Annotated in this window: 99 protein-coding genes and 2 pseudogenes (1 of these 101 only partly in view); 38 read left to right on the forward strand and 63 right to left on the reverse strand. The window is 64.3% G+C overall.

Annotation, left to right across the window (positions count from 1 at the left end; translation table 11 throughout):
- From GSQ90_RS32265 to GSQ90_RS01315, 11 genes and pseudogenes are all read right to left on the reverse strand, one after another.
- Positions 1 to 218 (reverse strand): annotated as a pseudogene (locus GSQ90_RS32265) (acetyl-CoA C-acyltransferase); the annotation flags it as partial.
- A 2-nt stretch (positions 219 to 220) separates the two neighbouring features.
- A complete protein-coding gene (locus tag GSQ90_RS01270) occupies positions 221 to 2,113 on the reverse strand; it encodes a feruloyl-CoA synthase (protein ID WP_158812666.1) in 1,893 nt (630 codons plus the stop codon).
- A gap of 44 nt (positions 2,114 to 2,157) precedes the next feature.
- A complete protein-coding gene (locus GSQ90_RS01275; RefSeq protein ID WP_158812667.1) occupies positions 2,158 to 2,955 on the reverse strand; it encodes a crotonase/enoyl-CoA hydratase family protein in 798 nt (265 codons plus the stop codon).
- A 173-nt stretch (positions 2,956 to 3,128) separates the two neighbouring features.
- Complete coding sequence (locus tag GSQ90_RS01280) at positions 3,129 to 4,148, reverse strand: purine nucleoside permease (protein WP_158812668.1); 1,020 nt, start codon at positions 4,146 to 4,148, stop codon at positions 3,129 to 3,131.
- Positions 4,149 to 4,235: 87 nt separating this feature from the next.
- Positions 4,236 to 4,532 carry a hypothetical protein gene (locus GSQ90_RS01285; RefSeq protein ID WP_158812669.1) on the reverse strand — a complete coding sequence of 99 codons (297 nt, stop codon included), beginning with the start codon at positions 4,530 to 4,532 and terminating at the stop codon, positions 4,236 to 4,238.
- A gap of 129 nt (positions 4,533 to 4,661) precedes the next feature.
- Positions 4,662 to 5,396, reverse strand: a complete 735-nt coding sequence (locus tag GSQ90_RS01290; RefSeq protein ID WP_158812670.1) for a glutathione S-transferase — start codon at positions 5,394 to 5,396, stop codon at positions 4,662 to 4,664.
- Positions 5,397 to 5,453: 57 nt separating this feature from the next.
- Entirely contained in the window at positions 5,454 to 6,164 is a 711-nt protein-coding gene (locus GSQ90_RS01295) for an ABC transporter ATP-binding protein (protein ID WP_158812671.1), read from the reverse strand.
- Positions 6,157 to 6,912, reverse strand: a complete 756-nt coding sequence (locus GSQ90_RS01300) for an ABC transporter ATP-binding protein (protein ID WP_158812672.1) — start codon at positions 6,910 to 6,912, stop codon at positions 6,157 to 6,159. Before GSQ90_RS01300 ends, GSQ90_RS01295 begins: the two co-directional genes overlap by 8 nt.
- Positions 6,909 to 7,901 carry a branched-chain amino acid ABC transporter permease gene (locus GSQ90_RS01305; protein ID WP_158812673.1) on the reverse strand — a complete coding sequence of 331 codons (993 nt, stop codon included), beginning with the start codon at positions 7,899 to 7,901 and terminating at the stop codon, positions 6,909 to 6,911. Before GSQ90_RS01305 ends, GSQ90_RS01300 begins: the two co-directional genes overlap by 4 nt.
- Positions 7,898 to 8,761: a branched-chain amino acid ABC transporter permease gene (locus tag GSQ90_RS01310; protein WP_158812674.1), complete on the reverse strand. Its 864-nt coding sequence runs from the start codon at positions 8,759 to 8,761 to the stop codon at positions 7,898 to 7,900. The genes GSQ90_RS01305 and GSQ90_RS01310 overlap by 4 nt, the downstream gene beginning before the upstream one ends.
- Before the next feature lie 199 nt (positions 8,762 to 8,960).
- A complete protein-coding gene (locus GSQ90_RS01315; protein ID WP_158812675.1) occupies positions 8,961 to 10,136 on the reverse strand; it encodes an ABC transporter substrate-binding protein in 1,176 nt (391 codons plus the stop codon).
- 223 nt (positions 10,137 to 10,359) lie between these two features.
- Between GSQ90_RS01315 and GSQ90_RS01320 the strand changes: the two genes are divergently transcribed.
- Entirely contained in the window at positions 10,360 to 12,735 is a 2,376-nt protein-coding gene (locus tag GSQ90_RS01320; protein WP_158812676.1) for a penicillin acylase family protein, read from the forward strand.
- A gap of 61 nt (positions 12,736 to 12,796) precedes the next feature.
- Here the strand turns inward: GSQ90_RS01320 and GSQ90_RS01325 are convergent, their stop codons facing one another.
- From GSQ90_RS01325 to GSQ90_RS01335, 3 genes are all read right to left on the reverse strand, one after another.
- A complete protein-coding gene (locus GSQ90_RS01325) occupies positions 12,797 to 13,984 on the reverse strand; it encodes an acyl-CoA dehydrogenase family protein (protein ID WP_158812677.1) in 1,188 nt (395 codons plus the stop codon).
- A 199-nt stretch (positions 13,985 to 14,183) separates the two neighbouring features.
- On the reverse strand, positions 14,184 to 14,633 hold the full coding sequence (locus GSQ90_RS01330) for an NfeD family protein (protein WP_158812678.1): 450 nt from the start codon (positions 14,631 to 14,633) through the stop codon (positions 14,184 to 14,186).
- A gap of 10 nt (positions 14,634 to 14,643) precedes the next feature.
- The gene (locus GSQ90_RS01335; protein ID WP_158812679.1) at positions 14,644 to 15,666 is read right to left on the reverse strand and encodes an SPFH domain-containing protein; all 1,023 of its coding nucleotides are present in this window, start codon (positions 15,664 to 15,666) and stop codon (positions 14,644 to 14,646) included.
- Positions 15,667 to 15,840: 174 nt separating this feature from the next.
- Here GSQ90_RS01335 and GSQ90_RS01340 point away from each other — a divergent pair, with 174 nt between their 5' ends.
- A complete protein-coding gene (locus GSQ90_RS01340; RefSeq protein WP_158812680.1) occupies positions 15,841 to 16,866 on the forward strand; it encodes an aldo/keto reductase in 1,026 nt (341 codons plus the stop codon).
- 405 nt (positions 16,867 to 17,271) lie between these two features.
- Here the strand turns inward: GSQ90_RS01340 and GSQ90_RS01345 are convergent, their stop codons facing one another.
- Positions 17,272 to 18,267 carry an NADP-dependent oxidoreductase gene (locus GSQ90_RS01345; protein WP_158812681.1) on the reverse strand — a complete coding sequence of 332 codons (996 nt, stop codon included), beginning with the start codon at positions 18,265 to 18,267 and terminating at the stop codon, positions 17,272 to 17,274.
- A 90-nt stretch (positions 18,268 to 18,357) separates the two neighbouring features.
- Positions 18,358 to 20,628 carry a transglycosylase domain-containing protein gene (locus GSQ90_RS01350; RefSeq protein WP_158812682.1) on the reverse strand — a complete coding sequence of 757 codons (2,271 nt, stop codon included), beginning with the start codon at positions 20,626 to 20,628 and terminating at the stop codon, positions 18,358 to 18,360.
- 294 nt (positions 20,629 to 20,922) lie between these two features.
- Here GSQ90_RS01350 and dnaN point away from each other — a divergent pair, with 294 nt between their 5' ends.
- Entirely contained in the window at positions 20,923 to 22,041 is a 1,119-nt protein-coding gene (gene dnaN / locus GSQ90_RS01355) for a DNA polymerase III subunit beta (protein WP_158812683.1), read from the forward strand.
- On the opposite strand, the gene GSQ90_RS01360 is transcribed toward dnaN, so the two are convergent.
- Together GSQ90_RS01360 and GSQ90_RS01365 are read right to left on the reverse strand one after the other, a co-directional pair.
- Positions 22,038 to 22,646: a TetR/AcrR family transcriptional regulator gene (locus GSQ90_RS01360; RefSeq protein ID WP_246731361.1), complete on the reverse strand. Its 609-nt coding sequence runs from the start codon at positions 22,644 to 22,646 to the stop codon at positions 22,038 to 22,040. The two genes, dnaN and GSQ90_RS01360, sit on opposite strands and share 4 nt — an antisense overlap.
- A gap of 151 nt (positions 22,647 to 22,797) precedes the next feature.
- Positions 22,798 to 24,027 carry an MFS transporter gene (locus GSQ90_RS01365; RefSeq protein WP_256366580.1) on the reverse strand — a complete coding sequence of 410 codons (1,230 nt, stop codon included), beginning with the start codon at positions 24,025 to 24,027 and terminating at the stop codon, positions 22,798 to 22,800.
- 261 nt (positions 24,028 to 24,288) lie between these two features.
- On the opposite strand from GSQ90_RS01365, the gene GSQ90_RS01370 reads away from it, so the two are divergent.
- Positions 24,289 to 25,128: a helix-turn-helix domain-containing protein gene (locus tag GSQ90_RS01370; RefSeq protein WP_158812686.1), complete on the forward strand. Its 840-nt coding sequence runs from the start codon at positions 24,289 to 24,291 to the stop codon at positions 25,126 to 25,128.
- Positions 25,129 to 25,152: 24 nt separating this feature from the next.
- Here the strand turns inward: GSQ90_RS01370 and zapE are convergent, their stop codons facing one another.
- The gene (gene zapE / locus GSQ90_RS01375) at positions 25,153 to 26,325 is read right to left on the reverse strand and encodes a cell division protein ZapE (RefSeq protein WP_158812687.1); all 1,173 of its coding nucleotides are present in this window, start codon (positions 26,323 to 26,325) and stop codon (positions 25,153 to 25,155) included.
- Between the two features lie 209 nt (positions 26,326 to 26,534).
- Between zapE and GSQ90_RS01380 the strand changes: the two genes are divergently transcribed.
- The 3 genes from GSQ90_RS01380 to GSQ90_RS01390 all read left to right on the forward strand — a co-directional run bounded on the left by GSQ90_RS01380 (position 26,535) and on the right by GSQ90_RS01390 (position 34,100).
- Positions 26,535 to 27,401, forward strand: a complete 867-nt coding sequence (locus GSQ90_RS01380) for a serine protease (protein ID WP_158812688.1) — start codon at positions 26,535 to 26,537, stop codon at positions 27,399 to 27,401.
- A 72-nt stretch (positions 27,402 to 27,473) separates the two neighbouring features.
- Positions 27,474 to 30,461 (forward strand): DNA polymerase I, encoded by a 2,988-nt coding sequence (polA, locus tag GSQ90_RS01385; RefSeq protein ID WP_158812689.1) that lies wholly within the window; start codon positions 27,474 to 27,476, stop codon positions 30,459 to 30,461.
- 1,020 nt (positions 30,462 to 31,481) lie between these two features.
- A complete protein-coding gene (locus GSQ90_RS01390; RefSeq protein ID WP_158812690.1) occupies positions 31,482 to 34,100 on the forward strand; it encodes a tetratricopeptide repeat protein in 2,619 nt (872 codons plus the stop codon).
- A gap of 6 nt (positions 34,101 to 34,106) precedes the next feature.
- On the opposite strand, the gene GSQ90_RS01395 is transcribed toward GSQ90_RS01390, so the two are convergent.
- The 6 genes from GSQ90_RS01395 to GSQ90_RS01425 all read right to left on the reverse strand — a co-directional run bounded on the left by GSQ90_RS01395 (position 34,107) and on the right by GSQ90_RS01425 (position 37,482).
- Positions 34,107 to 34,535 carry a DUF5990 family protein gene (locus tag GSQ90_RS01395; RefSeq protein WP_158812691.1) on the reverse strand — a complete coding sequence of 143 codons (429 nt, stop codon included), beginning with the start codon at positions 34,533 to 34,535 and terminating at the stop codon, positions 34,107 to 34,109.
- 362 nt (positions 34,536 to 34,897) lie between these two features.
- Complete coding sequence (locus GSQ90_RS01400; RefSeq protein WP_158812692.1) at positions 34,898 to 35,257, reverse strand: endonuclease domain-containing protein; 360 nt, start codon at positions 35,255 to 35,257, stop codon at positions 34,898 to 34,900.
- 127 nt (positions 35,258 to 35,384) lie between these two features.
- Entirely contained in the window at positions 35,385 to 36,035 is a 651-nt protein-coding gene (locus GSQ90_RS01405; protein ID WP_371418321.1) for a TetR/AcrR family transcriptional regulator, read from the reverse strand.
- A complete protein-coding gene (locus GSQ90_RS01415; RefSeq protein WP_158812694.1) occupies positions 36,010 to 36,396 on the reverse strand; it encodes a type II toxin-antitoxin system VapC family toxin in 387 nt (128 codons plus the stop codon). The genes GSQ90_RS01405 and GSQ90_RS01415 overlap by 26 nt, the downstream gene beginning before the upstream one ends.
- Entirely contained in the window at positions 36,393 to 36,638 is a 246-nt protein-coding gene (locus tag GSQ90_RS01420) for a type II toxin-antitoxin system Phd/YefM family antitoxin (RefSeq protein WP_158812695.1), read from the reverse strand. The genes GSQ90_RS01415 and GSQ90_RS01420 overlap by 4 nt, the downstream gene beginning before the upstream one ends.
- A gap of 112 nt (positions 36,639 to 36,750) precedes the next feature.
- Positions 36,751 to 37,482, reverse strand: coding sequence for a TetR/AcrR family transcriptional regulator (locus GSQ90_RS01425; RefSeq protein WP_210254794.1), 732 nt, complete (start codon positions 37,480 to 37,482; stop codon positions 36,751 to 36,753).
- 28 nt (positions 37,483 to 37,510) lie between these two features.
- On the opposite strand from GSQ90_RS01425, the gene GSQ90_RS01430 reads away from it, so the two are divergent.
- From GSQ90_RS01430 to GSQ90_RS01445, 4 genes are all read left to right on the forward strand, one after another.
- Positions 37,511 to 38,503, forward strand: coding sequence for an HlyD family secretion protein (locus GSQ90_RS01430; RefSeq protein ID WP_158812697.1), 993 nt, complete (start codon positions 37,511 to 37,513; stop codon positions 38,501 to 38,503).
- Positions 38,500 to 39,432, forward strand: a complete 933-nt coding sequence (locus GSQ90_RS01435; protein ID WP_158812698.1) for an ABC transporter ATP-binding protein — start codon at positions 38,500 to 38,502, stop codon at positions 39,430 to 39,432. Before GSQ90_RS01430 ends, GSQ90_RS01435 begins: the two co-directional genes overlap by 4 nt.
- A complete protein-coding gene (locus GSQ90_RS01440; RefSeq protein WP_158812699.1) occupies positions 39,429 to 40,553 on the forward strand; it encodes an ABC transporter permease in 1,125 nt (374 codons plus the stop codon). The genes GSQ90_RS01435 and GSQ90_RS01440 overlap by 4 nt, the downstream gene beginning before the upstream one ends.
- 297 nt (positions 40,554 to 40,850) lie before the next feature.
- Positions 40,851 to 42,152, forward strand: a complete 1,302-nt coding sequence (locus tag GSQ90_RS01445; RefSeq protein WP_210254795.1) for a YncE family protein — start codon at positions 40,851 to 40,853, stop codon at positions 42,150 to 42,152.
- Positions 42,153 to 42,161: 9 nt separating this feature from the next.
- Here the strand turns inward: GSQ90_RS01445 and GSQ90_RS01450 are convergent, their stop codons facing one another.
- Complete coding sequence (locus tag GSQ90_RS01450) at positions 42,162 to 43,004, reverse strand: SAM-dependent methyltransferase (RefSeq protein ID WP_158812700.1); 843 nt, start codon at positions 43,002 to 43,004, stop codon at positions 42,162 to 42,164.
- 96 nt (positions 43,005 to 43,100) lie between these two features.
- Positions 43,101 to 45,569, reverse strand: coding sequence for an ATP-dependent helicase HrpB (hrpB, locus tag GSQ90_RS01455; RefSeq protein ID WP_158812701.1), 2,469 nt, complete (start codon positions 45,567 to 45,569; stop codon positions 43,101 to 43,103).
- 231 nt (positions 45,570 to 45,800) lie between these two features.
- Here hrpB and GSQ90_RS01460 point away from each other — a divergent pair, with 231 nt between their 5' ends.
- Complete coding sequence (locus GSQ90_RS01460; RefSeq protein ID WP_158812702.1) at positions 45,801 to 47,723, forward strand: potassium transporter Kup; 1,923 nt, start codon at positions 45,801 to 45,803, stop codon at positions 47,721 to 47,723.
- Between the two features lie 168 nt (positions 47,724 to 47,891).
- On the opposite strand, the gene GSQ90_RS01465 is transcribed toward GSQ90_RS01460, so the two are convergent.
- The 3 genes from GSQ90_RS01465 to GSQ90_RS01475 all read right to left on the reverse strand — a co-directional run bounded on the left by GSQ90_RS01465 (position 47,892) and on the right by GSQ90_RS01475 (position 49,763).
- A complete protein-coding gene (locus GSQ90_RS01465; RefSeq protein WP_210254796.1) occupies positions 47,892 to 48,056 on the reverse strand; it encodes a Flp family type IVb pilin in 165 nt (54 codons plus the stop codon).
- A gap of 163 nt (positions 48,057 to 48,219) precedes the next feature.
- Positions 48,220 to 48,663 (reverse strand): SRPBCC family protein, encoded by a 444-nt coding sequence (locus tag GSQ90_RS01470; protein WP_158812703.1) that lies wholly within the window; start codon positions 48,661 to 48,663, stop codon positions 48,220 to 48,222.
- Between the two features lie 113 nt (positions 48,664 to 48,776).
- Positions 48,777 to 49,763, reverse strand: a complete 987-nt coding sequence (locus GSQ90_RS01475; RefSeq protein ID WP_158812704.1) for a DMT family transporter — start codon at positions 49,761 to 49,763, stop codon at positions 48,777 to 48,779.
- A gap of 307 nt (positions 49,764 to 50,070) precedes the next feature.
- Here GSQ90_RS01475 and GSQ90_RS01480 point away from each other — a divergent pair, with 307 nt between their 5' ends.
- Positions 50,071 to 50,421 (forward strand): hypothetical protein, encoded by a 351-nt coding sequence (locus tag GSQ90_RS01480; RefSeq protein WP_158812705.1) that lies wholly within the window; start codon positions 50,071 to 50,073, stop codon positions 50,419 to 50,421.
- Positions 50,422 to 50,476: 55 nt separating this feature from the next.
- Positions 50,477 to 50,872 carry a DUF3307 domain-containing protein gene (locus GSQ90_RS01485; protein ID WP_246731362.1) on the forward strand — a complete coding sequence of 132 codons (396 nt, stop codon included), beginning with the start codon at positions 50,477 to 50,479 and terminating at the stop codon, positions 50,870 to 50,872.
- A 32-nt stretch (positions 50,873 to 50,904) separates the two neighbouring features.
- On the opposite strand, the gene GSQ90_RS01490 is transcribed toward GSQ90_RS01485, so the two are convergent.
- The 3 genes from GSQ90_RS01490 to GSQ90_RS01500 all read right to left on the reverse strand — a co-directional run bounded on the left by GSQ90_RS01490 (position 50,905) and on the right by GSQ90_RS01500 (position 52,804).
- Positions 50,905 to 51,585: a Crp/Fnr family transcriptional regulator gene (locus GSQ90_RS01490; protein WP_158812707.1), complete on the reverse strand. Its 681-nt coding sequence runs from the start codon at positions 51,583 to 51,585 to the stop codon at positions 50,905 to 50,907.
- Positions 51,586 to 52,141: 556 nt separating this feature from the next.
- The gene (locus GSQ90_RS01495) at positions 52,142 to 52,450 is read right to left on the reverse strand and encodes a hypothetical protein (protein WP_158812708.1); all 309 of its coding nucleotides are present in this window, start codon (positions 52,448 to 52,450) and stop codon (positions 52,142 to 52,144) included.
- An 81-nt stretch (positions 52,451 to 52,531) separates the two neighbouring features.
- Entirely contained in the window at positions 52,532 to 52,804 is a 273-nt protein-coding gene (locus GSQ90_RS01500) for a hypothetical protein (protein ID WP_158812709.1), read from the reverse strand.
- Between the two features lie 217 nt (positions 52,805 to 53,021).
- Here GSQ90_RS01500 and GSQ90_RS01505 point away from each other — a divergent pair, with 217 nt between their 5' ends.
- Positions 53,022 to 53,414 (forward strand): VOC family protein, encoded by a 393-nt coding sequence (locus GSQ90_RS01505; RefSeq protein WP_158812710.1) that lies wholly within the window; start codon positions 53,022 to 53,024, stop codon positions 53,412 to 53,414.
- A 112-nt stretch (positions 53,415 to 53,526) separates the two neighbouring features.
- Here the strand turns inward: GSQ90_RS01505 and GSQ90_RS01510 are convergent, their stop codons facing one another.
- Together GSQ90_RS01510 and GSQ90_RS01515 are read right to left on the reverse strand one after the other, a co-directional pair.
- Positions 53,527 to 55,812 (reverse strand): NADP-dependent malic enzyme, encoded by a 2,286-nt coding sequence (locus tag GSQ90_RS01510; protein ID WP_158812711.1) that lies wholly within the window; start codon positions 55,810 to 55,812, stop codon positions 53,527 to 53,529.
- Positions 55,813 to 55,896: 84 nt separating this feature from the next.
- Entirely contained in the window at positions 55,897 to 57,015 is a 1,119-nt protein-coding gene (locus GSQ90_RS01515) for a 5-methyltetrahydropteroyltriglutamate--homocysteine S-methyltransferase (RefSeq protein WP_158812712.1), read from the reverse strand.
- 318 nt (positions 57,016 to 57,333) lie between these two features.
- On the opposite strand from GSQ90_RS01515, the gene metH reads away from it, so the two are divergent.
- The 4 genes from metH to GSQ90_RS01535 all read left to right on the forward strand — a co-directional run bounded on the left by metH (position 57,334) and on the right by GSQ90_RS01535 (position 64,187).
- Positions 57,334 to 61,098, forward strand: coding sequence for a methionine synthase (gene metH, locus GSQ90_RS01520; protein WP_158812713.1), 3,765 nt, complete (start codon positions 57,334 to 57,336; stop codon positions 61,096 to 61,098).
- 283 nt (positions 61,099 to 61,381) lie between these two features.
- Positions 61,382 to 61,948, forward strand: coding sequence for an isochorismatase family protein (locus GSQ90_RS01525; RefSeq protein WP_158812714.1), 567 nt, complete (start codon positions 61,382 to 61,384; stop codon positions 61,946 to 61,948).
- Positions 61,945 to 62,970, forward strand: coding sequence for a GlxA family transcriptional regulator (locus GSQ90_RS01530; RefSeq protein WP_158812715.1), 1,026 nt, complete (start codon positions 61,945 to 61,947; stop codon positions 62,968 to 62,970). The genes GSQ90_RS01525 and GSQ90_RS01530 overlap by 4 nt, the downstream gene beginning before the upstream one ends.
- 209 nt (positions 62,971 to 63,179) lie before the next feature.
- Positions 63,180 to 64,187, forward strand: a complete 1,008-nt coding sequence (locus GSQ90_RS01535; protein ID WP_158812716.1) for an NADP-dependent oxidoreductase — start codon at positions 63,180 to 63,182, stop codon at positions 64,185 to 64,187.
- An 84-nt stretch (positions 64,188 to 64,271) separates the two neighbouring features.
- Here the strand turns inward: GSQ90_RS01535 and GSQ90_RS01540 are convergent, their stop codons facing one another.
- The 3 genes from GSQ90_RS01540 to GSQ90_RS01550 all read right to left on the reverse strand — a co-directional run bounded on the left by GSQ90_RS01540 (position 64,272) and on the right by GSQ90_RS01550 (position 67,385).
- The gene (locus GSQ90_RS01540; RefSeq protein WP_158812717.1) at positions 64,272 to 64,946 is read right to left on the reverse strand and encodes a hypothetical protein; all 675 of its coding nucleotides are present in this window, start codon (positions 64,944 to 64,946) and stop codon (positions 64,272 to 64,274) included.
- 147 nt (positions 64,947 to 65,093) lie between these two features.
- Entirely contained in the window at positions 65,094 to 65,444 is a 351-nt protein-coding gene (locus tag GSQ90_RS01545) for a hypothetical protein (RefSeq protein ID WP_158812718.1), read from the reverse strand.
- 288 nt (positions 65,445 to 65,732) lie between these two features.
- On the reverse strand, positions 65,733 to 67,385 hold the full coding sequence (locus GSQ90_RS01550) for an MFS transporter (protein ID WP_158812719.1): 1,653 nt from the start codon (positions 67,383 to 67,385) through the stop codon (positions 65,733 to 65,735).
- A 338-nt stretch (positions 67,386 to 67,723) separates the two neighbouring features.
- On the opposite strand from GSQ90_RS01550, the gene GSQ90_RS31960 reads away from it, so the two are divergent.
- The 3 genes from GSQ90_RS31960 (at position 67,724) to GSQ90_RS01565 (ending at position 70,813) form a co-directional block, all read left to right on the forward strand.
- Positions 67,724 to 68,083, forward strand: coding sequence for a hypothetical protein (locus tag GSQ90_RS31960; RefSeq protein ID WP_174247432.1), 360 nt, complete (start codon positions 67,724 to 67,726; stop codon positions 68,081 to 68,083).
- A gap of 311 nt (positions 68,084 to 68,394) precedes the next feature.
- The gene (locus GSQ90_RS01560) at positions 68,395 to 68,775 is read left to right on the forward strand and encodes a hypothetical protein (RefSeq protein ID WP_158812720.1); all 381 of its coding nucleotides are present in this window, start codon (positions 68,395 to 68,397) and stop codon (positions 68,773 to 68,775) included.
- A gap of 334 nt (positions 68,776 to 69,109) precedes the next feature.
- Positions 69,110 to 70,813: an adenylate/guanylate cyclase domain-containing protein gene (locus GSQ90_RS01565; RefSeq protein ID WP_158812721.1), complete on the forward strand. Its 1,704-nt coding sequence runs from the start codon at positions 69,110 to 69,112 to the stop codon at positions 70,811 to 70,813.
- 193 nt (positions 70,814 to 71,006) lie between these two features.
- Here GSQ90_RS01565 and GSQ90_RS01570 read toward each other — a convergent pair whose 3' ends face one another.
- Positions 71,007 to 74,156 (reverse strand): PAS domain S-box protein, encoded by a 3,150-nt coding sequence (locus GSQ90_RS01570; protein ID WP_158812722.1) that lies wholly within the window; start codon positions 74,154 to 74,156, stop codon positions 71,007 to 71,009.
- Positions 74,157 to 74,454: 298 nt separating this feature from the next.
- Here GSQ90_RS01570 and GSQ90_RS01575 point away from each other — a divergent pair, with 298 nt between their 5' ends.
- On the forward strand, positions 74,455 to 74,715 hold the full coding sequence (locus GSQ90_RS01575) for a hypothetical protein (RefSeq protein WP_158812723.1): 261 nt from the start codon (positions 74,455 to 74,457) through the stop codon (positions 74,713 to 74,715).
- Between the two features lie 198 nt (positions 74,716 to 74,913).
- Complete coding sequence (locus GSQ90_RS01580) at positions 74,914 to 75,087, forward strand: hypothetical protein (protein ID WP_158812724.1); 174 nt, start codon at positions 74,914 to 74,916, stop codon at positions 75,085 to 75,087.
- 37 nt (positions 75,088 to 75,124) lie between these two features.
- Here GSQ90_RS01580 and GSQ90_RS32800 read toward each other — a convergent pair whose 3' ends face one another.
- The 3 genes and pseudogenes from GSQ90_RS32800 to GSQ90_RS01590 form a co-directional block, all read right to left on the reverse strand.
- Positions 75,125 to 76,150: a tetratricopeptide repeat protein gene (locus GSQ90_RS32800; RefSeq protein ID WP_371418322.1), complete on the reverse strand. Its 1,026-nt coding sequence runs from the start codon at positions 76,148 to 76,150 to the stop codon at positions 75,125 to 75,127.
- Positions 76,151 to 76,159: 9 nt separating this feature from the next.
- A pseudogene (locus GSQ90_RS32275) lies at positions 76,160 to 76,954 on the reverse strand (caspase domain-containing protein); the annotation flags it as partial.
- Between the two features lie 219 nt (positions 76,955 to 77,173).
- Positions 77,174 to 78,433 carry an aromatic ring-hydroxylating dioxygenase subunit alpha gene (locus tag GSQ90_RS01590; protein WP_158812726.1) on the reverse strand — a complete coding sequence of 420 codons (1,260 nt, stop codon included), beginning with the start codon at positions 78,431 to 78,433 and terminating at the stop codon, positions 77,174 to 77,176.
- A 193-nt stretch (positions 78,434 to 78,626) separates the two neighbouring features.
- On the opposite strand from GSQ90_RS01590, the gene GSQ90_RS01595 reads away from it, so the two are divergent.
- From GSQ90_RS01595 to GSQ90_RS01605, 3 genes are all read left to right on the forward strand, one after another.
- The gene (locus tag GSQ90_RS01595; protein WP_158812868.1) at positions 78,627 to 79,571 is read left to right on the forward strand and encodes a Gfo/Idh/MocA family protein; all 945 of its coding nucleotides are present in this window, start codon (positions 78,627 to 78,629) and stop codon (positions 79,569 to 79,571) included.
- Between the two features lie 122 nt (positions 79,572 to 79,693).
- Complete coding sequence (locus GSQ90_RS01600; RefSeq protein WP_158812727.1) at positions 79,694 to 80,506, forward strand: alpha/beta fold hydrolase; 813 nt, start codon at positions 79,694 to 79,696, stop codon at positions 80,504 to 80,506.
- A gap of 10 nt (positions 80,507 to 80,516) precedes the next feature.
- On the forward strand, positions 80,517 to 81,848 hold the full coding sequence (locus tag GSQ90_RS01605; protein ID WP_158812728.1) for a tetratricopeptide repeat protein: 1,332 nt from the start codon (positions 80,517 to 80,519) through the stop codon (positions 81,846 to 81,848).
- A 9-nt stretch (positions 81,849 to 81,857) separates the two neighbouring features.
- Here GSQ90_RS01605 and GSQ90_RS01610 read toward each other — a convergent pair whose 3' ends face one another.
- From GSQ90_RS01610 to GSQ90_RS01660, 11 genes are all read right to left on the reverse strand, one after another.
- Positions 81,858 to 83,486 carry a GMC family oxidoreductase gene (locus GSQ90_RS01610; RefSeq protein WP_158812729.1) on the reverse strand — a complete coding sequence of 543 codons (1,629 nt, stop codon included), beginning with the start codon at positions 83,484 to 83,486 and terminating at the stop codon, positions 81,858 to 81,860.
- 17 nt (positions 83,487 to 83,503) lie between these two features.
- On the reverse strand, positions 83,504 to 84,277 hold the full coding sequence (locus GSQ90_RS01615) for a 3-ketoacyl-ACP reductase (protein ID WP_158812730.1): 774 nt from the start codon (positions 84,275 to 84,277) through the stop codon (positions 83,504 to 83,506).
- Positions 84,274 to 85,788, reverse strand: a complete 1,515-nt coding sequence (locus tag GSQ90_RS01620) for a GMC family oxidoreductase (protein ID WP_158812731.1) — start codon at positions 85,786 to 85,788, stop codon at positions 84,274 to 84,276. Before GSQ90_RS01620 ends, GSQ90_RS01615 begins: the two co-directional genes overlap by 4 nt.
- A gap of 27 nt (positions 85,789 to 85,815) precedes the next feature.
- The gene (locus GSQ90_RS01625) at positions 85,816 to 86,928 is read right to left on the reverse strand and encodes an ABC transporter ATP-binding protein (RefSeq protein ID WP_158812732.1); all 1,113 of its coding nucleotides are present in this window, start codon (positions 86,926 to 86,928) and stop codon (positions 85,816 to 85,818) included.
- A gap of 5 nt (positions 86,929 to 86,933) precedes the next feature.
- On the reverse strand, positions 86,934 to 87,821 hold the full coding sequence (locus GSQ90_RS01630) for a carbohydrate ABC transporter permease (RefSeq protein ID WP_246731381.1): 888 nt from the start codon (positions 87,819 to 87,821) through the stop codon (positions 86,934 to 86,936).
- 56 nt (positions 87,822 to 87,877) lie between these two features.
- Positions 87,878 to 88,831 (reverse strand): carbohydrate ABC transporter permease, encoded by a 954-nt coding sequence (locus GSQ90_RS01635; RefSeq protein ID WP_158812734.1) that lies wholly within the window; start codon positions 88,829 to 88,831, stop codon positions 87,878 to 87,880.
- A gap of 63 nt (positions 88,832 to 88,894) precedes the next feature.
- Entirely contained in the window at positions 88,895 to 90,145 is a 1,251-nt protein-coding gene (locus GSQ90_RS01640) for an ABC transporter substrate-binding protein (protein WP_158812870.1), read from the reverse strand.
- Between the two features lie 264 nt (positions 90,146 to 90,409).
- Positions 90,410 to 91,186 carry an enoyl-CoA hydratase/isomerase family protein gene (locus GSQ90_RS01645; RefSeq protein ID WP_158812735.1) on the reverse strand — a complete coding sequence of 259 codons (777 nt, stop codon included), beginning with the start codon at positions 91,184 to 91,186 and terminating at the stop codon, positions 90,410 to 90,412.
- Positions 91,183 to 92,796, reverse strand: a complete 1,614-nt coding sequence (locus GSQ90_RS01650) for an acyl CoA:acetate/3-ketoacid CoA transferase (protein ID WP_158812736.1) — start codon at positions 92,794 to 92,796, stop codon at positions 91,183 to 91,185. Before GSQ90_RS01650 ends, GSQ90_RS01645 begins: the two co-directional genes overlap by 4 nt.
- A 3-nt stretch (positions 92,797 to 92,799) precedes the next feature.
- Positions 92,800 to 93,804, reverse strand: coding sequence for a Gfo/Idh/MocA family protein (locus tag GSQ90_RS01655; RefSeq protein ID WP_158812737.1), 1,005 nt, complete (start codon positions 93,802 to 93,804; stop codon positions 92,800 to 92,802).
- A complete protein-coding gene (locus GSQ90_RS01660; RefSeq protein ID WP_158812738.1) occupies positions 93,801 to 94,853 on the reverse strand; it encodes a LacI family DNA-binding transcriptional regulator in 1,053 nt (350 codons plus the stop codon). Before GSQ90_RS01660 ends, GSQ90_RS01655 begins: the two co-directional genes overlap by 4 nt.
- A gap of 244 nt (positions 94,854 to 95,097) precedes the next feature.
- Here GSQ90_RS01660 and GSQ90_RS01665 point away from each other — a divergent pair, with 244 nt between their 5' ends.
- Positions 95,098 to 96,264, forward strand: coding sequence for a dihydrodipicolinate synthase family protein (locus GSQ90_RS01665; RefSeq protein WP_158812739.1), 1,167 nt, complete (start codon positions 95,098 to 95,100; stop codon positions 96,262 to 96,264).
- On the opposite strand, the gene GSQ90_RS01670 is transcribed toward GSQ90_RS01665, so the two are convergent.
- Together GSQ90_RS01670 and GSQ90_RS01675 are read right to left on the reverse strand one after the other, a co-directional pair.
- On the reverse strand, positions 96,246 to 97,370 hold the full coding sequence (locus GSQ90_RS01670) for an S-adenosylmethionine:tRNA ribosyltransferase-isomerase (RefSeq protein ID WP_158812740.1): 1,125 nt from the start codon (positions 97,368 to 97,370) through the stop codon (positions 96,246 to 96,248). The genes GSQ90_RS01665 and GSQ90_RS01670 overlap by 19 nt on opposite strands.
- Positions 97,367 to 98,173 carry an SDR family oxidoreductase gene (locus GSQ90_RS01675; protein ID WP_158812741.1) on the reverse strand — a complete coding sequence of 269 codons (807 nt, stop codon included), beginning with the start codon at positions 98,171 to 98,173 and terminating at the stop codon, positions 97,367 to 97,369. The genes GSQ90_RS01670 and GSQ90_RS01675 overlap by 4 nt, the downstream gene beginning before the upstream one ends.
- Before the next feature lie 99 nt (positions 98,174 to 98,272).
- Between GSQ90_RS01675 and soxR the strand changes: the two genes are divergently transcribed.
- Positions 98,273 to 98,725: a redox-sensitive transcriptional activator SoxR gene (gene soxR / locus GSQ90_RS01680; protein WP_158812742.1), complete on the forward strand. Its 453-nt coding sequence runs from the start codon at positions 98,273 to 98,275 to the stop codon at positions 98,723 to 98,725.
- A 40-nt stretch (positions 98,726 to 98,765) separates the two neighbouring features.
- On the opposite strand, the gene GSQ90_RS01685 is transcribed toward soxR, so the two are convergent.
- The gene (locus tag GSQ90_RS01685; protein WP_158812743.1) at positions 98,766 to 99,434 is read right to left on the reverse strand and encodes an LON peptidase substrate-binding domain-containing protein; all 669 of its coding nucleotides are present in this window, start codon (positions 99,432 to 99,434) and stop codon (positions 98,766 to 98,768) included.
- Between the two features lie 103 nt (positions 99,435 to 99,537).
- A complete protein-coding gene (trxA, locus tag GSQ90_RS01690) occupies positions 99,538 to 100,443 on the reverse strand; it encodes a thioredoxin (protein ID WP_158812744.1) in 906 nt (301 codons plus the stop codon).
- A 143-nt stretch (positions 100,444 to 100,586) separates the two neighbouring features.
- Here trxA and GSQ90_RS01695 point away from each other — a divergent pair, with 143 nt between their 5' ends.
- Positions 100,587 to 100,904 carry a plasmid stabilization protein gene (locus GSQ90_RS01695; RefSeq protein ID WP_158812745.1) on the forward strand — a complete coding sequence of 106 codons (318 nt, stop codon included), beginning with the start codon at positions 100,587 to 100,589 and terminating at the stop codon, positions 100,902 to 100,904.
- 9 nt (positions 100,905 to 100,913) lie between these two features.
- Here the strand turns inward: GSQ90_RS01695 and GSQ90_RS01700 are convergent, their stop codons facing one another.
- Positions 100,914 to 101,420, reverse strand: a complete 507-nt coding sequence (locus GSQ90_RS01700; RefSeq protein WP_158812746.1) for a prolyl-tRNA synthetase associated domain-containing protein — start codon at positions 101,418 to 101,420, stop codon at positions 100,914 to 100,916.
- Positions 101,421 to 101,556: 136 nt separating this feature from the next.
- Between GSQ90_RS01700 and GSQ90_RS01705 the strand changes: the two genes are divergently transcribed.
- Positions 101,557 to 101,790: a DUF4160 domain-containing protein gene (locus GSQ90_RS01705; RefSeq protein ID WP_246731363.1), complete on the forward strand. Its 234-nt coding sequence runs from the start codon at positions 101,557 to 101,559 to the stop codon at positions 101,788 to 101,790.
- Positions 101,791 to 101,792: 2 nt separating this feature from the next.
- Entirely contained in the window at positions 101,793 to 102,233 is a 441-nt protein-coding gene (locus GSQ90_RS01710; protein WP_158812747.1) for a helix-turn-helix transcriptional regulator, read from the forward strand.
- An 82-nt stretch (positions 102,234 to 102,315) separates the two neighbouring features.
- Here GSQ90_RS01710 and nirC read toward each other — a convergent pair whose 3' ends face one another.
- The 3 genes from nirC to GSQ90_RS01725 all read right to left on the reverse strand — a co-directional run bounded on the left by nirC (position 102,316) and on the right by GSQ90_RS01725 (position 105,108).
- Positions 102,316 to 103,113 (reverse strand): nitrite transporter NirC, encoded by a 798-nt coding sequence (nirC, locus tag GSQ90_RS01715; protein ID WP_158812748.1) that lies wholly within the window; start codon positions 103,111 to 103,113, stop codon positions 102,316 to 102,318.
- A gap of 196 nt (positions 103,114 to 103,309) precedes the next feature.
- On the reverse strand, positions 103,310 to 104,371 hold the full coding sequence (locus tag GSQ90_RS01720) for a nickel/cobalt transporter (protein WP_246731364.1): 1,062 nt from the start codon (positions 104,369 to 104,371) through the stop codon (positions 103,310 to 103,312).
- Positions 104,368 to 105,108, reverse strand: coding sequence for a DUF1007 family protein (locus GSQ90_RS01725; RefSeq protein WP_246731365.1), 741 nt, complete (start codon positions 105,106 to 105,108; stop codon positions 104,368 to 104,370). Before GSQ90_RS01725 ends, GSQ90_RS01720 begins: the two co-directional genes overlap by 4 nt.
- 114 nt (positions 105,109 to 105,222) lie before the next feature.
- On the opposite strand from GSQ90_RS01725, the gene GSQ90_RS01730 reads away from it, so the two are divergent.
- A complete protein-coding gene (locus GSQ90_RS01730; RefSeq protein WP_246731366.1) occupies positions 105,223 to 106,134 on the forward strand; it encodes an extensin family protein in 912 nt (303 codons plus the stop codon).
- 26 nt (positions 106,135 to 106,160) lie between these two features.
- On the opposite strand, the gene GSQ90_RS01735 is transcribed toward GSQ90_RS01730, so the two are convergent.
- Positions 106,161 to 106,691, reverse strand: a complete 531-nt coding sequence (locus GSQ90_RS01735; protein WP_158812750.1) for a helix-turn-helix domain-containing protein — start codon at positions 106,689 to 106,691, stop codon at positions 106,161 to 106,163.
- 114 nt (positions 106,692 to 106,805) lie between these two features.
- Between GSQ90_RS01735 and GSQ90_RS01740 the strand changes: the two genes are divergently transcribed.
- The gene (locus GSQ90_RS01740) at positions 106,806 to 107,309 is read left to right on the forward strand and encodes a PaaI family thioesterase (protein ID WP_158812751.1); all 504 of its coding nucleotides are present in this window, start codon (positions 106,806 to 106,808) and stop codon (positions 107,307 to 107,309) included.
- Positions 107,310 to 107,316: 7 nt separating this feature from the next.
- On the opposite strand, the gene GSQ90_RS01745 is transcribed toward GSQ90_RS01740, so the two are convergent.
- Positions 107,317 to 108,114, reverse strand: a complete 798-nt coding sequence (locus GSQ90_RS01745) for an enoyl-CoA hydratase/isomerase family protein (RefSeq protein WP_158812752.1) — start codon at positions 108,112 to 108,114, stop codon at positions 107,317 to 107,319.
- A 166-nt stretch (positions 108,115 to 108,280) separates the two neighbouring features.
- Here GSQ90_RS01745 and puuE point away from each other — a divergent pair, with 166 nt between their 5' ends.
- From puuE to GSQ90_RS01765, 4 genes are all read left to right on the forward strand, one after another.
- Positions 108,281 to 109,699, forward strand: coding sequence for an allantoinase PuuE (gene puuE, locus GSQ90_RS01750; RefSeq protein ID WP_158812753.1), 1,419 nt, complete (start codon positions 108,281 to 108,283; stop codon positions 109,697 to 109,699).
- Between the two features lie 8 nt (positions 109,700 to 109,707).
- On the forward strand, positions 109,708 to 111,012 hold the full coding sequence (gene guaD / locus GSQ90_RS01755; RefSeq protein WP_158812878.1) for a guanine deaminase: 1,305 nt from the start codon (positions 109,708 to 109,710) through the stop codon (positions 111,010 to 111,012).
- A 101-nt stretch (positions 111,013 to 111,113) separates the two neighbouring features.
- Positions 111,114 to 112,232 (forward strand): glycosyltransferase family 4 protein, encoded by a 1,119-nt coding sequence (locus GSQ90_RS01760; protein WP_158812754.1) that lies wholly within the window; start codon positions 111,114 to 111,116, stop codon positions 112,230 to 112,232.
- A protein-coding gene (locus tag GSQ90_RS01765; protein WP_158812755.1) for an amylo-alpha-1,6-glucosidase crosses the window boundary here: on the forward strand, positions 112,222 to 113,886 show its 5' portion. It continues 552 nt past the right edge of the window; the window shows 1,665 of its 2,217 coding nt (coding positions 1-1,665); its start codon is at positions 112,222 to 112,224; the stop codon falls past the right edge of the window. The genes GSQ90_RS01760 and GSQ90_RS01765 overlap by 11 nt, the downstream gene beginning before the upstream one ends.

Below are 113,886 nucleotides of genomic sequence, written 5' to 3' on the forward strand. Positions count from 1 at the left end.
TCAAAACTGGCCTGGGCCATCGATCCCGCGATGACTGTTCCAACCTCGCGCGCATCGACGCCGGCCTTTTCCAGCGCCGCTTTCGCGGCCTTGACGCCAAGGTCGATTGGCGAGACCGACGACAGGGCGCCGTTGAGATCGGTGAACGGCGTTCGCGCGCCGCCAAGCAGGAAGGCGTCGTCCCATTTGGAAAAGACGCCGGGATTGTCGAACGCCATGATCAGGCCTCTTCCATCGTGACGATGCGCGGCGAATACGGTCTTGCGTAAAGCTCTTCAACGAGATCGGCGCGGTGGGTCAGCACGGCGCGTTGATTGATCGAGCCCTTGTCGGTGATCTCGCCTTTGTCGAGCGAGGGCGGCGCCTCAAGAAGAAGCGCGCGCGCGATGCGGGTGGACGATCCGGTCGCGCCGGCGGCCAAAGCGACCAAAAGGCGGCGGATTTCCTTTCGCACGCGCGCATCGGCGAAGACCGCGCCGGGATCGTCTATACGCGACAGATCCGGGCAGAGCGCGCGGCACGCGTCGATGTCCGGAAAGGCCAGCACGGCAAGGTCGTCGCGATTGATTCCGGCGATGGCGACGTCGCGAAAGTACGGCGCGAAATGGGCGATGATCTTCGCGCGCATCGGCCCGACGCTGACCCAGGTGCCGGTGGAAAGCTTGAAGTCCTCGGTAATGCGGCCGTCGAATTCGAAGCCTTTGGTCGGATCGGCTTCGTCGATCCACTTCACGGCGTCGCCAAGGCAGTAATAGCCTTCGTCGTCGTATGACCTGGCGTTGGCCTCGGGGTCGCGCCAATAGCCCCGCGTGATCGAGGGGCCGCGCAGGCGCACTTCGAGTTTGCCCTCGACGGGGGCGAGTTTCAGCACGACGCCTGGCACAGGCAGGCCGACATAGCCGGACCGGCAATGTTCAGGCGCGCAGACCATCGCAAAGGGGCCGCTTTCGGTCGCGCCTAGGCCTGTCATCATGGGTACGCGCTCGCCCACGGCTTCCACAGAAACAGCGTCCAGCGCGTCCCAGACATGCTGAGCGAGGCCCGCGCCGGCGAAGAAATTCATGTGGAGGCGCGAGAAGAATTTTTCGCGCAACGCGGGTTCGGCGCGCAGGAACGGAACCAGTTCCTCGAAGCCTTTGGGCACGTTAAAATAGGCGGAGGGCGCAATTTCGCGCAAATTCCTCACTGTCGCCAGAATGCCCTTGGGCGTTGGCCGACCCTCGTCGATATAGAGCGAGCCGCCATTATAGAGCACGAGGCCGAAATTGTGATTGCCGCCGAATGTGTGGTTCCATGGCAGCCAGTCGACGATAACCGGCGGAACATCGCGCAGGAAGCGGAAGTAATTGGCGATCATCTCCTGATTGGCGGTCCACATCGCATGAGTATTGATGACGCCCTTGGGCAAAGCGGTTGAGCCCGAGGTGAACAGAATTTTCGCGACATCGTCGCCTCTGACCGCGTCATGCGCGCGGGCGATCGCCTCTTCGTCGATGGGGAATTCCAGCAATTGCGCGAATGGCGTCGTCGGAAGGCCGGGCGGCGGATTGCGCGAGACGACAACTTCCGTATCGCCCGGCGCGACGGCTTTCAACGCGGCGGCAAAGGCGTCGCCGTCGTTTGCGAAGATGAGACCTGGCGTCAGCCGTCGCGCGATATGCCGCAGCTTCGAAAAATCGCTCGACGCTGCGGAATAGGCGGGCGAGATCGGGGCGTAGGGCAGGCCGACATGGAGGCAGGCGAGGGCGAGCAGCGCATGGTCGACGTCATTGCCCGACAGGATCATCAAGGGGCGCTCGGGCGAAACGCGGCGTTGGAGGAGCGCGCTGCCGATCGCCTTGGCCGCATGAAACGCCTGCGCATAAGTAATTTTGCGCCATTCGCCGGTCGCATCACGCTCGGCGATGAAGACGCGCTCCGGGGCTTCAGCGGCAAAGCGAACGAGGCGTTCGGTCAATCTGGCGGGATAGGGCCCCAGCGGCTGCGAAGGGCGCACCACGATGACCCCATCGGCGCGCCGTTCGATCGTGGCCGCGTTGGAGCCTGTCTTGAGCTTGCGTAACGGCGCGGCTTTGGGTTTGTCCTGATCGGGAGCCGCAGGGCTCGCTTGCATGATCATCCTCCCGATACCTGTCCGTCCGCCGCGCTCAAACGGAATCAAAATTGCGGCGCGACTTTGTCGGCCCGTTTTTCGAGAAAGGCGCGTAGGCGCGATTTTGCTTCCGCGTCGTCCTGGGCGATCGAGGACATCAACGCCTCCATCAGATAGCCGGCGGCGCGGTCGCCATCCGCGATGCGCGGCAACGCCTGGATCAGCGCAAAATTGGTGCGCCCGGCATTGCCGGCGATTTTGCGGGCGAGTTCTTTGGCCTTGGCGAGGCTTTCCCCGACCGGCGTCACATAATGGGAGAAGCCAAAGTTGTAGCCCTCCTCGGCGCGATAAACGCGCCCTGTCAGCATCATCTCCATCATCCGGGAAACGCCGATCAGGCGCGGCAATCGCACGGAGCCGCCGCCGCCGACGAAAATGCCGCGCTGGCCTTCGGGCAGAGCGTAAAAAGCCGAAGTCTCGGCGACGCGCACATGGGTGGCGCAGGCGAGCTCCAGCCCCCCTCCGACCACTGCGCCATGCACCGCCGAGACGACTGGCACTCGGCCAAATTCGATCGCCTCGAATGCGCGATGCCAAAGGCGCGAATGTTCGATGGCGCCGTTAAGGTCGACCTCGACCAATTCGCTGAGGTCGAGGCCGGCCGAAAAATGCTCGCCAGAGCCGTGAATCACCGCCGCCTTGACCTGGCCGGGGAGTGAGCGGAACGCCGCTTCGAGCCCGAGAATCGCCTGGTCGTTCAGCGCATTGCGCTTGGCGGGTCGGTTGAGGCGCACGACTGCGATGTCGCCCTCGATTTGTGTGACGACAACAGCGTCCCCAACCGGGGCGGTCCCTGCGGACATGGCGGCGGCTCCTCCAATTGTTATCTTACATAACAATCGGCGCGAAGCCTGTCAAATGGAGCGTTCCCGTCAACGCTATCGCCGCGCCCGCGCGGCGCCCTCGACTGGCGAAAGAAAACAGCCGAGCTTGTGATCTATGAGTCGCACCGCTCAACCCGCTGCCTTCAACGCGGTCATTTCGACGGGCCGGCGCTCCAAGTCCCCCAGTCGGCGACGATAGCGTGCGCCAGCGCGCCCGCGACACGATAGGCGTTGGTCACCGACGGCAGATAGCCGCCTGACTTCGCCGCCAAGGATTCCGCCGCTGTCTGGCCCGGCGCCTCGCGATCGAAATTGGAGGCCGTTCTCAGCACGGCGATCCGGTTGAAATCCAATAGTTGCGCGTCGGCCCCGCGCTTGAGCGCCGTCAGCGTCGCATTATCCTCCTGCTGGGTGGTGCAGACATTGGCGGCGCCGTCGGTGATCAGCTTCGCCCAGGCTTGCATGGCGTCGTCCAGCTTCGACCCGTGCCACCAGGTGTCGGACGAAATGGTATCGCAGATCGTCACCTGTGGAGGCGAGGCGGCGGGCCCCGATTCATATCGCGCCCGATAGGCTTTGGCCGCGTCGCCGTCGCTCAAACCCGCGTCTTTGGTCAGTTTGAACGCCGCCTGCAACAAATCTTCGTTGAGGCGATAGATCTCGCTGCCGTAGCGCAAGTCGGCCTTCCGCCCCGGCGCGCCGGCGCCGATCGTCAGATAACCCGTGCTCCAATCGCTCGGCATTTCGCGCGCGTCGATCTCGTTTTGCAGGCCGCCGTCAATCGCATAACGCGCCCAATGCGCGGAGCCGAGCGTCCCTTGCGCGGGATCGACGCCGGCGATTCCCGCGATCAGAAAGTAAGTTTTCGAAAGGTCGAACCGACCGGAATAGACGAGCGCGGAGACGGAGCTGGCGGCGTTCGCATAACCCATGCCGGTTGTCATGAGACATAGCGCGCCTTCTGTGCAGGCAACGTCGGGATAGGCTTTTGGGAAGCCGGGAATCGCGATCTTGCGCGTGAACTCCTCGCCTTCGAGCCAGGGTTTCGCCTCGCCGCCAAACATCGTGATCACGAGAACCTTCGGCGCGAACGGCGACGCCTGGGCGCAAGCCTGATTGGGCGCCGCGATCCACAACAGTCCAGCGATGCTCAAGCCGATTTCGCGCAGCAAGCCGACATCCCTCTGTTAGCCGATTGCGTCACGATGTTGCGCCCGGTCGAGCGCTCCCGGCAAGCGCGAACTGTTGCGCCGCCGGAGCTAGAAGAAGTCGCCGAGCCAGCCCGATTCGCGCAGCCAGTCCGTCGGAACGCAGCGGTAGCCGTTGCCGTTTGGAAATTGGACGGCGAACAGGCCGGGCGAGCAGCGGCGGCTATAGTCCATGGAATCGACGCAGAGCCCTGAAACGTCGAGATGATAGCCGTAGCTGCAGGCGGCGCCGGCCAGCGCGATATCCGATGTCGCAGCAGTCTCAACCACAGGCTTCATCGCCGCCTGCGCCGGCGCTGCAAGGAACGCGGCGGCCAAAAAGCAGCCGGCGAAATAACGATGCAACATCGGATCTCTCCTTCAACAATTCGCCGCCGATGGCGCCCCAATAGCAAAGGTGGCCATGCAGGCGCGCCGCGCCAGCCTACACGATTTGGCGATTCCAGTCGCCTGATGCAAGGCGGCCGTCATGCGCGCCTAGCGGGCGTCCTGATCGAGTTCGGGATAATGGCGGAAGACGCCTGATTCGTTGAACGGGATGCGGCGTTCGGAGGCCAGATAAAGCGCGATGCGCGGCCGCGTCCGAACGGCTTCGCGCAGAGCGGCAAGCGCGGGATAATGCGCGACAAAGCTCTTCATGGCGCGCGGAAAGGCGTAGGACAGACCCTCGATCAGTTGAAACAGCGACAGATCGACAGCGGTCAACGAAGCGCCGACGGCATGTTTGTCGCCCTTCGGATTCTGCTGCAGCACGCGTTCGAAATAGCCCATGAATTTGGGCAGGCGATGCCCAAGGAAATCGGCGGCGCGGGCCTTGGCGGCGTCTTTCTGGTCTTCGTAATAGAGATTCGTGGAAAGCGGATGATGCGTGTCGTGGACCTCGGCGACGATGTCCGTGACGGTCAATTGCAGGCCGTTGGCGATAGGACGCAGCGCCGCCGGCTTCGGCGCGAGGCCGAGCTTCGGCGCCAGATACATCAGGATATTGGCGACCTGCGCGATAATCAGATCGCCGTCTCTCAGGAAGGGCGGCGCAAAGGGTATGTGCGGCTCGCTGTTGCTTTTGAGCACTTTCATCATCGCGGCGACGCCGCGCCCCGCGCCGGAGCCGCGCGCGACGTCGATATAGTCGGCTCCCGCTTCTTCCAGCGCCAGCCGCACAAATTCGCCGCGGCCCTGCAGACCCGGCCAGTAGTAGAGTTCATAGGCCATCGGGTCTCCCTATCGTGTCGAAACCTTCAGTTCTTGATTCGCAGCGACGCAAATCGTTCACCCCTTGCTCCCCGCCGTCAAATGCGCCTCCAGCGCCGCCGCATCCGTCAGCAGCGCGGCGCTCGGCCCCGTATGCACGATCGCGCCGCGGTCGAGGATGACGGCGTCGTCCGTGAACGGCAATATCTTATGCGCCTTCTGTTCGACGACGATCATCGACAGGCCCTCTTCCCGCGCGAGCCGGCGCAGCACGCCGAGCAATTCGTCAACCAGGATAGGGGCGAGGCCCTCGGTCGGCTCGTCGAGCAGCAGCAGGCGCGGATTGAGCATGAGGGCGCGGCCGATCGCCAGCATCTGTTGTTCGCCGCCCGACAATTGGCGCCCGCCATTGCGCGCCCGCTCCTTAAGGCGGGGGAAAAGCGCATAGACCCGCTCCAGATTCCAGGGGCCGGGTAGCGCGACGGCGGTGAGGTTTTCCTCGACGCTGAGTGAGCGAAAGATATTGCGCTCCTGCGGCGCCCAGCCAAGACCCAGCCTGGCGCGCCGGTGCGGGGCGAGCCCCGTCACATCCGTCCCGGCAAAGCGAATGCGCCCGGCATGGCGGGTGGTGACGCCGATCAGCGAATTGAGCAGCGTCGTCTTGCCGGTTCCGTTGCGCCCGAGCAGGGCGAGCGAGCGCCCTTCCTCGAGCCGCAGGTCGAGGCCGGCAATGACCCGCGCCTCGCCATAGCCGGCGCTCAAACCTTCGACAATGAGCAATTCAGCCATGGGCGTCCGCCCCCAGATAGACTTCGCGCACGCGGCTGTCGGCGGCGACTTCGGCGGGGCTCCCCTCCATCAGCATGCGACCAGCGACCAGAACGGAAATGCGCTGGGCGAAGCGGAACACCAGATCCATATCGTGCTCGATCAGTAGGATCGTCACATCGGCGGGAAGCGCCGCCAGCGCGGCCAAGATATCGGCGCGCTCGCCTTCGGGCACGCCGGCGGCCGGCTCGTCGAGCAGCAGCACGCGCGGGCGGCTGGCCAGCGCAAGCGCGATCTCCAGCAGCCGCTGCCGCCCATAGGCGAGCTGGCGGGTCGGCTGGTCCATCACGCTCATCAGATCGAAGCGCCGCAGGAGGTCCTCGACTTCGCTCGCCATCGCACGATCGGCGCCAGCGATTCCGCGCCAGTTTCCGCCTTCGCCGAGCCGCTCGCCGACCGCCAGGCAAAGCTGCTCGGCCGGCGTCATATCGGGGAAGAGCTGGTTGATCTGGAAGGTGCGCGACAGGCCGCGTCGCACCCGCGCATGGGCCGAGAGGGCCGTCACATCCTCGCCTTGCAGCAAAACCTGGCCGGATGTCGGCTTGACCATGCCGGTCAGCAGATTGACGAGCGTCGTCTTGCCCGCGCCATTGGGGCCGATCAGCGCATGCCGCGCGCCCGGCGCCAGATTCAGCGAGACATTGTCGGTTGCGATCAGGCCGCCAAACCGGCAGGCCAGTCCGCGCGTTTCCAGGGCGGGCGCGTTCATGCCGCGCTTCCACGTGCGCGTCGCGGCAAGAGGCCGGCGATCCGCGCGCCGATCCGCTCGCGCCCGGCCAGGACGAGCGCGACCAGCAACAGGCCGATCCAGAATTCCCAATATTCAGGGGTAGCCGTCGAGAGGCCATCCTTGATCGCGATGAACAAAGCCGCGCCGATGATGCCGCCGTAGAGAAAGCCGGTTCCCCCGATGATCAGCATCAGCAGTGCGTCGGCGGAGCGGTGGAAATCGAAGACGTCGAGCGAGACGATCTGCGTCGTCTGCGCAACCAGCGCGCCCGCGGCGCCGGCGTAAACGGCGGCGAGCGCATAGATCGCGATCAGGCGGCGCGGCGCGGAGATTCCCAGCGCGCCGGCGCGCAGACGGTTCTCCCGCAAGCCGCGCAGCGACAGGCCGAACGGCGATTGTACAATCCGCCGCGCCAGCGCGAACAGGAGAAACAGGACTGCGAGACTATAGAGCGCCGCATTGCGCTGGCCGGTGAAGCCGATCGGGAACAGGTGGAAAATCGGCGTCAGCTCGAGGCTCAGCCCATCGGCGCCGCCGGTCGCCCAGGAATTCTTGTTGGCGAGTTCGCCCAGCATCAGGCAAATGCCGAGCGTCACCATCAGGCGTGTGAGATCGGAGCCGCGCAGCACAAGCGGCGCGCTCGCCAGTCCGACGAGCCCGGCGATCAGGCTGGCGATAACGAGCCCAACGATCGGATCGTTGATTCCATGGCTCGCCAGAATCGCCGCGCCATAGGCGCCGACGCCAAAAAAGGCGGCATGGCCGAGCGAGATGATCCCGGCATAGCCGAGGATCAGATCGAGCGACAAAGCGAACAGGCCGGCGATCAGGATTTCATTGATCAGCAGCGCCCGAGACGGCGCGACGAAGATCAGCGCGACCAGCCCGATCCAGAAGGCGATCTCGCCGGCGCCCCAACGCGCGCGGCGCGTCAGATGCGCCGAGATGCGCGCCGCTTCCCCGCTCATCGTCCGCCGCTCCGCGCGAACAATCCCTGCGGGCGAATGAGCAAGGCGGCGACCATCACGGCATAGATGATGAAGGCGCCGATCGAGGGGACGTAATATTTACCGGCGACGTCGAGAACGCCAAGCAGCAAAGCGCCCAGCAGCGCGCCAAGCACGCCGTTCGATCCGCCGACCGTCACGACGATCAGGAACGAAACCATGAATTTAACCGGGAAGGTCGGATCGATGCCGCCCACGACATCGGCGGCGAGCGCGCCGCCCAGGCCCGCCAGGCCGCAGCCGATCGCAAAAGTAATGGTGAACAGCCTGTCGACGTCAATGCCAAGGCCGCTCGCCACGCGCGCATCGTCGACCGCCGCGCGCAACTGGGCGCCAAAGCGCGTGCCGATCAGAAACATCTGCAGGGCCGCGGCGATCGCGCCGCAGACCAGAATGATAAACAGTCGATAGATGCCAATGCCGACGCCGCCCCACTCGACGCGCCCCTGCAGGAACAGCGGCAGATGCACCTGCTGCGGCTGATCGCCCAGGAAATAATTGGCGATCGGCATGGCCATGAAGACGAGGCCGATGGTGAACAGGACCTGGTCGAGCGGGCTCGCGCCATAGAGGCGCCGGTAGAGCGTTCGCTCCAGCGCGACGCCGAGAATGGCGGGGGCGGCGAAAGCGATCGGCAGCGTCGCCAGGAATGGAACGCCGCAACGGTTCATCAGCAGCGCGGTCGCATAGCCGCCCAGCATGGCGAAAGCGCCGTGGGCGAGATTGACGAAATTCATCAGGCCGAGCGTAACCGACAGGCCGCAAGCCAGCACGAACAGCAGCATCCCATAAGCGATTCCGTCGAACAGGATGGTCAGCAAGGGCAGGCTTTCGGGTTAGCAATAGGTGGCACTGTCGGAGGATTGCGCCGCCCCTCATCCGGCCGGCTCCGCCGGCCACCTTCTCCCCGCTACGCGGGGCGAAGGGGCGCGCGTATCCCTTCGCCCCGCGTAGCGGGGAGAAGGTGGCGCGAAGCGCCGGATGAGGGGCGGCGCAGTCCTTTGACAAAGATTCCGCGCGTCAGTTCTTAGCCGCTTTGAACGGATCCTTCACGGCCTCGATCGTCGAGAATTCCACATTATAGAGTTCGCCGTCGACCTTTTCGACTTTCCGGACATAGATGTTCTGGATGATGTCGCGCGTCTGCGGGTCGATCGAGACGGGGCCGCGCGGGCTGATCCAGCTTGCGCCCTTCATCGCCTCGATCAGAGCGTCGCCGTCGGTCGCGCCTTTGGTCTTCTCCAAAGCGCCATAGACAAGCGCCATGCCGTCATAGGCGGCGACCGCCATGAAATTGGGGCGCAGGCCGCCATTGGCTTTTTTGAACGCCTCGACGAAAGCCTTGTTCTCGGGCGAGGGATGGGCGACCGAATAATGATGCGTCGTCACCGCGCCGAGCGCGGGGTCGCCGATATCGGCAAGGAGATCGTCGTCCGTCACGTCGCCCGTGCCGATCAGCTTGATTCCGGATTTGTCGAGGCCACGCTCAGCGAATTGCTTCATGAAGGCGCTGCCCTGGCCCGACGGCACGAAGACGAAGACGGCGTCCGGCGCGTCATCTTTCACGCGCTGCAGGAACGGCGCGAAATCGGGATTCTTGAGCGGCGCCCGGATTTGCTCCACCACCGTTCCGCCGCCCTTGGTGAATGTGTCGCTGAACCATTTCTCCGCGTCATTGCCGGGGCCGTAATCGGTGACGAAGGTCACGACTTTGTGGATGCCGTTCTTGAGCGACCATTCGGCCATCGGCGCGGCGGCTTGCGGCAGCGTGAAGGAGGTGCGCACGATATAGGGCGACTTCTCGGTGATCATCGCGGTCGCGGCGGCGGTGACGATTTCCGGAACCTTGGCCTCGGTCGCGACCGGCGCGACGGCGAGCGCCAGCGGCGTCAGCCCGAAGCCCATCAGCGCTTTCGCCTTGTCGTTGCCGATCAGCTCTTGCGCAAGGCGCTTGGTGACGTCGGCGGCGCCGCCGTCGTCCTTGATGATGAGCGCGATCTTTTTGCCGGCGACGCTGGCGCCGTGTTGCTGGAGATAGAGCTGCGCGCCGGCCTGTTCCTGTTTGCCAGTGCTGGCGGCCTGCCCGGTCATCGGCAGGATCAGGCCGATATTGACGACATCGTCGTCGGCGAAAGCCGCGCTCGCCGCGACGATCGCGCCCGCCGCCAGGCCCGCCCTCAGAATGGCTCGAAGCATGTTCCGTCTCCCCCGCTATGCGCCCTTCGAGGCGCCAATTCGACGAGGCGAACCATCCACGACCCCCAGTCAATAGACAAGAGCCGCCGCGTCATTCTTTTGTATTGGGACAAGCCCAGAATCCCGATGCGCCCGTTCATGGACAAGCGCCGGCAAACGCGATTGACTACGCCGCGACGGCAAAGGGGAATCTCGCGCCGACGGTTCAACCCAGGGAGGCCCCATGATCGTTCGTCTGCTGAAATGGGCGTTGATTCTCGTCGTCGCGCTCGTCGTTCTCGCCGCGGGCGCCGTCGCCTTCCTCTTCTACCGGGCGATGCCCGATTACAGCGGCGCCGCGCGCTTGCCGGGCCTCTCGGGCGAAGTGCGGGTCTATCGCGACCTCCACGGCGTCCCCCATATTTTCGCGCCTTCGATGAACGATTCCGCGCGCGCGCTAGGCTACATCCACGCGAGCGAGCGGCTCTATCAGATGGAAATCCAGCGCCGCGCCGGGCAGGGCAGGCTTGCCGAGGTCGCGGGCGCCGATCTCGTCGGAATCGACAAATTCATCCGCACTCTGGGCTTTTATCGTCTGGCGACCAGCAGCTTTGCGGCTCTCAGCCCCGAAACGCAAGCCTATTACCAGGCCTATGCCGATGGCGTGAATGCGTTCTTGACAAGTCACAAGGGCCGGCTGCCGCCCGAATTCCTGATTCTCGGCGACGACCCCGAGCCGTGGCAGCCGGCCGATTCGCTGGTCTGGGGCAAGCTGATGAGCCTGCAGCTCAGCAATAATTACGCGCTCGAGGAAGCGCGCGCCGAACTCGCGCAAAAAATACCGCCCGATATGGCGCGGCTGCTGTTTCCCGGCGCTCCAGCCGGTTCTCCAATCACGACGCTTCCGGTCAGCAATTCCAGGCATTCGGAGCTTCCGTCGGCTCGCGATCAACTCGGCGCGCTTATTTCGCTTGATCACGGCGCCTCCAACGAATGGGTCATTTCGGGCGCCCGCACGCAGACCGGCAAGCCGATCCTCGCCAATGATCCGCATCTCGGCCTGGAGGCGCCGATCCTGTGGTATCTCGCGCGCATCGTGACGCCGGAGCTTTCAATCAAAGGCGCCACGGTGCCGGGGGTGCCCGGCGTGCTGCTCGGGCAGAACGATCATATCGCCTGGGGGTTCACGACGGCCGACACCGATACGCAGGATCTGTTCATCGAGACGATCGATCCGAAAAGCCCCACGCAATATCTGACGCCCGGCGGCTCCGAGCCCTTCGCCACGCACGACGAAATCATCCATGTCAAAAATGCGCCCGACATCGTCCTGAAAGTGCGCGCGACCCGGCACGGGCCGGTTCTCTCGGATATTGAAAAAGGGTTGGCGTCGCTGGCCGGCGATGGCAAGGTTATTGCGCTCGCCTTTACCGGTCTTGGCGATCACGACACGACGACCGAGGCGCTGATGCGCGTCAACCGCGCCGAAAATTGGGATCAGTTTCTCGAAGCGCTGAAATTATATCAGACGCCGACTCAGAACATCGTCTTCGCCGATATCGCGGGCAATATCGGCTTCATTAGCCCCGGCCTCGTGCCTTTGCGCAAATCGGGCGACGGGCTGACGCCCGCGGACGGGGCGAGCGGCGAAAAAGACTGGATGGGCTTCGTGCCCTTCGCCCAATTGCCGCAAGCCTATAATCCGCCGACCGGCTTCCTGTTCAACGCCAACAACGCCAATGTGCCGGACGATAATGTCCCCACGTTCGGGCGCGATTGGGAAGAGCCTTATCGGGCGCGCCGCATCCAGCAATTCTTCGATACGATCGACAAGCATTCGCTCGACACATCCGCCGCGATGCAGGCCGATCTTGTCTCGCTGGCCGCGACCGATTTTCTGCCGCTCCTCAAACGCATCGCGCCTACCGATGAGCGCGCCAAACAGGCGCTCGCTTTGCTGGCGGGTTGGGATGGCAAGATGGACAAGGATCGGCCGGAGCCGCTGATTTTTGAGGCGTGGCTCAGCGCCCTGCGCCGCATCATGATCGACGAGAAAACCGGCCTCCATCTGGCGGAAAAAGGTCCCTATGCGGCGATGACTCTATTCTCGCTGCTGACCGACCATCCGCAATGGTGCGACGTTGCGCAAAAGCCCGATCCCGATTGCCGTCAGACGATCGAACGCGCGCTCCACGAATCCCTGGCTCTGCTGGCGCAGCGCGATGGCGAAGATATGACGAAATGGCGCTGGGGCGCCGAGCATATCTCGCAATTGGCGCACAAGCTCTACAGCCATGTGCCCCTGCTCGATCGTTTGAGCGATCTCTCGCTGCCCGCCAGCGGCGGGTTCTATACGCTCGACCGCGGCGAGGGGTTCAACCCGAAGCCGGACCATCCCTTCGCCCGCGCCCATGCCGCCGGCTTCCGCGGCCTCTATGACCTTGGCGATCCCGACAAGACGCGTTTCATTATCGCGACGGGCGAGTCCGGGCATATCTTCTCAAGCCATTACGGCGATCTGGTTCCACTATGGAGCGCCGGCAGGACGATCACGCTGACGGGCTCGGAGGCTGAGCTGAAACAAAGTGGGGCGGAGGAATTGGTGTTCTCGGGGAGATAGGAAGCACCCGCGGGCCGCCAAGCGGCCAAGCCGCAGTCAAGCGAAGCGATGCTTCTCCGCCTCAAAACCTTTCTGTTCCCGGCGTCATCCCGAGAAACACGCGCCCGAACACTTCCAAGTTTCGTTGTGCGAACGCCAGGTGCTGGCCGGCGGCGTTTACGTCGCGAAGACAAGCGGCGAATGGCAGCCGTTCATCGAGGGCGCTGCCGCCGGCCGCCTCATACATCAGCGTCACCGTTTGTTTGCTGGCCCGCAGCGCATTCCAACACGCGAGCCGCACCAGCGCCCGCAATCGGACTTCGCGCGCGTTTCCCGCCTGCGCCGCCTGCCACATTTCCCCGACCGCGTCGAACAGGAATGCGCGCGCCGAGCGCAATTCCGCTTCCGCTCGCGCAACATCGGCCTGCACGCCCGGCTGTTCGCCTAACGGCGCCGACGCGCCGGATGGCGTCTTGCGGCCGGCCAGCGCCATGAGCGCCTCGATCGCCGCCCGCGCTACGCCCAGCGCCACCGGCGTGATGCCAATGGCGAAGGCGGTGATGAATGGCAGCGCGTCGAGCGGGCCTCTTATCGGCGCGGCGGCGTCAAAGCCCCGCATCGGAATCGTGCGCTCGGCGGGCGCGATTAGTCCCTCCATCTCGAAGTCATGGCTGCCGCTAGCGCGCAGGCCGCCGGCGTCCCAATTGTCGTGGATGCGTACGGATTCCGTCGGGACGATCGCTGCAAGAAGAGCCGGGCGACCGGCTTCATCCCGGCGCGGCGCGCCGTCCGTCTCCCGGATCGTGCACATGCCGATCGTCCAGGCGCTGTGGCGGATGAAGCTGCCATAGCTCCAGCGGCCGCTGACGCGCCAGCCCCCGCCTGGAATTTCAGTCGCCGCGCCGACGGGATTGCCGCTACCGACCAGGCAGCCCCGGCCGGGGCCGAACATCGAAGCGGCGACCTCTGGCGCGAGCAGACCCGCTAGCCGCGCATTGCTCGCTGCGACGGCGGCGCACCAGCCGACCGCGCCATCCAGCCGGCCGACCGCCTCGATCACCCGGATATAGTCTTCGGGCGACAGTTCCGCGCCGCCGAGCGCCCGCGGCAGCCACAGCCGGGTCAGCCCCGCTTCCTCCAGCGCCGCGGCGAGCGGCGCCGGCAGGTCGCGCGATCGGACGAGTTCCGCTCGATGCGCCGAGACCAGCGGCGCTAGCCCCTCCGCCGCTGCAATCAGCGCCGCCGTAGAAGTTTCCGCCGCGCGCCGCATCGTTCGTCCGCCTGCCTCTGTCGCGCGGAAGGCTAACATTGCGGGAAATGGCGCGGTAGCGCGTCCGCGCCAATGCGCGCATATGGCGCAGGGCGCCACGACAAGACCGGCGCGTCTTCTCTTTGATTGGAATCGAACGATCGCGATAGAAATGCCCGCGATTGAGGCGCCGTTGCTTTCGCTCTGGCCTTGGCGAGCGTTACACCTTCGCCACCCGCAGCAGCGATCCTTCCTCGACCCCCGTCACCCGCACTTTCGCGCCCGCGCCCATATCTTCGCCCGTCACGCGCCAGACGCTGTCGTCGACGCGGATATTGCCAAAGCCGCGTTCGATCGGCTGGTCGAGGAAGAATTCCTTGCCGACGAGGCCATGCGCGCGGCTGAGCGGTTGCGGCGCCGAGCGCCGGTCGAGCGAGCCATAGACTCGCCGCCCGATAATCACGAGGACGACAACCAAAGCAGCGAACAGGAAAAGCTGCGCGGTGAATTCCAGCGGCCAGACGAATTCGACCGCGCCAAGGATCAGCGCCGCCGCGCCGATCCAGATCAGAAATGCGCCGGGCGCGATTGTTTCGGCCGCGCAGAGAATGAACCCGGCGACGAGCCAGACGATATAGTCGCCATGCGAAAACAGGCCGATGTCGGACATCACAGGCCTGTCAGGTTGGAGTGGTCGGCCCAAACGGCGTGGGAGCCGGCGGGGTTGGCGGCACGACATTGCGCAGTGGCCGCGCGGGTCGCGACGCGTCGGCGGCGCGTCCCTCGCCCAGCGCGCTCGCCGCGATCTCGGAAAGCCCCCCCAATGTGCCGGCGAGCGAGGCCAGATCCAGCGGCACGATGAACACCTTCTGGTTCGGCGCTTCCGCCAAGGCCTGAATCGACTTCACATATTTTTCGGCGATGAAATAATTGAGCGCGGCCAGATCGCCCTCGGCGAGCGCCTTGCTCAGCATATTGGTCGCGGCCGCCTCGGCCTGGGCCGAACGTTCGCGCGCTTCGGCGTCGCGGAAGGCGGCTTCCTTGCGCCCTTCGGCCTCCAGTACGACCGCCGCCTTTTTGCCTTCGGCGCGGGTGATGTCGGCCTGGCGCATGCCTTCGGCGTCGAGGATGACCGCGCGCTTTTCGCGCTCGGCTTTCATCTGCCGGCCCATCGCCTCGATGAGGTCCTTGGGCGGTTCGATATCCTTGATCTCGATGCGCGTGACCTTGATGCCCCACGGCAAGGCGGCGGCGTCGATGACGGTGAGCAGCCGCACGTTGATCTCGTCGCGATGCGACAGCAATTGGTCGAGATCCATCGAGCCCATCACCGTGCGGATATTGGTCATCACGAGATTGAGCAGCGCCTGTTCGAGATTGGACACTTCGTAGGACGCGCGCCGCACGTCGAGCACCTGAAAGAAGGCGACGCCGTCGACTTTGACGGTCGCATTGTCCTTGGTGATGATTTCCTGGCTGGGAACGTCGATCACCTGCTCCATCACGTTCAATTTACGGCCGACGCGGTCGAAATAAGGGATAATGACGCCAAGACCCGGCGTGAGGGTTTTGTTGTAGCGGCCGAACCGCTCGACCGTGTAATTATAACCCTGCGGCACCTGCCGAATCCCCATCATCACCGTGATGAGGACGAATAGAACAAGGATGATGGCGAATACGCTGAATCCGGCGAGCATCGGCATAGGAATCTCCCCCTCGCCCGAAAGCGGGCGCGCGAATCGGGCGGCTCAGGCTTACGGGACGGGCTCTTCTATCGCTTGCGCGGGGGAAAGACTATGGGCGGAGCGAACGGATCGAGCTGCTGTCATGGCTTCGCTCCGCTCTCATTGACGGCAGAATGAACTTAAGGATTTCTCATGGAATATCGTCGGTTGGGCGCATCGGGTTTTACGGTTCCGGTGCTGAGTTTTGGCTGCGGCACGTTTGGCGGCAAGGGTGATTTTTTCCAGGCTTGGGGCTCGACCGACGATAATGGCGCGCGCCGGATCGTCGACATCTGCCTTGAGGCCGGCGTCTCGATGTTCGACAGCGCGGATATTTATTCGGCCGGCGAGTCCGAGCGCATCCTCGGGACCGCCATCAAGGGACGGCGCGACAAGGTGATCGTCTCGACCAAGGCGACGTTCCGTTCAGGTGAGGCCGCCAATGATGTGGGCTCGTCGCGCTTCCATCTGATCCAGGCCTGCGAGGCCGCGCTTAAACGGCTTGGCACCGATTATATCGACCTCTTCCAATTGCATGGTTTCGACGCGCTGACGCCGGTCGAGGAAGTGCTGTCGGCGCTCGACGATCTCGTGCGCGCGGGCAAGATACGTTACGTCGGCGCCTCCAATTTCTCCGGCTGGCATCTGATGAAATCGCTCAGCGCGGCCGATCGTTACGGCTATCCCCGTTATGTCGCCAACCAGACCTATTATTCGCTGGTCGGGCGCGATTACGAATGGGAGCTGATGCCGCTCGGCCTCGACCAGGGCGTCGGCGCGGTTGTCTGGAGCCCGCTCGGCTGGGGCCGGCTGACCGGCAAGATCCGGCGCGGCGCGCCGCTGCCCGAACTGAGCCGCTTGCATAAGACGGCCGACAACGGCCCGCAGATGAGCGACGACTATCTCTACGGGGTCGTCGATGCGCTCGACGAAGTCGCCAGGCAGACCGGTAAATCCGTGCCGCAGATCGCGCTGAACTGGCTGCTGCGGCGCCCGACCGTCGCGACGCTGATCATCGGCGCGCGCGACGAAGAACAATTGCGTCAGAACCTGGGCGCCGTCGGCTGGAGCCTGACAGCCGACCAGATCGCGCTGCTCGACAAGGCGAGCGCCGCTCCGCTCGCCTATCCCTATTGGCATCAGCGCGGCTTTGCTGAACGCAATCCGCCGCCGGTGTGAGGCGGCGGCTCCTTGTCCTTAGGGGCGAGGGGCGCCAGCGCAACAAAACTGTCGAGGGTGGATTAATCTGGCGGTTTCTGTTTTTTATGATACAATACGCCAATGTTCTATTTTAAAGAATTGATCCAGGGAGATCGCCGGACGTTCGAAGGCAGTTCTGCAGGCGGGCGCCAAAGGATCGCGGGCGCTCATCATCTCGTCAATTGGGCTGTCGAACGGCGGCTCAAACAGCGGCCGGCTTGGGTGCTATTTTTTCCCGTTTTTCGCTTGCAAGTCCTTGATAACGCTCATTCCTGTTAAATAAAATTTTCGAGGGCTCTGGAAAACGTCAATCTTTACAAAGGGGCAAATCGCCGGCTATCTGCATGAGCCGGCTGATTGGGCGTTTTCCAAGCAAATTCCCAATCAGATCAGCTTCACCAATTGCTTGCCGAAATTGCGGCCCTTGAGCATGTCGATAAAGGCCTCCGGCGTCTTCTCCAGCCCCTGCGCGATCGTCTCGCGATAGCGGATGCGCTTTTCCGCGACATGGCCGGCGAGTTCTTTGAGGGCCTGCGGCCAAAGCGCGAGATGGTCGGACACGATGAAGCCCTCGATCTTGCTGCGCGTGATCAACAGCGTGCCGACATTGTCGAGGCCGGTCGGCGCGCCTTCGTAAGAGGCGATCAATCCGCAGACGGCGATGCGCGCGAAAGTGTTGAGCCGGCTCATGCAGGTGGCGAAAGGCACGCCGCCGACATTCTCGAACAATCCGTCGACGCCGTCGGGCAGCGCCGCTTTCAGTTCAGCGACGAAATCGGGCGATTTGTGATCGACGCAGAGGTCATAGCCGAGCTCTTCGCGCGCATAGGCGCATTTGTCGGGGCCGCCCGCGATCCCCACCGTCTTGGCGCCCGCGATCTTGGCGAGTTGGCCGACGACGGAACCCACCGCCCCCGTCGCCGCCGAAACGACGATCGTCTCGCCCTTCTTGGGCGCGATGATCTTGTTGAGGCCATACCAGGCGGTGACGCCCGGCATGCCGACGGGTCCAAGATAGGCCTGGATCGGAATGCGCGTGGCGTCGACGACATTGAGGCCGCTGCCGTCGCTCAGCGAATATTCCTGCCAGCCGCCCATGCCGACGACCTTGTCGCCGGGCTTGAAGCGCGGATTGTTCGAAGCGACGATCTCGCCGACCGCGCCGCCGCCCATGACGGCGCCCACTTGCTGCGGCTTGGCGTAGGATTTGGAATCGTTGAGCCGCCCGCGCATATAGGGATCGAGCGAGAGATAATGATGGCGCACCAAAGCCTGCCCGGCGCCGGGCGTCGGGATCGGCGTCTCGACAAGCCTGAAGTTCGAAGGCGCCACATGACCCGCGGGCCGGGAATCGAGAACGAATTGTCTGTTGACGGGCATGGCGATTTCCTCCGAGGCCTTAGCCTGTTGTTCGCGGCGCAACTTAGCCGGTTCTCGCGGCCAAGGGGAGGATAAGGAGTCGGGCGGCCGTCAGGCGCCGCCAAACAGCTTGCCCAGCAGGCTCCTGTCGCGCTGCGGCGAGGCGGGTTTGGCGCCCCCGACATTGGGAATTGAAGCGGGCGGCACGGGGATATCGGGCGCGTTCACCGGCGCGATGTCGCGCCGCGCCGGGGCGACCGGCATTGGCGCGCTCTGCATCGGCGCGCCTTGCAAGGCGATGCCGCCCCTGTTGATCGTCAAGGGTTGTCCGGCGGCCAGAGGGATCGGAGCGGCCGGAGGATCGGGCGGTGCGGTCGGCGGCGCGCTTTCGGGGACCGGCGTGTCGGCGTTGCGCCAGACGCCGGAGGGCAATGCCGCGACCGGCACGCCCTCGTGGGCCGCCTTCATGAAGCGGCTCCAGATTTCGACCGGTAGATTGCCGCCCGAGACTTTCTTGGTCGGCGTCCCGTCGTCATTGCCGAGCCAGACGCCGGCGACGAGATAGGAGGTGTAGCCGACGAACCAGGCGTCGCGCCATTCCTGGCTGGTGCCGGTCTTGCCCGCCGCCTGCCACCCCGGCAGTTCCGCCTTATGCGCAGTGCCGGTCAGCAGGGTCTCTTCCATCATTTCGTTCATCATCGCGACATATTGCGGATCGATCACCCGGCCAAAGCTCGCATTCTTGCGCGCATAAAGCTGTTTGCCGTTGGCGGTGCGCACGCGCGAGATCACATGCGGCTGCACGCCGATGCCGCCATTGGCGAAAGCGGCATAGGCCGAGACGAGTTCGAGCGGCGTGACTTCGGACGTGCCAAGCGCGATCGAGGCATTCGGTTCGAGATCGCTCGCTATTCCCAGGCGATGCGCGGTTTTCACCACCGTTTTGGGGCCGACTTCAAGGCCGAGCCGCACCGCCACCGTGTTGAGCGAAAGCGAAAGCGCCTTGGTCAGCGTCACCGGACCGAAATATTCCTTGGAATAATTCTCCGGGTTCCAGCCCTTGACGGTGATCGGCCCATCTTCGCGCACCGTGTCAGGCGTCAGACCCTTCTCCAGCGCGCTGAGATAGACGAACGGCTTGAACGCCGAACCCGGCTGGCGTTTGGCGGCGACCGCGCGATCGAATTGGCTGTCGGCATAATTGCGCCCGCCGACCAGCGCCTTGACGGCGCCGTCGGGGGTGAGCGCGACCAGCGCGCCCTGGCCGACGCCATATTTTTCGCCCTTGGCGTTGAGTTCGTCAGTCAGCGCATGTTCGGCGAGCGCTTGCATCTTTTCATCGAGCGTGGTGGTGACGACGATGTCTTCGTCGATCGCGCCGACGGTGTCGTCGAGCATGTCCATCACGTAATCGGCGGCGTAGTTGATCGATCCCGAGCCTTTTTCGCGGACGACCGTCGCGGGCTTCGCCAGCGCCAATTTGGCCATCGCCTCGGTGATATGGCCCTGTTCGGCCATAGCGGTAATCACCTGCGCGGCGCGCGCATTGGCGGCGTCGAGATTGTGGTTGGGGGCGAGCTTGGAGGGCGATTTCATCAGCCCGGCCAGAACGGCGGCTTCCGATAGGTTCACCAGTTTGGCGCTCTTGCCGAAATATTTCTGCGCCGCCGCCTCGACGCCATAGGCGCCCGAACCGAAATAGACGCGGTTGAGATAGAGTTCGAGAATCTGATCCTTCGAATATTTGCGCTCCAGCCAGAGCGCGAGGATCGCCTCCTGGATCTTGCGCGAGAGCGTGCGCTCCTGTGTGAGGAACAGGTTCTTCGCGAGCTGCTGGGTCAGCGTCGAGCCGCCCTCCATGCCGCCGCGCCCGCTCACGTCGCGAAAGATCGCACGGCTGATGCCAATCGGATCGATGCCGAAATGCGAGTAGAAACGCCGATCCTCGATCGCGACAAAGGCTTTGGGCAGGTAGGGGGGCAGGTCGCTCAAATGCACCGCCGCGCCGCCGGTGTCGCCGCGATTGGCGATCAACGCGCCGTCATCGGCCAGAATGGCGATATTGGGCGGCCGCTTGGGCACGGCGAGCTGGTCGATGGGCGGCAATTGGCTCGCGTAATAGATCAACAGGCCGGCGAGGCCTATGGCGCCCCAGACGCCCAGGACAAAACACCAATAGAACAGTCGCCCGAGCCTAGAGCGCCCGCCCTCGCGCTTGCCCTTGCCGCGCCGGCGTTCCTTGCTCGCCGGTCGTCTTGGCTTGGGCGCGGGCCGGTCGTCGGGATCGGCGCGCAGGTCATAGCGCCCGGCGCGGCCCCGCCCCGAATCGTCGAGACGCGGCTCAATTCGCTCCCCGTTTCGCCTGCCCCCTAGGCCAAACATGCCAAGATCCCGCTGCTCCGGTCGTCGTTCGAAAAGCACTTCGACGCTCGCCGCCCGCTGACATCGAAACTAAAGGCGGCGATTTAAGGGCCAGTTAAGGTTGTGGGGCTGGACGAGGGGTGGCGCGAATAATGCTTGAAAACCTTGCCCGAGGCGCGCACCGCCCTTGCGGATTGGCCGACGCCTTGGCAAAGTCGCGCCCCCACGCGATGGGGCCGGACTTCATTCGCGCGGCTTGAAAAGCTGGTCGGGGTCGAGACTGTCCGGGTTGATTGGCAAGGTTGGGATGTTGCGATGAAGGTCACGTTGGAGCGGACGGCCCTGCTCAAGGCTCTGGGGCATGTGCATCGCATCGTCGAGCGGCGCAATACGATCCCGATCCTGTCGAATGTGCTGATCGAGGCGCGGGAGCGCCAGTTGACGCTCAAGGCGACCGACCTCGATCTGGAGGCGACGGAATCGGCGCCGGCCGACGTCGCGCAGGAGGGCTCGACCACTGTGCCCGCCCATGTCCTTTATGAAATCGTCCGCAAACTGCCCGAAGGCGCGCAAGTCTCGCTCGAAATGTCGGGTGAGGTCGGCCAGCTCCTGCTGCGCTCGGGCCGCGCGCGCTTCCATCTGCAATGTCTGCCGGCCTCCGACTTTCCCGATTTGACCACAGGCGATCTTTCGCATCGCTTCGCTTTGTCCTCCGGCGATCTGAGGAAGCTGATCGACAATACGCAATTCGCCATCTCGACCGAGGAAACGCGCTATTATCTCAACGGCATTTTCCTGCATGTGACGGAGGTCGACGGCGCCGCGATGCTGCGCGCCGTCGCCACCGATGGGCATCGCCTGGCCCGCGTCGAATTGCCCGCTCCCCAAGGGGCCGCGGGCATGCCCGGCGTGATCGTGCCGCGCAAGGCCGTCAATGAAATCCAGAAGCTGATCGAGGATTTGGCCCAGGAGATCGTCATCGAATTGTCGACCGCCAAGGCGCGCTTTCGCTTCGGCGACGTCGTGCTGACGACCAAGCTGATCGACGGCACCTTTCCCGATTACGGGCGCGTCATTCCAGCCAATAACGACAAGCGGCTGGTCGTCGACAAGGAGCCGTTCGCCAAGGCGGTCGACCGCGTCTCGACCATTTCGTCCGAGCGCGGCCGCGCGATCAAATTGTCGATCGGCGACGGCAAGATGGTTCTTTCCGTCAACAATCCGGATTCCGGCTCGGCGAGCGAGGAGATCGAGGTCGATTACGATTCCGCGCCGATCGAAATCGGCTTCAACGCGCGCTATCTCCTCGACATCGCTGGCCAGCTTTCGAGCGATACGGCGCTGCTCAAACTCTCCGATCCGGGTTCGCCGACCATCATCCAGGATCGCGATGGTGCGGCGGCTCTCTTCGTGCTGATGCCGCTGCGGGTCTAAACCCGCCCCGAACGTAGCGCGCGCAGCACCAAAGCGATAATCCGTTCGAAGCGATCCTCGATCGCGGGGCCTGCAGCCTCCGCGTCGAGGCGCATGGCGAGCGGATGAATGAAGCGATGCGCGGCGTCGAAGACCAGCGACAGGGCGCGGCGCCGGTCGGCCATCGCGAAGGCGCCCGACGCGACGCCTTCCTCGACGACGCGCTGAATTTCCGACTGCACTCGCGCGCGATGTTTGCGCACGCTCCCCTTCGCTTTATCGAGCGCGTCGACGAGCAGGTCGAACAAAGCCGGGTCGGTCTCCAGTTTTTGCCGGTAGACGCGATGGATGGCGAGCAGCATGCGCTCTAATTTATCATAGGCGGGATCGGCGCCGTCGGCGGCTTCGCGCAGGCGCGCTTCGAGCGGGCGCAGCCATGACGCCGTGACTTCCTCTAGCAAGGCGTCCTTCGAGGGGAAATAACGATAGACATTGGCGTGCGTCATGCCCGATTCCTGGGCGATGCCGACGATCGTCGCGCGCGCCGCGCCAAACTTGCGCACATGCGCACGGGCCGTTTCGAGGATGCGGGCCTCGACGGGTTCGCTGGATGAGGATCGAGGCAAACGAAGGGACTCCCGCGCCCATGCGGGGCGAGGCGCAAATGCTGGCATGGAATGCGAAAGAGCGCCACTCGTCGACCGGATTCATGACCCGAAGCGCTGAGGCGGAAATCGGCCCCGCCGTCCGCTTCGGGACGGTCGGGGTCGAACGAGGTCATGGGGTCGAAGGCTTGAGCGTCTTCCTTTTCGACCCCTCGATATTGGGGAGGAACAAGGTGAGGAGGCCGAGCGCCGGCAGATAGGAGCAGACGTTATAGACGAAGTCGATGCCCTTGATGTCGGCGACTTCGCCGAGCACTGCCGCGCCAATGCCGCCAATGCCGAAAGCGAAGCCAAAGAACAGGCCCGCGATCAGGCCCACTTTGCCGGGCACCAGTTCCTGGGCGAAGACGATGATCGCCGAGAAGGCCGAGGCCAGGATCAGGCCGATCGCTACGGTGAGCGCAATCGTCCATTCGAGGTTGGCGTAGGGCATGGCGAGGGTGAAGGGCAGGACGCCGAGGATTGAGCCCCAGATCACGTATTTGCGCCCGAACCGGTCGCCGATCGGGCCGCCGATGATCGTGCCGGCCGCCACTGCGCCGAGGAAGACGAACAGCAGGAGCTGCGCGTCGCGCACCGACAGGCCGAACTTGTGGATGAGATAGAAGGTGTAATAGCTCGACAGGCTGGCCATGTAGACATATTTCGAGAACACCAGGACGCCAAGCACCGTCAGCGCGATCAAGACCTTGCGGCGCGGCAGCGCGATCGTGGCGCTAGGGCTTCGCTGCTTGCCCGTCGCCGCCCGGTGAGCGCTGTACCAATTGCCGACCTGCCACAGGATGATCATCGCAACGAGCGCGGCGAGCGAGAACCAGGCGACGCTCGACTGCCCACGCGGCAGCACGATGAAGGCTGCGACCAACGGCCCGAGCGCCGAGCCGAAATTGCCGCCAACCTGGAACAAAGATTGGGCAAGGCCATGGCGCCCGCCGGACGCCATCCGCGCGACGCGCGAGGATTCGGGATGGAACACCGACGAGCCCATGCCGACCATGGCCGAGGCGACGAGCAGCAGCCAATAGCGATCGGCGAAGGCGAGCAAGATCAATCCGACCAGCGTAAAGCCCATGCCAACCGAGAGCGAATAGGGTTGCGGCCGTTTATCCGTATAGACGCCGATCAACGGCTGCAGGAGCGAGGCAGTCACCTGGAATGTGAAGGTGAGCAGGCCGATCTGGCCAAAGTCGAGGCCATAATTGGTCTTGAGCATCGGATAGAGCGCCGAGATCAGCGATTGCATCATGTCGTTGAGGAGATGACAGAAGCTGATCGCAGCGATGATTGTGAAGGCAGTGTTGTTCGCGGCCGTACGATCGGCCGTCACAGTGGCGTTGGTCACGGGTGGCTCCATAAGTCCGCCGGGCGCGATCTCGTAGGGCGCCGCCGGACAGCGGCACAATACGCCTTGCCGCGTGACCTGCTTTCGTGATTTGGTCTAATTCTTTCGCAACTGGGCCACAAAGATGTGCGAAAGCCGCGGCGCCGCCCAGCAGAGGATGCGCCCTAAAGACGACGAACGGGACGGAGCTGGACTGTCACCCCAGATGAGACTGCAGCCGAGATGACCGACGGGACCGCACTCAAATCGTTGGACCGCGATATGGAAACGGCCGAGATCTTGCGTCATCCGCCGGCCGGGATGGATATCGGGGCGCTGCACGAACTCCGGATAGGTTGGCTGGAGCGATCGCCTGGCCAGGTTGTCGCGCTGGCGAGCGACTATCCGGCGGGCTATCTCGTTCCCCTGCACCAGCACGGCCGGTCGCAATTGCTGCATGCGCTTTCGGGCGTGGTCACGGTGGCGACGAGCGAAGGCCGCTGGATGGTGCCGCCCGAGCACGCGCTCTGGATTCCGGCCGGCGTCCCGCATTCGGTCGAGATGCTGGGCGCGGTGATGATGCGTTCCCTCTATGTCGTCGCCGATGCGATCGCCGGGCTGCCCGAGCGATGCCGCGTCGTCGGCATGACGGAACTGATGCGCAGTCTCATCGTCGAGGCCGTGACGCTGCCGTTCGACTATGAGTCAGGAAGCCGGGCGGCCCTCGTCATGGCGCTGATCCTGCAGGAGATTCCGCGCCTGCCGGAAAAGCCGCTCGGCCTGCCGTTTCCCACCGATCCGCGTTTCGCAGAGCTCTGCCGTGGCTTCGTCGAGGCGCCCTCGCCGCGCGCCAGGATCGACGACTGGGCCGATGCGCTCGCCATGAGCCGCCGCACCTTTACCCGCGCCTTTCGCCGCGAGACCGGCGTCAGCCTGTCGACATGGCGTCAGCAGTGTTGCCTATTCGCGGCCTTGCCGCGCCTTGCCCGCGGCGAGCCGGTGACGAGCGTCGCTTTCGATCTTGGCTATGACAGCGTCGCCGCCTTCACGACCATGTTCAAACGCATGCTCGGCGCGCCGCCGCGCGACTATCTGCGTGAGGGGCCAAAAATCGAGGATTGAGCGCGCTGGCGGCCCTCGCCCGCTCTATGTTTCGATCAATCCCCCCATATCGCCTGACGCGCTCGATCCGGAATGGCCATGAGCGAGCGCAAGATAGTCGGCGGAGCGCATTTCGATGAGGCGCGAGGCGGTCCGGTCGAATTCGAAGACCTCATAACCGTCCTCGCCCAAAAACAGCGCATTCGGCTCCGCCTCGGCCGAGGCGATCAGCTTGACGCGCTGATCGTAGAGCGTGTCGATCAGATTGATGAAGCGCTTGGCCTCGTTGCGCTGGTCGCGGCTCATCACCCGGATGTGGTCGATCAGCACGGTGTGGAAACGCTGGGCGATGGCGAGAAAATCGGACGAGCCAAGCGGCTGGCGGCAGAGATCGTCGAAGGAGAATCGCGCAACGCCGTCCGACGCCTCGGGAATCTTCAGGGAGCGGCCCAGTAGCGCGATCTCGGCGGGCGCGCCATGTTCATGGCCCGTCAAGCGCTTGAACGCATCATCGAGCGCGGACTTGGCCGCCGCGTCGGGCGGGCAGTAATAAACCGGCGCGCGCGCGAGCTTTTCCAACCTGAAATCGGTCCGCGCCTCGAGCGCGCAAATCTCGAGCCGCTGATGCAGCATCGCGATGAAGGGCAAAAAAAGCGCCCGGTTGAGCCCGTCCTTGTAGAGATCGTCCGGCGCCACGTTCGACGTGGCGACGACGACGACTCCCGCCACGAAAAGTTGGGTGAAGAGACGCCCCAGAATCATGGCATCGGCGATGTCTCTGACGCTGAATTCGTCAAAGCACAGCAGCCACGCTTGCGCCGCCATGTCGGCCGCCACGGGCGCGATCGGGTCTTCGCCGGCGACCTCGCCGGCCCTGCGGTGCGTCCGCCATTGATGGATGCGCGCGTGGACGTCGGCCATGAAAGCGTGAAAATGCACGCGGCGCTTAGCCTTGGCCGGGGCCGCCTCGAAGAACAAATCCATCAGCAACGTTTTGCCGCGTCCGACCGGGCCGAAAATATAGAGGCCGCGCGGCGCTTCGGCGGGCCGGACGCCGATCAGGCGCTCAAGCGCATTGGGCGGCCGCGCCGGAACATAGTCCGCAAGGCGCGCCAGGAGGGCGTCCAGCCGCTCGATCAGCGTCATTTGCGCCGGGTCAGGCTCAAGCCGGTTGGCGGCGACAAGTTCGCCATATCGCTGCTGAAGGGAAAGGCTCATTGCGCGCGGGGCCGCTTCCTATGGCGCAAAAGCCACGTACGCCGAATTATCGAGCGAGATCAGGCAAGTCAAACTTGACATTTTTGTTGCAGTATTAATCATGCGTCTCAATCACAAAAATGTGTGCTTCCCGACAGGTCGGCGCGCAAGAGGCCGAATGGCCCGATTTTTGCTAGCCCTGGTTCGCCATGGTGGGAGGCTCTCTTTTGATGTTTCATATCATCCGTGCGGCAATTGCATCAGGTTTTTGTCTCTTTGCGTGCATCGAGGCCCAGGCGGGTCCGGCGCATCCGATGGATTTGGAGGCCTTGCATACGCTTCCGCTTGTGCCCGTCGTGGTCTTTGGCGACCATCCGCGGCTGACGGCCGAGCAATTCGCCAGCGAAAACCATCTCGACCTTGGCGACGTCAAACGGCGACACGCCGCCTCCGGCGTCATTCATTGCGGCAATGCGCGCGGCGCGGGCCAATTGACGCTTGCCGACAATGTCATCACGACCGCCGCCCATGTGCTGTTCGACGAGCATGGCCAATTGCGCGGCGACAGCGCCCATTGCTTCTTCACCGCGACGGTCGCCGACCAGGAAGTCACCACGGCGATCGATGTGGCGTCCGTGGTCTCTGGGAACAAGGACCCCTATTCCAAACCGGCCGTGCATGATTGGGCGGTCGCGCGGCTTCTTCGCTCCGTCAAGGGCGCCACGCCTTATGGGTTGGGCGCTCCGGCCCAGGCCGCCGAAGACATTCGGTTCGTTGCGCGCGGTCATAGCGACTGGGGTTCGGGCCATGTCATGTCGATGGAAAACTGCCGGCTGCATGATGCGCTCTCTTCGGGATCGGAAGGCACGCGCGAATTTTCTTTCGATTGCGACGCGGGCGTCGGCGCCTCGGGCGGCGCCGTTCTCAATGCGAGCGGCGGACGTCTGCTCGGGGTCTTTGTCGGCTATCGCTCGGTCGCGCCTGACAGCACAATGCCATTCTCGGCGCAGCACTATAATTTCGCGGTGACGCTGGAGGGCGCTTTCCGCCGTGCTGTCGAGGCCGCCGCAGGAGGGAGCGCGACCGCCGCGCGCTGATTGCCGCGCGAGGCTCGCATTGTCTCGCGCGAATCGATGGCGCCAGTGGGCAGGTTTGTCTAAACTGGCGCTATGACTCAAAACCCTCGCCCCGTCGGTCCCGGCGACCATGTTTTTCTGGTCGACGGCTCGTCCTTCGTCTTTCGCGCCTATTTTCAATCGATCCGCCAGGATCAGAAATATAATTACCGGTCAGACCGTCTGCCGGTTGGCGCCGTTCGCCTGTTCGCGACCAAGCTGCTGCAATTCGTGCGCGATGGCGCGGCGGGCATCAAGCCGACGCATCTGGCGATCATTTTCGACAAGTCGGAAAATTCGTTCCGTAAGGAGCTTTATCCGCCCTACAAGGGCCATCGGCCCGATCCGCCCGAAGATCTCGTGCCGCAATTTCCGTTGATGCGCGACACCGTCCGCGCTTTCGGCCTCGCGCCGATCGAGCAGGACCGCTACGAGGCCGACGATTTGATTGCGACCTACGCACGCCAGGCGCGCGAACGCGGCGCTGATGTGCTGATCGTTTCCGCCGACAAGGACCTGATGCAACTCGTCCAGCCGGGCGTCGCCATGTACGACCCGGCGTCAGGCGATCGCGAGGAGCGGCGCATCGGCCCCGACGAGGTCTTCGCCTATTTTGGCGGCGGCGCCGACAAGGTGATCGACATCCAGGCGCTCGCGGGCGATTCGACCGACAATGTGCCGGGCGCGCCCGGCATCGGGGTGAAGACGGCGGCGCAGCTCATCGCCGAATATGGCGATCTCGAAACGCTGCTCGCGCGCGCCGGCGAAATCAAACAGCCCAAGCGCCGCGAGGTTTTGACCAATCCGGATTCCGTCGCGTTGATCCGCCTGTCGAAGACGCTGGTGACGCTCATTCAGGATGTTGCGCTCGAAGTGCCGCTCGACGATCTGACGCTGGCCGCGCCGGACGCCAAGCGCCTTGTCGCGTTTCTCAAGGCGCTCGAATTCACCACGATCACGCGGCGCGTCGCCGAAATCTATGGCGTTGAAGCGGGCGAGATCGAAGCGGCCCCTGAATTCGTCGGCGCCGGCGGCTGGCGCGGGCGCAATGGCGAAGCGGTCGAGCCTCGCGCGCAGAGGCCGCCGCCTGCCGATAAAGCCGAAACCCCGGCCGCATTGCCTGGCGCATTGAATCCAAAGGTGTTCGCCGCCAGCCGCCTCGCCGAGGCGCGCGAGGCGAAGATCGACCGCGCCGCTTACGCCACGGTGACAACGCCGCAAGAATTGCAGCGTTGGATCGATGAAGCCTTCGAGGCCGGAATCGTCGCGTTCGACACGGAAACGAGTTCGCTCGATCCCATCCAGGCCGATCTCGTCGGATTCTCGCTCTGCGTCGCGCCGGGCCGCGCCTGTTACGTGCCGCTCGGCCATCGCAACGCTGGGCAGGGCGATCTGTTTGGCGGCGGCGAACTTCTGCCTGGCCAGCTCGCCGAAAGCGAAGCGCTCGCTCTGCTGAAGCCGATGATGGAGGCGCCGGGAATCCTCAAGATCGCCCAGAATGTGAAATTCGATTGGCACGTCTTCGCGCAGCGCGGCATCGAGGCGGCGCCCATCGACGATACGATGCTGCTTTCCTACGCGCTTGACGCCGGCGCCACCAATGAAGGCCATGGCATGGATGCTTTGGCCGAGCGCTGGCTTGCTCATAAGACGATCCATTTCGCCGATGTCGCCGGTTCGGGCAAGAATTTCATCGGCTTCGCCCGTGTCCCCATCGACAAGGCGACCGAATACGCCGCCGAGGATGTCGATGTGACGCTGCGCCTGTGGCGCGCACTCAAGCCCCGCCTGCCTGCCGAAGGCATGACCCATGTCTATGAGACGCTGGAGCGACCGCTTGTCGTGCCGCTGGCGCGGATGGAGCGGCGTGGCATTGCGATCGATCGCGACATTCTCTCGCGCCTGTCGGGTGAATTCGCGCAAGGCATGGCGCGGCTCGAAGCGGAGATTCATGGGCTTGTCGGCGCGCCTTTCAACCTCGGCTCGCCCAAGCAGCTTGGCGATATTCTGTTTGGCCAGATGGGCCTGCCCGGCGGCAAGAAGACCGCGACGGGCGCCTGGTCGACCTCGGCCAATGCGCTCGATGATCTGGCCGCCGAGGGCCATCAATTGCCTGCGCGCATCCTCGAATGGCGTCAGATCGCCAAGCTGAAATCGACCTATACCGACGCGCTGCCGGCCTTCGTCAATCCGAACACCAAGCGCGTGCACACCTCCTATGCGCTCGCCGCGACGACGACCGGGCGACTGTCGTCGTCCGATCCCAATCTGCAGAACATTCCGGTGCGCAACGACGAAGGGCGCAAGATCCGCCGCGCCTTTGTGGCAACCCCTGGCCATGCCCTGATCTCGGCCGATTACAGTCAGATCGAATTGCGCCTGCTCGCCCATGTCGCCGACATCGGCCAGCTCAAGAAAGCGTTCGCCGACGGGCTCGACATTCACGCGATGACGGCCTCCGAAATGTTCGGCGTGCCCGTCAAGGACATGCCGGGCGAAGTGCGGCGGCGCGCCAAGGCGATCAATTTTGGCATCATCTACGGCATTTCGGCGTTCGGCCTCGCCAACCAGCTCGGCATTCCGCGCGAGGAGGCGGGCGCCTATATCCGCAAATATTTCGAACGTTTTCCCGGCATCCGCGACTATATGGAGACGACGAAAAAAGCGGCGCGCGCCGACGGCTTCGTGCGCACCATTTTCGGCCGCAAATGCCATTATCCCCGCATCAACGCCTCCAACCCGTCCGAGCGCGCCTTCAACGAGCGCGCCGCGATCAACGCGCCGCTGCAGGGCTCGGCCGCCGACATCATCCGCCGCGCGATGATCCGCATGGACGACGCGCTCGGCGCTGCCAAACTCGACGCGCAGATGCTGCTGCAGGTGCATGACGAACTGGTGTTCGAAGCGCCGCTGACCCAGGTCGAGGCGACGATCAAGCTCGTCGCCAAAGTAATGGTCGAGGCGCCGATGCCGGCGCTGCAGCTCAGTGTGCCGCTACAGGTCGATGCGCGGGCGGCGGACAATTGGGACGAGGCGCATTGAGCGGGGGTTTGGCGGCGCCGAAGCCGATTTGCGCCCCTTGCAAAATCCTTGTTTGGCGCGCTTTGGACGAGATTCAGGCCATCGCCCTTTAAAGAAACCCCAATGATTTCAATACAAGACTCCCGCGCCTCCAAATTTTTTCCTATCCCCATCGTGCGATTTCAATAGCTTGCAAGCGAAAAACTTGAATTCGCGTTTCTTGAGCCGACCGATGCCGTCCGCGTCCCGTCCGCCGCTTCCACTTCGCCCGGCGGTTCGACAGAAGACGCTTGCAAGCCCGACCACCCAAAACCATACCACAGAAAGACAGAAATTTATAGAAAATACTTCTCTAAATCAGAAGTCGCTACAAACATTCCGTCCACCAGTGAATGGAGGCGCGCGTCCGAGATTGGCGGCGGATTTGCCTATTGTTTGCACAATCGCCTCCAAGCAATCAATGAATTTCCGGCGCTGCGATCAGCGCTCCCCATGCGCCCCGACGAACACCGTTTCGCCCGCTTTGGCGCGATCCGCGCGCGCTCCGGCGCTGGCCGCGACGCGCCTCTCACACGTTTTGACGCGAGATTTCACGAGAAAGGCGCCGGCCGCGCGGATAGCTATTGTATATCAGCGTCCGGCGTCTTTGCGCTTGTGCAAGCACGGACCAGTATCGGTGGGCAGATCTTTTTCACATAAGCAGCTAAATGGCGTCCATCGTAATAAGGAACGGACGGAGCCGGTTTCCTACGCCGCTCAATCGAAGCGCATCAGATGGCAGGCGGCGAATGCCCAGTGCAACAGCGCCGAAGCCGAGTAACAGAAGCTCAGATCGCGGTGGCCCGCGCGCCGTGACAATATCGCGGCCGCGACATAGGTTGCCGCTTGAGACGCGTAGAGAACAGTCAGAGGACTGCTCGAAAGACGAGCGAATATGTCGAACATTGCCGGACCTCACATTTGTGGTTGCCGGCTCGCTATTGACGCCAAGGTTCTGGAAATCGCGACGTGCGCGTCGGAAAAGCGGAAAGGTTTGGAAAGGTGACCCCCGCGCCTCCGCCCGCTTCCGCCGATGATCGAGAGCGACGGTCCTTCGCCGAACTCCTGGACAGCTATTTGTCGCAGGGTGCGCGGCCTTCCGGCCGGCCGGGCAAACCGGGAAAAGCCTGGACGAGCAAGGAATTCGCCGCCCAATGCGGTGGACTTACCGACCGCACGGTCCGCAACTGGCGCAGGGGCAGGACGGCCCCGCCGGAACTTGGCTCGATCGAGCGGGAGTTGTTTGGAGACAATTCGGCGTATGACGATTGGCGGCAAGAACTGCGGGAGGCGTATCGATATGCGGTCAGTCGCAATCCAGGCAATGATTCGAAGGCTCTCGCCGAAGGGCCTCATCGTAAGCCCCGCAATCTCCCCTTCGCCTCGCTCGGTCCGCTGTTCAAAGGCCGCGAGGAGTTCCTCGGGAAACTGCATGAAGCTTTGAATTCGAACGAAAGCGCCCATGCCGCCGCCGTCGTCGGCAAGGCGCTGCATGGGCTAGGCGGGGTCGGCAAGACGCGGCTGGCGGTCGAATATGCGTTGCGCCATGACGCCGAGCATTCGGCGCTGCTGTTTTTGCGCGCCGCGACGCCGGCGCAGCTCGATGCGAGCCTGGCGGCGTTGGCTGGGCCGGATATTCTCGATCTCCCAACGCAAAACGAGCGCGAGGACGCGTTGAAAATTCCAGCCGTCCTCAACTGGCTGAACAATCATCCGGGCTGGCTGGTGATCCTCGACAATGTCGACGACGCGCCCGCCGTCGCCGCAGTCGAAAAACTGCTTGCGCGGCTGCGTGGCGGGCAGGCGATCATCACCGGCCGCGTCGCGAATTTCTCGGGCGCGGTGCGCAAGCTCGAACTTAGCGTTCTCGACAAGGACGCCGCCGTGGTGTTTCTGCTCGAGCGAACGCGGGACGACCGCACGCTTTCAGTCGACGATCCGGAGTTGGCGCGAGAACTCTCTAAGGAATTGGACGGCCTAGCCCTCGGGCTCGAACAGGCGGCGGCCTATATCGCGACCGAGCGTATCGGCTTTGCGCGCTATCTCGCGCTGTGGCGCGAGAACCGTCCGAAGGTGCTGAACTGGTTCGACAAGAACCTGATGACCTATGACCACGACACCGGCCTCGCTGCGACCTGGGCGACCTCGGTTGCTCGGCTGACGCCGCAAGGCCTCCGCCTCATCGAACGACTCGCCTTTCTCGCGCCGGAGCCCATTCCTGACACGCTGCTCGACGTGAGCGCTCCGGGGGATGGACGGGATTTCGACGCGCATAGCGCGAGAGCCAATCTGTTCGCCTATTCGTTGGCCGCGCGCGCAAACTCGGAGGCGGGTAAGACGTCGGCGGCAGGCTTTGTCGTGCATCGGCTGGTGCAAGATTTTTGTCGACGCGGCATCTCGGGGGAACGGCGCGGTGCGGCACTCCGGGAGGCGTTGGGATGGGCGAGTGAAGCGTTTGTGGGTGACCCTAGCGACGTCAGGACATGGTCCCTTCTTGATTCGCTGGCGCCGCATGCGTTGGCTGTCGCCGAGCGCGGCGACGAGGCCGGAATTGCTGCGCCGACGGCCAGGCTTTATGGGGAACTCGACATATTTTTCAGCGCCAAGGCGCAGTATTCCGAAGCAGAGCGCGTTTCGCGCCGCGCACTGGCGATCGACGAGGCGAGCTATGGGTCGGATCATCCCCATGTAGCGCTTAACCTCAACAACCTTGCTGGACTACTTCGCGCGACGAACCGGTTTGCCGAAGCCGAACCGCTATTCCGGCGTGCGCTCGCCATTTTTGAGGCGAGCTGTGGCCCGGATCATCCCGACGTGGCGTTAAGCCTCAACAACCTAGCGCAATTGCTCAGCGACACAAACCGACTTGCCGAGGCCGAACCGCTGATGCGTCGCTCACTCGCAATCGACGAGGCGAGCTATGAACCGAATCACCCGAGAGTGGCGATCCGCCTTAGCAATCTTGCAGAACTGTTCCGTGATACGAATCGGCTTGCGGAGGCCGAGCCGCTAATGCGTCGCTCGCTGGCCATCGATGAGGCGTTTTACGGACCGAATCATCCCAATGTCGCGATCCGCCTCAACAATCTCGCTGGATTGCTTGGCGACACTGACCGACTTGGCGAAGCCGAGCCGCTTTATCGGCGCGCGCTTGTGATCGCAGAATCGAGTTACGGGCCAGATCATCCGAGAGTCGCGAATCCGCTCAACAATCTCGCGGGATTGCTTGGCGAGACGAACCGGCTTGGCGAGGCGGAACCGCTCTATCGGCGTGCGCTGGCGATTGACCAGACCAGTTACGGTTCGGATCATCCTAATGTAGCGATCCGCCTGAGCAACCTCGCGACCTTGCTTCTTGCAACCAACCGGCTCGATGAGGCCGAACTGCTAATGCGTCGTGCGTTGGCAATCGACGAGGCGAGTTACCGGTTCGGTCATCCCAATTTGGCGATCCGCCTCAGCAACCTCGCGACATTGCTCCGAGCAACCAACCGATCTGATGAGGCCGAGCCGCTGATGCGTCGCGCGTTGGCGATTGACGAGGCAAGTTACTGGCCGGATCATCCGACAACGATGCGGATGAGAGCAAACCTTGCCGCGCTCGAAGCGCGGAAGAGCTAACCCAACTCACCGCACCCGCCACCCCACCGCCTCCGTCGCATGCGGCCGCCGACCAATGACACTCGCCTCAAGCCGCCCGCCCGCTTTGTCGGCCGCCCGGATTTCCGCCCAGCCGATGCCCGCGAGAGGAATCTTGATCCGCCAGGCCCAGGGTGCGTCGCGCTTTCCCTCGCGCTTCCAGCTCAGATAGAGAAAGCGGGCCGCCGGCGGCCCATGAGCGAAGGGGCCGGCGAACACAGGCGCGCTCGCGCCGCCGCCGAGTTTGATCGTCAATACACAATCGAAATGCAGCGTCCCGTCCGGCTGCGCCGCGCCGGAATGAACCTCGCCTTTCGAATCCTGCAGGCCGAAGCGCAGCGGCTCGCCCGCCGCGCCCGGCGGCGCGCCGTCGTGGATCAGGCGGAGACGGAGCTGTTGGGGTTGGGCCGCCGGCATGGAGGAATATTAGCATAGAAGGGCCGCCCCGCGCCGCATCCTCCACAATGCCGCGAAGGGCTCCCCCTTCCCCCCTTGGGGGAAGGTGTCATGCGAAGCATGACGAATGAGGGGGGGTCGCGCGCAGCGCGACGGCTTGCTGCGTCGCGTTGAACGCTGCGCTTACCGAATGAGCCACTCGTCACGGTAAGGCGTGCCGCTTTGCTTCTTGTGGCGTGCTCAACCGATAGGTTCAAAGCCGTCGCGCTTTGCGCGACTCCCCTCATTCCAAGGCGAATGCGAAGCATTCGTCCGCGCCCTCGCTTCGCGAGGCCACCTTCCCCCAAGGGGGCAGGGGTGCGCGCAGCGCGATGGCTTCGAACCTATCCGCGCAACGCCGCGCGAATGCGCGCGACCGCGAGTTCGGTCGAGGCGATGACCAGTTCATTGGGTAAGCGCAAGATTCGATATCCCTGTCCGCAGAGCCAAGCGTCTCGCTCGCGATCTTTGGTTTGTTGCTCCGCGATTTCATGGCTTGGGCCGTCAATCTCGACGATGAGCCGCTGCGCGAAACAAAAAAAGCCGACGATGAAATTTCCTATCGGCGCTTGTCTGTGGAATTTCGCGCCCTCGCAGCGCCGGTCGCGGACCGCGCGCCAGATGATCGCCTCGGTTTGCACGGCGTTGGCGCGCTGTTCGCGCGCGAAGCGACGCAGGACGGAGCGTGGGATTTCGGCGGCCATGGCGTGAGGTTTGCGCGCGGCGTGGACTTAGGCAAGGTACAAAGCCGTCGCGCTGCGCGCGACTCCCCTCATCCGTCATGCTTCGCATGACACCTTCCCCCGAAGGGGGAAGGAGTTGCGGCGCCCTTCAAACACCCGGCGCCCCCGTCTCTCCCCTCGCCCGGCTCCCATCCAAAAACAGCCGCACCGCCGCGCGCAGCCGGCGCGCCTCCTGCTCGGGCGTGTCGCGATAGCCGAGCATCGCCAAACGCTGCGGCACGCCGATGACGAGCATGGCGAATTGCTCGGCGGCGAATTGCTCATCCTCGAAGCGCAGCGCGCCGCGTTCGACGTAGACCGACAGAAAGCGCGCAATGCCGTTGAGGCCGCGGCGGGGAAAGGTTTCGGCGAAATGCTTGGCGAAGTCGCGCATGCGCGGCGCCTCGGCGAGGAACAGGCGGATGATGGCGAGCGTCTCCTCGCGCATCGCCAGGTCGAACATTTGCGTCGCGAGCGCGAGGAGGCTCTCTTCGACATCGTCGGGCGGCGCGCCAAGGGCGCCAAGCGCGCCGATCTGCTCGTCGCGAAACTGCGCGACCGCGGCGAAAAACAGCGCGTCCTTGTCGGGATAGCGCGCATAGAGAAAACGTTTGGCGACGCCGGACTGGCGCGAGATTTCGTCGATCGACGTCGCCTCCCAGCCGCGCTCCAGCAGCAGGCGCTTGGTCGTCTCCAGCAGCTCGCGATGGCGCCGCTCGGCCTCCTCGCCCCGCCTACATCTTCCGAACAGGCCCCAAATATTGAGCCACCAGCGGGTCGGCGGTGAGGAGCGTCATGCCTTCGACCATCGCTTGCGCGACAAGGATGCGATCGAATGGGTCTTTGTGGATGGCTGGCAGGCTCATCACACAGATGGCGTGCGCACTCCGCACAGGCAGTTCGCTGTATGAATTGTTGAGCAGACCGTCGTGCAGGTCCGATACATCGACCTGAAAGTCTTCACGGCCAAGCGCGCGCTTGATCGCGAGTTCCCACAGGCTCGCGGCGCTGAAGAATCTTTCGTTGTCGGTGTCGGCGATCAGGCGCCGGGCGGCGGCCGAGAGACGCTCCGAATCCGCGGCCGCCCAAAGAAGAAGATGGGTATCAAGAAGTAATTTCATCCGACGCCATCGAACAGGCGTTCGATGGCGTCCTCGCCCATACGGTCAAAATCGTCGGGTATTCGGATGCGTCCCTTCATGAATCCAATCGGTTGGATTGCGCGCGGAGCGGGCGCCTCCAAGGGCACGACCTTGACGAGGGGCTTGCCCGCCTTGGCGATCACGAACGCTTCGCCCTTGGCGGCCCTCTCCACCAGCCGCGAAAGATGCGTCTTGGCGTGGTGGATGTTGAAGGTTTCCATGGGACGTTCTCAAAATGGACTAAGTCTCGTGAGTTTAGTCCAATAAACCGAGCACCACAAGCGGGCGCTTCTGCGAAAGGCTCCCCCCTTGAGGGAAGGCCCCTTGCTTCCTTCAAGCATCCGCCGCCCCCGCCTCCCGCGTCGCCCTGCTCCCCTCCAGAAACAGCCGCACCGCCGCGCGCAATCGCCGCGCCTCCTGCTCCGGTGGGTCGCGGTGGCCGAGCATCGCCAGGCGCTGGGGGACGCCGATGACGAGCATGGCGAAATGCTCGGCGGCGAATTGCGGATCCTCGAAGCGCAAGACGCCGCGCTCGGCATAGATTGCCAGAAACCGCGCGATCCCGGTGAGGCCGCGGCGGGGGAAGCTTTCGGCGAAAAGCCGGGCGAAATCGCGCAGGCGCGGCGCTTCGGCCAGGAACAGCCGAATGATGGCGAGCGTCTCGTCGCGCATCGCCAGGTCGAACAATTGCGCGGCGAGCGCGAGCAGGCCCTCCTCGACGTCCTCGGGGGGCGCGTCAAGCCCCCCCCCCAGCGCGCCGATCTGCTCGTCGCGAAATTGCGCGACCGCGGCGATGAACAAAGCCTCCTTGTCGGGATAGCGCGCATAGAGAAAACGCTTGGCGACGCCCGACTGGCGCGAGATTTCGTCGATCGACGTCGCTTCCCAGCCGCGCTCCAGCAGCAGGCGCTTGGTCGTCTCCAGCAGCTCGCGATGGCGCCGTTCGGCCTCCTCGCGGTTCGGCCGGCCGCCGGGGCCGCGTCTGAACTGGCCGGTTTCGAGCGAATTGGTCACGCTTCGCAATACCTTGCTTGCCGCCTGTTGGCGATTATGATAATGCAACACTCTCGTTTCGTTGCAATAGGTCAAGCTCGTGGATCGGCGCCTCCTCCTCCTCATCGCCGTCTGCGCCGCCGCCTTTGCCGGCTGGTGGTTCGTCCTGCGGCCGCAAGCCGTCCAGCCTGTCGAGTGGCAGGGTTATGCCGAGGCGGATTTCATCAAGCCCGGGCCGACGCAGCAAGGCCTGATTACGCAGGTTCACGTCGCGCGCGGCGACAGGATCGCCAAAGGCGCGCCTTTGTTCGATCAGGATGACGCGGACGACCGCGCCGCCGTCGATCAGATCGCGCGCCAACTGGCGCAGGCCGAGGATCAACTCGCCAATCTTCAGAACGGCGGCAAGCCGACCGAAATCCAGCAGGCGCAAGCCAATCTCGCGGACGCCGAAGCGGCGCGCGACAAGACCCAGACCGACCTCGCGCGCAATCAATCCCTGCTCAAGACCGGCGCCGCCGCGGCGCAGCTTGTCGACCAGGAGACGGCCGATCTGCGTTCGGGCAACGCCAAAGTACGGGCGCTGGAAGCCGCGCTCGCCCAATTGCAGGCGCCGATGGGACGCGAGGGCGAGATCAAGGCTCAGAATTCGGCCGTCGAAGCGGCGCAAGCGGCCCTCGTCATGGCGCGCTGGCGGCTCGACCAGCGCCATGTCGCCTCGCCGGTCAGCGGCGCGATCGCCGACGTGCTGGCGCTGCCGGGCGAAACGCTCGCCGCCGGCGCGCCTGTCGTCTCGATCTTGCCGCCGGAAAATATTTTCGTGCGCTTCTTCGTGCCCGAGCCGGCGCTCTCCAGCATTCATCAGGGGGACCAGGTCGCGATACTCTGCGACGGCTGTCCGCCGGACCTGACGGCGACCGTCTCGTTCATCGCGCCGCAGGCCGAATATACCCCGCCCGTCATCTACAGCGAATCGACGCGCGGCAAATTCGTGTTCCAGGCCGAGGCGCGGCCAAAGCCGGATCAGGCGCCGCTGCTGAACCCGGGCCAACCGGTGTCGGTGCGTCCGAAAATCCAGGCGCCACGGCGATGAGTGATGCCGCGGCGATGAGTGATTATGTCATTGACGTTCGCGACCTGCGCAAAAGCTTTGGCGCGCGCAAAGTCGTCGAGGGGCTGACGCTGCAAGTCGCCAAAGGCGAAATCTGCGGCTTTCTCGGCGCCAATGGCAGCGGCAAGACGACGACGATCCGCATGTTGTGCGGCCTGCTCATCCCCGACGGCGGCGCCGGCGAATGCATCGGCCTCGACATCATCAGGCAAGCGCCGCTGATCCGCCAGCACGTCGGCTATATGACGCAGAAATTCAGCTTCTACGAGGACCTCACCGTCTTCGAAAATCTCGATTTCGTCGCCAGCGTCTATGAAATGAAGGACCGCGCCAAGGCGGTTCAGGACATTATGGTCCGCATGGGCCTGGCCGACCGGCGCGATCAATTGGCCGGCCAGCTTTCCGGCGGCTGGAAGCAGCGCCTGGCGCTCGCCGCCTGCGTGCTGCATCAGCCCAAATTGCTGCTGCTCGACGAGCCGACGGCCGGCGTCGACGCTCTGGCGCGCCGCCAATTCTGGGACCTGATCCATGACATGGCGGGCGAAGGGCTGACCGTCCTGGTTTCGACCCATTACATGGATGAAGCGGAGCGTTGCAAACGCATCGTCTATCTCGCCAATGGTCGCATCGTCGTCCAAGGCAGCGCCGACGAAGTGTCCAGTCAGTCCGGCCTCATCACATTCGAAGCGAGCGGCGAGGGAATCGACGACGCCGCGCGCGCCTTGCGCCATTTGCAAGGCGTCGAGGCGGCCGCCGTGTTCGGGCGTTCGCTGCATGTGGCGGGAACCGACCGCGCGGCGTTGCAGACCGCCATCCATTCCATCGACGGCGATCTCAAATGGGAGGAAGTCCCGCCGCGGCTGGAGGATGTTTTCATCCATATGCTCAGTGCAAAAGGAGGCGAGCCATGAAAGGCTATTCCTGGCGCCGGTTCTTCGCGCTGCTGCGCAAGGAATGGATACAGGTGCGGCGCGATGCGATGACGCTGCGCATCATCATCGCCATTCCGATCATGCAATTGTTCCTGTTCGGCTACGCCATCAATTCGGATCCGAAAAACCTGCCGACCGGCCTGTTGTCGAGCGATCATTCGAAATACGAGCGCACCATCGTCGCCGCGCTGAAGAATTCCGGCTATTACAACATCGTTCCGCTGGCCAGCGAAGCCGAAGCGGAAGAAGGCCTCGCGGCCGGTGATCTGTTGTTCGTCATCGCCATCCCGCCCGGCTTCGATCGCGCCGTCGATCGCGGCGAATCGCCTTCCATTCTCGTCGACGCCGACGCCACCGACCCCTCGGCGATCGGCAACGCCACGGCGGCGCTCGCCTCGCTCGGCGCCGATCTGCAGCGCGACCTGCCCGCCATCCGGCAGAGCGAACCTCAGACGCCGGCGTTCCAGTTCGTCGTTCACGCCCGCTACAATCCCGAGCAATTGACCGTGCTCAATATCGTGCCGGGCCTGATCTGCATCGTCCTCACATTTTCCACTTTGTTCGTGACGACGCTGTCGATCACCAAGGAGCGCGAGCGCGGCACGATGGAAAACCTGCTCGCCATGCCGGTGCGCCCGCTGGAAGTGATGGTCGCGAAAATCTCGCCCTATATTGTCATCGGCTATGTGCAGGTGGCGCTGATTCTGATCGCCTCGGCTTTGTTTTTCCACTTGCCGATTCGCGGCTCGATCCCGCTGTTGCTGTTCGCGCTCGGCCTGTTCATCGGCGCCAATCTGGCGCTAGGCGTGCTTTTCTCGACCATTTCAGCCAATCAGATGCAGGCGACGCAATTGGCGCAATTCACGCTGATGCCGTCTTTCCTGCTGTCGGGCTTCATGTTTCCCTTCCGCGGCATGCCGCTATGGGCGCAATGGGCGGGCGAAGTCTTCCCCACCACCCATGCGATGCGCATCGTGCGCGGCATGTTGCTGAAAGGCAACGGCTGGCACGAGATCGCCCCCGAGCTTTGGCCGATCGCGCTTTTTGCGCTGATCGTGGTGACGATCGCGGTGCGGTTCTATCGCGAAACGCTGGATTAGCGGGGCGCTCAGCGATCTGCGTCGGGCTTCCTCCATCCCCACCCCCGGCCCCTCCCCGCAAACGCGGGGAGGGGAGGCGCGCGCATTTCCCCTCCCCGTTCTTACGGGGAGGGGCCAGGGGTGGGGCGGCGGCGTTCGCTTTGGCCGACGCCCCCCAGGACCAAAGCACATCGTTTGGCCGTCATTTTACGGCAAATTAGCCTCAATTGTTCATCGCCCAGTCATCGACCCTGCGTCATTGTCGATTCGAGTCTCGGATAAGGCCGGTCGCCGGCGAATCATCGAATGGCTGTGGGGATGTTGTCTCGTTTCTTGGGTTTCCTGGTCCTCGCTCTTTGCGCGGCCGCCGGGTCGGATTCTTTGGTGGGGAGCGCGCAATCGCTGCCTGTGTCGACCTATTGCATCAGCGCCGACCAATGCGCCGCGCTCTGCCGGCGCTTCGTCGAGGGCGATCAGGGCCCTGAAGATTTCATCCGCAAGGCGTCGCTCGAACTCGGGCCGCCCGAGCGCTTTCTCATTGCGCCCTCGAATGCTTCGACCATGCCGCCGGTCGTCGACCCGACCAATGTCTATTCGGAAGTCGGCGCCAATCATTTCAGTCCGGCGGTCGCCGACGCTCTGCCGCGCATCTATTCGCCCAATCTGATCACCGGCAAGGTCGACGTTATCGACCCCCAGACCTTCACCGTCGTCGATCATTTCGCCGCCGGCGCCAGCCCGCAGCATATTGTTCCCTCCTGGGATTTGCAGACCTTGTGGGTGACGGGCGACGTCAGCGGCCCGGGCGCGCATGGCTCGCTCGTGCCGATCGATCCGAAAACCGGCAAGCCGGGAACGCCGGTCAAGGTCGACGACGCCTATAATATGTATTTCACGCCCGACGGGCGCTCGGCGATCGTGGTGGCCGAGGCGATGCGCCGGCTCGAATTCCGCGATTCCCACACGATGGATCTGCAGGGCTATATCAACGCGCCGCAATGCGCGGGCATCAACCATGCCGATTTCGCGATCGACGGCTCCTACGCGATCTTCACCTGCGAATTCAACAATGCGCTCGTCAAGATCGACATGGTCAAGCACGAGCTGATCGGCACGCTGCAATTGGCGCCCGGCCATATGCCGCAGGACATCCGGATTTCGCCCGACGGCTCGGTGTTCTTCGTCGCCGATATGATCGGCGACGGGGTCGTCGTCGTCAACGGCGAGACTTTTAAGGAGATCGCCTTCATCCCGACTGGCGTCGGCACGCACGGGCTCTATCCGAGCCGCGACGGCAAGCGCCTCTATGTGTCCAATCGCGGCACCCATAATCTGGCCGGAATCAAGCGCGGCCCGGGCAGCATTTCGGTGATCGATTTCAAGAGCCGTGAAGTCGTCGCCAATTGGCCGATCCCCGATGGCGGCAGCCCGGACATGGGCAATGTCAGCGCCGACGGACAGACTCTCTGGCTCTCGGCGCGCTATGACGGCGCGGTCTATGCGATCAACACGACCGACGGCTCGGTCAAGACGATCCCCGTCGGCGGCATGCCGCATGGCCTGACCGTCTGGCCGCAGCCCGGCCGCTATTCGCTGGGGCATACCGGCAATATGCGGTAGGCCGCCGCCTCAGCGGACCGCCGCGCGCAGGATGTGAGGGCCGCCGCCCGAGGCTGGGCTGGCGTGGCCCGGAAAGTAACGCGCCGCGATCTCGACCGCGCCGAGGTCCTCGATTTCGCGAAATCCGAGAGTCTTCAGCCTGGCGCCGAGCGCCTGTGTGTCGAAAGAACTCCTGAACGCCTCGCCGGCGGCGGCGACCCGCGCGGCCAAAGCTTCGTGGAAGGCGCGCCGCTCCGGCTGCTCGATCGTATCAGGCGGATTGACATAGTCGAACACGACCTCGCCGCCGCCGGGCAGGCCGGCGATGAAGCCGAGCGTCGCAAAGACCGCCTGTTCCGTCAGATAGGGCGTGACGCCGAGCCAGGTGAAGAAGCTGCGCCGCGCTGGGTCGAAGCCGGCGGCGGCAAGGCCCTCCGCCAGGCCCTCGCGCTCGAAATCGACCGGCGCGAAGGTGAGCGCATCGGGAACCGCGATTCCCGCACTGGCGAGCCGCTCGCGTTTCCAGGCCTGGGTCGCGGGATGGTCGACTTCGAAGACGCGCAGGCGGCCGCCCGGATCGGCGCGATAGGCATAAGTGTCGAGCCCTGCGCCAAGCACCACGAGCTGGCTCGCGCCCCGCGCGATCGCCGCGGCCAGAGCGTCCTCGGCGAAACGCGTGCGCACCGCGATGAATAGCCGCAGACCGCGCCTGGCCGGCTCCCGCTCGGCCTCGGCGAGGGCTTCTTCAGCGTCCGCGCCCAGAATGCGCAGCGCGAGCGGATCGGCGAAGATGCGCCCCTGCTCCAGCACCTGATGCGCGGCCCGATGTCCCGCCGCGCCGAGCGCCGTGCGGCTGGCCTGTCCTGACTGCATGGCGGATGTCCCGGGGTTCTGTTGCGCGCGGGCGAGAGAATCGCCGTCGCCGGGCCGCTCGTCAATCTATTGCTTTTGGCGGCTGGTCGTCACACGTCACGTCCCTCTCGGCTTCGCCCTTGCTGTCGGCGCGGCGGCGGCGGGGTCTTCCGGCCAGGAATGGCGGGGATAGCGGCCGCGCAAATCGGCGCGGACGGCGGCCCACGAGCCGCGCCAGAAGCCGGGCAGGTCGCGCGTGATCTGGATCGGCCGGTGGGCGGGCGACAAGAGATGCAGCGTCAGCGGGACGCGGCCCCCCGCCAGCGCCGGATGGGCGGCGAGGCCGAACAATTCCTGCACCCTGAGCGCGATCGCCGGGCCGCCCTCCGCCTCATAATCGACGGGGATCGCCGAGCCGGTTGGCGCGGTGAAATGCGTCGGCGCCTCGGCGTCGAGGCGGCGGGCCAGCGCATAGGGCAGCAGCGCGCGCAACGCCTCGCCAAATTCCTCTGCGGAAAAATCGGCGAGACTCGTCTTGCCGACGAGATAAGGCGTCAGCCAGTCCGCGCTCGCCGCCAGCGCTTCGTCGCCAAGATCGGGCCATGCGGCATCGCCCGCCCGGCGCAGGAACAGGATCCGGTCGCGCCATTGCCGCAAACTCTTGCTCCAGGGCAGGCGCGCGACGCCGAGCCCGAGCAGGCCGGCCGCCAGCGCGGCGGCGCTCGCTTCGTCAGCGGGAACGGGCAGGTTCTGTTCGGTCAGCGTGATCGCCCCCAGCCGCCGGCGGCGGCGCGCGCGCAGCGCGGCCGAGGCGCGATCAAAGACAACCTCCTCAAGCGTTTCGATCGATGCGCCCGCGACAGCCTCGATCTCCTCCAGCGATAAAGGAGCGGCCAGCAGGATGCGCGCGGCGGCGGCGCGGCCGACGATCTCACCGACGGCGAGATAAGACGCGCCGCTCAAGCTATCGTGCGGCTCGACGGCGCCGGCGCGGCCGTTGGCCATCAGGAACTCGCCGCGTTTGCCGCGCGCCTTGGCGATGCGATCGGGAAAAGCGAAGGCGAGCAGCGGCCCGACGTCGCCGGCGCTCTTGTCCGCAGGCGCTCCGGCCAATGCCCGCGCCTGCTGCGCGAGGCGCTTGGCGAGACGTCGCGCGTCTTCGGCGCGCGGCGAGCGATCCTGTGCGAAGCGATCGAGCCGCGCGGTCAGATCGACGCTGTCGCCGCCGAGCCCACGCTCGGTCAGCATGATCGCGATGCGGCTGGCGAGATCCGCATGGCCCTGCACGGCCGCCGACAGGACCATGCGCGCCAGACGCGGCGGCAAAGCGAGTTTGGCGATCGCCTTGCCCTCTTCCGTAATGCGTCCGGCCTCGTCGAGCGCGCCGATCGCCCTCAGCAGCGCGCGGCCCTCACTCAGCGCCGGCGCGGGCGGCGCGTCGAGAAACGCCAGCCTCGAAGGGTCGCTGACGCCCCAGGCGGCCAGATCGAGCAGGAAGCCCGAGAGATCGGCGGACAGAATTTCGGGCTTGGCGAAAGGCGCCAACGCCCCATTGGCGCCCGCCTCCCAGAGCCGGTAGCAGATTCCCGGCTCCGTGCGCCCGGCGCGGCCGCGCCGCTGGTCGGCGCCGGCCTTCGAGACCCTTTGCGTCTCCAGCCGCGTCACGCCGATATCGGGCTCATAGCGCGGCACGCGCGCCAGGCCGCTGTCGACGACAATGCGCACGCCTTCGATCGTCAGCGAAGTCTCGGCGATCGAGGTCGCCAGCGCCACCTTGCGCCGGCCGGGTCGGGCCGGCAGCACCGCCCGGTCCTGCGCCGCCCGGTCCATCGCGCCATAGAGCGGCGCTATGTCGATCGAAGGGTCTTTGACGCGCGCCTCAAGCAGCGCCGCCGTGCGTGTGATCTCGCCCTGGCCGGGCAGGAAGACGAGGATCGAGCCGCGTTCGGCGGCCAGAGCTTCCAGCGTGACCTTCGCGACTTCGTCCTCGATGCGCGCGTTTGGCGTCCGCCCGACATAACGCGTCTCGACGGGATAGGCGCGGCCTTCGCTTTCGACCAACGGCGCGTCGCCCATCAGCGCCGCGACGCGCGCGCCATCGAGCGTCGCCGACATCAGGAGCAGGCGCATATCCTCACGCAGGGCCGCCTGCGCATCGAGCGCCAGCGCCAGGCCAAGATCGGCGTCGAGCGAGCGCTCATGGAATTCATCGAACAGCACCGCGCAGACCCCCTCCAGCGCTGGATCGTCGAGAATCATCCGCGTGAACACGCCCTCGGTGATGACTTCGATGCGGGTCCGGGCCGAGACCTTGGCCTCCATCCGCACGCGCAGGCCGATCGTCTCGCCGACTTCCTCGCCCAGCGTCGCCGCCATGCGCGCCGCCGCGGCGCGGGCGGCGAGGCGGCGCGGCTCCAGCAGCAGGATGCGCCCGGCGCTGGCGAAGGGCTCGGCCAGCAAGGCGAGGGGAACCCGCGTCGTCTTGCCGGCCCCCGGCGGCGCGACCAGAACGGCGCGGTTTTTTCGCGCGAGTTCGGCGCAGAGCCGTGGAAGAACGGCGTCGATCGGCAAGGGCGCGTGCGGCATGGCGGGCTTGCTTGTCAGGAACGGGCGACGGCGGCAAGGGCGCCGCGGCCCGCCCTCAAAGCCAGCGCGCGACGCAGGTGGCCGGGATAGGTCTGCCAGCGACGGTGAATTGTCCCTATGGGGCCTCTCGCCGCGCCCCCTTCCAGCGCCAAGCGCAACCCTGTATAGAGCCGCCCGAGCGAGACCGGATCGCATTCCGGCGACAGACCCCCTGATTTAGAGATCGTGTAAATGCAAGATGCGTTGCCTGGCGCTCACGCGCCCGCGGCCAACGGCCATGACGCCGCCGCCGCTCATGGCGCGGGCAATTTCTGGCTGCTGGCCTTGGGTTCGGTCGGCGTCGTGTTCGGCGATATCGGCACCAGCCCGCTCTATGCGCTGCAGGCCTGTCTGTCCCATGTCAAGGACGGCGGCGGCCTGACGCCGGGCGAGGTCGTGGGCGTCGTCTCCTTGATCGTCTGGGCGCTGATCGTCACGGTCACGGCCAAATATGTCCTGTTCCTGATGAAGGCGGACAATAAGGGCGAAGGCGGCATCCTCTCGCTGATGGCGCTGGCGCAAAGCGCGCTCGGCAAACGCACCATGCTGATCTTCTTCCTCGGCGTCGCCGGCTCCGCTCTGTTTTCGGGCGACGCGGTCATCACCCCCGCCATTTCAGTGCTTTCGGCGCTTGAGGGGTTGAAACAGATTTCGCCCAATCTCGCCCCCTTCGTCCTGCCCGCGACGATTCTCATCCTGATTCTGCTGTTCATGGTCCAGAGCCGGGGGACAGCGGGGATGGCCGCGTTCTTTGGGCCGATCATGGTGGTGTTCTTTTTCACCATCGCGGCGCTGGGCGCGACCCATATCGGCGAGGCCTGGAACATTCTTCGCGCGCTCAACCCGATCCACGGCGTCTTTTTTCTCTATAGCCACGGCGCGATCGGCTTTGTCGTGCTCGGCAGCGTTTTCCTGGCGGTCACCGGCGGCGAGGCGCTTTACGCCGATATGGGCCATTTCGGCCGCGCGCCGATTCAGGCCGCCTGGATATGCCTGGTGCTGCCCGCCCTCATCCTCAATTATCTTGGCCAGGGCGCCCATATCATCGCCGATTCCAGCGCCGCCGAGAATCCCTACTATCTCATGGCGCCGACCTGGGCGCTGCTGCCGCTGATCCTGCTTTCGACCATCGCCACCGTCATCGCCAGCCAGGCGGTGATCACCGGCGCTTTTTCGCTGGCGCGCCAGGCGATCCAGCTCGGCCTGCTGCCGCGCCTCGAAATCGTCCACACCTCCGATACGCTGGAGGGGCAATTGTTCATCCCGCGCGTCAATCGCGTGCTGCTGTTTGGCGTTCTCGCGCTGGTGCTGATGTTCCGCTCGTCGGACGCCTTGGCCAACGCCTATGGCATCGCGGTTTCCGGCACGATGGTCGCCACGACGGCGCTCGCTTTCTTCGTCGTCTGGCGTCTGTGGCGTTGGCCTCTATGGGGAGCGCTGGCGCTGGTCAGCGTCTTCTTGTCGGTCGACGTCAGTTTCCTCGTCGCCAATCTCTACAAAGTGCTCGACGGCGGCTGGGTGCCATTGCTACTCGGCGGCACCATGTTCACGCTGATGTGGACCTGGATGCGCGGCAGCGCGATCCTCAGCGCCAAGACGCATCGCGATTCCATCCCGATGGTCGATCTCATCAAAATGCTCGCCAAATCCAAACCGGTGCGCGTGCCCGGAACCGCGATCTTCCTGACCAACGACCCGCAATCGGCGCCTTCCTCCTTCATGCACAACCTCAAGCACAACAAGGTTCTGCATGAGCGGGTGGTGATGATGTGCGTGCGCACCGAAACGTCGCCGCGCATTCCCGCCAAGGCGCGCTTCGAGGTCAAGATATTGTCGCCCGATTTCATCCAGGTGACGCTGCATTTTGGCTATATGGAATCGCCGCGCATTCCCAACGCGCTCGCCGTCATGCGCAAATCGGGCCTGAAGTTCGACATCATGACGACGTCGTTCTTCGTCGGCCGGCGCACGTTGAAAGCGTCCTCGACATCGGGCATGCCGCAATGGCAGGACAAACTCTTCATCGCGATGACCAAACAGGCCGCGAGCGCCCCCGACTTCTTTCACATTCCCTCGGACCGCGTGGTCGAACTCGGCGCGCAGATGAAAGTTTGAGGCGCGCGCTTATCGCGGCTTGTGACCGTCGCCGCGCCGCCCGTGCAGGCCGCGTCTTGCGCGAGCGCCTGGGTTCGCCCAATCATCACGCGATCGTGATGCGCTGAACGGCTGGCGGAAAATAAAAGGCGCGCGGGTTTGGAGCCCGCGCGCCTTTCGTGGCTGCATTTATTTCAGATTGCCCGAGACTTCGTTGAAGGTCGAATTGAGCTGAGTGCCCAGGGCGGTGAGCGAAACGATGATCGCCACGGCGATCAGCGATGCGATAAGAGCGTATTCAATGGCGGTGGCGCCTGATTCATTGGCGACGAGCTTCCTGATGGATCCGATCATTCTCATATCCTCGTGGAAAAAATTCATTTCCTTGCTTTGATTTCTGTTTACCGGAGCACGGAAAGAATTATATTTTTCACGTTGCAATTGAGTTAATTCGATCTCAGAGAATCAGCGCTATCGTCCGTTGTCTCGCGTATGGTTAAATCGCGCGTCGCCGGCTCTATCGCCTTTGAGTCGCCATGAATTGGCGCAGCGCGGCCAGCCATCGGGCGAAGCCTTCTTGCTCGAAATACTTCGTCCAACGATCGTACTCCTCGACGGCGCAGTCGAATGTCGCCCACCATTCGACGAAGGCTTTCCCTGTCTCGACAATCGGCGCGACGCGGATTGTCGCGATGTAGTTACGCAAGGGAAGGGGCGACGGATCGCAGAGTGCGTAGGTGTAGGAGCGGTCGATGTCGGAATGGGCGAGCAGAATCTGTCGGATGATCTTCTCGCCCACAGCGACGCGGCGGATGGCCGCGACCTGATCGCCAGCCTTGCCGGCCTCGATGACGGTCTGGCTTTCGACGCCGGCCCAGGCATAATGATCGAAGGGACGTATGACCGCCCAGACCGCTTCGGCGGAATGATCAAGCACGATGCTATAGTACGATTTCGCCATCTCTTCCTCTTTCGGTGGCCGCGGCGCCAACGCCATCAACAGGATGAAGACAGCGCGGACACTCCGATTCTTGCGCTGTAATTTTTTGCCGCCTGTCGAAGGCTAGGCTCTGGCTATGTCTGGCGAACGTCGGAAGAGGGCGCGGCTGGAGCCCGCGCGGCCACGCGGCTCCTGACGCACACGATCATCGACGCGACGACCACGCCCGCGCAAACCAGCGCAACGTTCGTGACGCGCTCGCCAAGGAGCAGCGCCGACCAGAGGAGCGCCAGAAGCGGCTGGATCAGGTTGAGTTGGCCAATGCGCGCGATGCCGCCGGCCGCGAGCCCGCGATACCAGGCTATCGAGCCGAGGAACATGCTGATCACGCAGGCATAGACGAGGCCCGCCCAGGCCGGTCCCGGGATGGGCTGTTCCCAATCGTGATGCAGCAAGCCGAGCGCGAGAGGCGCCGCCGCGATCGGCGCCATGGCGATCATCGCCCAGCACAGCGTCGTCGCGCCGCCCAGCGCGCGCGCTGCTTGTCCTCCCTCGACATAGGCGATTCCGACGCTCAGCATGGCGGCGACAAGCCAGCCGTCCGCCAAGCTGACACGGCCGCCGCCTTGATGCAGGGCGAAGACCAACACTGCTGCGACCCCGATGAGGCAAGCGATCCAGAACGCCCTTGGCGGACGCTCGCCGGCCCGCACAACCGCGACGACCGCTGTAGCGGCCGGCGCCAGTCCGATCACAACAGCGCCATGCGCGGCGGGGGCGCGCTCAAGGGCGAGGGCGACGAAGAGGGGATAAGCGACGGCAAGGCCGAAGCCCATCCAGAAGACGCCCGGCCAGTAGCGGCGATCAGGCAACCGCCATTGGCGGCCGACAAGGAGCGTGAGGACGCCGAGGATGGCGGCGACCTCGATCCGCGCGCTCGTGACGAGCATGGGGCCGAATGCCGGCACGGCGAGGCGCGTCGCCGGCAGGGTGCCGCTGAAGGCGAGCATGCCGAGGCCGCCCATCAGAAGGCCGTCCCGCCAGTGCGGCGGGGTGGCGATCATACGCAGAGGAGGCGGCCCTTCGCTGTCGAGGCCTGGTCGCGGGGAGGCGCGCATCATGGGCGATTTTGCATCCGCCGGCCTTCGCGGTCGATGCGCGATGGAAGGCGAAACGGCTATTTCGTCTCCTGATCAAAAGCCGAAAGCCATTCCGCGCCGCTTTTCTTGAGTCCGCCGCGGCGTCACCGTCATTTCCCCATTTCGTATCTTGGATAGGGGTAGCGCGAGCGTGACATGTGGCGCGCGCCACATCCTCCGGGATGGCGTAGGTCTAAAAAGGCGTCTTCTAGGGGTGGGGCGCGATCCGGCGCGAGCTTTCCAAGCCGGAGCGCCCTCGGGGCGAATGCGAATTTGGGGACTAGCCGTTATGCGCAGGTCGCTTCTGTTTGGCGTCATCGCCGTCGCCCTCATCCTCGCTTTGGGCGCCGCCAACGCCCTTGCGGCCACGCCCAGCGACCAGTCGGTCTTCGTCGCGCGCGGCCAACAGGCGCAAGCGGCTGTCGCCGGCGCCGGGTTGATTGAGGGGCGTTCGGCTTACAACGGCGACCAGGCTCAGGCGGAGCATCGCGAGGATCTGGCGGTCATCATCCGCAGCGTCATCGTGCTGGGAATCGCCGGCCTCGTCTTCAGCCTGAGCGCTGTCGGCGCCAAAGCTCTGTGGGTTCTGGATGAGGCGGAATCCTCGTCGCACGGATGGCCGCGTTGGCCTAACGGCTGATCGCCCGGTCGGCTTGAGCGCCGCGGCCGGGGGAGCCCGGGGGAGGGATCTTGTTTTGCCGCAGATTGGCCCTCTTGTTCCGCTCTGGACTTTCTGCATCGTCCTCGTCGCGATGGCGCTGAAGCATTTTGTCGCCGATTTCGCCCTCCAACCGAAATGGATCGCCCACGGCAAGGAGCGTCGCGAGGGTTGGTTGGCGCCGCTGGCGCTTCACGCGTTCGGCCATGCCGTCCTGACGCTGTGCGTCGTGTTGGTGGTCGCACCCCATTTGTGGTGGCTGGCTCTCGCCGACTTCGTCGTCCATGCGGCGATCGACCGCGGTAAGACGCTGATCGCCCAACGAGGCGGCTGGTGCGTCGACAAGGCGGGTTTCTGGTGGTTGCTGGGTTTCGACCAGTTCTTGCACCAAGTCACCAATGTGGCGATCGTCGCGGCCCTCTTCACGCTTTGATCGCGGCGCCCGCGGCGGCTCGAACCTCGCTTCTAGCCCGCTTCGGCGACAATCCGGCGCAAGCGCGCCGGGTTCGTCAGGACGATCGCGCCGCGCGTGCGGGAAATCGCGTCTTCCCGCTCCAGCGCGTTCAACATTTTGGTCACGAGCTCGCGATGCGAGCTGATGCGCGCCGCCAGTTCGGCGTGCGTCGGCGGCGGCGAGATGACGACGCGGCCGTCCGCTGTGGTGCGCGAGAGCCGAAGCAGCTCCGCGCAAAGGCGCTCATGGGCGTCGAAATGCGCCTGTTCGTGCGCGCGATTGTTATGCGCGCGGATGCCGGCCACCAGCTTGGTGAGAACCTGGTCGCATACGCTGGGATAGCGATGGATCATTTCGCGAAACACCGTCGCCGACATGCGTGCGACCGCCGCGTCCGTAATCGCCAGAATGCCCGCCGACCGCGGTTTTCCATCGATCGCTGAATATTCGCCGAAATATTCGCCATCGAGAATGTCGCCAAGAATGATCTCACGGCCTGACGTTCCGATGACGACGCGCGCATGCCCGCCGATGACGAAGAACACGTCCGTGCCTTCCGCCTGGTCGTCGATCACCCATTGGCCGGCGCTGACCATACGCCAGGTGCAGCGCATATCGAGCGCGCGCACGTCCTCCGGGGCAAGCGAAGCGAACAGGGGCGCCAGCGCCAGTGATTGCCGATCTCGATTCATGCGTTCAGTCCCCAGCTACCGCGAGCCGTCTCATTGCTTTTCTTCGCCACAAAACCTTCCGCGCGGCCGGCGGCGACATGTGGCTGACGCCACATCATCCGCGCCGACGCAGGATTATAAACAGATCATACAGCGGGATGTCGCGATCCCGAACCGCCCTCCGACGTGAAATTGGATGGGGCAGGGACCAGGAGGGTTCCATGGACCATGCATCGAGCCACAACACGTTCAACATCCTGTTCATCGTTTCCTTCATCGCCAGCGTCGCGGTGGTGATGTTCCGGTTTGGATGAGGCCGCGCGCGCATTCGAACACGGGCGGGCCGGCGCGGGCGCCGCGCGGGGCCCTTCTCCGTCGAAGCTTGGTCCCGAGGGGTTGCGCGTCCGCTGAGCCAGCGCGGCGCTTTCTGCAAACGCAGTCACGGAGCCGATGCGGCCGCGCGCGTCCCCAAGTCCGGCGCTGCCGCCAAAGTCCTTGTCCACATAGATGAGGTGGAAGCCGAAGCCCTGGTGGCGAGCGGCGTCGCAGCTATGGACGTGCGGCGCGCCTTACGCCGTCAGGCTCTATCGACACGCTGCATGATTGGAGGGTGAGCGGGCGCGGAGGGCGGCGCATCGTTGCGCGCCACGACGACGCCATCATCAGCAGCGGCGGCGCCGCCAACCTCCTCTACCGGCCTCGTTGCGCAAGCGTCATAGCAATTTCGCACATCCGCGGGGTCGTTATCGAGAAAGAAGAATGCGGCGTCTACCGTCTGCGAATAGCCGTCGGTGGTCCGGGCCTGCATCGCCTTCCATGGCGCGGCCGCAAAGCCGCCGCAGGCGATAAGGACGAAAACGGCGAATCCAGATGCTGAACGATTCATGTCGCAACTTTCGCCAACGTCATTTTCTTCTCGTCCGCCGCTCTTCGGTTCAGGATCTGAAAGATTGGATGGGGTCCCGAATCACGCCGGGGCTGTGGACGTCGTCCTCGCCCACGAGAGAATCTCCGTCAGCGACACGGTTTTTACGGCTAGCTCCTCGCGCGCATAAATGACCTGGGCTGGCGCTGTCGTAGCCACGCGCCTGACTTCAACGCGCTTGCACGATCCCATATGGGCTTTCGCGATCTTGGCCGCTTCATCGGCGTTGTCGGCCTGAATCGTCGCTGTTCTGACCGACCGAACCGCCTTGTCGACGCCGTCGAAGCAATCCGCGCGCCATTTAAATCTGGCCATCAAATCCCCCGCTTGAATTCAGCCGTAAAATTCCTTGCAGGGGGAACGCATTCCCGCGCGGAAAGTTCCTTCCGGTTGTCTTCGATTCAAATGTTGATGACGTCGCGCTCATCATAAGGCTTCCCCCAGCGCGGCGATCACGGACGGTGAGCTCCTGCGCGCGCTATAAGCTGCACAGCGCGAATGTGTTGGAGCCGCCGCGGCGGAGAACAAATCAATGATCGACCACGTGTCCATTGCTGTTCGCGATCTGGCGGCGAGCGCCGACGTCTATGAACGCCTCCTGGCGCCGCTCGGCCTCATCCGTCTGGTCGAGCGTCCCGGCGCGGTCGGTTTTGGCAAGCGTTATCCCGAATTTTGGCTTAACCATCGTCCGCGCCAGGCGCCCGCGCCGCCGGACGCTGGCGCTCACGTGTGCCTGCGTGCGCCCGACGAACAGGCCGTGCGGACCTTCCACGCAGCGGCGTTGGCGGCCGGATGCAAGGACGCTGGCGCGCCCGGCCCGCGCCAGGGGGCGATGACGATTTATTTCGGCGCCTTCGTTTTCGACCTGGATGGCAACAAGGTGGAGGCGGTCAGCTTTCCACGCGACGCCGCCCAAAGGTCTTGAAATACGAACAACTGCCGTGGTTATGCGTTCGGCCTCAATTTGCGCCTGGCGCCATGAGCGAAATCGACGATCCGCGCGATCCGCCAAAAAGGAAATTCAAAAACGACGGCCGTCACCCGCCGATATTGAAGCTCGCCAGCGCCGCCATATTGACGATGTCGGAATCCTTGGCGCCGAGCGCCACGATCTGCACCGGCCGCTCCAGCCCTACGATCAGCGGGCCGATCACCGTCGCGCCGCCCAGCTCCTGCAGCATCTTGGTCGAGATCGAGGCGGAGTGGAACGCGGGCATGATGAGGACATTGGCGGTGTCGGTCAGGCGGCAGAACGGGTAGGAGGCCATCGTCTCTTTGTTGAGGGCGACATCGGCGGCCATCTCGCCGTCATATTCGAAATCGACGCGCTGGGCGTCGAGAATGCGCACCGCCTCCTGCACGCGCTGCGTACGCTCGCCCGGCGGATGGCCGAAGCTTGAAAAGGCGAGCATGGCGACGCGCGGCTCATAGCCGAGCCGCCGGGCGACGCCCGCCGCCTCGATCGCGATCTGCGCGAGATCCTCAGCGTCGGGCATTTCCATGATCGCGGTGTCGGCGACCACGATCGGACGCCCGCGCGCCAGCACCAGCGAGACGCCGATCACCCTATGGCCAGGCTTATGATCGATGACGCGGCGCACTTCTTCGAGCGCGATCGAGAAATTGCGCGTGACGCCGGTCACCATCGCGTCGGCGTCGCCTTGCGCGACCATCGCGGCGGCGAAATAATTGCGGTCCTGATTGATCAGGCGCTGGCAATCGCGAAACAGGAAGCCGCGCCGCTGCAGGCGCTCATAGAGGAATTGGGCGTAAACGGAATTGCGCGAGGAGAGCCGCGCATTGTGAATCTCGATGCCTTTTTCGGCGAGATCGAGGCCGGCGTTGGTGGCCGCCAGCCGCACACGGTCCTCGCGTCCGACCAGAATGGCTGAGCCCAGCCCCTGGTTGACGAAGGAATAGGCGGCGCGAATAACCTGCTCTTCCTCGCCTTCGGCAAAGACCACGCGTTTGGGATAGCGGCGCACGCGCTCGATGATGCGTTGCAGGGCGCCGGCGATCGGATCGCGCCGCGCCGACAGCGCCGCCTTATAGGCGATCATGTCGGCGATCGGCCTGCGCGCGACGCCCGAATCCATCGCCGCCTTGGCGACGGCGGCCGGGATGACGGTGATGAGGCGGGGGTCGAAGGGAACGGGGATGATGTAATCGCGGCCGAAACGCGGCCGCGCGCCCTGATAGGCGGCGGCGACCTCATCGGGCACGTCCTCGCGCGCCAGATCGGCCAGGGCATGGGTGGCCGCGATTTTCATTTCCATATTGATCGTCTTGGCGCGCACATCGAGCGCGCCGCGGAAGATATAGGGAAAGCCGAGGACATTATTGACCTGGTTGGGATAGTCGGACCGGCCAGTGGCGATGATGACGTCGTCGCGCACTTTCATCGCGTCTTCGGGCGTAATCTCAGGGTCGGGATTGGCCATCGCGAAAATGATCGGATGGGGCGCCATCGACCTGACCATTTCCTCGGTCAAGGCGCCCTTGGCCGACAGGCCGAAGAAAATATCGGCGCCAGCCATCGCTTCTTCGAGCGTGCGCAGATCGGTGTCGACGGCATGGGCCGACTTCCATTGGTTCATGCCCTCCTGCCGGCCGCGCCAGACCACGCCCTTGGTGTCGCAAAGCAAGACGTTGTTCGGCTCGAAGCCGATCGCCTTGATGAGGTCGAGGCAGGCGATGCCCGCCGCGCCCGCGCCGTTGCAGACAAGCCGTGTGGTCTTGATGTCGCGGCCGGTGAGCAGAATCGCGTTGATCATGCCGGCGGCGGCGATGATCGCAGTGCCGTGCTGATCGTCGTGGAAGACAGGAATGTCCATCAATTCGCGCAGGCGCTCCTCGATGATGAAACATTCGGGCGCCTTGATGTCTTCGAGGTTGATGCCGCCGAACGAGGGGCCGAGATAGCGCACGCTGTTGATGAATTGCTCGGGGTCTTCGGTATCCACCTCCAGATCGATGGAATCGATGTCGGCGAAGCGCTTGAACAAAACCGCCTTGCCTTCCATCACGGGTTTGGCGGCGAGCGGGCCAAGATTGCCCAGGCCCAGGATCGCGGTGCCATTGGTGATGACGGCGACCATATTGCCGCGCGTGGTGTAATCGAAGACGGTCGAGGGATCGGCATGGATCGCCTTGACCGGCACTGCGACGCCCGGGGAATAGGCGAGCGACAGATCGCGCTGCGTCGCCATCGGCTTGGTCGGCATGATCTCGAGCTTGCCCGGCCGTCCGCGCGAATGGAACAGCAGCGCTTCCTGATCGGTGATCGAGGGGCGCTTCGAGCGGCCTCCCGGTTCGTTGGCCATGGCAATTCCTCATCTGGACGCCGCGCGCGAAGCGGCAGGCGAAGCGAACGATTCTCTAGACCTCGGGCGATTTCCTCGCCGTTCCTACGCCTCGCCCCAGACTTCGCGGGCGACTTCGACGGTGCGGGCGAGCTTTTTCCATTCGTCCGCTTCGGTCAGATCATTGCCGTGCGATGTCGACGAAAAGCCGCATTGATGGCTAAGGCAGCATTGTTCGAGCGGCACATAGCGGGCCGCCTCGTCGATGCGCTTCTTCAGCGCGTCCTTCGATTCGACGGCCGCGCTCTTGGAGCTCATGATCCCCAGCACGATCATCTTGCCCTTGGGCGTGAAGCGGAGCGGCGCGAAATCGCCGGAGCGCTCGTCGTCATATTCAAGGAAGAAGCCGTCGATCGCCATTTCATTGAGCAGGATTTCGGCGACCGGCTCATAGCCGCCCTGCGCGACCCAGGCGCTCTTGAAATTGCCACGGCAAAGATGGACGGAGACGGTCATGTCCTTGGGACGGTCGCGAATCGAATCATTGATCAGCCGGCAATAGAGTCGCGTCAGATCGTCGGGATCGTCGCCGCGGGCCTTTGTCGATTCGCGGATCGCCGGGTCGCAGAGATAGGCCAGATTGGTGTCGTCGAATTGCAGATAGCGGCAGCCGCGCGCCGCGAGATCGGCGATTTCGGCGCGATAGGCGGCGGTCAGATCGTCGTAGAAACTTTCGAGATCGGGATAGATCGCCTTGCTGATCGCCTGGCGACCGCCGCGAAAATGCAGCATCGAAGGGGCCGGAATGCATACTTTCGGCGTCTGCTTGGTCTGCGATTTGAGAAAGTCGAAATCGGCGCCCTGAATGGGCTTTGTGTGGCGGACGAGGCCTTCGACATGCATGGTCGGCGGCTTGAAGCCGACCTCGCTGCCATCATCTTTGCGGAATTTGGCGACGAATTCGCCATAGGAGACCGAAACGCCGGCCAGCTTCTCAAGAAAATCGACATGGAAGTAAGTGCGGCGGAATTCGCCGTCGGTAATGCCGCGTAAGCCGACATTTTCCTGGGCGCGCACCACTTCGACGATGCATTCGTCCTCGACCGCCCGCAGAGCTTCGGGCTCAATTTTCCCGGCAAAGAAGGCTTCGCGCGCGACGGCGAGGCGCTGCGGGCGCAAATAGCTGCCGACATGATCGGCGCGAAATGGCGGTCGGTCGACCATAATTCCCTCCCTGATTTCTAGCGACGCATTTCTAGAGTAAGGCGGGCGTTTGGCAACCTGTCGCGGTGTCACATGCGCGACGACGGAAGCGAAGGCCGGACAATAGCGCTGACCATTTGCCTTTTTGAAAACACAAAATTAGCGGATTCTGTTTTGTCAAATATCGCCGACTCTTAGGCCGCGATCCCAAACATCGGCTACGGGCCGTGCCGCGAGATTCGCGCCCATCCGCCCGGCGCGCCCTTGCTATCATATAAAGACATCTTTATGTTATTATATCAGCAGTAAATCTGTGTGAGCGAGCTTTCGAGGGCGTGAATGACGACGGGTTTGGACTCTCTATTCGACGCGGCTCCCGGACCGGCCGATAGCGCTGAGGCGCTCGTCGCCGCGGCGCGCGAGCGGATTCTGATCCTCGACGGCGCGATGGGCACCCAGATCCAGGGGCTCGGCTTTAACGAGAACCATTTTCGCGGCGAGCGTTTTGGCGCCTGCGAATGCCATTTGCAGGGCAATAATGATCTTCTGACCCTCACCCAGCCGCAGGCGATCGAGGACATCCACTTCGCCTATGCGATGGCCGGCGCCGACATTCTGGAGACCAACACGTTCTCCTCGACCTCGATCGCCCAGGCCGATTACGGCATGGAATCGGTCGTCTATGATCTCAATCGCGACGGCGCACGCCTTGCCCGCCGCGCCGCGCTGCGGGCCCAGCAGATCGACGGGCGCCGGCGTTTTGTCGCGGGCGCGCTGGGGCCGACCAACCGCACCGCGTCCATGTCGCCCGACGTCAACAATCCCGGTTTTCGCGCGGTCTCGTTCGATGACCTGAAAAAAGCCTACGCCGAGCAGCTCAACGGCCTGATCGACGGCGGCGCCGACATCATTCTCATCGAGACGATCTTCGACACGCTCAACGCCAAGGCGGCGATCTTCGCCTGCGAGGAGATTTTCGCGGCGCGCAACATCCGCCTGCCGGTGATGATATCGGGCACGATTACGGACCTCTCCGGCCGCACGCTTTCGGGCCAGACGCCGACTGCGTTCTGGCATTCGGTCCGGCACGCCCGCCCCTTCACGATCGGCCTCAATTGCGCGCTCGGCGCCGCCGCCATGCGCGACCATATGGCCGAAATCGCCGCCGTCGCCGACACTTTCACCTGCGCTTATCCCAACGCCGGCCTGCCCAATGAATTCGGCCTCTATGACGAGAGCCCGGAGGCGATGGCCGCCCAGATCGGCGGCTTTGCGCGCGAGGGCCTCGTCAATATCGTCGGCGGCTGCTGCGGCTCGACGCCCGAACATATCAAGGCGATCGCCGAGGCCGTGCGCGGCGTCGCGCCGCGCGTCCTTCCGACCATCGCGCCATTGATGCGCCTGTCGGGCCTCGAGCCCTTCACGCTCACCGCCGACATCCCCTTCGTCAATATCGGCGAGCGCACCAATGTCACGGGCTCGGCAAGGTTCCGCAAACTGATCACCGCGGGCGATTACGCCGGCGCGCTCGCGGTGGCGCGCGACCAGGTCGCCAATGGCGCGCAGATCCTCGACATCAATATGGACGAGGGTCTGATCGATTCGGAACGCGCGATGGTCGAGTTCCTCAATCTCATCGCCGCCGAGCCCGATATCGCGCGCGTGCCCGTGATGATCGATTCGTCGAAATTCTCGATCATCGAAGCGGGCCTCAAATGCGTGCAGGGCAAGCCGCTCGTCAATTCCATCTCGATGAAGGAAGGCGAGGAGGCGTTCCTGCGCGCCGCCCGCCTCGTGCGCGCCTATGGCGCGGCGGTCGTCGTGATGGCCTTCGACGAACAGGGCCAGGCCGACACGTTCGAGCGCAAAGTGAGCATATGCACGCGCGCCTATAAGCTGCTCACCGAGCAAGCCGGTTTCCCGCCCGAAGACATCGTTTTCGACCCGAACGTCTTCGCCATCGCCACCGGCATCGAGGAGCATAATGGCTATGGCGTCGCCTTCATCGAGGCGACGCGGGAAATTCGCCAGACCCTGCCGCACGCTCATATCTCCGGCGGCGTCTCCAATCTGTCCTTCTCGTTTCGCGGCAACGAGCCGGTGCGCGAAGCCATGCACGCCGTGTTCCTCTATCACGCGATCCAGGCCGGCATGGATATGGGCATCGTCAACGCCGGCCAGCTCGCCGTCTATGAATCGATCGATCCGGAGCTGCGCGAGGCCTGCGAGGATGTCGTGCTCAACCGCCGCGACGACGGCACCGAGCGCCTGCTCGCGCTCGCCGAGCGCTATCGCGGCGGCGCCGGCAAGGAAGCCAAGGCGCAGGATCTGAGCTGGCGCGAACAGCCGGTCGACAAGCGCATCGCCCATGCCCTCGTCAACGGAATCACCGATTATATCGACGCCGACACCGAAGAGGCGCGCCTTGTCGCCGACCGCCCGCTGCATGTGATCGAAGGCCCGCTGATGGCCGGCATGAATATTGTCGGCGATCTCTTTGGCGCGGGCAAAATGTTCCTGCCGCAGGTCGTCAAATCCGCGCGCGTGATGAAACAGGCCGTCGCGCTGCTGCTGCCCTATATGGAGGCGGAGAAGAAGGCGAACGGCGGCGAGGGCCGCCAGAGCGCCGGCAAGATCTTGATGGCGACCGTCAAGGGCGACGTCCATGATATCGGCAAGAACATTGTCGGCGTCGTGCTCGCCTGCAACAATTACGAGATCATCGATCTGGGCGTGATGACGCCCGCCGCGAAAATATTGCAGGTCGCGCGCGAGCAAAAAGTCGACATCATCGGCCTCTCCGGCCTGATCACGCCTTCCCTTGACGAAATGGCGCATGTCGCGGCCGAGATGGAGCGCGAGGGTTTCGACATTCCGCTGCTGATCGGCGGCGCGACCACCAGTCGCGTCCATACGGCGGTCAAAATCCATCCGCGCTATGGCAGAGGCCAGACCGTCTATGTCAATGACGCGAGCCGCGCCGTCGGCGTCGTCTCCAGCCTGCTGTCGCCCGAAGCCAATGCGCCCTACGTCGCGTCGGTGCGCGCCGAATATGCGAAGGTCGCCGACGCGCATGCGCGCAGCGAGGCGGACAAGCAGCGCCTGCCGCTCGCCAAAGCGCGCGCCAATGCGCATAAGGCCGATTGGGCTTCCTATGCGCCAACCGTTCCAAGCTTCCTCGGAACGCGCGTGTTCGAGACTTACGATCTCGCCGAACTCGCTAGGTACATCGACTGGACGCCGTTCTTCCAGACCTGGGAATTGAAGGGCCGCTATCCCGCCATTCTCGAAGACGAGAAACAGGGCGCCGCCGCGCGGCAACTCTTCGAAGACGCGCAGGCGATGCTGAAGAAGATCATCGCCGAGAAATGGTTCGCGCCCAAGGCGGTGATCGGCTTCTGGCCGGCGGGCGCCGTCGGCGACGACATCCGCCTGTTCACAGACAAGAAGCGCGGCAAAGAACTCGCGACCTTCTTCACGCTCCGCCAGCAACTCAGCAAACGCGACGGACGGCCCAATGTCGCGCTATCCGATTTCGTCGCGCCCGTCGACAGCGGCAAGGGCGATTACATCGGCGCCTTCGTCGTCACCGCCGGCATCGAGGAAGAGGCGATCGCCCATCGCTTCGCATTGGCCAATGACGATTATTCCTCGATCCTCGTCAAGGCGCTCGCCGATCGTTTCGCCGAAGCCTTCGCCGAGGCGATGCACGCTCGCGTGCGCCGCGAATTCTGGGCCTACGCGCCCGCAGAGAGCTTTTCGCCTAGCGAACTGCACGAGGAGCCCTATCGCGGCATCCGCCCCGCGCCCGGCTATCCCGCCCAGCCCGATCATACGGAGAAAGCGACTCTCTTCGCTCTGCTCGACGCGGAGGCGAAGATCGGCGTGAAACTCACCGAAAGCTTCGCCATGTGGCCCGGCTCGTCGGTGTCCGGCCTCTACATCGCCCATCCCGATTCCTATTATTTCGGCGTCGCCAAAGTCGAGCGCGACCAGGTCGAGGACTATGCCGCGCGCAAAGACATGCCCGTCCGGGAAGTCGAACGTTGGCTCGGCCCGATCCTCAATTATGTGCCCGCCCCCTTCGCCGAGGCGGCGGAGTAAAGTGTCTTCCTTCCCCCCTCGCGGGGGAAGGTGGCCGGCGGAGCCGGCCGGATGAGGGGGCGGCACAGACGGTGCAGGATGAGGACGTGTGGCGCCACAAGATCTGTGCTCACGCTTAGCTCACGAACCGGACCTGGAGCGCCTGCCGCGCTCAACGAGCGCGGCTACAGAGCCTATGGCGCGATTTGTCCGCTGTTGGTCCCGATCGGGCGTTTCGGAAACGGCCCTATAGGCTAACATGGCTCTCATGCGCTATCGTCCACCGCGCGATGGGAGACATGAAATGTCCGCTTCCGACACCGTACTGCTTGTCATCGACGCGCAGGAATCCTTCCGCCATCGGCCCTATTACGAGGATTCCGGCGTCGCGGCCTTCGCCGAACGTCTCCAGGCGCTGGTCGACGGCGCCAAAGCCGCGGGCATCCCGGTCGTCCAGATCTTCCATGTCGAAGACGCCGGCGTCTTCGCCGAAAGCTCGGGCTATGTGACGACGCTGGCGCCGCTCGTCATCGCGCCCGACGCCGTCTTCCGCAAGCGCCGCCACAGCGCGCTGGTGGGTAGCGGGCTCGACGTCTGGCTGACGGAGCACGGCGTCCGCCGCCTCATCGTCTCCGGCATCCGCACCGAGCAATGCTGCGAGACGACGACGCGTCACGCTTCCGATCTCGGCTATGCCGTCGATTACGTCGGCGAGGCGACGTTGACCTTCCCGATGAAAGACGCCGCGGGCCGTCAATGGAGCGCCAGCGAGATCCTGGCGCGCACCGAACTGGTGCTCGCCGGCCGCTTCGCGCGCATCGCGACGGTCGAAGAGGCGCTCGCCTCGCCGGGCGCGAAGCTTGCCGCATGAAGCAGGCCCCGCGCCCGGTCGAGATTCCCGTCTATGTGGTGACGCCGCCGCGCGTGCTGCTACTCGACGTGGCGGGGCCGATCGAAGTGCTGCGCAAGGCCAATCTGGAACAGGAGTCTTTGCGCTTTGTCGTCGCCTATGTCGGGCCGGCGGCTGGCGTCGGCAGCTCCATCGGCCTCGACTTGACCGGCGTTTCTCCTTTGCCGGAGCGCTTGCCGGAAGGCGCGCTCGTCGTCGTTCCCGGCAGCGCCGACGCGCCGCTCGGCGAGGCCGCGACCAGCCGGGAGGAGGATGCGGCCTATGAGTCCGAGATCGTCGATTGGCTGAAGCGGACGATTCGCCCCGGCGTCCGGCTTGTGTCGATCTGTTCGGGCGCGTTGCTCGCCGCGCGCGCGGGTCTTCTCGACGGCCATGAATGCACGACCCATTACGGCTGCACGGCCGAACTTGCCCGTATGGCGCCCGCCGCCCGCGTCCGGGAGAACCGGCTCTATGTGGAGGACGGCGAGCGCCTGACCAGCGCTGGCGTCACCGCGGGCATCGACCTGATGCTGCATATCGTCGCCAGCATGGCGGGACGCGCCTGCGCGCTCGCGGTGGCGCGTTATCTCGTCGTCTATCTCCGGCGCGGCGGCGCCGATCCTCAGCTTTCGCCCTGGCTCGAAGGCCGCAACCATATTCATCCGGCGGTGCACCGCGCCCAGGACGCGGTGGCTGCCGATCCCGCGCGCGATTGGGCGGTGAGCGCGCTCGCCCGCGCGTCGGCGACCAGCCCGCGCCATCTCTCCCGCCTCTTCAACGAGCACGCCGGCATGAGCGTCACCGACTATGTGAACCGGATTCGCGTCGCACTGGCGCGCGAATTGCTGACCGGCTCCCGTCTCGACATGGAGAGCGTCGCCGAGCGCGCCGGCTTCGCCTCAAGCCGTCAATTGCGCCGCGCCTGGGGACGCGTCCACGACCTACCGCCAAGCGGGATGCGCAGCCACAACGCCGCCTCGCCGCAATCCCCTCGCGCCTGATCGCGTGGGCCGCGCCCAGCTACATGCGCGATTGTAGCCGCGGTCGCTGACCGCGGCCCCTCTCGGCTTGGCGCCAGCCGCGCTCAACGAGCGCGGCTACAGGGGCGTTGTAGCCGCGGTCGCCGACCGCGGCCCTTTCGGCCCGGCGCTGGTCGCGCTCGGCGCGCGCGACTACAATCCCTCATCGTCGTCGCTAAGGGGGCCCCATCATGAGCATCGTCAACCATCAGTTCCGGCTCGCCGCGCGGCCGGTCGGCCTGCCCAAGCGCAGCGACTGGACTTTCACCGAAGAGCCATTGCCCGAGCCGGGCGATGGCGCGTTCCTGGTCAAGGTTCTCTTCATCTCGCTCGATCCGGCGATGCGCGGCTGGATGAACGAGGGTCGCTCCTATGTCGCGCCTGTCGGCATCGGCGACGTGATGCGCGCCGGCGCGATAGGCCGGGTGATCGCCTCGAAACATCCGGGCTTCGCCATCGGCGATCATGTCTATGGCGGCTTCGGGGTGCAGGAATATGCGCTGTCCAAGGGGGAGGGCGTCGCGAAGGTCGACCCGAACCTCGCGCCGCTGCCGGTTTTCCTCGGCGCCCTCGGCATGCCGGGCATGACCGCCTATTTCGGCCTGTTCGACATCGGCAAGCCTCAGCCAGGCCAGACCGTCGTCGTTTCCGGCGCCGCCGGCGCGGTCGGCATGGTGGTGGGACAGATCGCCAAGATCCACGGCTGCCGCGTCGTCGGCATCGCCGGCGGGGCCGAGAAGTGCCGCTATCTTGCCGCCGAACTCGGCTTCGACGCGGCGATCGATTACAAGACCGACGATGTGCGCAAGGCGTTGCGCCAGCAATGTCCCAACGGGATCGACGTCTATTTCGACAATGTCGGCGGCGACATTCTCGACGCCGCGCTCGCCAACCTCGCGCGCCATGCCCGCATCATCATATGCGGCGCGATCTCGCAATATAACAATACGACCCCGGTCAAGGGCCCGAGCAATTATCTGTCGCTGCTCGTCAACCGCGCCAGCATGACCGGCATGGTCGTCTTCGATTATGCCGACCGCTATCCGGAAGCGGCGAAGGCCATGGCCGGTTGGCTCGCCGCCGGCAAGCTGAGGTCGCGCGAGGACATCGTCAAAGGGTTCGAGACTTTCCCCGAGACGCTGCTCAAACTCTTCGCCGGCGAGAATTTCGGCAAGCTGGTGCTCCAGGTCGCAGAGTAGAACGCCCCTTCTCTCACAAGGACAAGGTGGCCGGCGGAGCCGGCCGCGGACGAATGCAAAGCGTTCACCCGCGCTACGCCAACCTTACGGCCTCTCCGCGTTGATCGTCATCGTCGCGCGCGGGCCGGTGTCGACCGGGCCCTTTTTATTCGTGTTATTCGTGACGATCGTCACCGCGTTCTTCGCAATGCTCGCCTCGCCCTCCCAGCGGTCTCCCAGCGCGACGTCGCGGACGTTGGTGAGATTGATGCGTTGATAGATTTTGCCGTCTGAGTCGAAAGCGCGCGCCGCGGCGATGTCGAGAATATGCAGGGTCGTGAAATATCCTGTGCCGCCGCCATTATAGGTGGCGATCACGACGAGGAGCCCGTTGGCCGTCGCGCCGACGAAATGATAGGCGGTTTCTTCCGCGCCGTTCATGCTCTGGTTGGCTTTTTTCTGGCTGACCCAGCCGTGGTCCTGTTTGATGTCGTCGAAATAGAGGTTGCTGCCGATCGCGGCTCCGGCGTCGACCGTGACCAAGATGCCGCCCGAATCGGCGATGTCGCCGTCGCCCATGTCGCGCAGAATCTCGGGCGGAATCGGCTTGCCATGCAGCGTGAAGGCGCGCCTGGCCTCAACCACGAGCGCGGCGGCCGCGGCGGCGGTCGGGGGCGCCTCGTCCGCGGCGGCGGGCGCGATCAGCGCCGCGCTGGAACAGGCGATCATCCAAAGCGCGGCAAACGCTCCGGCCGGCCAGGCTGAGGATTTCGTTCGCATGAGCGCCTTCTTGTTTGGAGCGCAACCCCGTCGGTGAGACGCGTCGCATTCGACGGGGCGACAACGCGCCGCGTATTTCGCTGGCGCGCCTCTTTGTTTGGCGCGGCGTCTCGCCAATCCTAAAGCGAGGCGCCGTCGCCGTCGATTCTATTCGACAACGGCCTTCTGGTTGACACAGGCCCGCATGAACATATCGAGATTGTAGCCATAGAGGTCGTATTGTTTGGCTTCCCAGGCGCATCCGTTCCGACCAGCGAACTGGGCAGGGTCCGGGCGAATATGAGCGGGAGGCAAGCGGCCGATTGGAACGAGTACGGCGTCGATCGAATTAATCCCGCCGCCGCCGCCCGACGTGGAGGCGCCCGGGGCGCTGGCGCCGGGCGCGCTGGCGCTCGGGGCGGCGCCGGGATGGCCGGTCGTTGAGGCGCCATAGCTGGCGGATGCGCCGAACAATAAGGCCGCGCCGGCGACCATAGCGAGGAACGTTTGGTGTTTCACTGAAAGTCTCCCTGGTTTGCGAAAGCTCGGCCTCGCGCCATTCTGGCGTGGGTGGAACCTGATGGGCTGTTACGGGACGGCGCCGGCGGTTCGGGAGACCATCCCCGACCGCGATCTCCCAACCTGCTTCACGCTTCGAAATAGCCGGGATGGCGGCGAAGGCGTCCAGCGCGCTCGGCCGGCGCCTTGGTCGCGACGCTCATCGAAGATTCCACCGGAGATTGAGGGGGCGAATGGCGTCGAACGAAGACCGCCGGAGGAAGGCCCCGGCGAATGCCGCAAGCCGCGTCACGTCGCGGGCGGCTTGCGCTTCCAGTGCGATCGATGGGCGCGCGGCGAGGCGATTAGGAACGTGACCTGCGGCTCGGCGGCGAGCAATTGACGCACATGGTCTTCGATCACCCGGTCCGCGTTGGTTACGCGTTCGCGCGCATGCATGAGCTCCAGCCAGGATTCGATCAGAAACGATTCGACGAAACGCCCGGTGTCGGCGGCGTCTTCGAATAGGCCCCAGGCGAAAGCGCCGTCGCGCTTGCGCTCGTGGCCGACTTCGCTGAGCGCGCTGAGGAATTCGGCGCGGTTTTCGGCATTGACGCGATATTGAACCGACACCAGGACCGGTCCCCGATTGTTCTCGATCTTCTGCGCCAGAACAGGCGCGCGCCAATGCATGGACGGCGTGAGGTCCAGATTGGCGCCGGTCTGGAGCCTCCAGCCCCATGTCAGGGGAATGGCGATCACGACGCCGGCGGCGGCGACGAAATGCGCGATGGCCAGCCCCTCCATGCCGGCCAACTGCCCCCATACGGCGCTGCCGATCGTCGTCGCGCCGAAGATCGCGGTCAAGAAGATGGCGAGCCCGCGCCCGCGCACCCAATCGGGCAGAGCGACCTGGGCCGAGACGTAGAGCAGCGTCAGCACGATCGTCCATGAAGCGCCGGCGATCAGGCAGGCGACGATCGCCTCGGCAGGATCATGCGCGAGCCCGAAAAGGACAAGCGCGAAAGCGGTCGCGAGCGTGCCGAAGGCGACGACGCGGTTGGGTCCGAGCTTCTCTTTGAGCCAATTGAGCGCGAACGAGCCCGCGATGGCGCCGACGCCGATGGCGCCCAGCAGAATGCCGTAGAGTTGCGGCCCCTGGCTCGTCAGGCTGCGCGCGACCAGCGGCAGCAGCGCCCAATAGGCGGTGGCGAAGGGGAAGAAGGCGAAAGCGCGCACCAAAGTCGCGCGCAAATATTGATTGTTGGCGGCATAGCGGACGCCGGCGCGCACCGCGCTGGTCAGACGCTCGGCGGGCAGACTGTCGGCGGCCTTTCGCGGCGAGCGCCACCAGAGCAGCGCCGCGATAATGCCAAAATTGCTGGCGCAGAAAACCCAGAACGGGATCGCAATGCCCAAGGCGGCGATGGCGATGCCGCCGAGCGCCGGTCCGACCGCGCGGCTGAGATTGAAGCCGACGCTATTGGCGGAGACGGCGCCGTCCAGATCCTGGCGGGGCACCAGAAGCGGGGTGATCGCTTGCCAGGCGGGCGCGCTGAGCGCCCCGCCGACGCCCAGCAGGAAGGTCGAGATCAGCAGGGCGGCTGGCGAGGCTAATCCAAGGGAAACCAGCACGGCGAGAATGGCTGAAATGACGATGATGGCGAATTCGACGACGACCAGCAGCCGCCGCGAATCGATGACGTCGGCGAGCGCGCCGGCCGGCAGCGTGAACAGGAACAGCGGCAGGCTGACCGCCACCTGGACCAGCGACACGGCCAGCGGACTGGCGCTCAGACTCGTCATCAGCCAGCCCGAGGCGGTGTCGAACATCGCCGTGCCGACGTTGGAAACCACGCTCGCCGTCCAGATCACGACGAAGGCCGCGTGACTGAAAGCGCCCCATCGGGAAGGCGCCGCTTCGCTCGCCGCCGCGCTGGGTGATTCTGTCGCCTCCGCCATCGCGGTCCTACCCCCTTGGAATATCAAGAATGTTTGCCGGCTTCGGCTTTAAGTCCTGTTCGCGCGCGCCTGCCGCCGGAGCCGAGAGCATCGTGACGAGAATCGCAGGCGGCGTCCATAGCCGCGGCAAGAGGAAAGCCGCGCGGGCGGCGACAGTGACGCTATCGCGCGCCGCAGGCGCACAGTGGAGCAAAGCGTCAGCGGCGTCTGCGACAGCCAAAACGGCCCGTGATCGCATCGCGCCGCGCCGCCGAAATTTCCAGACCGTAACGATGGTTCGAGGGCGCCTGGAAGCGTCCTGATCATTTCTTCTCGGACATCATCATCAGGAGGCACCCATGCGTTCATCCCATTCCCGCTTCATTTCCCGCGTCGTTCTTCTCGCCATGCTTTCGGCGAGCTTCGCCGCCCCCGCAATGGCGGCGGCGGTCGGCGCCGCGCCTGGCGGCCCGGCTGGCGGTCCTGGCGGCGGCGCCCCCGGTGGCGGCGCTCCTGGCGGCGGCGCTCCTGGTGGTGGCGCTCCCGGCGGCGGCGGCTCAAGCGGCTCCGGCGGCAATGGCGGTCATGCGGCTCCGGCGGTGTTCAGCGGCAATCGATGCGCGCCCGATACGATCAGCAGAGGCGGGCGGTTCGGAAGCTTCGTCGCTCAATATGACATGGCGCCCAACGGGCAGCCGTGCACCGGCGCTGGCTATTGAGCGTTTCCGCTTAAACCCCCTCATGCAATGTTGCGGCGAAGATCGATCCGCCGCGTCGCGGCGCGCTGACGGCCGTTGAAGCCGTCCGGCGCCGCCCTATCGGCGCACGGCTCCTGTCCGGAATCTCCGCGGCGGTCGCGCCGCTCCCATTTAGCGCCGCGCGGCGGATCTGAGCGAAAGCTTGGCATGCTTCTTGCCCTATTTGGGCAATGGCGATCGACGGCCGGCAATCCCCCTATCGAACGCGGCCAGAATCGCCCGGAGCCCCAACTGCAACAACTGGCGCTCAGCCATGATCATAGGAGCGTTCGATGCTCAAAGCTGCTTTTGCCGTCGTCCTCGCACTGGCGCCGGCCGCGCCGGCGCTCGCAGCGGACGAGGTTCCCGCTGCGCCGTCCTGCCTGACCTACGAAAACGCCAAGGCCATTGGCGAGGATCGCGCCAGCGCCGAAGACAATACGAAGTTCATGGATTTTGGCGGCGAGGACGCGACCGCTCTTATCAAAGCGATCAATGAGACGCCGCCTGCGAGCGATTTGGCCGCCGAACGCGTTCTCGTCCTCGAACGCCCGGATATCGACGAAGTGAAGCTCGCGCTGGTAGTCGCCGGTTGCGTCACGCACGCCGCCGTGACCTCTGAACAGGAGTGGACGCGGATGAGAACGCAGGCTCTTGTCGAGTCTCGCTCCTGAATCTCAGGCGCACGTCAGCGCCTCTTCCAAAGAACAGCGACGGCGCGTCAATTCTGACCCGCCTTGTCCACGGTTGATGGGACGCGAGTTCGTTGGCCGCGCTATTCCCTTATGCGCCCCGCCTTGTCGCTGCTTCAAGCTTTCGCGAGAATACGCGCCCTTCATTTCGGGAGCGCCGGCCTTGCCGATACTTGGCCGAGGACGCTGGAATCCCGATTGAATCTTTGGCGGGCTGTTCCTGCGCAAGCGATCAAGAACCGCGAGTCATCCGCGCTTGCGTCTGTTATAGCGGGCGCTCTCGCCCATTGTTTCACCTCGCGATTCCGACGGTCCCATGGAACGAAAAATCAGGCTCATCACCGGGCTGACGCTTTTTGCCTACGCAGCCAGTCATTTTCTGGGTCACGCGACGGGATTGTTCGGCCTCGCGGTCATGGATTCCATCGGCCGCAACGTGATCCTGGCGCCGTGGCAGACGCAGGTTGGCCGCATGGCGCTTCTGGCCTCGCTTCTCATCCATGCCGCGCTCGGCCTGCGCGCCCTCTATCGGCGCCGTCATCTCAAGGCGCCGGCGCTCGAAACCTGGCAATTGGGCCTCGGCCTCCTCATTCCGCTGCTTCTTGTCCCGCATGTCGTCGACGTTCGCGGCGGCTCCGCCTTCTATGATCTTGACGACAGTTATTATCGCATTCTCTATCGTATCTGGATCGCCTATTCCGCCACCGCTCTACCCCAGCAGCTTGTTCTGCTGACGCTGGTCTGGGCGCATGGCTGCATCGGCCTGAATTTCTGGCTGCGCGGGCGCGCCTGGTTTCAGCGTGCGCGCCATTTCCTGTTCGCCGCCGCCGTCGCCCTGCCTTTCCTTGCGGTTCTGGGCATCGTCAACGCCGGTTGGGACGAAGCGATGACGGCCAGGCTGCAACCGGGCTTTGCTGAAGCGCATGCCCCGGCTGCGCCCGGCGCGCCTCAGGCGGCAGCGCAAGAGACGATCGAGATCTGGGCGCATCGCCTGCAGATCGGTTATGGCGCGCTTGTCCTTGCCATATTGCTCGCCCGCGCCGTACGCAATCGGCGCGACCGCAGTCGCTTGGCGGTGCGCATCACCTATCCCGGCGGCCGGGTCGTCGCCGCGCCGCCCGGCTTTTCCATTCTCGAGACAAGCCGCTGGGCCGGCATTCCGCATGCCTCGGCCTGCGGCGGGCGGGGCCGGTGCTCGACCTGCCGGGTCGAGATTCTCGCCGGCGCCGACAGCGCGCCGGAGCCCTTGCCGGCCGAGACCGAGACGCTGTCGCGCGTGAAGGCGCCCCCGACGGTGCGCCTCGCCTGTCAATTGCGGCCCGTCGGCGACATCACAATCATGCCGCTCGTGGCCGCCGCCGATCGCGCGTCAGGCGTGACGATCGGCGATGGCGAGAGTCATGAACGGCTCGTCACCGCAATGTTCATCGATTTGCGCGATTCCACGCGCTTTGCCGCCGGCCGTCTGCCATTCGACGCATTGTTCGTCATCGACAGCTATGTCCAGCGCGTCACTGCCGCGATCGAGGCGCATGGCGGCGAAGTGACGAGCGTAGCGGGCGACGGCATTATGAGTCTGTTTGGCACGCGGTCCGATCCGCCGACCGGCGCGCGCGACGCGCTCCGTGCGATCGGAGCCGCCTGGGACGCCATTGATGGCATTTCCCGCGACCTTGCGGGCGAACTGGAGCGCCCACTCGCCTTTGGCGTCGGCGTTCACGCGAGCCTCGCGGCGGTCTGGGCCGCCAATATGCTCGGGCGCTCGTCGCTGCAATTCCTTGGCGAGGCCGGTAATGTCGCGGCGCGCCTCGAAGCGGCGACCAAGGAACTCAAATGCGTTTGCGTCGTGTCCGAGGCGACGTTCAATGTCGCGGGAGCGATCATCCCGCCCGGCCTCGCACGCGAGGAACTCGCGATACGCGGTCTCGACAGCGCGATGTTCAACGTCGCGGTCGTGCGCGATCGCCGGGAAGCGAATTTCGAGGCCGCCGCGCCTTTGAAAGAGCGCAGCGAGCCATGAGCGCTGTCATCGACGGGGCGCCAATCTCAGCGCGGGCGGCGAAAAAGTGGATGCCGGTTTTTCGCAAATGGCGCGCCTTTCCAGAGAATCTGGAGCCGGCGTCGTTCCGATGTCCGGCTTCTTCTTGACGTAGAAAAAGCCAGTGCGACCGTCGCGTCGTCGACCGGCTTTTCGCGCGATGTCTCGGAGAAGATCACCCCGCGGCGTCCAGCCGCTTGCGAATCCTTTCGGCCAGTTCGTGGAAAGCGAATGGCTTGCCGATCAAATCAACGCCGGCGTCCAGGCGCCCGTGATGAACGATGGCGTTGCGGGTATAGCCGGTCATGAATATCACCTTGAGGCCCGGCCGTTTGCGCCTCGCTTCATCGGCGAGTTCACGGCCATTGAGGCCGCCCGGCATCACCACGTCGGTGAGGAGAAGGTCGACCTCATCGCCGCCGTCCAGAATTTCCAGGGCGGCTGCGCCGCTCCCCGCTTCCAGAACGCGATAGCCGAGTTCATGCAGGATTTCGCTGGTATATGTTCTGAGAGCTTCCTCGTCCTCGACGACAAGAATGCTCTCTGTGCCGACCAATCGCGTCGTATCGACAGGCGCGTCGACTTTGACGCCCTCCACGGCGCCCAGATGCCGCGGAAGATAGATTTTGACCGTCGTGCCTTCGCCCGCCTCGCTGTATATCTTGACATGCCCTGACGATTGCCGTGCGAATCCATACACTTGGCTTAAGCCGAGGCCAGTGCCCTTGCCGACTTCCTTGGTCGTGAAGAACGGATCGAAGGCCCGCTCGCGCGTCGCCTGGTCCATGCCCTCGCCCGTATCGGCGACCGCGATCATGACATATTGACCTGGCGCGACTGGCTCGGACAGCAAAGCGACATAGCCATGATCGAGAAAGCAGTTCGCCGTCTCGATCGTCAGCTTGCCGCCGCCAGGCATCGCGTCGCGGGCGTTGAGCGCGAGATTGAGCAGCGCATTTTCGAGCTGGTTGGAATCGGCGAAGGCGCGCCACAATCCTTCAGCCAGCGCTGTCTCCAACGCGATGGTCTCGCCCAGAGTGCGGCGCAGCAGGTCGCAAACGCTGGCGACGAGCATGTTGGCGTCCAGAGGTTGCGGCGTCAGCGCCTGCTGGCGCGAGAAAGCGAGGAGTCGGCTTGTCAGCGCCGCGGCCCGTTCCGCGCCCTGCAGCGCCATGCCCCTGGCGCGCTCGATTCGCGCCAGCGCATCCGTCGCCGGCAATTTCGGAATCTGCCGGTCGATCACGTCGAGGCCGCCGATCACCAGCGTCAGCAGATTGTTGAAATCATGCGCGACGCCCCCCGTCAGTTGTCCCACCGCCTCCATCTTCTGCGCCTGTCGCAATTGCTGTTCGAGATGGCGGCGCTCGGTCACGTCGCGGGCGCTGACAACGAGGCGGCGACGCGAGCCCGCCTCCTGGGGAACCGGCGTTGCGATCGCCTCGACCACGGCGCCGCCCTGCATTCTCTCATATCGATAGGGCGCGCCAGCGCGCAGGCACGCCGTCAGATGCCCGTTCACCTCCGCTGCATTCTCGGCGCCGAACAATTCGTCGACGGTAGAACCGATCACCTGCCGCCTCGTCATATTATAGAGCCGCAGGGTCGCCGGATTGACCTCTTCGTAGCGAAAACGCCCCTCATCCGCCTCGACCATCACGGCGTGGCACTCGGAGGAATGGCGAAAGAACGTCTTGATCAGGGCCTCTGTCGCAATCAATTGCGCGGTCCGCTCTTCGATGCGCCGCTCCAGCGTTTCATTGAGCTGCGTCAGCTCCTGCTCCGCTTCCTTCGACGCAGTCAGATCATGCGCGACGCCGATGAAGCCGGCGTGCTCCCCCGCCGGATTCCAGCGCGGTTGCGATTCCGAACGCAACCACCGCCATTGGCCGTCGCTGCGTCGGTAGCGCGCTTCAAGCGCGAATGGCCGGCGCGATCCTTCGCCCACGCGCTGTTCGTCGAGGATCCGATCGAGATCGTCCGGATGAAGCGCCTTGCGCCAATCGAGATTCAACGCCTCGGCGAGAGGAACTCCCAGAAAATCGACATAGGCGCGGTTGACGAATTCCCGGCGGCCATCGAGACGGCTGACCCAGATCGGCACTGGAGCGCTATTGGCTATGGACCGGAACCGCGCTTCGCTTTCGCCGAGCGCCTTTTCGGCGAGCTTACGATCCGTGATGTCCTGAACGACGACATACATGCCCAGCACGCGTCCCGCCTCGTCGCGATGCGGGACATGCACAACCTCGGTGATGAGGGCTCCGTCGGGGCGAGCGAAATCGGCCTCGTAGGACACCGTCTCGCCGGCCAGCGCCCGGTCGACGAACGAGCGCCTGGCTTCATACATCGCCGCGCTCATGACATCGCTGATCTTGCGGCCGACGATCTCGCTGACCGGACGATCGAACCAAGCCTCATAGCGCTTGTTGGCGAAGCGAAAAACCCGATCCTTGTCGATATAGGAGATCAGCAGAGGCAGCGCGTCGGTCGTGGCGCGCAACCGTTCCTCGCTCTCGCGCGCCGCGCGTTCCGCCTCCTTGCGATCGCTGATGTCGAGATGCGCGCCGATCAATGTGAGCGCGCGGCCCTCCTCATCGCGTTCGATTTCCGCGACCGCCCTGATCCAGCGCATCTGGCCGTCGCTTGGCCGGATGATCCGATATTCCGCCTTGTAGTGTTTTTCGAGGCTCGCGACCGTGTCGAGAAAATATTTCTCGACCCATTGCCGATCTTCAGGATGAATCCGCTGGACCCATTGCTCGTGGGTTTCGTTCACTGCGCTCGCGGGAAGGCCGTGCAGATGCAGATATTCGGGCGAGCGGCGGCTACGGAAGCCGTTGCGGAGATCGACCTCCAGGCCGCCAATGCCGCCGATCTGCTGGACCCGGGTAAGCTCCAATTCGCGATCGCGCAGAGCCTGGTTGACCTTCCGGCGATGAGTGATGTCGCGGAAGGCTACGCCGATGCCGTCGCCAAGCGGAAAGGCGCGCACTTCGTGATAGCGGTCGGGTTGAAGGGCCGAGTAGCTCTCGAAATCCTGTCTTATGCGCTCCGACATCACCCGCCGGTAGCGCCGCTCGAACTCGGCGCCCACGACCGTGGGCGACACGTCCCAGAGCAGCCTGCCGACAACATGGGCGCGCGGCATGCCGAAAATCTCTTCGGCCGCTCGGTTGAAAGCGGTAAAGCGCCAGTCTGGACCGAGCGCGAGAAAACCCTCTCCGATCCCTTCGAGGATAGCGTCCACGGACAGATTTGCGTCGTGGAGTGAGGCGGGCTCCGTTCCGCCGGTCTGCGTGTCCTTTGCGCCGATCGTCTCGTTCACCTGTTTTATCGATTCCTGGAGCGCCGCCCCTGCGTCAGTTCGGCAATGGCCGCGGACGATAGGGCAGAAAGTAATCCAGGAGAAGGCCATAAGGCGAGGACGAGACCGATAGGCAATTCGCAGACGTTCAGCGCGCTTGCCGCATGGGCTCATGATCTTCAAGATGCGCGAGCTTTGAAGTCGGCTTCGCGATTCCGTGAGCCTTGTCGCGCTCGCCCGCAGATAGTGCTATGGATGGCGCTTGGCTCAGGAGGCCGAAGGCGGTTCGGGCCACGCTCGCAAAAGCGAGGAGAGCGATATGACTCGCTTCAGCTATCGTGACGAACGGCTGCGTAATGAAATCCTCGACGTCATCGCCGGCGTCTCCTGGGGCGCGATTCATGCCTGGCAGATCGCTGATGGCGTGAGGCCGTGGCTGACCGCCCAGCGCGTTCGCGACGAAGCCGACAATTGCCTGTTCGCCATCAATGAGGCGGAAGATTGCGAATGGGTGACGTCGACCGCCGTCGATATCGTCCTCTTATCCCTGGGGCGCGGCGAAGCGGAGAACTATCTGTGAGGGGCGACGGCGCCCTTTAGCGGCCTGCAACGCAAGGAGGCCGCCATGGAGAGGGATGTTGCGCCGCCGGCCGTCGCGGGCGACAGGCCGGTCTTCCCGTGGGTTCAATATTCCCGCTCCGGGCAGACGCCGAAGACCATGCCCCAGGCATGAACGCCGGCTCTCGCCTCGCTTCACGAAACAGGCTAGGGAAAGTTGATGAGAACCAAGCAGCCAAAAGTGCTCTTTCCCGCCAGCCGCGAGAAGCGCCCCAGGCAGGAGATCCCGACCGAGGCGGCGCGGATCAAGGCGCGCATGGCCCGCATGCCGCAGAAATCGCCTCAGGACGACGAGCCCGCAGCGGGCCGATCGGACCCGAAGCCGAATTCCTGATTTTTGCAGCGCCCGGAATCGCGCCGGAACGGGAAGTCTATTGGCGCGCTTTGCTGAGCCAGCGCTCCGCCTCCGCTTCATTTTTGGCGACGCCGACGCCGTTCCGGTAGGCAAGGCCAAGATTGTTCATCGCGTATACGTTGCCCGCCTCCGCCGCCTTCTGATACCAGCGCACGGCTTCGACTGGGTCCCGGGCGACGCCCTTGCCGCGCTCATAAGCGAAGCCGAGATGATTCATGCCCACGGGATTGCCCGCCTCCGCGGCCTTGCGGAACCAGCGCGCGGCCTCCACGGCGTCTTTTGCGACGCCGGCGCCCTCGGCGTAAGCGAGGCCGAGATTGACCATCGCTCGGGTTCCTCCAGCCTCAGCGGCCTTGCGGAACCAGTTCAAAGCTCGCCCGAGGTCCTTGGCGACGCCAAACCCATTGGAATAGGCGAGGCCGAGGCGATTCATGGCGGGCGTGTCGCCGGCCTCCGCCGCCTTGCGGCACCAAAGCATGGCGACCTCAGCGTCCGCCTCAACGCCGACGCCCATTTCATAGGCAAGACCGAGGCTGCTCATGGCCGCGGCGTTTCCCGCATCCGCCGCTTTGCGATACCAATGCGCGGCCTCGGCGGGATCCTTGGCGACGCCGGCGCCATTGGCGAATGCGAGGCCGAGACTGAACATGGCGCCGGCATGCCCCGCCTCGGCCGCCTTGCGAAAAAGTGTGGCCGCCTCGGCCTCGCCGCCGGCGCGCGCCCGCGCGCGGCCCAGATTGAACATCAATCGCGGGTTGCTCGGCTCCGCCGCCAGCGCGGCCTGACACGCCGCCACGGCCCGGTTCGCCTCGCTCCGGTCGAAATCGAGAGCCGCGCTATCGGTCGGCCGCGAGGAATCGACGCGAAACGAAGCCAGCCGGTCGCAAGCGCCGGCCACGGATTCCGGTTCCGCGTCCGCGCGCGCTGCGTCCACAGGCGCGATCTTGGGCGCGTCGGCGTCAAGCGCCGCGATCTGCTTTGAATTAGCGGGCGGCTGCGTCGGTTGTTGGGTGCGCGCCGGCGAGAGCGCGGCGACCGTCATATTCGCCGCCGGTTTCTTGTCGGGCGAAGGCCGCGCGACGACCTTGTCGTCATTGGCCGCGATTAACGCCGCATTGGCCGCCCCGCCCGTGAAATAAAAGCCGCCCTCGATTGGCGATGACGACACCCAGGGTTGCTGGGCGCCGCCGGTGGCGCGCTTCACGGAGAGCCCGACCTCATTGAAAACGTCGAACAGGCCGACCCCCGGCTGGCGGATCGTCTGAACGAGCGCTTTGGTGTAGGGGCTGTCGCCGTCGGCGCCGTCCTGCGCCACATTGCCGGGCTGGGTCGCGTAAGAGATCAGCGTGCCCTCCGGCGCCTGCATCTGCGCGAGGCCGCCGGCGATCGCGCGCAGGGTGCTCCCGCCAAAAGGATTGTTGCGGCAGGCGTCGAGAATGACGAGATTGAGCTTGGCGCCCGATCCCTCCATCTGGCTGAGCACCGCTTCCGCGTCCACCATTTGAACGAAGATGTCGGCCTCTTTCGTCAGCTTGGCTTCCACGGGCGCCAGAAAGTTCTTGCCGCGCACCTGCACGCCATGGCCGGCATAATAGAAAAGATCGACGTCGGCCCCCTGCGCCTGATCGCCAAAACTCTGCAACGCGCTTTCGAATTGCGCCTTGGAGAGATCGAGCTGCGCGCCGCCGCCGACCAATGTGAAGCCAAGGCTGCGCAGCGTATCGGCCATCAGCTTGGCGTCGTTGGTTGGGTTGTCGAGCCGCGACACGCTGCGATAGGCAGAATTGCCGATGACGAGGGCGACGCGCTTGTCGGCCATAGCGGGCGTTGCGGCGATCGCCGCCATGACCGGGACTACGAGCGCAATCGCAAGGCGCCGGAAAATCAACTGATACCTCCCGCGTCTCATGGAAAGGCGCTCCTTGAAGAAAGATCGCGGCTCCAGAATATTCGGCTTGGCTCTGGTTGCAAAGCGGCTGTGTCGCCAAGCGCCAGTCTTTACGGGACGGGCCGAGGCGACGCGCTTGGCTAGGCGGCAAAGTGCGAGAAGGCTGGCCTTGGCGTCTTAGCCTTGACGCGCCCGGCGTAGGGGGGAGGCTTTAGCCGCTCCCGCACCCAAAGCCCGCTCCGTCGCGGCGGCGTACCATTCGACGAATTGCATCACGCCGCCTTCATGCAGGGCGTTATAGGGCCCCGGCTCGAAAGCGGGCGAAGAGACGCCGCGCTGGTTCTCCTCAACGATGCGTCGGTCCTGATCGTTGGTGGCGTTCCAGACCGTCGTGAGTTCGTCAATTTGATAATCGACGCCTTCGACGGCGTCCTTATGCACCAGCCATTTGGTGGTGACCTGGGTTTGCGTCGGACCCAGCGGCAGCACGCGGAAGCTCACGGCATGGTCGCCCAATATGTGATTCCATGTCGTGGGATAATGGAACAGCAGCAGCGCGCCAATATTAGGCTCAAGCACATCCTCGCTGAGCGGCCGGCGCACCGCGGCTTTGCCTGACATCGTATAGCTGACGGCCTCGCGCATCAGCGGCACGCGCGTTGCGCGATATTGGCCGTCGGCGGAAAGCTCGAAGCGGCTCGGCAGGCCGAGCGCCTCGCAGCGCGCCCAATGGTTCGCAATAAAAGGATCGCTCATCGCGCCTTCCACGCCCGTCACCGTCGGCGCCTCTGGAAAGGTGCGGCAGAGTTCGGGATGGTTGGGCGCGCAATGATAGCATTCGCGATTGTTTTCCCACACCAGCTTCCAATTGCCGTTCTCGACGATCGTGCTTTGATAGGCGATCTTGGCTTCGCTCAGCCGGTGCGGCGCGAAATAAGGCTCCGCCTTGGCGCGGAATTCGGCGATGTCGGGCGCCTCGGGGGCAAGGCACAGCCAGAGATAGCCGGCGATGCTCTCGCAATGGACCGGTTTGAGGCCGAGCGGCTTGGGGTCGAAGCCCTTGCCCATGTCGCGTGCGAACAACAGCCGGCCGTCGAGATCGTAGCTCCAGTTGTGATAGGGGCAGACCAGCCGGACGGACGATCCTTTTTCCGCCGCGCAGACGCGCGAGCCGCGGTGCCGGCAGGAATTGTGAAAGGCGCGGATGGCGCCGTCGCGCCCGCGCACCACGACAATGGGATAATCGCCGACCTGAAGGGTGAAATAATCGCCGGGCTGTTTGACTTCGCAATCATGGCCGATGAACAGCCATTCGCGATAGAACAAGTTCTCCAGGTCGGCCTGGTAGAAGGCCGGATCGGTATAGAATTTTCGCGGCAAGGTATGCCCATGCCGCCGGCTTCCAAGCGCGCCGAGCATTTCCGATTGTGCATTCATGGCGAAGTCTCTCGTGACATCGTTCGCGAATAAGGGTTTGAGCGCATTAGACCATGGCGAAGCGCGCGTTGCCAGAGCGCCGGCCAGCGAATTTGTCGGTTACGGCAAGGCGCCGTTCGATGGCGCGCCGCCGCTCTTGCCCAACGGACGCCAATCGGCCTATCTGCCGCGGAGCAAACGAGGGGAGCCCGGCGTGAAATCCTACAGCATTGGCGTCATCGGCATTGGCAAGATTACGCAAGATCAGCATTTGCCCGTCATCGCCAAAGACCCGCGCTTCCGGCTGGCCGGCCTCGTCAGCCAGCGCGGCCTGCAGCAGCCTGACGTTCCCACCTTCCGCACGCCGGCCGAGCTCTATGCGGCGCTGCCCGATCTCGACGCCGTGGCGATCTGCACGCCGCCCAGCGTGCGCCACGCCATCGCACGCGAGGCGCTGGACGCGGGCAAGCATGTGCTGCTGGAAAAGCCGCCGGCGCCGACCATGGCCGAGATGAACGATCTGACGTCCTACGCGGCGGCGCGCGGCAAGGTGATTTTCGCGACCTGGCATTCGCAATATAATGCGGCGGTCGACGAGGCCAAAAAGCGCCTGGCGGGGAAGAAAATTCGTTCCTTGCACATCGAATGGAAAGAGGATGTGCGCCGCTGGCATCCCGGCCAGGAATGGATCTGGGACGCCGGCAATTTTGGCGTGTTCGATCCCGGCATCAACGCGCTGTCGATCTTCACCAAAATCATGCCGGCGCCCGCCTTCGTGAAAAGCGCGGACCTGGTCTATCCCGCCAACCGCGACACGCCGATCGCCGCCTCGCTTGTTCTCACGAGCCTGGCATGTGAAAATGCCGCGAGCCGCCTCACCGCCGAATTCGACTGGCGCCAGGAGGGCGACCAGAGCTGGAACATCAATGTTGCGACCGGGGACGGCGTCGCCCTGCGCCTGACTCATGGCGGTTCGAAGCTCCTAGTCGATGGCGCGCTGACGGTCGAAGCGCCGATGGCCGAATATGAAGGCATCTATCGCCATTTCGCCGAATTGCTCGACGCCGGCCGCGGCGCGATGGACGCCGCGCCGTTTCAGCTCGTCGCCGACGCGTTTCTGGTGGGGCGGCGGACGACGACGGAGGCGTTTGTCTGGTAGCGGCGCGGACCGTGGTCTCGTCATGGCCGGCATCGAGGCCGAGGGACGTCGATCAGACTATTATTTTTATAGACTGAACGCCTTTCTTGAGGTTTAACGGCCGCTGGAATGGAGACCCTCTCATGACCGCGAGCGCCGCACCGATCCATCACGACATCCGCCTGCCGAGCGGCCGGCGTCATCATTATGTGAGCGTCGGCGCCAAGGGTCCTCGAATCGTCCTACTGCACGGCTTCACCGATTCCTGGCGCAGCTTCGAATTGCTGTTTCCCGCCCTCAGCGCGAAATTCCAGCTCTTCGCGCTGGATCAGCGCGGCCATGGAGCAAGTGAACCGGCCGAGAGCTACGCGATCCCCGATTTTGTCGCCGACGCCATATCCTTCATCGAATCTCTGGGCGGCGCGCCTGTCCATCTTATCGGCCATTCGCTCGGCACGATCGTCGCGCAACGCGTTGCAGAAAGCCGTCCTGATCTTCTGGCCAGCCTTATCCTGATCAGTGCGGCGCCCAGCACGGGCGGCCATGCCGGCCTCAAGGAAATGCGCGCCGATCTCGCCGGCTTCGCCGATCGCGTGCCGCGCGACTATGCGACAGATTTTCAGGCGAGTACGGCGCATCAACCGCTCGCGCCCGCGCAACTGGCCATTTTCGTCGACGAGAGCATGAAACTTAGCCTCGACGCCTGGCGGCGAACGGTCGACGGCTTGTTGAACGATGCCGCTTTGTCGACGCCAATAACGCTTCCCGCTCTGTCGATCTGGGGCGTTCGCGACGGCGTGTTCGACGCGCAGGCGCAAAAAGCGCTGGCGCGCAAGATCCCCGGCTTGGTCGCTATCCATTACGAAGACATCGGCCATGCCCCGCATTGGGAGAGCCCGGCGCTTGTGGCCAAAGACATAGAAAACTTCATCCTCTCCCTTCCCGCCAAACATTGAGGAGCCGTCTATGGCCAGAGATCAGCAGGGACTGGAACTCGCCGGCGCGCCGGCCTCCGCCGACGCCCTCGACCGCGCGGTCAGCGATTATTACGCCTGGAAGGGCGATCCGATCGCGACGCTGCAGGAGGCGGTCGACAGCGATCCCGCTTTCAACCTGGGCAGCAGCGCGATCGCCTCGCTATTCCTGCTCAATGGCTTTCGCGGCGACAATCCGGCGGTGGTTAAGGCGATCGGCGCTGCCGAAGCCGCGCTGTCAGGCGCCTCGTCGCGCGAGCAGCGGCATCTGGCCGCCGCCAAGGCCTGGGCGGCCGGCCAGATCATCGGCGCGACCGACATCTGGGAGGACATACTCGTCGATCACCCGACCGACGCGCTCGCCCTGCGCTTCGCCCATGACAGCTATTTCTATCTCGGCCATTCCGTCAGCATCCGCGATTCCGTGGCGCGCGTCCTGCCGGCCTGGGATCGCGAAAACCCCAATTACGGCTTCGTGCTTGGCCAATACGCCTTCGGGCTGGAGGAAGCGGGCGAACTGCGCCGCGCCGAGGAGTTTGGGCGCCAGGCGATCGCGCGCAATGCCGAAGACGGCTGGGCGGTGCATGCCATCGCCCATGTGCTGGAGACGGAGAGCCGCCAGAGCGAGGGCATCGACTTCTTGAAACGCTCGCGCCCGTCCTGGAGCAAGGCGCACGCTTTGTCTGTGCACAATGGCTGGCATCTTGCGCTCTACCTCATCGAAGAGGGGCGTTTTGCCGAAGTGCTCGCCGATTACGACCGTTTCGTCGCGCCGAAAATATCGGGCGATTCGCTGCTTGATCTCGTCGACGCCTCGGCGGTGTTGTGGCGTCTCGAACTCGCGGGCGCCGATGTCGGCGACCGCTGGGCGCCGCTGGCGCGCCAATGGCTGACCCATGTCGACGACCACGTGCTTGTCTTCAACGACCTGCATATTGCGCTAGCGGTGTCGCGGGCGAACGATCCGGAGGGGGTGGCGCGGCTGCGCCGCTCTCTCGACGATTACGAGCGCGATGGAAGCGGCGACAACCTCGAGTTCACCGTCGATGTCGGCCGGCGTCTGATCGATGGCGTGCTCGCCTTCGCCCAGGGCGATTATGCGCGCACGGTGGAATTGATCCTGCCCGTTCGCTACAAGGTGATCCGCATCGGCGGCAGCCACGCCCAGCGCGACATCGTCACGCAAACGCTGATCGCCGCCGCCGAACGCTCAGGCCAGACCAGCCTCGCCCGCGCCCTCCTCGCCGAACGTCTCGCCGTGCGCCCGACCGAGCGCACGAAGGCGGCTTATGAGAAAGTCGGCGGCGTGACGGCCGCGCACTGACGACGCGGTTCACGCGCGCGCCTGGTTGGTCGAGAACAACACCGCCGGCAGCGGTTCGCGACCCCGCACCAGATCGGCGGCTTTCTCGCCGATCATGATCGTCGGGGCATTGGTGTTGGACGACACGATTTTCGGCATGATCGAGGCGTCGCAAATGCGCAGATTTTCAATGCCGCGCACGCGCAGATCGGGCGTCACGACGGCGAGCGCATCATGCCCCATGCGGCATGTGCCGACGGGATGATGATCGGTCTTGGCGTGACGGCAGCCATAGTCAAAAAGGTCGTCGTCGCTGACCTTGTCGGGGCCGGGAAGATATTCGGCGAGAATAAACGGCTTGAGCGCCTTCTGCCGCATAATCTCGCGCGCGATTCTAAGGCCCGCCAGCGACATCGCGCGATCATAAGAATCGGCCCAGTAATTGGGGTCGATCAACGGCGCCGCTTTTGGATCGTCGCTTGCGAGGCGCACTGTGCCGCGCGAACGGGGCCGCAGAAAAGCGGAGTTCAGCGTCACGCCGGGATGGTTCATGCGCGCCACGCCCGCCTCGATGCCCGAACCCAGGCCAAGATGAAACTGGATGTCGGGCGAGCGCGCGTCCCTATCCGCATACCAGAAACCGCCGGTTTCGAAAAAACTGGACGCCACCGGCCCCTTTTTGAACAGCAGATATTGGAGCCCCGCCCAAGCGGATCGATGCAGCTTGGCGACATCGTCATAAGTGTGGTCGCCGGTGCATTCGGCGATGACATAAAGATCGAGATGATCCTGAAGGTTGGCGCCGACGCCAGGCAGATCATGCGTCACGGGCACGCCGACCGCCTTGAGATGATCGGCCGGCCCGATGCCCGATTGCAGCAGCAGCTTGGGTGTGCCGATCGCGCCCGATGTGACAAGCACTTCGCGTTCAGCGCGCAGAACCTTCGACGCGCCATTCTTACCCAGAATTTCAACGCCGACGGCCCTGCCATTCTCAATGACGACGCGCGTCGTCAGCACGCCGGCGCGGATCGCAAGGTTGGGCCGGTCGCGCACGGGATTGAGATAGGCGACGGCGGCCGAAGAACGTCGGGCGTTGCGCTGGGTGAGCTGATAGAAGCCGACGCCCTCCTGGCGCGCGCCATTGACATCGTCATTATAGGGAATGCCCATCTCCTGCGCCGCGCGAAAGTAGGCGTCGCAGATCGGTAACGGCGAAATCGGCATGGAGACGCCAAGCGGACCGCCGTAGGAATGATAATCGTTGACGAAACGCTGATTGTCTTCGGCGCGCTTGAAATAGGCGAGGACTTCGCGATAGCTCCAGCCTTCGCAGCCCTCTTCCCCCGCCCATGCGTCGTAATCCAGCGCATTGCCCCGTGTGTAAATCTGCGCGTTGATCGTCGAACCGCCGCCGATCACCTTGGCCTGGGTATAGCGAAGCACGCGCCCATTCATATGCCGCTGCGGCACGGTCTCCCAACCCCAGGAGCCGATGCCCTTGGTCATTTTGGCGAAGCCCGCGGGCATATGGTAAAATGGATGCCAATCGCTGCCGCCCGCTTCCAGCAGCAGGACGGAAACGTCCTCGTCCTCGCTCAGCCGGTTCGCCAGCACGCAGCCGGCCGGCCCCGCGCCGACGATGATGTAATCGGCCATCGTCTTCTCCGATTGGCTCACAGGCGCGGCAACGACAGGCCGCCGTCGGCGGCGACGACGCTGCCTGTCGCGAAAGCAAACCGCCCCGAGGCGAGACCGGCGACGATGGCGCCGACATCGGCGGCCTCGCCCCAGCGGCGCGCGGGAACCAGACCACCCGCGATCACCGAATCGTAGCGACCGGCGACCGGCGCCGTCATATCGGTGCGGATAATGCCGGGGCGCACTTCGAATACGGCGATGCCTTCGGGCGCAAGGCGCGCGGCGAAGGCTTTCATCGCCATCGAAAGTCCCGCTTTCGAAACGCAATATTCCGCACGGTCGGGCGAGACCATCTCGGCCGAAACCGAAGTGATCGTGACGATCGAGCGCGGATGGCCCGTCTCTCCCGCGCCAAGCATCGCGCGCGCCACTGTCTGGGTCAGGAACAGCGCGCCGCGCAGATTGACGCTCATCACGGCGTCGAAATTCTCCGGCGCGAGCGCGAGAAGGTCGCCGCGTATGACGGCGCCGCGTCCGGCATTGTTGACGAGGCAATCGAGGCGCTTGAAGCGCTGCAAAACCGAAGCGACGAGCGCGGCGTGGCTGTCGATCGCCGCAAGGTCATGCGTAAAGAACGCGGCGCTCGCACCGGCCGTCTCGAAGGCCGCCTGCGCTTCGCGCGCGGTCGCGTCGATGACAAGGTCGGTGGCGGCGATATCGAAGCCCGCGCGCGCCAGCGCCTCGCCGCAGGCGCGCCCGATGCCGCGCCGGGCGCCGGTGACGAGGGCGACAGGCCGCGCGGCGCTCATGCCGCAAGCTCCGTTGTTCTGACATGTTCGGCGGCGCGCAACGCGAGCGCGGCGACGGTGAGCGAGGGGTTGACGCCCGCCGAGGTCGGCAACACGCTGGCGTCGACGACGAACAGATTGGGATGGTCGAACGCGCGGCAATGGGGATCGACGGCGGCTTTGGCCGGGTCCTGGCCCATGCGGATCGTGCCGCATTGGTGGGACGGCGTCCGCCGGTCGAAGGGCTTGACGAGAACGACCGGAAAGCCCGCCGCGCGCAACACTTCGCGCATCCGCGCGACAAGGCCGTTCTGGGCGCTCATATTGGACGGGCGCCAGTCCAGCACGACGCGCGATCCATCAAGCCAGACGCGGCTGTCGGGCGAGGGCAGGTCTTCGCTCATCAGGTAGAAATCGACGGCGCGGCGCGCCATCATCTCCAGCGCGAATTCAGGCGCAAGGCGCAATTGCGATTTGAGGATCGCGCCCGAAATCTTGCCGAGCAATTGGACATTGCCGAGCGGCGGGCCGCCACGTCCGTCGTCGAGATAGAAATCGTTGAGGCCGATCGTCTTCTGGTAGATCGAATCGTTGCGCCTGAATGGGTCGATGGCGAGCGCGGCCGAACTATTGTGATTCATGAAATGCCGCCCGACCTGATCGGCGCGATTAGCGAGGCCCTTGGGCATCGCGCCATTGGCGGAGGCCAGCAGCAGCAGCGCGGAATTGACCGCGCCCGCCGCGAGCACGACGAGTTTCGGGCTCAGGCGCCGCGTCTCGCCCGCGCGCTCATAGACGATGGTCTCGATTCTCTTCCCGGCGCTATCGGTCTCCAGCCGCACGACGCGTGCGCCGGTCTCAAGCGTGACATTGTCATGCGCCAGCGCGCCTTTGAGGCCGCAGGTCTCGGCGTCCATCTTGCCGGTATTGGTGTCGGGGAAGGCGTCCCAAGGGGTCTTCGCCCTGGCGAGCCAGCGGTCGATATCGACGCCAAGCGGCAGCGAGAACGGATGCATGCCCGCCTTCGCCAGCCGTTCGCGCACCGCTGCGATCGCAGGTTCGTCCGGCACGGGCGTAAAGGGATAGGGGGCGGAATGAGCCGGTTCGGTCGGATCTTCGCCAAGGCGCCCGCGCACCTGATAGAGGGCTTCGGCGCGGCTGTACCAAGGCTCCAGTTCTTCGTAGGCGAATGGCCAGCCCGGCGTTTGCCCATCGGCATATTGGACCGGCGCAAAATCCTGCGCGCGATAGCGGATCAGCACCGCGCCATAGAGCTTGGTGTTGCCGCCGACGTAATAATAATTGCCGGGATTGAAGGATTCGCCCGCGGCGTCGAACCAGGTCTCCTTCGGACGGAATACGCCCTTCTGGAAGATCGCGCGCGCATCGCGCGTCTCCGGGCGGTCCACGAGCCGGTCGCCGCGCTCCAGAATGAGAATGCGCGCGCCCGAAGGCGCGAGCCGCGCCGCAAAAGTCGCGCCACCCATGCCCGAGCCGATGACGACGACGTCTGGATCGTCAGGCGGCGTCATCGGCGGCCTCAACGTGAGCGCCGCCCCTCAAAGCCTCGCGCCCGACGCCGGATCGAACAGCAGCGCCTTGTCAAGATTGAAGGCGAAGGGAACCGTCTGCCCGGGCTGCACGATCGTCTCGGCGCGCATGCGCGCTGTCACTTCCTTGCCGGCGATCTTCGTGACGACAAAAGTGTCGGAGCCCGCCGGCTGCACCACATCGACCCGCGCGTCGACCATCGATATGCCCTTGGAATGGCGATCGGCGCCGTCGAGATCGGTGATCGCCTCGGGGCGTATGCCCATAATGACCGCCCGCCCGTCGGTGAGCGCGCTGATATCGGCGCCGCGCGGCGCGGGCAGCTCGATCGGCGCGCCGTCGACGCGCTCCAGCAGGACGGAAGCATGGCCGTTGGCCCGCGTCACTTTGCCCGTCATCAGGTTCATCGACGGCGAGCCCATGAAATCGGCGACGAACAGATTGGCCGGGTTGTTGTAGATTTCGTACGGCGTCCCGACCTGCTGCAGCACGCCCTCCTTGAGGACGGCGATCTTGGTCGCCAGCGTCATCGCCTCGATCTGGTCATGCGTGACATAGACGATCGTTGCATGCGTGCTTTGATGCAGACGCTTGATCTCGGTGCGCAGGTCGACGCGCAGTTTGGCGTCGAGATTGGACAGCGGCTCGTCGAATAGAAAGACGCGCGGCTTGCGCACCAGGGCGCGGCCCATGGCGACGCGTTGGCGCTGGCCGCCCGACAATTGGCCCGGCCGGCGCTTCAGAAGATGGTCGAGCTGCAGCGTTTTGGCGACTTCCGTCACGGCGGCGTCGCGCTCCGCCTTCGGCACGCCGCGCATTTCCATGCCGAACGCCATATTCTGCTCGACGCTCATATTGGGATAGAGGGCGTAGGACTGGAACACCATGGCGATGTCACGCTTGGACGGATGGAGATCGTTGACGACGGAGCCGTCGATCGAGATTTCCCCTTCGCTGATGGTCTCGAGGCCCGCGATCATATTCAGCAAGGTCGACTTGCCGCAGCCGGACGGGCCGACGAGTACGAGAAACCCGCCCTTCTCAAGCGTGAGATTGACGCCCTTGATGATCTCCAGCGCGCCGAAACGCTTCTTTAACTTACGGATTTCAAGAAAGGACATCGATTTTACCCTTTGACCGCGCCGGCCATCAGGCCGCGCACGAAATAGCGCCCGGCGACGACATAGACGAACAAGGTTGGCGCGGCGGCGATGATCGCCGCCGCCATATTGACGTTATATTCAATGATGCCGGTCGAGGTGTTGACGACATTGTTGACCGCCACCGTCATCGGGCTTTGATCGCCAGCGGCGAAGGTCGCGCCGAACAGAAAATCGTTCCAGATGTTGGTGAACTGATAGATCACCGTCACGATGAAGATCGGTCCGGAATTGGGCAGCATGATGCGGCGAAAAATCTGAAAGAAGCCGGCGCCGTCGATCATCGCCGATTTGACGAGTTCGGTGGGGAACGCCTCGTAAAAATTGCGGAAGAACAGGGTGGTGAAACCCAGTCCATAGACGGTGTGGACGAGAACCAGATTGACGGTCGGATTGCCAAAGCCGAGCGACACTCCAAGATTGTCGGTGAAAAAATTGCCCCATTCGCCGAGCATTCCCAAAATCACCGCCATGGGAATGATCACGGACTGGAACGGAATGAAACAAGCGAACAGCATCAGGCCGAACACCAGGCGGTGGCCGGCAAAACGCCATTTGGTCAAGACATAGCCGTTGAGGGCGCCAAGCAGCGTCGAGATCAGGACGGCGGGGATCACCATCTTGATCGAGTTCCAGAAATAGCCCTTGATGCCCTCGCAGGTGAGGCCGACGCAGGTCGTGCCCCAGGCCTTCGCCCAGGCGTCGAAATTGGGTTCCTTGGGCAGCGCGAACATATTGCCGCCGGTCACTTCGTCGAGCGGCTTCAGCGACGTCATCACCATGACGACGAGCGGTAGGAGATAGACGATCGCGAAGAAGCCGAGCAATCCATAGATCACGATGCGCGTCGTCATCGAGGAGCGCGAGGGATCGCGCCTCGGCTCGGCGGCGAGCAGGGCGTCGGCGGCGCTCATTGGCTCTTCTCCCGCAATTCGGAATAGAGATAGGGCACCATGATCGCCGCGATGGCCATCAGCATGATGATGGCGCTCGCCGAGCCGACCGCCATCTGGTTGCGCGTGAACGTGTAGGAATACATGAAGGTTGAGGGAAGTTCGGCGGCGCCGCCAGGGTTCTTGCCGGTGACCGATAGAACAAGATCGTACGATTTGATCGCCAGATGGGTCAAAATAATCAAGGCCGAGAAGAACACCGGCCGCATGATTGGGATGATGATGCGACGGTACATCATGAAGCCCGAGGCGCCGTCGATCTGCGCGGCCTTCAATATTTCGCCGTCGATGCCGCGCAGTCCCGCCAGAAACAAGGCCATGACGAAACCGGAGCTCGCCCATATGCCGGCGATCGCGACGCAATAGATCATCATGCGAGGATTGACGACCCAGTCGAATGAGAAGCTCGTCCATCCCAGATCATGCACCGCCTTTTCGAGGCCGATGCCCGGATCGAGAAACAGTTTCCATGCCGTGCCGGTCACGATGAAAGACAGCGCCAGCGGGTAGAGATAGATCGGGCGCAGGAAACCCTCGCCGCGAATCTTCTGGTCGAGCAAGATCGCCAACGTCAGGCCGAGGGCGAGGCAGCAGACCACATAGAGCCCGCCGAACAGCCCCATATTGATGATCGCGGTGTACCAACCCGAGGGCGGATCGGTCTCGAACGTCCACGTCCAAAGCTTTTGGTAATTGCTCAGGCCGACGAGATGGTCGTTGGCGAACGCCTTCGAATTGGTGAAGGATAGATAGAACGTCCACAGGATGAAGCCGTAGACGAACAGAAGGATCGCGGCGAACGAGGGCGCCAGCACCAGCTTGGGCAAGGCGTCTTGCAAGCGCCCGCGCACCGACCCGCGCGGTCGCGGCATAGTGACATCGGCAAGCGGGGCGACAGTGATCTCGGTCATGGGCGCGTTCGTTCAAGCGAAGGAGGGACCGCCCCCGCGCGAGCGGGGGCGGATTGGCGTTGGTTACTTCGCGGCGTTGATCGCCTTGACGAGCTCCGTCACGGCGCTGTCGGAGGTCTTGATCTCGCCATGGAAGAACTTGGTCACGACGTCATGATAGGCGCCGGCGACGGCCGGCGGCTGGGCGTAGTTCTGGGCCATTGAACCGACGAACTTGCCGTCGGCATTGGCGGCCTTCACGTCGGCGATGCCCTTCTTGCCGCAGATGTCGAACGCGGTGTCGGGAACGTCCATGCGCGCCGGCACGGAACCCTTCACCACGTTGAACGCCGACTGGAAGCTGATGCTCATCGTCGCGTCTGCAAGCGCCAATTGTGCGGCCTTGCGATCGGCGGGAACATTGAACATCGCGAACATATCGGTGTTGTAGATCACCGAACCGTCGGTGCCGGGGAAGCGATAGCAGAGGAAATCCTTGCCGGCTTCCTTATTGGCGGCTTTGAACTCGCCCTTGGCCCAATCGCCCATCACTTGCACGAGCGCATCGCCCTTGATCACCATCGCGGTGGCGAGGTTCCAGTCGCGGCCCGCAAAGTTCGGATCGGTATAGGCCTTCAGCTTGGCGAGATTGTCGAAGGACTTCTTCATCGTGTCGGACTTCAAGGCGCTTTCATCGAGATCGACGAAAGCCTTCTTGTAGAACTCGATGCCGCCGGTCGAGGCGACGACCGAGTCGAACATCGTCGCTTCCTGCCAGGGCTGGCCGCCGAGCGCGAGCGGAATGACGCCCGCCGCCTTGGCCTTATCGAGCAAAGCGATGAACTCGTCGAAGGTCTTCGGCTCGGTCCCGCCGATCTTCTCCAGCACCGCCTTGTTGATCCAGACCCAATTGACGGAGTGGATGTTGACCGGGACGGCGTCCCATTTGCCATTGGTGGTGGTGAATTTCTGCAGGGCCGTCGGCACGACCTTCGCCCAATTTTCCTTGGTCGCCAGCGACGTGATGTCGCCCAGCTTGCCGGCCTCGGCATAGTCGACGGCGAAATAGCCGAGGATTTGCGAAGCGGTCGGCGGGTTGCCCGCCGCCACCATCGCTTTCAGCGCGGTCATGGCGCCTTCGCCGCCGCCGCCCGCCACGGGCACGTCTTTCCAGGCGAAGCCTTCCTTCGCGAGATCCCCCTTGAGGACATTCAACGCGGCCGCTTCGCCGCCTGAGGTCCACCAGTGCAGCATTTGCACGGTCTTGTCGTCTGCGGCATGCGCCGAGGCGGCGAAACCGGCCGCCGATGCGAGCGCGACGCCCGCCATAAGCATGGTGCGGAACTTCATATTATTGCCTTCCAAATAAGCGACATCTCCCCACCGGATTCGGTCCGGCGCCGTCGTCATCAAGGGCCGAAATCTCGACCCCCGCCTTCCTTCACGTCAGCATCGCAGCCCGGGCCGTCCATGGGCGCGCGGACTTTGTGGACGTGGAAAGTCTTGTCATCACTGTATTCGGCTCCCGTGCTGTGGCCAAGCGCTCCCGAAGCCTTCGATTGCCAGAACTGTCGCGCGCCTCCTGCGTCGTTCTCATCATCATCGACCCTCGAAATGCGGCGGACGCTTGTCGTTGAAGGCGGCGACGCCCTCGCCAAGATCTCGCGTCGTCGCCGTGAACGCGCCGGCGAGCGCCTCGATCGGCGCATCGCTGTCTTCGCCTTCGGCGGCGTTGATCATCGATTTGACGATCTGCGCCGCCACCGGCCCGCGCGCTGCGATAGCCCGCGCGATCGCTTCGGCGCGCGTCAATCCCTCGCCCGCTTCGACCACTTCATCGACCAGTCCAAGCGCCAGGGCCTCTTCAGCCTCGAACATCCGCCCGCCCAAAGCCATGCGGCGCACGACTTGCGCGCCAAAACGCCGGACGAGACGCTGCGTGCCCGACCATCCCGGCGCCATGCCGAGGCCCGTTTCGGGCAGGCCAAGTTTGATCCCCGTCTCGGCGATGCGAATGTCGGCGGTCGCTGCGAGCTCCAGGCCGCCGCCGAAGGCATGGCCTGTTAGCGCCGCGACGAGAGGCACGCGCAGCCGCGCCAGAGCCTCGAATGCGCGATGGCCAACCCGCGTCCAGTCGCGCCACATTTCGAGCGGCGGCAGATTGCTCCAGGCGGCGATGTCGCCGCCCGCGCAAAACGCCTTGCCTTCGCCCGACAGGATGGCGACACGAATGTCCGACGCATCCTCGATCGCTTCCGCGGCGCGCGCCAGCGCAACGATCATCGCACGGTCGAGCGCATTGAGCTTGTCAGGACGCTTCAACGTGAGCCTGGCGATTGGCCCGTCAAAGGCGAGGCGAATCCGGTCGTCGGTCATGACGCGCACTCCAGGCGGCGAGGCGGCGATGGCGGCAGTTTGAGGCCGAGCGGCCCAGGATGAAACAGCGTCACATCCATCGCCTTCAATTGGTCGGAGACGACAAGCGGAAACTTCGCCTGCCCCAGAATGTCGCGGTCGAGGTCGACGCCCGGCGCGATCTCGGTCACCGTGACGCCCTTTGCGGTCAAGCGCATGACGCAGCGCTCGGTGACATAGGTAATATCCTGGCCTTGGGTGATGGCGCGGCCGCCGGAAAAGGACACTTGTTCGACTTCCTCGACCAGTTTGGCGATCTTGCCTTCCCGCGCGATCCGCAGCCTGCCCGCCTCGACGGCAAGGCCCGCGCCGGCGGTGAAAAAGCCGGAGAAGACGATTTTCTTGGCCCGCGCCGTGATGTCGACAAAGCCGCCCGCGCCCGCCGTCACATGCGGGCGCGCGCCAAGCTTGGAGACATTGACCGAGCCGCGCTGGTCGATCTCAAGGAAGGAGAGCAGCGAGCAATCAAAGCCGGCCCCCTGGAAATAGGTGAACTGATAAGGCGAGGGCATGATCGCTTCGGCGTTGGCGGCGCAGCCGAACTGGAAGTCGAGCAGCGGCACGCCCCCAACCGCCCCTTGCTCGATCACCCAGGTGACGGCGCCGTGCTGGCCTTCCTCGATCAGGATGCGCGGCACATTGGCGGAGACGCCAAAACCGATATTGACGGCATCGCCCTGACGCAGCTCCTGCGCGACGCGGCGCGCAATGACTTTGGAAATGTTGAATTCAGGCAGTTCGAAAGTCGAAAGCGGCCGGAAGATTTCACCCGAAATTGCGGGATCGTAAACCGTCTGCGTCGTTTGCATCTGTTCGGGCGCGACGACGATCGCATCGACGAGAATGCCGGGCACGAACACATCGAGAGGCTTGAGCGTGCCCGCCTTGGCGAGCCGCTTGACCTGCGCGATGACGATGCCGCCATTGTTGCGCACGCTCAGCGCCTGATCGAGCGGGCCGAGATAGCCGCCTTCATGTTCATAGGAAAGATTGCCGCGCTCATCCGCTGTCGTCGCGCGAATGATCGCAACATTGGGGATGATGGCGGGAAAGAACAGCCAGTCTTCGCCGGCGAAGGCGACGCGGGAGACGACGGGCCTCGCCGCCGCCTTGGCGTTCATCGCGCAGCCCTGGCGGGCGGGATCGGCGAATGTGTCCATGCCGATCTTGGTCAGCACGCCAGGCCGCTTAGCCGCCGCCTCGCGATGCATGTCGAACAGGATGCCCGAAGGGATGTTGTAGGCGGGGATTTGATCGCCTGAGACCATTTGCCAGATCTTCGGCGGCTCCGCCTTCGACGGACCGGAGGGATAGGAGCCCGCGATAATGCGGGCGAGGCAGCCAGGCTTGGCCAGATGATCGACGCCGCCAATGCCCCACATGTCGCCGGCGGCGATCGGGTGCAGGGTGGTGATGTCGCGCGGATGGCCGGCTTGGTCGAAACGCCGGCCGATCGCCGCGAGCACGGCGTCAGGGCAGCCAAGGCCGGAAGACGAGGATATCGTCACGATAGCGCCGTCCGGAATCAGGCGGGCGGCTTCGTCGGCGGTGAGGACGCTCGGAAAGGCCATCGGCTAAAGCCCCGGCTCGACGGCGGTTTCGCGCGCGGAATGAGCCGCCTCGAGCGTTGCGATCGCCATCGCCATCGAGCGCACGCCATCCTCGCCCGAAGCCGAGGGCAGGCCTTGGCCGCGGATCGCGGCTTGGAACGCGCGCACGGAACGCTCGTAGAGATTTTCCTGCGCGAGCGGCAGCAAAGCCTCGCCGTGCTTGTCGCGCAAGGTCACTGTGCCGATTGGGCGTTGCGTCATGCAATCGGCGCCGAATAGCGAGCCGTCCGATCCATGCACTTCGAACGTGGTTTTGGCGTAGCGGCTGGTGAAGGCGTCATGGAAATGAGCGATGAGGCCCGATTTAAACCGTGCGACGCCCATCACGCCGTCTTCGATGGCGCCTTCGCCCATCCCGGCGCTCTGGATCATGGCGGTGACGGCGATGGGCTCGTCGCCGAGCACGAAGCGCAATGTGTCGGCATCATGGACGGTGATGTCCATCACGACGCCGGCCCCCGTTTTCGGGTCCTTGATGCGCCATCCCTGCAAATGCTCAGGCAGATAGACGGCATGGCAAACCCGGGCGAAAAGCGGGCGCCCGATGCGCCCCTCCGCGATCGCCCCACGCATCGCGCGATGGGTCGCCGCATTGCGCAAATGATGGTTGGTCGCCATCGTCACGCCCGCCGCCTTGCAGGCGGCGACCATCTCGCGCGCCTCTTGCAGATTCAGCGCGAGAGGCTTTTCGCAAAGCACATGTTTGCCCGCCTTGGCGGCTGCGAGAACCTGTCCGTAATGCAGATCGTTGGTCGTTGCGACATAGACCGCGTCGACCTTGTCGAACAGCGCATCGAGCGATGTCGTCGCCAGAGGAATATCGTGCTCGGCGGCATAGGCGGCGCCGCGTGCGGCGTTCGTGCTCATCACGCCGGCGATGACGCCGCCTTCGGCGCGGATCGCGGCGATCATCCATTCGCGTGCGATTGTCGTCGCGCCGATCAGACCCCAACGCAAAGCTCCGGTCATGACGCCTTCCTTTCACGCCGGGCCGCGCCGCAGCTTTCCCGCACAATCAGCTTGGTTTGCCCCAGGAACGAAAGGCCGGCCGGGTCTTCGCCGCGGATCAGCCCAAGCAGGCTTTCGGCGCATTGCGCCCCCAGGAAACGTGTGTCGGCGTTGACCGTGGTCAGCGGCGGCGCATTGTGCTCGGCCTCGGCTATGTCGTCGAAGCCGACGACGGCGATGTCGACGCCGGGGATGATTCCGCGGCTGGCGAACGCCCGCGTCGCGCCCATCGCAACGATGTCATTATAGCAGGCGACCGCGGTGGGCGGCCGCGGCAGAGCCAACGCCCGGTCGACCGCTTGGCGGCCGCCTTCGCGGGTCGGCAGGGTCTCGAAAACGAGCGTCTCGTCCGCCAGAATGCCAGCCCCCGCAAGCGCGTCTCGCCAGCCGCCGACCCGCTCCTGCTGCGTCGTCATCGTGGCGTCGCCGCCAAAATAGCCGATGCGCCGATGTCCTAGCCGCAGCAAGTGCTCCACGGCCTCGCGCGAGCCGGTGCGGTTGTCCGGCCCGACATAGGGCAGCGGACTGCCGATCATCCGCCGCATGGTGATGACGCCGGGAATCGAGGCCGGCAACTGGCTCGCCAGGCTCCAGGCGTCGGAGCCGCGCGCCGGGCTCATGATGACGCCGGCGACGTGATGTTCGCGCAGCGATCGCAGGACATGGGCCTGCCGCTCATGATCTTCATTGGTGTTGGCGAGGATCGGCACGAAGCCGAGGCGGTAAAGCGCATCCTCGATGCCGACGGCAAGTTCGGCGAAGAACGGATTGGTCAGATCGCTGATGATCATGCCGACGAAGTCGGACGATGCGGCGCGCAGACTAGCGGCACCGCGATTGTAGACATAGCCGAGGCGCTGCATCGCCTGCTCGACGCGCTGGCGCGTCTCGCCCTTCACCTGGGCGGAATCGCGCAAGACCAGCGATACGGTCGACTTCGACACGCCAGCGGCGCGCGCGATATCGATCATCGTGGGCGACCTGCGCTGAGCAGGTCTCGCATCGGCCAAAGCCTGTCTCCTCCCGAACCCATGCCAAAGGCGGTATTCATCCGCCATTATTGATTTGGAACGTTCCTATCGAACAACCCAGATGATGTCAACGACGAGTGTTTTACCCCAAGAATGCAGCGATTTATATGACATTTGCGCGCCTGTCTTGAATTTGGAACGTTCCGATGCTATGATCGGCCAACGCTCGCAACAAGAGCATGGTCGGTTTGCTGGTCGGCGCCGCGCCAAAGGGAGGAGAGCGATGGTCGGTCTGAAATTGCTTGCCGGCGATGGCTCGCTTCAGTCCTTCGAACTTTCGCCGCCCTCGCCCTATCCGGCGAAGGAAACGCGCGATTTCCCGCGGATCGTCTATGCAGCGGCCCATGTGGTCGCCGATCCGCTCTCAGGCGCGGATTCGCTGTCGCGCTCGGCGGTCGATTGGGACCGCACGCTTGCCTTTCGCCATCGTCTTTGGGATCTCGGCTTTAAAATCGCCGAGGCGATGGACACGGCGCAGCGCGGCATGGGTCTGGACTGGAATGGCGCGCAGGAACTGATTGCGCGCGCGCTCGCGGAGGCCAAAGCGCGGCCGGGCGCCGACCTTGCCTGCGGCGCCGGCACGGATCATCTCGACCCCGCCGCCGCGCGCACGCTCGGCGATGTCGTCGCCGCCTATGAAGAGCAGGTCGGCTTCGTCGAAAAGCATGGCGGCCGCGTCGTGATGATGGCGAGCCGCGCGCTCGCCCGCGTCGCGCGAGGCCCCGACGATTACGCCTTCGTCTACGACCGCATTCTGTCCCAGGCGAAAGAGCCCGTCATCCTGCATTGGCTCGGCGACATGTTCGACGCCGCCCTCGCGGGCTATTGGGGCGCCGGGGACATCGAAGGGGCGATGAGCGGCGTTCTCGACATTATCGCGCGTCATCAGGCGCGCATCGACGGCGTCAAGATTTCTCTGCTCGACGCTGGCAAGGAAATCGATCTGCGCCGCCGGCTTCCAGCCGGCGTGCGTATGTATACGGGCGACGATTTCAACTATGCGGAACTGATCGCCGGCGACGGCGCGCATCATTCGCACGGCCTGCTCGGCATTTTCGACCCGATCGCGCCTGCCGCCGCCGCCGCGCTTGTGAAGCTCGGCGCTGGCGATCGCGCCGGCTATGATGAGATTCTGGCGCCGACCGTGCCGTTGTCGCGCAAAATATTCGAGGCGCCGACGCAATATTACAAGGCGGGAATCGTGTTCTTGGCCTGGCTCAATGGCTTCCAGGACCATTTCATCATGCTCGGCGCCATGCAATCGGCGCGCAGGATTCTGCATTATTCCGACGTGTTTCGCCTCGCCGACCGTGCGGGGCTGATCGTCGATCCTGAGCGCGCGTGCAAGCGGATGAAAGCGCTTCTGGCGACCTATGGGATCGAAGGGTGATCGTGGGCGAAAACCATCGGCTGTGACTCCCGTGGCGGGTAAGGCGATGCGCCAGCCTGAACGGGCGCTTTGTCGTCGGCCTTCTCTATAAAGACCGAGTCGCCAAATTCGTGGGAGCGAAAGTCGCGCGCCTCTAATTCCGCATCGATGCGGCTGAGCGTTTCATTCCCCGCGAAGGCGCGCAAAAGCTCATAATGGCTCGAGCCTTGCTCGTGCGCTCCCGAAAGAATGGCGTCCACCACGCGCAGTCTGGAACAGGAATCGATTTTCTGCGTCGCCAAGCGCTCGCCGGCGGGCGCGTCGCCGTCGAACATCGCGCCCGCGTGCTCCAGCGCCCGCACGACGCTTGTGCCGATCGCAATGACGCGGCCGCCGCGCATGCGCGCCTCGGCTATGATCCGCGCGGTCGATCGCGGAATGCGGTATGGTTCATCGAAGGGCAGCAGCGCGTCCAGTTCCGCATCGCCCGTCGATGAAATTCCGGCAGCGTGCGTGATCGCGCCAAAGCGGATGCCGCGCGCCGTCATCGATTCGATCATGCGCCAATCAAGCGCGAAGCCGGCCGACGGCGCCTCGAACGCGACGGGCGGACCGGCGATCGCCATCCACACGTCCCACAGGGCAAGCGGCGTCGCGATATGCGCATATTGGATCGGGCGGCCATGGCGCGCCAAGCCTTCCCAAATCTCTGCCGGCGAGCCCTCGAAGTCGAGCGCGACGTAGCGAGGGTGATTCAGCACGCGCGCGACGATCGTATTGAGCGGGCCAAGGGCCAGCCGGTCCCCCGGATGGATCGGCGGCGGCTTTGGCCGATCCTCGGTGCGCGTGCGAAAGTCGCCCTCTCCGAATATGACGGCGAAAAATTGCTTGATCTCCTGGAGCGAACGACGGCCCGCAAGCCGCACTTCAATCCGGCCGCCGCTGGGGCCATGCCGGCCAAACAGGCTGGCGGGCAAGACCGCCGCATTATTGGCGATGACAACGTCCCCGGGATTGACAAGGCTTGCGAATTCCGACCGTGCGCGCCGGCCGATATTGCCGCGCTTGTCGGCGTGCAGCAGCTTCGCGCCCGGCGGGCGCTGGACTGGCGCGCTGGCGGCGATCACATTGCGCCCTCTCGCGTCGCGTCGCTCGAAGTAGGCTTCGGCCGCGCCATCAAGGCGGCGAGCGTATCGAGGAGTTTGCGCGCCGCAATCTCCGGGCGCTGAAGCGCCGAGCGATCCGCGTCGGGCGCCGCCGCCGCATGCAACGGCGTATCCATATCGCCCGGATCCAGCGAGAGAACACGCACGCCGACGCCGCCAAGCTCGTCGTCCCAGATACGGCTCAAATGATGCAACGCGGCTTTGCTGGCGCCATAGGCGCCCCATTTCTGGTACGCATTGATCGCCGCGTCGCTCGAAATATTCACCACCACCGCTGTGCGCCCCTCCCACGCGGATTCCGCCAGTGAGCCGAGCAGTGTTTTGGCCAACCGAAACGGGCCGAGGACGTTTGTGGCGAGCGCGCGCTCAAAATCTTCGCATTCCGTGTCCGCCAGCAGCGCCAGCGGCGTTGGCCCCAGATGCGAAGCATTGTTGATGAGCACATCAAGACCGCCAAGCGTGCCCAGGATCTGCATGGCGATGGGATGAACGTCGTCCTTTTTCGAAATGTCGCCGACAACGCCATGCGCGCCCGTCAGCTCACGTATGACGCGCTCAACGCCATCCCGCCGGCGCGCGACGAACGCGACCCGCGCCTGGCGATGCATCAATTCCCTAACGAGGGCGAGGCCCAGGCCCGACGTGCCGCCGGTAATGGCGATGCGGAGGCCGGCGAATGGATTGTCGGGCCGGCCCTCCGCCAGCACGAGCCGTAGAACTGTCATGGACGATGAAGAACTGGCGACTTGTCGATCGTTCGGCATGATGCTTTCCCTGTGCGAGAGGCGATTGCAATGGACGAACGCTCAAGCTACAAGTTGAAGTGAACTTTAAGTCAAGCGCCAATTCCACGTTCTCTAGACATGCCCGACCTCATCACAATTTCCGAGTTCTCGCGCCGCAGCGGCGTCGCCGCCTCGGCTTTGCGATTCTACGAAACGCGCGGCCTGATCAAATCAGAGCGCGCCGGCTCAGGTCACCGCCGCTATTCCAGAGCGGTGCTGCGGCGGGTCGCGTTTATCGTCTTCGCCCAGCGCATGGGCCTGACGCTCGATGAGGTCGGCGCCGAACTGGCGAAACTGCCGGAAAATCACGCACCCGGACCATCCGATTGGGCGAAAATCTCCGGCAGTTGGACACGGCGCATCGATGAACGGATCGCCGAATTGCGCCGCCTCAAGGCGGGCCTTACCCGCTGCATCGGTTGCGGCTGCCTGTCGCTCCGGCAATGCCAGCTCGCCAATCCCGGCGATCGCGCCAGCCGGCAGGGTCCTGGTCCCCGTTACTGGATGAGCGACGCGCGCCGTTCGCGGTAAGCGGGCGACGCCCGCCCGGAAGCGGCTCTGAAGGATCGGCCTAGTGAATCTGCGGCGAGGCATGCTCGCTTCGCGCGAGCTCCATCTGCGTGATCGCCACGAGCATGTCCGCGCGCGCCTTGAGATCGGAGGCCTCCAGCAACGCCTGCTTTTCCTTCGCGCCATAGGGGCTCAGCATCGACAGGCCATTGACCAGCGCCTCATTGGAAGCTTTCTGGATGTCGTCCCAATCGATCTTGAACTTCCTGGCTTCGGCGAATTTGCGCAACGCGGTCAGCAGGCCCGGTCGATCGACGGCGTTCTCACCCTCGCCTTCGCGAAAATCGTTCGAAAATTCCGAGAAATCGATGCGCGCCTGGCGATAGAGCGTCGAGGCCGGAGCCTCGCCGATGACGCGAAACCGTGCGATGCCGGTCAGGGTGACGAAGCACCGGCCGTCGCCCGTCTCGGCAAATTGCGTGATGCGGCCAACGCAGCCGATTGCGCAAAGCTCGGGCCACTTGTCCGAGGCTTCCTCGCCGTCGCTGGGCTGGATCATTCCGATAAGCCGCTCGCCGGAAAGCGCATCGTCGATCATCGCGAGATAGCGCGGCTCGAAAATGCTCAGAGGCAACGGCCGGCGCGGCAGCAGCAGAGCCTCGGCCAACGGGAATACGGGAATGGTCTGAGGCAGTTCGGAGGGGCGCTCATAGCTGCGATTCAATTTCATGGCACGAAACCTCAAAGGACGGGCGCCGCGGCGCCTGTCCGCTAAACACGCGATCTGAACCCACCTTGTGGCTCAAATACCGGCAAATTGCGGCCGGCGCGGACTAGAAAATCAATGCCGACAATTTGCGCCGCGCCTGAACGGCGGCGGGATCCATCAAGCCCCAGGCCTCAAAGAACTGCACCAATTGCTTGCGGGCGGCGTCGTCGTTCCATTTGCGGTCGCGCTTGATGATTTCCAGCAGGCGGTCGGCGGCCGCGTCGCGCTCGCCGCGCGCATTGAGCGCCAGCGCGAGGTCGAAGCGCGCCTGATTGTCGTCCGGATTGTCGGCGAGCGCCTTTTCCAGCGGGCCGAGATCGCCAAGCGCCGCCGCCTGTTCGGCGACATCGATCGCAGCTTTCACGGCCGAGATCGCGGGGTCGATATCCTTGCCCGCCGGAGGCGCCGGCGCCAGGGACAGAACCGCCTTGGCCTGATCGAGATCGCCGCTGTCGACATGCAGCTTGGCCAGACCCGCGATCGCTTTGATGTTGCCCTCGTCTTCGGTGAGGACGCGCGAATAAAGCGCCGCCGCGCCCGAGGAATCGCCGGCGGCGGCCGCGGTCTGCGCCTGCGCGATCAACTCATCGGCGCCCGCCGTCAGCGGACCGACGAGCCGCTCGATAAAGCCGCGCACCTGACCCTCGGGCAGCGCGCCCATGAAACCGTCGATCGGCTGGCCCTTGTCGAAGGCGATGACGGCGGGAATCGATTGAATGCCGAGCTGGCCGGCGATCTGCGGGTGATCGTCGATATTCATCTTGACGAGTTTCACCTTGCCGCCGGAATCGGCGACCGCCTTTTCCAGCGCCGGCGCCAATTGCTTGCAGGGTCCGCACCAGGGCGCCCAGAAATCGACGAGCACGGGCTGGCGCTGCGAGGTGGCGATGACGTCCTGTCCGAACGAGGCGGTCGTCACGTCTTTGACCGTCGCGGGCGCCCCGCCGCCTGAACCATTGCCGATCGCCATCAATCCGTCTCCGTCAGTGGAATTTTCGCTGTTATACGCAAAGATGGGGCCGTGCGCAGCCTTGTGCAATATCTGGCCGACGGTCGCGGGAACTTTGCGACGACGGTCGCCGTTTGACGGTTCGCACGAACGGAGGGTCTGTCATGCCGCGCGGAGACAAATCCAAATATACGGATAAACAGGATCGCAAGGCCGATCATATCGCCGAAAGCTATGAGAAACGGGGCGTGCCGGAGGAAGAAGCCGAGCGCCGGGCTTGGGCGACGGTCAATAAAGACGACGGCGGCGGCAAGAAAGCGGGCTCAGGCCGAGGCGTCGAGACCGGCCACCCGGCCGCGCATAAGGGCGGCAGGATCGGCGGCGCGGCGGCGGCGTCGCGACCCAAGGCGGCGCGCTCCGCCTCCGCGAAAAAAGCGGCGGCGACCCGCAAGAGCCGGGCGGAGCATCACGCCGCCCGTTGAGGCGGGGCGTCAGCCGTCGGCGCCGCCCAAGGCGACGACGACAGGCTCATGCCCAGTCGCGCGCAGGAATTTGACGAGATCGGCGCTGGCGAGACCTGTCGTTCGGGTATTGACGAGCGGGTGAAAATTGAGGCGTTCGTGCGCCATCATGGCCGCATCGAGCACAACCGTGACCCTCGCGTCGCGATCGTTGATCGCGCCGAATGGGGTGACGGAGCCCGGCTTGACGCCCCAGACTTCCTCCAGAAGCTCGGCGGACCCGAATGAAACCCGCCCCTGGCCGCCGATCTTTTCATGCGCGCGCTTGAGATCGATTTGCGCATTTTCGTCGAGCACGAGCAGAAACAAGCGACTCTTCTTGTCCTTGACGAAGAGATTCTTGGTATGGCCGCCCGGAATGTCGCCGCGAAAAGCCACGGAATCCTCGACCCGGAACAGCGGGGGATGCTCGACGGTATGCGTAGGGATGGTGAGGCTTTCGAGGAAAGCGAGGAGGTCTTCGGGTGTGGCGGGCATGTGGGGGTCCGGGAATCTGTGGAGGCATTTAGCGGGGGACGGACAGGGCGGCAAGCGAAAGCGGCGTTGTTCAGGCCGCCTTGACATTTTCGATCCAAAAGTGCAATAGTTGCACTATGGCATTCGATGGATTTATATGCCGACCTTGCAACGTTTTGGCTCCGTCAGCGTCCGCATGTACGCCGACGATCATCGCCCGCCGCATTTCCACATCGTCGCGCCCGACTTTCAGGCGCTCGTGAGGATTTCTGATCTGGCGGTGATCGCAGGGGAAGCCCGCCCGACGGAGATCGCAGAGGCGCTGGCTTGGGCGCAAGTCAATCGGGAAATGTTGGTCCTCAAGTGGGCCGAACTCAACGAACGGAATTGACTATGCCGAAGAAGAATTTGCCGCGCATCGCCGCCGTGGCGGCCGGCAAGAAGCCTCTGACCTTGCGCGTCCGCTGGGACAACGGCGATGAAAGCCACGTTGACGTGTCCGGGCCGATTGAGACCTTTCGCGTTTACGAACCACTGCGTCGATCGCAGGATTCCTTTGCCAGCGTAAGCGTGGGGGAACACGGAACGGATGTCGTCTGGTCTGACCAGATTGACATGTCAGCCGATACTTTATGGCGGCTTGCGCAAGAGCAGACGGGCGCAACTATGTCGCCGGACGCCTTCAAGAATTGGCGCACCCGCAAGGCTTATACGCTGGATGCGGCGGCGCGCGCGTTGGGCCTCAGCCGCCGCATGGTGGCCTATTACGAGCAGGGCGCGAAGCCCATTCCACGGGTAGTCGCGCTTGCGACGCGCGCGCTGGAAAGTGCGTGAGGCAAAATGAAACCGCGCCGACGCGTCATGTGTGCTTTGACATGATAGCTGCGTCTCAAACAAAGCGATAAGAAAACGCGCATCATTCGGCGGGCGCGGGCGCCAGCGCCTTGGCCGTCTCCTTCGGGCTGGCTCCGAGATAGCCGAGCGCGACAAAGCCGGCGCCGCCGATGACGTTGCCGAGCGTCACCCACAAGAGATTGTAGGCCATGCCGCCAAAGCTGACGCTCGCGGGATGATTGCCGAGCAGAGCGATCGAGAAGATCGTCATGTTGGCGATCGAATGTTCGAAGCCCGCGGCGATAAACGCAAAGAGGCACCACCAGATGAGGATGCATTTGGCCGCATCGCTTGTCGCGCGCGCGCTTGTCCAGAGAGCGAGGCAGACGAGCCAGTTGCACAGAGCGCCGCGCGCGAGGAGCGCTAGAGCGGGCGCGTTCATTTTGGCGGCGGAAGCGGCGAAGACCAGGTCGGCGCCGTCCTTGAGAATCTGGCCGCCGCCGCCAAGCCAGAAGACAAACGCGAGCAGCGCCGAGCCGACGAGATTGCCGACCCAGGACAGGACCCAGCAGCGCGCGAGCGCGGCAAGATCGACCGAACCGCGCGCGACGCCGATGGTCATGAACATCGTATGGCCGGTGAAGAGATCGGATCCGGCGAATACGACAAGCGTCAGCGCGATGCCAAAACACGCCCCCATCACGAGGCTGCGCAGGCTGGGATCGATCTGCTGGCCCAGCGTGAAGATGAGAATGATGCCGATGCCGACATAGGCGCCGGCCATCATCGACGAAATGAAGAAGGCGGAGGGCTTTTCACGCGCGAAAGCCGCCTTGTCGGCGGCGACCTGCGCGAAATGATCGAGCGTTTTTGCGAACATGGCTTGCGTCCTGTCGGCCTCATTGGGTCAGAGACCGGCGTCGAACCGACGGCGCTCTCACCCTTGCCCGGAGAGATATCTACGCAAAGGCCATGCCAGCCCGCGGCGCGAAAAATGCGAACAGAACCAACGGCGACGATCCGTTAGGCTCGCGCCGGCGCCCAGATTTTGCGCATTGCGCCCGGTTTCAACGCGCCTATCCGCCGCCGGTCGGTCCGAATAGCAGCAGCGCGAGCCCATAGGCGAGCACGCAAAGCGCCGCCGCCAATTCCAGCGCGCGCGCGATCAGGGTCGCCCTCGCGGATTCGCGCGAGGCCAGGCGCATGGCGGCGTCCTTGGCGAAAACAGCAAGGCAGGCCAGGGCGCTGGTGGTTATCGCCGTGCCGAGCGCCATTGCGAAGGTCGCGATAATGCCGGCGGGAAATAACCCCTGGGTGAGCGCGAAAGTCAGCACGACAATGGCGCCTGAACAGGGCCGCGCGCCTGCCGCGACGACGGTCGCCGTGGCGCCGCGCCAGGAAAAGCCGGCGCCAAGCTGGGCGGGATCGGGCGCATGATAATGACCGCAATCGGCTTCCGCGACGATATTGGCGCCCGGCGTCTCGACGCGAAACTGCGAGGCGACGCCCAGAGCCAGCGCGGGCCGCCAGGGCGCGTTGGCAAAAAGAGCGGGTTGCTTGGCGCGATCCGCGATGGCGCGGCGCAAGGCGGCGGCGAAGGCGCGGCCTTTGGTCCAGGCGAGCCAGGCGCCGATGGCGGCGATAAGGAGGTAACTCGCGATTTCCACCACATCGCTGGCGCTGTTCATCTGCGCGCCGGTCGCCCGGAAGATGAGCGCGGCGATGCCGATAAGCGCGATCGCGACCAGTGCTTGCAAGATCGCCGCGAGGAAGGACAGAACCATTCCGCGCCGCAGCGCCCGCTCGTTGGCGAACATATAAGAGGCGATCAGAGCCTTGCCGTGGCCCGGCCCGGCCGCATGGAATACGCCATAGGCGGCGCTGAGGCCGATGAGGCCCCAGATCGCCGAACGATCGCTATGCAGCGCTTTGACTTCGCCCGCCATCAAATGGTTGAGCCAGGCGGCGACGCCGAGAATCCAACCGGCAAAACCGGTCGGCGCGCCCCCGGCCTCGCCGCCAGGCAGAGCAAAAGGCCGCGCGGCCGATTGCGCCAGAGCGGGATCGGCGACCAAAGCTAGCAGGATCGCCAATGCGGCGAGCGTGCATAGCGCGCGCAGATTCAGCAAATTTCTCACGGACAGGCGATGATGGCGCGGCTGGCCATTTTGAAGCCGAAATTGGCGCCGGGGGCCAGGCCGCTGAAAAAGGACTCGGTCAGCTTGCTCGATTCGTCCGCCTCCAGCGGTTTGGGCTTGGCGAGGGAAAGCGAACACCCCGCCGGCGCGCCGGCCAGTTTGACGCCGTCCTTGTCGTCAAATTCAAAATCGATGAAAAATTCGGGATCGGCGACCAGCAGCGAAAAGAATTTTCCCGGCGCCGTCGCCGTCTTGAGAGGCAGGACGACGTGAAAGGTCACGAGATGGTCCGGACGCTCTTCCATCCAGTAATCCGTGACATCGCCGAAATCGACCGCTTTGCCGCCGATCTTGAGGGTCGTGAAATAGCCGATCTGGGCGAGCGAGCCGGCGTTTTCCTTGGCCAGCGGCGCAAAATCCTCGCGCTTGACCAATTGGCCCGCCGGAGCCAAGCCCTGTGTGGCGAAGGAGGAATACATTTCGTCGAAAGTCCAGTCGTGGATGATTCCGCTTACTTTGCCGTCCGGCGTGAAGGCGACCTGACTGCGCATGGTCACCCAGACATGGGGATGGGCGAGGGCCGGACTTGGCGCCGCCCAAAAGACAAGCGTGCCCAGCGCCGCGCCGATCGTCCCTTTCCAGCGCCGCCTGAGGGCCATGCCCGCCGCTCCAGTCCATAGAATCGAGAAATAGCACATCCCAAACGCCCAGATGACGGCAAACTTGGGCGCGAACATGGCCCGCGCGTCTTTGGCCGCTCGCGTCATCGCAAAAGCGCCCGCGCCGCCGTGCTTTAGTTTTTGTTAAAAGATTGCGCGCACTTCTAGCCAATGGCATGTCGCGTTTCGCCATTGTTCCTGGGTGCCTGCGCCCTTCTGTCGCTGTCCGGTTGCGGGTTCCTCGAACACGCCGAGCGGCCGGCCTGGCGCACCCAGGCTGAGAACGCGTGTCTTGCTCGCGGGCTGGTTCAACCCTCCGCTTTCATTACGCCGGCCCACGAAATCGACGGGCCCGGCATTTGCGGGCTTACCCATCCGTTCAAGGTTTCGGGCCTGGCGAACGGGACGGTCTCTGTCGAGGGGCCGGTGACGATCGATTGCTCGATGATTCCCGCCCTGGAGGACTGGCTCGCCGATGTCGTGCAGCCGATCGCCCAGGCGCATTTTGGCCAAAACGTCGTGGGATTGACCACGTTCGGCGCCTATAGCTGCCGCGGCGTCGACAATCTTGCCGGCGCGCGGCTCTCGGAACATGCGTTCGGCAATGCGATCGACATTTCTGGCTTCAAACTGGCGGACGGGCGCAACATCGTCATCGTTCAGGATTGGAAGAAGACGGATACGCAGGAATCAGCCTTCCTGCATGAGGTTCACGCCGGCGCGTGCCAGCATTTCACTACTGTGCTCGGGCCCGGCGCCGATGTGTTCCATTACAATCATTTTCATCTGGATCTGGCGATGCATGGCGCGACAAATACGGGGCCGCGCCGCTATTGCAAGCCCGCTCCCGCCCCGAATCTGACGCCCGCGCCTGGGCAGCCCGATGGCCTGCCGCCCGCGCCCGAGATTGAGGAGCCGCAGGATATTGCGCAAGCGGCGCCCGGCGTCGGCGGCCCGATGGCGCTGCACGGTCCGACAGGAGAATTGCCGCCGCCCGTGCGCGCCTATAGTCCCGCGCCGCTGGTTCCTCCCCAGCCGCTGCCCGAAGGTCGCCCGCTCGATTGGGACATCACATCCTCAATCAACGCGTCGCGGGACAATTAACACGGGCGCGTTCTCTCGCGCGGCGCTCATCCCCGGCGAAAAGCGAACGCCGCTTCGGGCGCTTCGCCGCCTGAGGCCGTGGCGCCAAAACGCCGATGAATGCTCACGTCCGCGCCGGGCCCGGGGACCACGCGCATCTCGCGCGCCACGAGCGGCCGGCCGTCGCGGGCGCACACGCGCAGCCGCGCGATTTCCTCGCCGGTCGCCGTATCGACGACGCGAACGGGCGCTTTTGCCTCGCCCGCGATCCAGCGATCGCCCCATTGCATCAGCGCGATGAAGGCGGGCAGAACGTCTCGCCCCTTCTCTGTCAGCCTGTAAAAGCGCGGATTGCCGCGGCCCGGCGCGACATTGCGGGTCAGAATTCCCGTCGCGACCAGTTTGTTCAGACGCGCGGTCAAGATGTTGCGCGCCACGCCGAGTCTCGCCTGAAAATCCGTGAACCTCTGCATGCCGAAAAAAGCTTCGCGCAGGATCAGCAGCGTCCATCTTTCCCCAATCTCGCCCAAGGCTTGGGCGACTGAGCAGGGCTGATCTTCAAAAGGGGGAGTTTGCATTCTGGATTGTTAGACTTTTTGGTTGCGTTTCGCAACCAATCGTGGTTGGTTTCGATATGAACTAAATCGACGGCGCTCTACGGCGTCGGCGGGAAGCCAAGGAGCGAAATCGACATGAGCGAGCAAAATTCCACGGCCCTTCGGACCGCTCCGGGCGCTTCAATCGCGACGAGCGAAGAGGTGGACGGCCTCGAATTTCTCAATCGGATCAAGGATGGGCGCTGGCCCCCACCCGCGATGGCGGTGCTGTTGGGTTTCGATATCGTTGAAACCGAGCGCGGCCGCGTGGTCTTCGCGGCGATTCCGACCGCGGCTCATTACAATCCGGCGGGGGCCGTCCATGGCGGATTTGCCGCGACTCTGCTGGATTCCTGCATGACCTGCGCCGTGCAATCGACGCTCAAGGCGGGACTCTCCTGCACGACGCTCGATCTGAACATTCATTACACGCGCGGCGCAAACGACAAGACAGGCGTCCTGCGCGCCGAGGGCAAGGTCGTCCATGTCGGCCGCCAGATCGCGACCGCCGAAGGGCGCGTCACCGATCCGCAGGGGCGGGTGATCGCCCATGCGACGACCTCCTGCCTGATCTTTCCCATTCGCCCGCCAAACGCTTAAAGGACACTCAGCCCCGCGGCGCGAGCCGTCCGCGAAAGCGGAATTCCGGCGCGCGCTTGGCCCGGGACGCGGATCGCGCCTCGGCAAAGTCCTCGCCCGCCGCAGCGCGTTCCACCAAGGCTCGGAAGGCCGGGCTTTCCTGGTCGAGACCGCCGGCGATTGCATCGATCGCCATTTTTCCGCCCCGGACCGAATATTGGCTCAAGCTGGCAAGTTCGCGCGCGTAAGCCAAGACCGTCGCCTCCAGTCGCGACGGCTCGACCAGGCGATCGATCAACCCCATCGTCAAAGCCTCGGCGCATTCGACCCGCCGCGCGCTGAACAAAAGATCCTTCGCGCGCGCCGGGCCGATCGTCTGAACCAGCCGGCGCGTCTCGACAAAACCGTAGAGGAGGCCATGCTTGGCGGGCGGAATCGCCAGAAAAGCGTCGTCGGCGCAGAAGCGCAAATCGCAGCACAGCGCCAACGCCATGCCGCCGCCAATGGCGCTGCCTCTGACGGCGGCGATCGTTGGGCGATCGAGCGCAACAAGGGCGTTGAGACTATCCTGAATCGCCTGATTGTAATCATGCGTCGCCTCGGCGTCGCGAAAGACGGTCTCGAACTCGCTGAGATCGGCGCCGGCGCAAAAATGCCCCTCGGACCCCTCCACGATGACGACCAGAGCCTCGCTCGCCGAGGCGATGTGCGCGCATAGAGCGGGCAAGGCGCGCCACATCGCGCGCGACATGGCGTTGCGTCGATCGGGCCGATGCAGCCGAATGCGCGCAATAGGCGGTTCGAGAACAAGGGAAATTTCGTTCATGCGTTCGCCGCTGGATGCCTGGAGCCTTGCATGAAGCTTTGGCCCAAACGACGCGCCTGCGCAAACGGCTGGATTGGCGTGCGCCGCGCGAAGCAGTTTCGCCCATATTTGGAAGGAAGCGCCGGGCGCGTTACGCTTATATCGACGCCACTCGGGGAACCCATCGATGACCGAAGAAGCCTATCCGCGCGACCTTGCCGGCTATGGACGCACGCCGCCTTTCGCCGATTGGCCCCGTGGCGCGCGCATCGCCGTGCAATTCGTCATCAATTACGAAGAGGGCGGCGAAAACAACATTCTTCATGGCGACGCCGCCTCCGAGGCCTTCCTCTCGGAAATCGTCGGCGCGGCGCCGTGGGTCGGCCAGCGCCATATGAACATGGAATCGATTTACGAATATGGCTCGCGCGCCGGCTTCTGGCGTCTGCATCGGATGTTCACCGAGCGCGCGATGCCGGTGACGGTCTATGCCGTCGCGACGGCGATGAAGCGGAATCCGGAGCCGGTCGCCGCGATGAACGAGGCCGGCTGGGAAATCGCCACCCATGGCTATAAATGGATCGATTATCGCGACGTGCCGCTCGAAGTCGAAGCCAGGCACATTGCCGAGGCCGTAGAGATTCACACGGCGATCGCCGGCGCGCGCCCGCTCGGCTTCTATCAAGGCCGTTCCTCGATCAACACGGTCCGGCTCGGCATGGCGGAGGGCGGCTTCCTTTATTGCGCCGATTCCTATGCCGACGATCTGCCGTATTGGATCGAAGGGCCCAAGGGCCCCCAACTCATCGTCCCGTATACGCTCGATTCCAACGACATGCGTTTTGCCGCCGCGCAGGGGTTCAATTCGGGCGACCAATTCTACGCCTATCTCAAGGATTCCTTCGACACGCTCTATGCGGAAGGCGGGACCGCGCCCAAAATGCTCTCGATCGGCCTTCATTGCCGGCTGGTTGGGCGCCCGGGACGAGCCGCTTCGCTGGCGCGCTTTCTCGATTATGTCAGCGGGCATGACCAGGTTTGGGTCGCCACCCGGCTCGATATTGCGCGCCATTGGATCCGCAAACATCCCCCCAAAGGCGGCTGGAAGCCCTCGCGCATCAGCCGCACGCTGTTCGTCGAGCGCTTCGGCGGCGTCTATGAGCACTCGCCCTGGGTCGCCGAAGCCGCTTTCGACGCGGGGCTTGGCGCGGATGCGGACACCTCCGCCGGTCTGGCCTCGGCGATGGCGCGCGCGATGCTGGCGGGCGGCGACGTCGCCAAACGCGCCCTTATCGACGCGCATCCCGATCTTGCCGGCAAACTCGCTCTGGCCAAGAGCCTGACGGCGGAATCGACAGGCGAGCAGGCCGGCGCCGGGCTCGATCGATTGACCAGCGACGAACTCGCCAGATTCACTGTGCTCAACGATTCCTACCGCGCCCGGTTTGGCTTTCCCTTCATCATGGCGGTCAAGGGCAAGACGAAGAGCGATATTCTCGCCGCCTTCGAACAGCGGCTCAAAAACGAGAAGCCAACCGAGTTTGAAACGGCGCTGGCCGAGATCAACAAAATCGCCGCGCTTCGGCTGAAGGATATTTTGCCGTGAACGATGTTTTGGCGGCGCGGATCATCCGCGGCCGCATCCTCAGCTTTGACGACGAGCCCCGCCTTGCCGGCGCCGGCGCGCTGAAAATGATCGAAGACGGCGCCGTGCTTGTCGAAGACGGACGCATCGCGGCGGTCGGCGAAGTGGGGGCGATCCGTGCGCGCGCGCCGCGCGCCGCAATCGACGACCATGCGGGCAAACTCGTCATGCCCGGTTTCATCGACACGCATATCCACTATTCCCAGACCCGCGTCATCGCCTCTTACGGCGCGCAGCTCCTCGAATGGTTGCAGAAATATACGTTTGTCGAGGAGCAGAAGCTGCGCGATCGCGATCATGCCGATATTGTCGCGCGTTTTTTCCTCGACGAAATGTTTCGTCAGGGCACGACGACGGCGATGGTCTATTGTACCGTCCATCCCGAATCCGTCGACGTATTCTTCGACGAAAGCCTGAAGCGCGGCGCCCGCATGATCGCGGGCAAGGTGATGATGGACCGCAATGCGCCCGAGGGCCTGACCGACGATCCCCAGCGCGGCTATGACGAAAGCAAGGCGCTGATCGCGCGCTGGAGCGGGCGCGGCCGGCTCGACTATGCGGTCACGCCGCGCTTCGCCATTACTTCGACCGAAGCGCAGCTTGAAGCGTCCGGCGCGCTGCTGCGCGAAAGTCCCGGCGCCTATATGCAAACGCATCTCGATGAAAATCGCGCCGAGATCGCTTTCGTCAAAGAGCTGTTCCCGTGGGCGAAAACTTATCTTGAAGTCTACGAGCGCTACGGCCTGCTCGGCCCGCGTTCGGTTTTCGGCCATTGCGTTCATCTCGAACAATCGGAGGTCGCGGCGCTGGCGGCGAGCCGCTCGGTCGCCGCGTTCTGCCCGACCTCTAATCTCTTCCTCGGCTCCGGTCTGTTCGATATGAAGCGGCTTCACGATCACGAGGTGCGCGTTTCGCTCGCCACCGATGTCGGCGGCGGCACCAGCTATTCCATGCTGCAAACCGCCAACGAGGCCTATAAAGTGCTGCAGATGGGCGGCCAGTCCTGGCCGGCGCTGCAAGCTTTCTATCAGATGACGCTGGGCAATTCCCGGGCGCTTGGGCTGCAGGATCGCATTGGCGCGATACGCGAAGGGCTTGAGGCCGATATCATCGTGCTCGATTCGCGCGCCACGCCCGCGATGGCGCATCGGATGGAAAGCGTCGAGGGCGACATCGCCGAGGAATTGTTCATCCTGATGATGATGGGCGACGATCGCGCGGTTCAAGAAACCTATGTGGCGGGGCGGCCGGTCAAGAGCGGACTCGCGAAATAGCGAGGCCAGACAACCCCTCATGACGTCGCGAGCAGCGCAAGCAGGGAACGAAACGTTCGCCCGCGCATTTAAGAGGCGCTCCCCTCCTGCTCGGAACATTCATGAAAATCGCCCAGATTGCTCCGTTGATGGAGAGCGTTCCACCGAAGCTTTATGGGGGCACGGAGCGCGTCGTCTCTCATTTGACCGAAGAACTGGTGCGGCAGGGCCATGATGTAACGCTGTTCGCGAGCGGCGATTCCGTGACATCGGCCCGGCTCGTCGTCGGCACGGCGCAGGCGATACGGCTCAATCCCGCCATCCGGGATTACATCCCGCACTATATGATCATGCTCGATAAGTTGCGCCGTAGCGCCCATCTTTTCGACGTCCTGCATTTTCATATCGATGCCTTCCATCTGCCTTTATTTCGCGATATCGCCGCCAAGACAGTCACCACGTTGCATGGACGCCAGGATTTGCCTGACTTGCTTCCGATGTACCGCGCCTTTCCAGAAATGCCGCTCGTGTCGATCTCAAACGCGCAGCGCCAGCCGATCGCAGACGCGAACTTCGCCAAAACGATCTATCATGGACTGCCGCTCGATCTGCTGCGCCCCAATTACGAGCCCCGCGGCGGCTACCTCGCCTTTCTCGGCCGCATTTCGCACGAAAAGCGACCCGATCGCGCCATCGCCATCGCCAATGCTTTGGGGCTTCGATTGAAGATCGCCGCCAAGGTCGACAAAGCGGACGAAGATTATTTCCGCGAGGTGATCGCCCCGATGCTCGATCGGCCGGGTGTGGAATTTATCGGCGAGATCAATGATCGCGACAAGATAAAATTCCTCGGCGATGCGCTTGCCCTGCTGTTTCCGATCGATTGGCCCGAGCCCTTCGGGCTCGTCATGATCGAAGCGATGGCGTGCGGAACACCGGTGCTTGGCTTCCGCTGCGGGTCGACGCCCGAAATTATCGACGAACGCATCACCGGACGTGTGGTTGGATCGGTCGACGAGGCGGTTCGCATATTGCCCGCGGTGATCCGTCTCGACCGGCGCGCGGTGCGGCGGCGATTTGAGGAACGTTTTTCGGCGTCGCGCATGGCGGCCGACTATCTCAACGTCTATCGCGGCGCGACCCGAAGCGCCAAACACGGTCTCGTTCAAGGCGATCAGGCGCTCGGCCCCAATGTCATCCCCCTCCCCGTAAAAAGCGGCGTCCTGCATCATGCAAGCTGAGGCCAAGCCTCGAAAAACAGACAGCGGCGCCCGCACGCTCGACACGATCGCGGAAGCGCCGTTTTACATCCCCTCCACCGGCCCTTCGGCGCGGCCGCGCCGCACGCTCAAACATGGAGACACTTTCGCGGTCTTCGACAGTCACGGCGATATGGGCGCCTCGGCCGGCGGTCCCGATGGTCTGTTCGATCACGATACGCGCTTTCTCTCGCGGTTCGAACTCCTGATCGACGGGATGCAGCCGCTGCTGCTCGGCTCAAGCGTTCGCGACGACAATCTCACGCTGACCGCCGATCTCACCAATCCCGATGTTTTCTACGAAGTGCGCATTATTCTGCCGCGCGATACGCTTCATATCGTGCGCACCGCCTACCTCTGGAAAGGCGTCGCGCACCAGCGCATCGCGGTGGGCAATCATGGCGAGACGCCTGTCGCCTTCACGCTATCCCTGTCGTTCGGCAATGACTTCGCCGACCTGTTCGAGGTGCGCGGCCAGCAGCGTCAGCGGCGGGGCCAATTGCGTGAACTGACGCCCGGCGTCGGCGAAGTCTCGTTCATCTATCAAGGTCTCGATGGCGTGACGCGGCGCACGGAAATGCGTTTCGACCCGGCGCCGACCGAACTGATCGCCAGCGCCGCGACCTATAGTCTGAAGCTGGCGGCGGGCGAGTCGCTCTACATATATTTCTCCGCCGAGTGCCACGGCTTGCATCCTCCCCGCCGGATGACCTTCTTTAAAGGTCTCATCGCCGCCAATCGCGACCAGCGATTCGCGTCCCGGCATGCCGGCGCCGTCGAGACGTCGAATGCGGTGCTCAATGAGGCTTTGTGCCGCGCCATGGCCGACCTGCGCATGCTGATCACGGAAACCCCGGAAGGCGCCTATCCCTATGCGGGCATCCCCTGGTACTCCACGACCTTCGGCCGCGACGGGCTGCTGACCGCTTTGCAAATGCTGTGGTGCGATCCCACGATCGCCAAAGGCGTGCTCAAGCGGCTGGCAGCGTTCCAGGCGACCGCGGTCGACGCGGCCGCCGACGCTGAGCCGGGCAAAATCGTGCACGAAATGCGTGGTGGCGAAATGGCGGCGCTGAAGGAAGTGCCGTTTGGCCTCTATTACGGTTCGGTCGATGCGACGCCGCTGTTCGTGATCCTGCTTGGCCTTTACGTCGAACGCACGGGCGACGAAGCGACATTGCGCGAATTATGGCCGGCGGTCGAAAGGGCGCTGCACTGGATGGATTCGTCGGGCGACCGCGATGGCGACGGTTTTCTCGAATATAGCGGCGCCGGCGCCGAAGGCCTGCAACAGGGGTTGCGCAATCAGGGGTGGAAAGACTCGTTCGACGCCGTATTCCATGCCGATGGCGAACTGGCGCGTGGCCCGATCGCGCTCTGCGAAGTGCAGGGCTACGCCTACGCCGCCAGGAAACTGGCCGCCCAATGCGCGCGCCGTCTGGGCCGCGGCGATATGGCTGAAGAGCTCGAGGGCGCCGCCGATCGTCTGGCCGAGCGCTTCGAGGACGCGTTCTGGTGCGAGGACCTCGGCCTCTATGCGATCGCGCTCGATGGCCAGAAGAAACCATGCCGCGTGCGTTCTTCAAACGCCGGTCATCTCCTATGGACGGGCGTTGCGCGCCCGGATCGGGCTCGC

It is taken from the genome of Methylocapsa sp. S129, from assembly GCF_009765995.1.
Taxonomy (GTDB): domain Bacteria; phylum Pseudomonadota; class Alphaproteobacteria; order Rhizobiales; family Beijerinckiaceae; genus Roseiarcus.

Excerpts from the sequence above, each read along its gene's own strand:
- GSQ90_RS01370 (WP_158812686.1), top strand. The coding sequence starts at position 24,289 with ATGGAAACGGCCGAGATCTTGCGTCATCCGCCGGCCGGGATGGATATC.
- GSQ90_RS01540 (WP_158812717.1), bottom strand. The coding sequence starts at position 64,946 with ATGCGAACGAAATCCTCAGCCTGGCCGGCCGGAGCGTTTGCCGCGCTT.
- GSQ90_RS01400 (WP_158812692.1), bottom strand. The coding sequence starts at position 35,257 with ATGGCCGCCGAAATCCCACGCTCCGTCCTGCGTCGCTTCGCGCGCGAA.
- GSQ90_RS01700 (WP_158812746.1), bottom strand. The coding sequence starts at position 101,420 with ATGCCCGCCACACCCGAAGACCTCCTCGCTTTCCTCGAAAGCCTCACC.
- GSQ90_RS01710 (WP_158812747.1), top strand. The coding sequence starts at position 101,793 with ATGCCGAAGAAGAATTTGCCGCGCATCGCCGCCGTGGCGGCCGGCAAG.
- GSQ90_RS01330 (WP_158812678.1), bottom strand. The coding sequence starts at position 14,633 with ATGTCCGACATCGGCCTGTTTTCGCATGGCGACTATATCGTCTGGCTC.
- GSQ90_RS01580 (WP_158812724.1), top strand. The coding sequence starts at position 74,914 with ATGAGAACCAAGCAGCCAAAAGTGCTCTTTCCCGCCAGCCGCGAGAAG.
- trxA (WP_158812744.1), bottom strand. The coding sequence starts at position 100,443 with ATGGCGATCGGCAATGGTTCAGGCGGCGGGGCGCCCGCGACGGTCAAA.
- GSQ90_RS01380 (WP_158812688.1), top strand. The coding sequence starts at position 26,535 with ATGTTTCATATCATCCGTGCGGCAATTGCATCAGGTTTTTGTCTCTTT.
- GSQ90_RS01270 (WP_158812666.1), bottom strand. The coding sequence starts at position 2,113 with ATGCAAGCGAGCCCTGCGGCTCCCGATCAGGACAAACCCAAAGCCGCG.
- GSQ90_RS01450 (WP_158812700.1), bottom strand. The coding sequence starts at position 43,004 with ATGCAGTCAGGACAGGCCAGCCGCACGGCGCTCGGCGCGGCGGGACAT.
- GSQ90_RS01475 (WP_158812704.1), bottom strand. The coding sequence starts at position 49,763 with ATGATGCGCGCCTCCCCGCGACCAGGCCTCGACAGCGAAGGGCCGCCT.
- GSQ90_RS01745 (WP_158812752.1), bottom strand. The coding sequence starts at position 108,114 with ATGAACGAAATTTCCCTTGTTCTCGAACCGCCTATTGCGCGCATTCGG.
- GSQ90_RS01630 (WP_246731381.1), bottom strand. The coding sequence starts at position 87,821 with ATGACGACGCGCATCGTGATCTATGGATTGCTCGGCTTCTTCGCGATC.
- GSQ90_RS01605 (WP_158812728.1), top strand. The coding sequence starts at position 80,517 with ATGGCCAGAGATCAGCAGGGACTGGAACTCGCCGGCGCGCCGGCCTCC.
- GSQ90_RS01345 (WP_158812681.1), bottom strand. The coding sequence starts at position 18,267 with ATGCCCGTCAACAGACAATTCGTTCTCGATTCCCGGCCCGCGGGTCAT.
- dnaN (WP_158812683.1), top strand. The coding sequence starts at position 20,923 with ATGAAGGTCACGTTGGAGCGGACGGCCCTGCTCAAGGCTCTGGGGCAT.
- puuE (WP_158812753.1), top strand. The coding sequence starts at position 108,281 with ATGACCGAAGAAGCCTATCCGCGCGACCTTGCCGGCTATGGACGCACG.
- GSQ90_RS01395 (WP_158812691.1), bottom strand. The coding sequence starts at position 34,535 with ATGCCGGCGGCCCAACCCCAACAGCTCCGTCTCCGCCTGATCCACGAC.
- GSQ90_RS01500 (WP_158812709.1), bottom strand. The coding sequence starts at position 52,804 with ATGGCCAGATTTAAATGGCGCGCGGATTGCTTCGACGGCGTCGACAAG.
- GSQ90_RS01740 (WP_158812751.1), top strand. The coding sequence starts at position 106,806 with ATGAGCGAGCAAAATTCCACGGCCCTTCGGACCGCTCCGGGCGCTTCA.
- soxR (WP_158812742.1), top strand. The coding sequence starts at position 98,273 with ATGCCCGACCTCATCACAATTTCCGAGTTCTCGCGCCGCAGCGGCGTC.
- GSQ90_RS01635 (WP_158812734.1), bottom strand. The coding sequence starts at position 88,831 with ATGACCGAGATCACTGTCGCCCCGCTTGCCGATGTCACTATGCCGCGA.
- GSQ90_RS01480 (WP_158812705.1), top strand. The coding sequence starts at position 50,071 with ATGCGCAGGTCGCTTCTGTTTGGCGTCATCGCCGTCGCCCTCATCCTC.
- GSQ90_RS31960 (WP_174247432.1), top strand. The coding sequence starts at position 67,724 with ATGCGTTCATCCCATTCCCGCTTCATTTCCCGCGTCGTTCTTCTCGCC.
- GSQ90_RS01295 (WP_158812671.1), bottom strand. The coding sequence starts at position 6,164 with ATGGCTGAATTGCTCATTGTCGAAGGTTTGAGCGCCGGCTATGGCGAG.
- GSQ90_RS01465 (WP_210254796.1), bottom strand. The coding sequence starts at position 48,056 with ATGATCGGATCCATCAGGAAGCTCGTCGCCAATGAATCAGGCGCCACC.
- zapE (WP_158812687.1), bottom strand. The coding sequence starts at position 26,325 with ATGAGCCTTTCCCTTCAGCAGCGATATGGCGAACTTGTCGCCGCCAAC.
- GSQ90_RS01290 (WP_158812670.1), bottom strand. The coding sequence starts at position 5,396 with ATGGCCTATGAACTCTACTACTGGCCGGGTCTGCAGGGCCGCGGCGAA.
- nirC (WP_158812748.1), bottom strand. The coding sequence starts at position 103,113 with ATGTTCGCAAAAACGCTCGATCATTTCGCGCAGGTCGCCGCCGACAAG.
- GSQ90_RS01440 (WP_158812699.1), top strand. The coding sequence starts at position 39,429 with ATGAAAGGCTATTCCTGGCGCCGGTTCTTCGCGCTGCTGCGCAAGGAA.
- hrpB (WP_158812701.1), bottom strand. The coding sequence starts at position 45,569 with ATGCCGCACGCGCCCTTGCCGATCGACGCCGTTCTTCCACGGCTCTGC.
- GSQ90_RS01590 (WP_158812726.1), bottom strand. The coding sequence starts at position 78,433 with ATGAATGCACAATCGGAAATGCTCGGCGCGCTTGGAAGCCGGCGGCAT.
- GSQ90_RS01650 (WP_158812736.1), bottom strand. The coding sequence starts at position 92,796 with ATGGCCTTTCCGAGCGTCCTCACCGCCGACGAAGCCGCCCGCCTGATT.
- GSQ90_RS01495 (WP_158812708.1), bottom strand. The coding sequence starts at position 52,450 with ATGAATCGTTCAGCATCTGGATTCGCCGTTTTCGTCCTTATCGCCTGC.
- GSQ90_RS01335 (WP_158812679.1), bottom strand. The coding sequence starts at position 15,666 with ATGCCGATGCTCGCCGGATTCAGCGTATTCGCCATCATCCTTGTTCTA.
- GSQ90_RS01560 (WP_158812720.1), top strand. The coding sequence starts at position 68,395 with ATGCTCAAAGCTGCTTTTGCCGTCGTCCTCGCACTGGCGCCGGCCGCG.
- GSQ90_RS01435 (WP_158812698.1), top strand. The coding sequence starts at position 38,500 with ATGAGTGATGCCGCGGCGATGAGTGATTATGTCATTGACGTTCGCGAC.
- GSQ90_RS01565 (WP_158812721.1), top strand. The coding sequence starts at position 69,110 with ATGGAACGAAAAATCAGGCTCATCACCGGGCTGACGCTTTTTGCCTAC.
- GSQ90_RS01760 (WP_158812754.1), top strand. The coding sequence starts at position 111,114 with ATGAAAATCGCCCAGATTGCTCCGTTGATGGAGAGCGTTCCACCGAAG.
- GSQ90_RS01325 (WP_158812677.1), bottom strand. The coding sequence starts at position 13,984 with ATGCGGCGCGCGGCGGAAACTTCTACGGCGGCGCTGATTGCAGCGGCG.
- GSQ90_RS01610 (WP_158812729.1), bottom strand. The coding sequence starts at position 83,486 with ATGGCCGATTACATCATCGTCGGCGCGGGGCCGGCCGGCTGCGTGCTG.
- GSQ90_RS01615 (WP_158812730.1), bottom strand. The coding sequence starts at position 84,277 with ATGAGCGCCGCGCGGCCTGTCGCCCTCGTCACCGGCGCCCGGCGCGGC.
- GSQ90_RS01575 (WP_158812723.1), top strand. The coding sequence starts at position 74,455 with ATGACTCGCTTCAGCTATCGTGACGAACGGCTGCGTAATGAAATCCTC.
- GSQ90_RS01515 (WP_158812712.1), bottom strand. The coding sequence starts at position 57,015 with ATGGTCGACCGACCGCCATTTCGCGCCGATCATGTCGGCAGCTATTTG.
- GSQ90_RS01655 (WP_158812737.1), bottom strand. The coding sequence starts at position 93,804 with ATGACCGGAGCTTTGCGTTGGGGTCTGATCGGCGCGACGACAATCGCA.
- GSQ90_RS01315 (WP_158812675.1), bottom strand. The coding sequence starts at position 10,136 with ATGCTTCGAGCCATTCTGAGGGCGGGCCTGGCGGCGGGCGCGATCGTC.
- GSQ90_RS01305 (WP_158812673.1), bottom strand. The coding sequence starts at position 7,901 with ATGAGCGGGGAAGCGGCGCGCATCTCGGCGCATCTGACGCGCCGCGCG.
- GSQ90_RS01675 (WP_158812741.1), bottom strand. The coding sequence starts at position 98,173 with ATGCCGAACGATCGACAAGTCGCCAGTTCTTCATCGTCCATGACAGTT.
- GSQ90_RS01510 (WP_158812711.1), bottom strand. The coding sequence starts at position 55,812 with ATGGCCAACGAACCGGGAGGCCGCTCGAAGCGCCCCTCGATCACCGAT.
- GSQ90_RS01625 (WP_158812732.1), bottom strand. The coding sequence starts at position 86,928 with ATGTCCTTTCTTGAAATCCGTAAGTTAAAGAAGCGTTTCGGCGCGCTG.
- GSQ90_RS01695 (WP_158812745.1), top strand. The coding sequence starts at position 100,587 with ATGCCGCGCGGAGACAAATCCAAATATACGGATAAACAGGATCGCAAG.
- GSQ90_RS01665 (WP_158812739.1), top strand. The coding sequence starts at position 95,098 with ATGGTCGGTCTGAAATTGCTTGCCGGCGATGGCTCGCTTCAGTCCTTC.
- GSQ90_RS01460 (WP_158812702.1), top strand. The coding sequence starts at position 45,801 with ATGCAAGATGCGTTGCCTGGCGCTCACGCGCCCGCGGCCAACGGCCAT.
- GSQ90_RS01340 (WP_158812680.1), top strand. The coding sequence starts at position 15,841 with ATGGAATATCGTCGGTTGGGCGCATCGGGTTTTACGGTTCCGGTGCTG.
- GSQ90_RS01420 (WP_158812695.1), bottom strand. The coding sequence starts at position 36,638 with ATGGAAACCTTCAACATCCACCACGCCAAGACGCATCTTTCGCGGCTG.
- polA (WP_158812689.1), top strand. The coding sequence starts at position 27,474 with ATGACTCAAAACCCTCGCCCCGTCGGTCCCGGCGACCATGTTTTTCTG.
- GSQ90_RS01685 (WP_158812743.1), bottom strand. The coding sequence starts at position 99,434 with ATGAAATTGAATCGCAGCTATGAGCGCCCCTCCGAACTGCCTCAGACC.
- GSQ90_RS01415 (WP_158812694.1), bottom strand. The coding sequence starts at position 36,396 with ATGAAATTACTTCTTGATACCCATCTTCTTCTTTGGGCGGCCGCGGAT.
- GSQ90_RS01470 (WP_158812703.1), bottom strand. The coding sequence starts at position 48,663 with ATGGCGAAATCGTACTATAGCATCGTGCTTGATCATTCCGCCGAAGCG.
- metH (WP_158812713.1), top strand. The coding sequence starts at position 57,334 with ATGACGACGGGTTTGGACTCTCTATTCGACGCGGCTCCCGGACCGGCC.
- GSQ90_RS01550 (WP_158812719.1), bottom strand. The coding sequence starts at position 67,385 with ATGGCGGAGGCGACAGAATCACCCAGCGCGGCGGCGAGCGAAGCGGCG.
- GSQ90_RS01735 (WP_158812750.1), bottom strand. The coding sequence starts at position 106,691 with ATGCAAACTCCCCCTTTTGAAGATCAGCCCTGCTCAGTCGCCCAAGCC.
- GSQ90_RS01640 (WP_158812870.1), bottom strand. The coding sequence starts at position 90,145 with ATGCTTATGGCGGGCGTCGCGCTCGCATCGGCGGCCGGTTTCGCCGCC.
- GSQ90_RS01600 (WP_158812727.1), top strand. The coding sequence starts at position 79,694 with ATGACCGCGAGCGCCGCACCGATCCATCACGACATCCGCCTGCCGAGC.
- GSQ90_RS01445 (WP_210254795.1), top strand. The coding sequence starts at position 40,851 with ATGTTGTCTCGTTTCTTGGGTTTCCTGGTCCTCGCTCTTTGCGCGGCC.
- GSQ90_RS01285 (WP_158812669.1), bottom strand. The coding sequence starts at position 4,532 with ATGTTGCATCGTTATTTCGCCGGCTGCTTTTTGGCCGCCGCGTTCCTT.
- GSQ90_RS01725 (WP_246731365.1), bottom strand. The coding sequence starts at position 105,108 with ATGTTCGCGCCCAAGTTTGCCGTCATCTGGGCGTTTGGGATGTGCTAT.
- GSQ90_RS01525 (WP_158812714.1), top strand. The coding sequence starts at position 61,382 with ATGTCCGCTTCCGACACCGTACTGCTTGTCATCGACGCGCAGGAATCC.
- GSQ90_RS01535 (WP_158812716.1), top strand. The coding sequence starts at position 63,180 with ATGAGCATCGTCAACCATCAGTTCCGGCTCGCCGCGCGGCCGGTCGGC.
- GSQ90_RS01505 (WP_158812710.1), top strand. The coding sequence starts at position 53,022 with ATGATCGACCACGTGTCCATTGCTGTTCGCGATCTGGCGGCGAGCGCC.
- GSQ90_RS01705 (WP_246731363.1), top strand. The coding sequence starts at position 101,557 with ATGCCGACCTTGCAACGTTTTGGCTCCGTCAGCGTCCGCATGTACGCC.
- GSQ90_RS01320 (WP_158812676.1), top strand. The coding sequence starts at position 10,360 with ATGATCGTTCGTCTGCTGAAATGGGCGTTGATTCTCGTCGTCGCGCTC.
- GSQ90_RS01350 (WP_158812682.1), bottom strand. The coding sequence starts at position 20,628 with ATGTTTGGCCTAGGGGGCAGGCGAAACGGGGAGCGAATTGAGCCGCGT.
- GSQ90_RS01645 (WP_158812735.1), bottom strand. The coding sequence starts at position 91,186 with ATGACCGACGACCGGATTCGCCTCGCCTTTGACGGGCCAATCGCCAGG.
- GSQ90_RS32800 (WP_371418322.1), bottom strand. The coding sequence starts at position 76,150 with ATGACGGTCGCCGCGCTCTCGCCGGCGCGCACCCAACAACCGACGCAG.
- GSQ90_RS01275 (WP_158812667.1), bottom strand. The coding sequence starts at position 2,955 with ATGTCCGCAGGGACCGCCCCGGTTGGGGACGCTGTTGTCGTCACACAA.
- GSQ90_RS01490 (WP_158812707.1), bottom strand. The coding sequence starts at position 51,585 with ATGAATCGAGATCGGCAATCACTGGCGCTGGCGCCCCTGTTCGCTTCG.
- GSQ90_RS01620 (WP_158812731.1), bottom strand. The coding sequence starts at position 85,788 with ATGACGCCGCCTGACGATCCAGACGTCGTCGTCATCGGCTCGGGCATG.
- GSQ90_RS01530 (WP_158812715.1), top strand. The coding sequence starts at position 61,945 with ATGAAGCAGGCCCCGCGCCCGGTCGAGATTCCCGTCTATGTGGTGACG.
- GSQ90_RS01300 (WP_158812672.1), bottom strand. The coding sequence starts at position 6,912 with ATGAACGCGCCCGCCCTGGAAACGCGCGGACTGGCCTGCCGGTTTGGC.